The 113,295-nt window shown below is 69.2% G+C and carries 101 protein-coding genes, 2 tRNA genes, 13 pseudogenes and 3 riboswitches (1 of these 119 only partly in view); of the genes and pseudogenes, 83 read left to right on the top strand and 33 right to left on the bottom strand.

Going from position 1 to position 113,295, the window contains the following annotated elements; genetic code table 11:
- Positions 1–42: pseudogene (locus tag ACRQ5B_RS03135) on the bottom strand (alpha,alpha-trehalose-phosphate synthase (UDP-forming)) (it extends 1,481 nt beyond the left edge of the window).
- Positions 43–222: 180 nt separating this feature from the next.
- Here ACRQ5B_RS03135 and ACRQ5B_RS03130 point away from each other — a divergent pair.
- On the top strand, positions 223–1,113 hold the full coding sequence (locus ACRQ5B_RS03130) for a DsbA family protein (RefSeq protein WP_432396865.1): 891 nt from the start codon (positions 223–225) through the stop codon (positions 1,111–1,113).
- 155 nt (positions 1,114–1,268) lie between these two features.
- Positions 1,269–1,342 (top strand) — tRNA-Thr (locus ACRQ5B_RS03125).
- A gap of 726 nt (positions 1,343–2,068) precedes the next feature.
- Here the strand turns inward: ACRQ5B_RS03125 and ACRQ5B_RS03120 are convergent.
- Together ACRQ5B_RS03120 and ACRQ5B_RS03115 are read right to left on the bottom strand one after the other, a co-directional pair.
- Positions 2,069–2,821, bottom strand: a complete 753-nt coding sequence (locus ACRQ5B_RS03120) for a FadR/GntR family transcriptional regulator (protein ID WP_432396862.1) — start codon at positions 2,819–2,821, stop codon at positions 2,069–2,071.
- Positions 2,818–3,642, bottom strand: coding sequence for an IclR family transcriptional regulator (locus ACRQ5B_RS03115; RefSeq protein WP_432396859.1), 825 nt, complete (start codon positions 3,640–3,642; stop codon positions 2,818–2,820). Before ACRQ5B_RS03115 ends, ACRQ5B_RS03120 begins: the two co-directional genes overlap by 4 nt.
- Before the next feature lie 253 nt (positions 3,643–3,895).
- Between ACRQ5B_RS03115 and ACRQ5B_RS03110 the strand changes: the two genes are divergently transcribed.
- From ACRQ5B_RS03110 to ACRQ5B_RS03085, 6 genes are all read left to right on the top strand, one after another.
- Positions 3,896–5,218, top strand: a complete 1,323-nt coding sequence (locus tag ACRQ5B_RS03110) for an MFS transporter (protein WP_412882183.1) — start codon at positions 3,896–3,898, stop codon at positions 5,216–5,218.
- On the top strand, positions 5,215–6,513 hold the full coding sequence (locus ACRQ5B_RS03105) for a CaiB/BaiF CoA transferase family protein (RefSeq protein WP_432396856.1): 1,299 nt from the start codon (positions 5,215–5,217) through the stop codon (positions 6,511–6,513). The genes ACRQ5B_RS03110 and ACRQ5B_RS03105 overlap by 4 nt, the downstream gene beginning before the upstream one ends.
- Positions 6,514–6,521: 8 nt before the next feature.
- Positions 6,522–7,295 (top strand): enoyl-CoA hydratase/isomerase family protein, encoded by a 774-nt coding sequence (locus ACRQ5B_RS03100; protein WP_432396853.1) that lies wholly within the window; start codon positions 6,522–6,524, stop codon positions 7,293–7,295.
- Between the two features lie 412 nt (positions 7,296–7,707).
- The gene (locus ACRQ5B_RS03095; protein WP_432398682.1) at positions 7,708–7,908 is read left to right on the top strand and encodes a GyrI-like domain-containing protein; all 201 of its coding nucleotides are present in this window, start codon (positions 7,708–7,710) and stop codon (positions 7,906–7,908) included.
- Positions 7,909–8,054: 146 nt separating this feature from the next.
- Entirely contained in the window at positions 8,055–8,357 is a 303-nt protein-coding gene (locus ACRQ5B_RS03090) for a DUF4193 domain-containing protein (protein ID WP_056741192.1), read from the top strand.
- 213 nt (positions 8,358–8,570) lie between these two features.
- Positions 8,571–9,194, top strand: a complete 624-nt coding sequence (locus ACRQ5B_RS03085) for an AMIN-like domain-containing (lipo)protein (RefSeq protein ID WP_432396849.1) — start codon at positions 8,571–8,573, stop codon at positions 9,192–9,194.
- A 39-nt stretch (positions 9,195–9,233) separates the two neighbouring features.
- Here ACRQ5B_RS03085 and fliW read toward each other — a convergent pair whose 3' ends face one another.
- From fliW to ACRQ5B_RS03060, 5 genes are all read right to left on the bottom strand, one after another.
- Complete coding sequence (gene fliW, locus ACRQ5B_RS03080) at positions 9,234–9,623, bottom strand: flagellar assembly protein FliW (RefSeq protein WP_432396847.1); 390 nt, start codon at positions 9,621–9,623, stop codon at positions 9,234–9,236.
- Positions 9,620–10,516 (bottom strand): flagellar hook-associated protein FlgL, encoded by an 897-nt coding sequence (gene flgL, locus ACRQ5B_RS03075; RefSeq protein WP_432396844.1) that lies wholly within the window; start codon positions 10,514–10,516, stop codon positions 9,620–9,622. The genes fliW and flgL overlap by 4 nt, the downstream gene beginning before the upstream one ends.
- 2 nt (positions 10,517–10,518) lie before the next feature.
- Positions 10,519–10,752 carry a flagellar basal body rod C-terminal domain-containing protein gene (locus tag ACRQ5B_RS03070; RefSeq protein WP_432396841.1) on the bottom strand — a complete coding sequence of 78 codons (234 nt, stop codon included), beginning with the start codon at positions 10,750–10,752 and terminating at the stop codon, positions 10,519–10,521.
- A 131-nt stretch (positions 10,753–10,883) separates the two neighbouring features.
- A complete protein-coding gene (gene flgK / locus ACRQ5B_RS03065; protein WP_432396838.1) occupies positions 10,884–11,933 on the bottom strand; it encodes a flagellar hook-associated protein FlgK in 1,050 nt (349 codons plus the stop codon).
- A gap of 11 nt (positions 11,934–11,944) precedes the next feature.
- Positions 11,945–12,433 (bottom strand): flagellar protein FlgN, encoded by a 489-nt coding sequence (locus tag ACRQ5B_RS03060; protein ID WP_432396835.1) that lies wholly within the window; start codon positions 12,431–12,433, stop codon positions 11,945–11,947.
- A 278-nt stretch (positions 12,434–12,711) separates the two neighbouring features.
- On the opposite strand from ACRQ5B_RS03060, the gene ACRQ5B_RS03055 reads away from it, so the two are divergent.
- The 29 genes and pseudogenes from ACRQ5B_RS03055 (at position 12,712) to ACRQ5B_RS02915 (ending at position 37,891) form a co-directional block, all read left to right on the top strand.
- Entirely contained in the window at positions 12,712–13,896 is a 1,185-nt protein-coding gene (locus tag ACRQ5B_RS03055) for a flagellin (RefSeq protein ID WP_432396832.1), read from the top strand.
- A gap of 213 nt (positions 13,897–14,109) precedes the next feature.
- The gene (locus ACRQ5B_RS03050; RefSeq protein ID WP_432398680.1) at positions 14,110–14,589 is read left to right on the top strand and encodes a flagellar cap protein FliD N-terminal domain-containing protein; all 480 of its coding nucleotides are present in this window, start codon (positions 14,110–14,112) and stop codon (positions 14,587–14,589) included.
- Complete coding sequence (fliD, locus tag ACRQ5B_RS03045; protein ID WP_432398678.1) at positions 14,540–15,370, top strand: flagellar filament capping protein FliD; 831 nt, start codon at positions 14,540–14,542, stop codon at positions 15,368–15,370. The genes ACRQ5B_RS03050 and fliD overlap by 50 nt, the downstream gene beginning before the upstream one ends.
- Positions 15,367–15,858, top strand: coding sequence for a flagellar export chaperone FliS (gene fliS / locus ACRQ5B_RS03040; RefSeq protein WP_432396829.1), 492 nt, complete (start codon positions 15,367–15,369; stop codon positions 15,856–15,858). The genes fliD and fliS overlap by 4 nt, the downstream gene beginning before the upstream one ends.
- 547 nt (positions 15,859–16,405) lie before the next feature.
- Positions 16,406–16,747: a flagellar basal body rod protein FlgB gene (gene flgB, locus ACRQ5B_RS03035; protein ID WP_400159970.1), complete on the top strand. Its 342-nt coding sequence runs from the start codon at positions 16,406–16,408 to the stop codon at positions 16,745–16,747.
- Positions 16,747–17,139 (top strand): flagellar basal body rod protein FlgC, encoded by a 393-nt coding sequence (locus ACRQ5B_RS03030; protein WP_432396827.1) that lies wholly within the window; start codon positions 16,747–16,749, stop codon positions 17,137–17,139. The genes flgB and ACRQ5B_RS03030 overlap by 1 nt, the downstream gene beginning before the upstream one ends.
- Positions 17,139–17,444 (top strand): flagellar hook-basal body complex protein FliE, encoded by a 306-nt coding sequence (gene fliE, locus ACRQ5B_RS03025; RefSeq protein WP_290258759.1) that lies wholly within the window; start codon positions 17,139–17,141, stop codon positions 17,442–17,444. Before ACRQ5B_RS03030 ends, fliE begins: the two co-directional genes overlap by 1 nt.
- Entirely contained in the window at positions 17,444–19,060 is a 1,617-nt protein-coding gene (fliF, locus tag ACRQ5B_RS03020) for a flagellar basal-body MS-ring/collar protein FliF (protein ID WP_432396824.1), read from the top strand. The genes fliE and fliF overlap by 1 nt, the downstream gene beginning before the upstream one ends.
- Complete coding sequence (fliG, locus tag ACRQ5B_RS03015; protein WP_412882198.1) at positions 19,057–20,070, top strand: flagellar motor switch protein FliG; 1,014 nt, start codon at positions 19,057–19,059, stop codon at positions 20,068–20,070. Before fliF ends, fliG begins: the two co-directional genes overlap by 4 nt.
- Positions 20,060–20,746 (top strand): FliH/SctL family protein, encoded by a 687-nt coding sequence (locus tag ACRQ5B_RS03010; RefSeq protein ID WP_432396821.1) that lies wholly within the window; start codon positions 20,060–20,062, stop codon positions 20,744–20,746. The genes fliG and ACRQ5B_RS03010 overlap by 11 nt, the downstream gene beginning before the upstream one ends.
- Positions 20,743–21,950: pseudogene (locus tag ACRQ5B_RS03005) on the top strand (FliI/YscN family ATPase); the annotation flags it as partial. The gene ACRQ5B_RS03010 and the pseudogene ACRQ5B_RS03005, both read left to right, overlap by 4 nt.
- 115 nt (positions 21,951–22,065) lie before the next feature.
- On the top strand, positions 22,066–22,500 hold the full coding sequence (locus ACRQ5B_RS03000; protein ID WP_432398676.1) for a flagellar FliJ family protein: 435 nt from the start codon (positions 22,066–22,068) through the stop codon (positions 22,498–22,500).
- On the top strand, positions 22,497–23,189 hold the full coding sequence (locus ACRQ5B_RS02995; RefSeq protein WP_432396818.1) for a C40 family peptidase: 693 nt from the start codon (positions 22,497–22,499) through the stop codon (positions 23,187–23,189). Before ACRQ5B_RS03000 ends, ACRQ5B_RS02995 begins: the two co-directional genes overlap by 4 nt.
- A gap of 867 nt (positions 23,190–24,056) precedes the next feature.
- Complete coding sequence (locus ACRQ5B_RS02990; RefSeq protein ID WP_432396815.1) at positions 24,057–24,884, top strand: flagellar hook-length control protein FliK; 828 nt, start codon at positions 24,057–24,059, stop codon at positions 24,882–24,884.
- An 18-nt stretch (positions 24,885–24,902) separates the two neighbouring features.
- On the top strand, positions 24,903–25,361 hold the full coding sequence (locus tag ACRQ5B_RS02985) for a flagellar hook assembly protein FlgD (RefSeq protein WP_432396813.1): 459 nt from the start codon (positions 24,903–24,905) through the stop codon (positions 25,359–25,361).
- Positions 25,362–25,391: 30 nt separating this feature from the next.
- Positions 25,392–26,561: a flagellar hook protein FlgE gene (locus tag ACRQ5B_RS02980; RefSeq protein WP_432396810.1), complete on the top strand. Its 1,170-nt coding sequence runs from the start codon at positions 25,392–25,394 to the stop codon at positions 26,559–26,561.
- Positions 26,562–26,783: 222 nt separating this feature from the next.
- Positions 26,784–27,071: a flagellar FlbD family protein gene (locus ACRQ5B_RS02975; protein ID WP_412882206.1), complete on the top strand. Its 288-nt coding sequence runs from the start codon at positions 26,784–26,786 to the stop codon at positions 27,069–27,071.
- 3 nt (positions 27,072–27,074) lie between these two features.
- A complete protein-coding gene (locus ACRQ5B_RS02970) occupies positions 27,075–27,896 on the top strand; it encodes a motility protein A (protein ID WP_432396806.1) in 822 nt (273 codons plus the stop codon).
- Positions 27,893–28,762 (top strand): OmpA/MotB family protein, encoded by an 870-nt coding sequence (locus tag ACRQ5B_RS02965; protein ID WP_432396803.1) that lies wholly within the window; start codon positions 27,893–27,895, stop codon positions 28,760–28,762. The genes ACRQ5B_RS02970 and ACRQ5B_RS02965 overlap by 4 nt, the downstream gene beginning before the upstream one ends.
- A 58-nt stretch (positions 28,763–28,820) precedes the next feature.
- Complete coding sequence (locus ACRQ5B_RS02960; RefSeq protein WP_432398674.1) at positions 28,821–29,708, top strand: flagellar motor switch protein FliM; 888 nt, start codon at positions 28,821–28,823, stop codon at positions 29,706–29,708.
- A complete protein-coding gene (fliN, locus tag ACRQ5B_RS02955) occupies positions 29,705–30,433 on the top strand; it encodes a flagellar motor switch protein FliN (RefSeq protein WP_290258742.1) in 729 nt (242 codons plus the stop codon). Before ACRQ5B_RS02960 ends, fliN begins: the two co-directional genes overlap by 4 nt.
- On the top strand, positions 30,434–31,027 hold the full coding sequence (fliO, locus tag ACRQ5B_RS02950; protein WP_432396800.1) for a flagellar biosynthetic protein FliO: 594 nt from the start codon (positions 30,434–30,436) through the stop codon (positions 31,025–31,027).
- Positions 31,024–31,893 (top strand): flagellar type III secretion system pore protein FliP, encoded by an 870-nt coding sequence (fliP, locus tag ACRQ5B_RS02945; RefSeq protein ID WP_432396797.1) that lies wholly within the window; start codon positions 31,024–31,026, stop codon positions 31,891–31,893. The genes fliO and fliP overlap by 4 nt, the downstream gene beginning before the upstream one ends.
- Positions 31,890–32,165 carry a flagellar biosynthesis protein FliQ gene (gene fliQ / locus ACRQ5B_RS02940; RefSeq protein ID WP_290258740.1) on the top strand — a complete coding sequence of 92 codons (276 nt, stop codon included), beginning with the start codon at positions 31,890–31,892 and terminating at the stop codon, positions 32,163–32,165. The genes fliP and fliQ overlap by 4 nt, the downstream gene beginning before the upstream one ends.
- Position 32,166: 1 nt before the next feature.
- Positions 32,167–32,925, top strand: a complete 759-nt coding sequence (locus tag ACRQ5B_RS02935) for a flagellar biosynthetic protein FliR (protein ID WP_432396793.1) — start codon at positions 32,167–32,169, stop codon at positions 32,923–32,925.
- Positions 32,925–34,007, top strand: a complete 1,083-nt coding sequence (locus tag ACRQ5B_RS02930) for an EscU/YscU/HrcU family type III secretion system export apparatus switch protein (protein WP_412882212.1) — start codon at positions 32,925–32,927, stop codon at positions 34,005–34,007. Before ACRQ5B_RS02935 ends, ACRQ5B_RS02930 begins: the two co-directional genes overlap by 1 nt.
- Before the next feature lie 40 nt (positions 34,008–34,047).
- Complete coding sequence (locus ACRQ5B_RS02925; protein WP_432396789.1) at positions 34,048–36,096, top strand: flagellar biosynthesis protein FlhA; 2,049 nt, start codon at positions 34,048–34,050, stop codon at positions 36,094–36,096.
- Positions 36,074–37,531, top strand: a complete 1,458-nt coding sequence (locus ACRQ5B_RS02920) for a hypothetical protein (protein WP_432396786.1) — start codon at positions 36,074–36,076, stop codon at positions 37,529–37,531. The genes ACRQ5B_RS02925 and ACRQ5B_RS02920 overlap by 23 nt, the downstream gene beginning before the upstream one ends.
- Positions 37,532–37,540: 9 nt before the next feature.
- Positions 37,541–37,891 (top strand): carbon storage regulator, encoded by a 351-nt coding sequence (locus tag ACRQ5B_RS02915; RefSeq protein WP_432396784.1) that lies wholly within the window; start codon positions 37,541–37,543, stop codon positions 37,889–37,891.
- On the opposite strand, the gene flgN is transcribed toward ACRQ5B_RS02915, so the two are convergent.
- A complete protein-coding gene (gene flgN / locus ACRQ5B_RS02910; protein ID WP_432396781.1) occupies positions 37,888–38,409 on the bottom strand; it encodes a flagellar export chaperone FlgN in 522 nt (173 codons plus the stop codon). The genes ACRQ5B_RS02915 and flgN overlap by 4 nt on opposite strands.
- A gap of 216 nt (positions 38,410–38,625) precedes the next feature.
- Between flgN and ACRQ5B_RS02905 the strand changes: the two genes are divergently transcribed.
- Positions 38,626–39,444: a sigma-70 family RNA polymerase sigma factor gene (locus tag ACRQ5B_RS02905; RefSeq protein ID WP_412882217.1), complete on the top strand. Its 819-nt coding sequence runs from the start codon at positions 38,626–38,628 to the stop codon at positions 39,442–39,444.
- A 122-nt stretch (positions 39,445–39,566) separates the two neighbouring features.
- Complete coding sequence (locus tag ACRQ5B_RS02900; protein ID WP_432396777.1) at positions 39,567–40,049, top strand: Dps family protein; 483 nt, start codon at positions 39,567–39,569, stop codon at positions 40,047–40,049.
- Between the two features lie 128 nt (positions 40,050–40,177).
- Here ACRQ5B_RS02900 and ACRQ5B_RS02895 read toward each other — a convergent pair whose 3' ends face one another.
- The gene (locus tag ACRQ5B_RS02895; RefSeq protein ID WP_432396774.1) at positions 40,178–41,740 is read right to left on the bottom strand and encodes an MFS transporter; all 1,563 of its coding nucleotides are present in this window, start codon (positions 41,738–41,740) and stop codon (positions 40,178–40,180) included.
- A gap of 67 nt (positions 41,741–41,807) precedes the next feature.
- Between ACRQ5B_RS02895 and ACRQ5B_RS02890 the strand changes: the two genes are divergently transcribed.
- From ACRQ5B_RS02890 to ACRQ5B_RS02865, 6 genes are all read left to right on the top strand, one after another.
- Complete coding sequence (locus ACRQ5B_RS02890; protein ID WP_412882219.1) at positions 41,808–42,347, top strand: TetR/AcrR family transcriptional regulator; 540 nt, start codon at positions 41,808–41,810, stop codon at positions 42,345–42,347.
- A gap of 505 nt (positions 42,348–42,852) precedes the next feature.
- Positions 42,853–42,950: riboswitch (glycine riboswitch) on the top strand.
- 158 nt (positions 42,951–43,108) lie between these two features.
- Complete coding sequence (gene gcvP, locus ACRQ5B_RS02885; protein ID WP_432396770.1) at positions 43,109–45,982, top strand: aminomethyl-transferring glycine dehydrogenase; 2,874 nt, start codon at positions 43,109–43,111, stop codon at positions 45,980–45,982.
- Between the two features lie 8 nt (positions 45,983–45,990).
- Positions 45,991–47,154, top strand: coding sequence for a glycine cleavage system aminomethyltransferase GcvT (gcvT, locus tag ACRQ5B_RS02880; RefSeq protein WP_432396767.1), 1,164 nt, complete (start codon positions 45,991–45,993; stop codon positions 47,152–47,154).
- Positions 47,155–47,228: 74 nt separating this feature from the next.
- Positions 47,229–47,615: a glycine cleavage system protein GcvH gene (gcvH, locus tag ACRQ5B_RS02875; RefSeq protein ID WP_400159948.1), complete on the top strand. Its 387-nt coding sequence runs from the start codon at positions 47,229–47,231 to the stop codon at positions 47,613–47,615.
- Positions 47,612–48,940 (top strand): serine hydroxymethyltransferase, encoded by a 1,329-nt coding sequence (gene glyA, locus ACRQ5B_RS02870; protein WP_432396763.1) that lies wholly within the window; start codon positions 47,612–47,614, stop codon positions 48,938–48,940. The genes gcvH and glyA overlap by 4 nt, the downstream gene beginning before the upstream one ends.
- A 412-nt stretch (positions 48,941–49,352) precedes the next feature.
- On the top strand, positions 49,353–50,765 hold the full coding sequence (locus ACRQ5B_RS02865; protein ID WP_432396760.1) for an L-serine ammonia-lyase: 1,413 nt from the start codon (positions 49,353–49,355) through the stop codon (positions 50,763–50,765).
- A gap of 9 nt (positions 50,766–50,774) precedes the next feature.
- Here the strand turns inward: ACRQ5B_RS02865 and ACRQ5B_RS02860 are convergent, their stop codons facing one another.
- The gene (locus tag ACRQ5B_RS02860; protein ID WP_432396757.1) at positions 50,775–51,338 is read right to left on the bottom strand and encodes a TspO/MBR family protein; all 564 of its coding nucleotides are present in this window, start codon (positions 51,336–51,338) and stop codon (positions 50,775–50,777) included.
- A 133-nt stretch (positions 51,339–51,471) separates the two neighbouring features.
- Here ACRQ5B_RS02860 and ACRQ5B_RS02855 point away from each other — a divergent pair, with 133 nt between their 5' ends.
- Positions 51,472–52,545, top strand: coding sequence for a lipid II:glycine glycyltransferase FemX (locus tag ACRQ5B_RS02855; RefSeq protein ID WP_432396754.1), 1,074 nt, complete (start codon positions 51,472–51,474; stop codon positions 52,543–52,545).
- A gap of 32 nt (positions 52,546–52,577) precedes the next feature.
- Positions 52,578–54,074, top strand: a complete 1,497-nt coding sequence (locus tag ACRQ5B_RS02850) for a threonine/serine ThrE exporter family protein (RefSeq protein WP_432396750.1) — start codon at positions 52,578–52,580, stop codon at positions 54,072–54,074.
- A 40-nt stretch (positions 54,075–54,114) separates the two neighbouring features.
- On the opposite strand, the gene ACRQ5B_RS02845 is transcribed toward ACRQ5B_RS02850, so the two are convergent.
- Positions 54,115–54,957, bottom strand: a complete 843-nt coding sequence (locus tag ACRQ5B_RS02845) for a siderophore-interacting protein (RefSeq protein WP_432396747.1) — start codon at positions 54,955–54,957, stop codon at positions 54,115–54,117.
- Positions 54,958–55,062: 105 nt separating this feature from the next.
- On the bottom strand, positions 55,063–55,839 hold the full coding sequence (locus ACRQ5B_RS02840) for a uracil-DNA glycosylase (protein ID WP_432398672.1): 777 nt from the start codon (positions 55,837–55,839) through the stop codon (positions 55,063–55,065).
- Between the two features lie 270 nt (positions 55,840–56,109).
- Between ACRQ5B_RS02840 and ACRQ5B_RS02835 the strand changes: the two genes are divergently transcribed.
- The 6 genes from ACRQ5B_RS02835 to ACRQ5B_RS02810 all read left to right on the top strand — a co-directional run bounded on the left by ACRQ5B_RS02835 (position 56,110) and on the right by ACRQ5B_RS02810 (position 61,939).
- Positions 56,110–56,355, top strand: coding sequence for a DUF3263 domain-containing protein (locus ACRQ5B_RS02835; protein ID WP_290258800.1), 246 nt, complete (start codon positions 56,110–56,112; stop codon positions 56,353–56,355).
- Positions 56,356–56,457: 102 nt separating this feature from the next.
- Positions 56,458–57,096, top strand: coding sequence for a LytR C-terminal domain-containing protein (locus tag ACRQ5B_RS02830; RefSeq protein WP_432396744.1), 639 nt, complete (start codon positions 56,458–56,460; stop codon positions 57,094–57,096).
- A gap of 166 nt (positions 57,097–57,262) precedes the next feature.
- Positions 57,263–57,466 carry a cold-shock protein gene (locus ACRQ5B_RS02825; RefSeq protein WP_290258717.1) on the top strand — a complete coding sequence of 68 codons (204 nt, stop codon included), beginning with the start codon at positions 57,263–57,265 and terminating at the stop codon, positions 57,464–57,466.
- A 119-nt stretch (positions 57,467–57,585) separates the two neighbouring features.
- Positions 57,586–58,818, top strand: coding sequence for an ABC transporter substrate-binding protein (locus ACRQ5B_RS02820; RefSeq protein WP_432398670.1), 1,233 nt, complete (start codon positions 57,586–57,588; stop codon positions 58,816–58,818).
- A 286-nt stretch (positions 58,819–59,104) separates the two neighbouring features.
- On the top strand, positions 59,105–60,742 hold the full coding sequence (gene groL, locus ACRQ5B_RS02815) for a chaperonin GroEL (protein WP_290258716.1): 1,638 nt from the start codon (positions 59,105–59,107) through the stop codon (positions 60,740–60,742).
- 153 nt (positions 60,743–60,895) lie between these two features.
- On the top strand, positions 60,896–61,939 hold the full coding sequence (locus ACRQ5B_RS02810) for an RNase H family protein (protein ID WP_432396740.1): 1,044 nt from the start codon (positions 60,896–60,898) through the stop codon (positions 61,937–61,939).
- Between the two features lie 3 nt (positions 61,940–61,942).
- Here ACRQ5B_RS02810 and ACRQ5B_RS02805 read toward each other — a convergent pair whose 3' ends face one another.
- The 3 genes and pseudogenes from ACRQ5B_RS02805 to ACRQ5B_RS02795 all read right to left on the bottom strand — a co-directional run bounded on the left by ACRQ5B_RS02805 (position 61,943) and on the right by ACRQ5B_RS02795 (position 64,690).
- Positions 61,943–62,230 (bottom strand): WXG100 family type VII secretion target, encoded by a 288-nt coding sequence (locus ACRQ5B_RS02805; protein ID WP_290258714.1) that lies wholly within the window; start codon positions 62,228–62,230, stop codon positions 61,943–61,945.
- Between the two features lie 164 nt (positions 62,231–62,394).
- Positions 62,395–63,978 carry an ATP-binding protein gene (locus ACRQ5B_RS02800; RefSeq protein WP_432396736.1) on the bottom strand — a complete coding sequence of 528 codons (1,584 nt, stop codon included), beginning with the start codon at positions 63,976–63,978 and terminating at the stop codon, positions 62,395–62,397.
- Positions 63,979–63,980: 2 nt separating this feature from the next.
- Positions 63,981–64,690: pseudogene (locus tag ACRQ5B_RS02795) on the bottom strand (response regulator transcription factor).
- A 184-nt stretch (positions 64,691–64,874) separates the two neighbouring features.
- Between ACRQ5B_RS02795 and ACRQ5B_RS02790 the strand changes: the two are divergent.
- Together ACRQ5B_RS02790 and ACRQ5B_RS02785 are read left to right on the top strand one after the other, a co-directional pair.
- Positions 64,875–65,141 carry a hypothetical protein gene (locus ACRQ5B_RS02790; RefSeq protein WP_290258710.1) on the top strand — a complete coding sequence of 89 codons (267 nt, stop codon included), beginning with the start codon at positions 64,875–64,877 and terminating at the stop codon, positions 65,139–65,141.
- Position 65,142: 1 nt separating this feature from the next.
- Entirely contained in the window at positions 65,143–66,018 is an 876-nt protein-coding gene (locus tag ACRQ5B_RS02785) for an FHA domain-containing protein (protein WP_432396733.1), read from the top strand.
- A 120-nt stretch (positions 66,019–66,138) separates the two neighbouring features.
- Here ACRQ5B_RS02785 and ACRQ5B_RS02780 read toward each other — a convergent pair whose 3' ends face one another.
- Genes ACRQ5B_RS02780 through ACRQ5B_RS02770 form a run of 3 tightly spaced genes read right to left on the bottom strand, consistent with a single transcriptional unit; the run spans position 66,139 to position 70,536 of the window.
- Positions 66,139–67,785 (bottom strand): DNA repair helicase XPB, encoded by a 1,647-nt coding sequence (locus ACRQ5B_RS02780; protein WP_432396730.1) that lies wholly within the window; start codon positions 67,783–67,785, stop codon positions 66,139–66,141.
- Positions 67,782–70,292 (bottom strand): helicase-associated domain-containing protein, encoded by a 2,511-nt coding sequence (locus tag ACRQ5B_RS02775; RefSeq protein WP_432396728.1) that lies wholly within the window; start codon positions 70,290–70,292, stop codon positions 67,782–67,784. Before ACRQ5B_RS02775 ends, ACRQ5B_RS02780 begins: the two co-directional genes overlap by 4 nt.
- Before the next feature lie 10 nt (positions 70,293–70,302).
- Positions 70,303–70,536, bottom strand: coding sequence for a hypothetical protein (locus ACRQ5B_RS02770; protein ID WP_412882238.1), 234 nt, complete (start codon positions 70,534–70,536; stop codon positions 70,303–70,305).
- Positions 70,537–70,713: 177 nt separating this feature from the next.
- Here ACRQ5B_RS02770 and ACRQ5B_RS02765 point away from each other — a divergent pair, with 177 nt between their 5' ends.
- The 3 genes from ACRQ5B_RS02765 to ACRQ5B_RS02755 are packed head-to-tail and all read left to right on the top strand — an operon-like array spanning position 70,714 to position 73,132.
- Positions 70,714–71,097, top strand: coding sequence for a cold-shock protein (locus tag ACRQ5B_RS02765; RefSeq protein WP_290258705.1), 384 nt, complete (start codon positions 70,714–70,716; stop codon positions 71,095–71,097).
- Positions 71,098–71,107: 10 nt separating this feature from the next.
- Positions 71,108–71,758 (top strand): DUF3027 domain-containing protein, encoded by a 651-nt coding sequence (locus ACRQ5B_RS02760; RefSeq protein ID WP_432396724.1) that lies wholly within the window; start codon positions 71,108–71,110, stop codon positions 71,756–71,758.
- A 42-nt stretch (positions 71,759–71,800) separates the two neighbouring features.
- Positions 71,801–73,132, top strand: a complete 1,332-nt coding sequence (locus tag ACRQ5B_RS02755; protein WP_432396722.1) for an MFS transporter — start codon at positions 71,801–71,803, stop codon at positions 73,130–73,132.
- 25 nt (positions 73,133–73,157) lie between these two features.
- Here the strand turns inward: ACRQ5B_RS02755 and serC are convergent, their stop codons facing one another.
- On the bottom strand, positions 73,158–74,288 hold the full coding sequence (serC, locus tag ACRQ5B_RS02750; protein WP_432396720.1) for a phosphoserine transaminase: 1,131 nt from the start codon (positions 74,286–74,288) through the stop codon (positions 73,158–73,160).
- Positions 74,289–74,541: 253 nt separating this feature from the next.
- Between serC and ACRQ5B_RS02745 the strand changes: the two are divergent.
- From ACRQ5B_RS02745 to ACRQ5B_RS02705, 9 genes and pseudogenes are all read left to right on the top strand, one after another.
- Positions 74,542–75,236: pseudogene (locus ACRQ5B_RS02745) on the top strand (metal-dependent transcriptional regulator).
- Positions 75,237–75,365: 129 nt separating this feature from the next.
- Positions 75,366–75,597: riboswitch (cyclic di-AMP (ydaO/yuaA leader) on the top strand.
- A 4-nt stretch (positions 75,598–75,601) separates the two neighbouring features.
- Complete coding sequence (locus ACRQ5B_RS02740) at positions 75,602–76,420, top strand: peptidoglycan DD-metalloendopeptidase family protein (protein ID WP_412882243.1); 819 nt, start codon at positions 75,602–75,604, stop codon at positions 76,418–76,420.
- A 147-nt stretch (positions 76,421–76,567) separates the two neighbouring features.
- Positions 76,568–76,726, top strand: a riboswitch (cyclic di-AMP (ydaO/yuaA leader).
- Positions 76,727–76,992: 266 nt separating this feature from the next.
- Positions 76,993–77,766 (top strand): NlpC/P60 family protein, encoded by a 774-nt coding sequence (locus ACRQ5B_RS02735; protein WP_432396715.1) that lies wholly within the window; start codon positions 76,993–76,995, stop codon positions 77,764–77,766.
- A 255-nt stretch (positions 77,767–78,021) separates the two neighbouring features.
- Positions 78,022–78,521: pseudogene (locus ACRQ5B_RS02730) on the top strand (HNH endonuclease).
- A gap of 36 nt (positions 78,522–78,557) precedes the next feature.
- On the top strand, positions 78,558–79,205 hold the full coding sequence (gene mobA, locus ACRQ5B_RS02725) for a molybdenum cofactor guanylyltransferase (RefSeq protein WP_412882245.1): 648 nt from the start codon (positions 78,558–78,560) through the stop codon (positions 79,203–79,205).
- A 10-nt stretch (positions 79,206–79,215) separates the two neighbouring features.
- Complete coding sequence (locus tag ACRQ5B_RS02720) at positions 79,216–79,500, top strand: DUF6457 domain-containing protein (protein WP_290258694.1); 285 nt, start codon at positions 79,216–79,218, stop codon at positions 79,498–79,500.
- Positions 79,497–80,867, top strand: a pseudogene (locus ACRQ5B_RS02715) (molybdopterin-binding protein). The gene ACRQ5B_RS02720 and the pseudogene ACRQ5B_RS02715 overlap by 4 nt, the downstream one beginning before the upstream one ends.
- Positions 80,868–81,023: 156 nt before the next feature.
- Positions 81,024–81,893: a formate dehydrogenase accessory sulfurtransferase FdhD gene (gene fdhD / locus ACRQ5B_RS02710; protein WP_432396712.1), complete on the top strand. Its 870-nt coding sequence runs from the start codon at positions 81,024–81,026 to the stop codon at positions 81,891–81,893.
- Between the two features lie 103 nt (positions 81,894–81,996).
- Positions 81,997–85,018, top strand: a pseudogene (locus ACRQ5B_RS02705) (alpha-mannosidase).
- Positions 85,019–85,247: 229 nt separating this feature from the next.
- Here ACRQ5B_RS02705 and ACRQ5B_RS02700 read toward each other — a convergent pair.
- From ACRQ5B_RS02700 to ACRQ5B_RS02685, 4 genes and pseudogenes are all read right to left on the bottom strand, one after another.
- Positions 85,248–85,982, bottom strand: coding sequence for a hypothetical protein (locus ACRQ5B_RS02700; protein ID WP_432396709.1), 735 nt, complete (start codon positions 85,980–85,982; stop codon positions 85,248–85,250).
- Positions 85,979–86,743, bottom strand: a complete 765-nt coding sequence (locus tag ACRQ5B_RS02695; RefSeq protein WP_432396707.1) for a hypothetical protein — start codon at positions 86,741–86,743, stop codon at positions 85,979–85,981. The genes ACRQ5B_RS02700 and ACRQ5B_RS02695 overlap by 4 nt, the downstream gene beginning before the upstream one ends.
- Positions 86,740–87,458, bottom strand: a pseudogene (locus tag ACRQ5B_RS02690) (hypothetical protein). Before ACRQ5B_RS02690 ends, ACRQ5B_RS02695 begins: the two are co-directional and overlap by 4 nt.
- A 102-nt stretch (positions 87,459–87,560) precedes the next feature.
- Positions 87,561–88,340 (bottom strand): hypothetical protein, encoded by a 780-nt coding sequence (locus ACRQ5B_RS02685; protein ID WP_432396704.1) that lies wholly within the window; start codon positions 88,338–88,340, stop codon positions 87,561–87,563.
- Between the two features lie 234 nt (positions 88,341–88,574).
- On the opposite strand from ACRQ5B_RS02685, the gene ACRQ5B_RS02680 reads away from it, so the two are divergent.
- Complete coding sequence (locus tag ACRQ5B_RS02680; RefSeq protein ID WP_432396701.1) at positions 88,575–90,245, top strand: ABC-F family ATP-binding cassette domain-containing protein; 1,671 nt, start codon at positions 88,575–88,577, stop codon at positions 90,243–90,245.
- Positions 90,242–92,156, top strand: a pseudogene (locus ACRQ5B_RS02675) (ABC transporter ATP-binding protein). The gene ACRQ5B_RS02680 and the pseudogene ACRQ5B_RS02675 overlap by 4 nt, the downstream one beginning before the upstream one ends.
- Before the next feature lie 56 nt (positions 92,157–92,212).
- Here ACRQ5B_RS02675 and ACRQ5B_RS02670 read toward each other — a convergent pair.
- From ACRQ5B_RS02670 to ACRQ5B_RS02660, 3 genes and pseudogenes are all read right to left on the bottom strand, one after another.
- The gene (locus ACRQ5B_RS02670) at positions 92,213–92,611 is read right to left on the bottom strand and encodes an NUDIX hydrolase (RefSeq protein WP_432398668.1); all 399 of its coding nucleotides are present in this window, start codon (positions 92,609–92,611) and stop codon (positions 92,213–92,215) included.
- A 48-nt stretch (positions 92,612–92,659) separates the two neighbouring features.
- Positions 92,660–93,139, bottom strand: a pseudogene (locus tag ACRQ5B_RS02665) (DUF6314 family protein); the annotation flags it as partial.
- Between the two features lies 1 nt (position 93,140).
- Positions 93,141–93,213: transfer RNA gene (locus ACRQ5B_RS02660), tRNA-Arg, on the bottom strand.
- An 85-nt stretch (positions 93,214–93,298) separates the two neighbouring features.
- Here ACRQ5B_RS02660 and ACRQ5B_RS02655 point away from each other — a divergent pair.
- The 4 genes from ACRQ5B_RS02655 to ACRQ5B_RS02640 all read left to right on the top strand — a co-directional run bounded on the left by ACRQ5B_RS02655 (position 93,299) and on the right by ACRQ5B_RS02640 (position 96,306).
- A complete protein-coding gene (locus ACRQ5B_RS02655) occupies positions 93,299–93,826 on the top strand; it encodes a hypothetical protein (RefSeq protein ID WP_432396698.1) in 528 nt (175 codons plus the stop codon).
- Positions 93,769–94,071, top strand: coding sequence for a hypothetical protein (locus ACRQ5B_RS02650; RefSeq protein WP_432396696.1), 303 nt, complete (start codon positions 93,769–93,771; stop codon positions 94,069–94,071). Before ACRQ5B_RS02655 ends, ACRQ5B_RS02650 begins: the two co-directional genes overlap by 58 nt.
- Before the next feature lie 295 nt (positions 94,072–94,366).
- Positions 94,367–94,777, top strand: coding sequence for a hypothetical protein (locus ACRQ5B_RS02645; RefSeq protein ID WP_432396693.1), 411 nt, complete (start codon positions 94,367–94,369; stop codon positions 94,775–94,777).
- Entirely contained in the window at positions 94,774–96,306 is a 1,533-nt protein-coding gene (locus ACRQ5B_RS02640; RefSeq protein WP_432396690.1) for a putative bifunctional diguanylate cyclase/phosphodiesterase, read from the top strand. The genes ACRQ5B_RS02645 and ACRQ5B_RS02640 overlap by 4 nt, the downstream gene beginning before the upstream one ends.
- Before the next feature lie 85 nt (positions 96,307–96,391).
- Here ACRQ5B_RS02640 and ACRQ5B_RS02635 read toward each other — a convergent pair whose 3' ends face one another.
- On the bottom strand, positions 96,392–96,538 hold the full coding sequence (locus tag ACRQ5B_RS02635; protein WP_432396687.1) for a hypothetical protein: 147 nt from the start codon (positions 96,536–96,538) through the stop codon (positions 96,392–96,394).
- Positions 96,539–96,732: 194 nt separating this feature from the next.
- Between ACRQ5B_RS02635 and ACRQ5B_RS02630 the strand changes: the two genes are divergently transcribed.
- Positions 96,733–97,800 carry a tetratricopeptide repeat protein gene (locus ACRQ5B_RS02630; RefSeq protein ID WP_432396684.1) on the top strand — a complete coding sequence of 356 codons (1,068 nt, stop codon included), beginning with the start codon at positions 96,733–96,735 and terminating at the stop codon, positions 97,798–97,800.
- On the opposite strand, the pseudogene ACRQ5B_RS02625 reads toward ACRQ5B_RS02630, so the two are convergent.
- Positions 97,797–98,437: pseudogene (locus tag ACRQ5B_RS02625) on the bottom strand (hypothetical protein). The gene ACRQ5B_RS02630 and the pseudogene ACRQ5B_RS02625 sit on opposite strands and share 4 nt — an antisense overlap.
- 57 nt (positions 98,438–98,494) lie before the next feature.
- Between ACRQ5B_RS02625 and ACRQ5B_RS02620 the strand changes: the two are divergent.
- The 5 genes and pseudogenes from ACRQ5B_RS02620 (at position 98,495) to sucD (ending at position 105,012) form a co-directional block, all read left to right on the top strand.
- A complete protein-coding gene (locus ACRQ5B_RS02620; RefSeq protein ID WP_432396682.1) occupies positions 98,495–99,379 on the top strand; it encodes an inositol monophosphatase family protein in 885 nt (294 codons plus the stop codon).
- A 45-nt stretch (positions 99,380–99,424) separates the two neighbouring features.
- Positions 99,425–101,932 (top strand): DNA helicase PcrA, encoded by a 2,508-nt coding sequence (gene pcrA / locus ACRQ5B_RS02615; protein WP_432396680.1) that lies wholly within the window; start codon positions 99,425–99,427, stop codon positions 101,930–101,932.
- Between the two features lie 64 nt (positions 101,933–101,996).
- A complete protein-coding gene (locus ACRQ5B_RS02610) occupies positions 101,997–102,704 on the top strand; it encodes a hypothetical protein (RefSeq protein ID WP_432396677.1) in 708 nt (235 codons plus the stop codon).
- A gap of 224 nt (positions 102,705–102,928) precedes the next feature.
- A pseudogene (sucC, locus tag ACRQ5B_RS02605) lies at positions 102,929–104,099 on the top strand (ADP-forming succinate--CoA ligase subunit beta).
- A 10-nt stretch (positions 104,100–104,109) separates the two neighbouring features.
- Positions 104,110–105,012, top strand: coding sequence for a succinate--CoA ligase subunit alpha (gene sucD, locus ACRQ5B_RS02600; RefSeq protein ID WP_290258672.1), 903 nt, complete (start codon positions 104,110–104,112; stop codon positions 105,010–105,012).
- 90 nt (positions 105,013–105,102) lie between these two features.
- Here sucD and ACRQ5B_RS02595 read toward each other — a convergent pair whose 3' ends face one another.
- The 4 genes from ACRQ5B_RS02595 to ACRQ5B_RS02580 all read right to left on the bottom strand — a co-directional run bounded on the left by ACRQ5B_RS02595 (position 105,103) and on the right by ACRQ5B_RS02580 (position 109,192).
- Positions 105,103–105,768, bottom strand: coding sequence for a GntR family transcriptional regulator (locus tag ACRQ5B_RS02595; protein WP_432396674.1), 666 nt, complete (start codon positions 105,766–105,768; stop codon positions 105,103–105,105).
- A 113-nt stretch (positions 105,769–105,881) separates the two neighbouring features.
- The gene (locus ACRQ5B_RS02590) at positions 105,882–106,910 is read right to left on the bottom strand and encodes a transketolase family protein (RefSeq protein WP_432396671.1); all 1,029 of its coding nucleotides are present in this window, start codon (positions 106,908–106,910) and stop codon (positions 105,882–105,884) included.
- Complete coding sequence (locus ACRQ5B_RS02585; protein WP_432396668.1) at positions 106,907–107,818, bottom strand: transketolase; 912 nt, start codon at positions 107,816–107,818, stop codon at positions 106,907–106,909. Before ACRQ5B_RS02585 ends, ACRQ5B_RS02590 begins: the two co-directional genes overlap by 4 nt.
- A gap of 36 nt (positions 107,819–107,854) precedes the next feature.
- Positions 107,855–109,192 carry an MFS transporter gene (locus ACRQ5B_RS02580; protein ID WP_432396665.1) on the bottom strand — a complete coding sequence of 446 codons (1,338 nt, stop codon included), beginning with the start codon at positions 109,190–109,192 and terminating at the stop codon, positions 107,855–107,857.
- A gap of 184 nt (positions 109,193–109,376) precedes the next feature.
- On the opposite strand from ACRQ5B_RS02580, the gene ACRQ5B_RS02575 reads away from it, so the two are divergent.
- The 4 genes and pseudogenes from ACRQ5B_RS02575 (at position 109,377) to ACRQ5B_RS02560 (ending at position 113,293) form a co-directional block, all read left to right on the top strand.
- Entirely contained in the window at positions 109,377–110,204 is an 828-nt protein-coding gene (locus ACRQ5B_RS02575; RefSeq protein WP_432396662.1) for a sugar phosphate isomerase/epimerase family protein, read from the top strand.
- Positions 110,205–110,230: 26 nt separating this feature from the next.
- Positions 110,231–111,005: pseudogene (locus ACRQ5B_RS02570) on the top strand (SDR family NAD(P)-dependent oxidoreductase).
- 48 nt (positions 111,006–111,053) lie between these two features.
- On the top strand, positions 111,054–112,805 hold the full coding sequence (locus tag ACRQ5B_RS02565; RefSeq protein ID WP_432396659.1) for a dihydroxyacetone kinase family protein: 1,752 nt from the start codon (positions 111,054–111,056) through the stop codon (positions 112,803–112,805).
- 17 nt (positions 112,806–112,822) lie between these two features.
- On the top strand, positions 112,823–113,293 hold the full coding sequence (locus tag ACRQ5B_RS02560; protein ID WP_432396656.1) for an RpiB/LacA/LacB family sugar-phosphate isomerase: 471 nt from the start codon (positions 112,823–112,825) through the stop codon (positions 113,291–113,293).
- The last annotated feature ends 2 nt before the right edge of the window (positions 113,294–113,295 follow it).

The raw sequence follows: 113,295 nt of genomic DNA, 5'->3' as shown, positions 1-113,295 counted from the left end.
TGCTGCGTGCTCGGTGCGCTGCTCGCGCTCGGTTGCTTGCATTAGTGCCCCCTGGGGTCGCTTGTGGCTTGTGTTCACCCTATCGGGGCGGAATCTTCCGGGCTATTCGTCCGTTGGGCACACGGGAAGAAACTTGAAAGCGCAAGCTCCCCAGCTTTCTCACCTAAAATGATGACCGTGCCACCCGCTGGCGCAGTCCAGGCCGATCGACACGAGGAACCAATGAGCCCCGCAAACGAACCCCGTCAGTCCAAAGCTGAGCGCACCGCCGCGGCCCGCGAGAAGGCCCGTGAGATCCGTGAGGCCCAGCTGAAGAAGGACAAGCGCAACAAGCTGCTCATTGGCTGGGGCATCGTCGCCGCCGTCGTCGCCATCATCGTGGTGGTGGCCCTGGTGGTGACCTCCAACATCAAGAACAACGCCCCCGTCGCCGACTCCGGCCCCACGCCCGCCAATGGCAACGTCCACGGCGGCGTGACGCTGCTGGCGAACACCAACGTGGCGAAGACTGACGCCGCCACGGTCAAGCTCTCCGATGTTCCCGCAGCCCCGGCCACCCCGCCGGCGGATCTGAAGGCCCCCGGCGCCGACGCCGAGGCCGGCAAGCCCGTCAAGGTGGTCCTCTACATCGACTTCATCTGCCCGGTCTGCAAGAACTTCGAAGCGCAGTACAACGACACGCTGACCAAGCTCCGCAACGACGGCAAGATCACGGTTGAGTACCGTCCGCTGGGCTTCCTGGACACCCGCTCCACCACCAACTACTCCTCCCGCGCAGCCGCCGCAGCGGCCTGCGTGGTGAACGAGTCCCCGGAGAAGTACGCGGCCTTCGTTGACGCCCTGTTCGCCAAGCAGCCCGCCGAAGGCAGCGCCGGCCTCTCCGACAATGAGCTGAAGAAGATGGCCACCGACACGGGTGCCCAGAACATCGACAAGTGCGTGGACGACAAGACCTACCGCCCGTACGTGAAGTACACGACCCAGGAAGCCGCGGCCATCGGGGTCACCGGCACGCCGACCGTCTTCGTCGAGGGCAAGCAGTGGGGCAAGGGCGACAGCGCCAACACCCCGTTCGACCAGTACCTGCAGGCAGCGGTGGACGCCAAGAAGTAACCACCACTTCCGCTGGTGCGGCCCGGTCCCGGATTCCTCCGGGGCCGGGCCGCTTTCGTGTGGCGGTGCGGATTTTTACCGCCGGGCATCGGTGGGCTACCCTTATCTAGCCGTTGTCCTCGTGCGCTTTCCGCCGGATACGACGACGGCGGATTGCCTCCTTAGCTCAGTTGGCCAGAGCACCGCTCTTGTAAAGCGGGGGTCGTCGGTTCGAATCCGACAGGGGGCCCAGCGAAACCCCTCTGTTCCGGCGATTCTGCCCGGGATGGAGGGGTTTTCTTTTGAGCCGGGCTTAGGGGCCGGTGATCCGGATTCCTGCCACCGCGCCGGTCCACGGTCCGGTGGGATTTTTCGGGTCAGCGCGACCTTGATGTAGCCCGGCAGGAGGCTCACCGTCCGGGATGTGGGCGCCGTGCAGTCCACGACGATGGACGTGGGGCCGGCGGGTGTCTCGTCCTGGGAGATGATGATCTGCGCGGCCTCGACCCCGACGCAGGCGGCCGTGACCTGGTAGTCGCCGGCAGTTTTGACCCGCCCCGCCTTCTGGAAGCCGACGCCGTTGCCGTCCGCCGGACCGGAATCGGTGAGCACCACGGGCCCCGTCGCCCCCGCGAGCAGCCTCTCCAGTTCGGTCTCGTTCCGCTGCTGCGCGGCCAGGACATCGGGTGGTGGGCCGGCGGGGATGGTGCGGCCGGGCCTGATAGTGGGCGCCGACGACTGCGCGGCAGGCGGCCGCTCACCGCCGTCGTCCTCGTAGGTGCAGCCGGCCAGCGATCCGGCCGCCAGGCACAGCATCACTGCCCCGGTCAGCGCATAACCGGGCCGGATGGTCCTCGTTCCCCCACGACGTGACATGGGCCGAGTCTACAAAGACCCGCCCCGTTTCGACGGTTCCCTGCGGATTCGACGCCCGGAACCGTCGAACCGACAGGCAACCGTCGATAGGGGCGGAACCCTAGGTGGTGGGGGAGGGCTGGCGAGGCGAGACTTCCTGGGCGCGCTCGTAGAACCACTCGATGTGCTCGCGCAGCAGCCGGGCCGCGCGCTCGCCGTCCTGGTCCCGGACGGCGTCGTAGATCCCGTGGTGCTGGGCACGCAGGACCGCGAGGACCTCCGGCCAGGACTCCATCGCGTCCATGGCGCCCTTGACGTAGTCCACGATCGCGCCGCTGAGCGACTCCATCATGGTGGCGACCACCGTGTTGCCGGCCAGGGAGCTGAGCGCGACGTGGAACCGGGCGTCGAGTTCGTGGAAGGTGGGCCGGTCCAGCTCCGGATCGTCCATGGCTTCCAGGAGCTGGGCCGCCTGCTCCAGACCCGCATCGCCCTCGTCGCGGGGCCGGGTGGCGGCGGCCTGCGCCGACCAGGTCTCCAGCAGGATGCGGGTCTGCACGATGTCCTCCACCGGCAACCGGTTGCTGGCCACGTGCAGCCGGAGGGTCGAGGACAGGCCGGCAGACGGGTTTGAAATGACGATCGCCCCGGAGGTGGGTCCGGACCCGACCGAGCTGCGCAGCACGCCCATCGCGTCCAGGATGCGGATGGCCTCCCGCACCGAGGCGCGGGAGATCCCGTAGTTCTCGGCCAGGGTCCGCTCGCCGGGCAGCCGGTCGCCGAGCTTGATCTTCCCGGAACGCAGGTCCGCCTCGATGTCCTGCAGCAGCGCGTCGTAGGTACGACGGCGGGGTGCGGCGTCGGTAGCGGTCACGGATGGTTCCCTTCGATGGCGGATGCTGGCGTGGGTGGCCGGTAGCCCAGGGCGGCGCTGGCGTCCCGGGCGGCGCGGGCCACCATGGGGCCCAGCCGCGGGACGTCCGCCGCGCTGACCCGCTGGGTCGGGAAGCCCACGCCGAGGACGGCCGCGAGCTGCCCGTCGTAGCGGAAGACGGGGGCGCTGATGGACCCGACGTCGCTGTTGCGTTCCCCGAACGCGGCGAAGAAGCCCTGCTCGCGGGCCTGCTCAGCCTGCGCGTCGAGCTGCTCCCAGCTGATCGGAGTGACGTCGGTGAACCGGGTCAGCTCGGTGTCCTTGAGGGCCTCCCGCGCTCCCGGGTCGAAGGCCAGGAAGATCTTGCCCGGCGCACCGGCATGGATCGGCATCACCTGGCCCACCAGGAAGGGCCGCATCACTACGTGCAGGGTCTCTGCCACGGCAACCACGGTGCGGAACTGCCCGTCCCGCATGTAGACGCAGGCAGTCTCCCCGCTGTCGTCACGGAGCTGCTGGATGATCGGGTGCAGCAGCCGGACCACGTCCAGGCCCAGGGTGCCCGGCGCGGCCCACTGGACCAGCCGCAGGCCGATCCGGTAGCGGTCGCCGTCGCGGTCCAGGAACCCCTCGCGGACCATGTTCTGCACCAGCCGCTGGCAGGTACTCGCTGGCAGGCCGGTGGCCCGTGCGATCTGCTGCAGCGTCGGTTCCGGCGCATCGATCGAGAAGCAGTTCAGGATCTCGCTGACCTTGCCCAGCACAAGGATGGGGGTCGTCCGGTCACCCTGTTCTTTTGCCGCCGCGTTGCCAGCTGCCACCTGCCACCGTCTTTCTCTACGGGTGTCCATCATAGCCAGCGGGTCCGGGTGTCCCTGCGGATTCCGCCTCCCGCGAGCGTCGGCTAAACCTCCGTGTTTCCATTGACAGCTCCACACTAAACCCGCAATATGGGTTGCGAAACCATATTGTGGGTTTTGCGTCGAGGGGGAGGGCTAAGAGCCCGCGTCCACCCGGCGAGGCCTCCATCCAAGCAAAGGCATTTGGGCCCAGCCGCGTCATAACAACGGAGTGATGATGACAGTTCAGGCAGTAACCCGAGAGCAGGCCGCACGGCGTGCAACCGTCGCCAGCGTCGTGGGCACCACCATCGAGTGGTACGACTTTTTCCTCTACGGGACGGCGGCGGCGCTCGTCTTCCCCCAACTGTTCTTCCCCGGCCAGAACGCCTTCGCCGGTGTTCTCTTCGCCTTCGGCACCCAGTTCGTGGGCTTCGTGGCCCGCCCCGTCGGCGCCGCGATCTTCGGCCACTACGGTGACCGCATCGGCCGCAAGACCACCCTCATGGTCACCCTCTTCCTGATGGCCTTCGGCACCGTGCTGATCGGCTTCCTGCCCACCTACCAGGCCATCGGCGTCGCGGCCCCGATCCTGCTGACACTGCTGCGCATCATCCAGGGCATCGGCGTCGGCGGCGAATGGGGCGGCTCCGTGCTGCTCAGCATGGAATGGGGCCACCAGCAGCGCCGCGGCTTCTCCGCCAGCTGGCCGCAGATCGGCGTTCCGCTCGGCCTGGTGCTCTCCACCGGCGTCGTCCGGATCACCTCCGGCATCACCGGCACCGAGGGCTTTGCCTCCTTCGGCTGGCGTATCCCGTTCATCATCAGCATCCTGCTGATCGGCGTCGGCCTCTTCGTCCGGATGCGCGTGATCGAGAGCCCCGAATTCGAAGCCATCCGCAAGTCCAACAAGGTCGTCCGCAACCCCCTGCTGGAGGTCATCAAGCGTCAGCCGAAGGAAATCCTCCTCTCGGCCCTGGTCCGCATGTCCGAGCAGGCACCGTTCTACCTCTTCATCACCTTCGTGATCACCTACGCCGTCAAGCACCTGCAGCTCAACAGCAACTCGATCCTGGACGACACCTTGATCGCCGCCGCGCTGGGCCTGGTCAGCGTCCCGTTCTTCGGCTGGCTCTCGGACCGCTTCGGCCGGCGCAAGGTCTATGGCGTGGGCATTGTGCTGACCGCCATCTTCGCCTTCCCGTACTTCGCCCTCCTGGACACCCGGGAACCCTTCATCGTGGGCGTCGCGATCGTGGTCAGCCTGATCCTGCACGACATCCAGTACGGTCCGCAGGCTGCACTGATCGCGGAGAGCTTCGACGCCGACATCCGCTACACCGGCGCCGGCCTGGGCTACCAGCTGGCCAGCGTGGTGGCCGGCGGCCCCGCGCCGCTGATCGCCGCGGCCCTGCTGGCCCAGTACGGGAACTCGACGGCGATCGCGCTGTACATTATCGGCTGCTGCGCCGTCGCCATGGTGGCCCTGATCTTCCTGCCCAAGGCCGGCCACCGCTTCCAGGCCAGCGCCGCCACCAAGACGGAAGCCACGGTATGAGCCTGACAGACACCGCACCCCGCCAAGAGGCAACGAACGACGCCGGGGCGGCAGCCCCGCAGACGGCAGGGCCGCAGACGGCGGCCCGGCCGGAGACCACGGACGCCACCGGCCCGCTGAAGGACCTGCTGGTCCTGGACCTGAGCCGGATCCTGTCCGGACCGTTCGCGACCATGACGCTCGCGGACCTGGGCGCCGAGGTCATCAAGATCGAACAGCCCGGCCAGGGCGACGACACCCGGCAGTGGGGGCCGCCGTTCCAGGGCGATGAGGCCGCGTACTTCCTGGCCGTGAACCGGAACAAGCGCAGCCTCGCCGTCGACCTCAAGTCCCCCGAGGGACTCGAGGTGGTCCGGGAGCTCGCCCGCCGCGCCGACATCGTGGTGGAGAACTTCCGGCCCGGCACCGCCGCCCGCCTGGGCCTGGGCTACGAGGAGCTGTCCAAGGACAACCCCGGCCTGGTCTACGCCTCCATCAGCGGCTACGGCCAGACCGGTCCGGACGCGCTCCGGCCCGGCTACGACGCGATCGCCCAGGCCCGCAGCGGCATCATGAGCGTCACCGGCGAAACCGACGGTCCGCCTGTTCGGGTCGGCGTCAGCAGCGCGGACCTGGTCGCCGGGATGTGGGCAACCATCGGCGTCCTGGCCGCCCTGCACGAGAAGCAGCGCACCGGTCAGGGCCAGTGGGTGGACATCAGCCTGCTTGACGGGTCCGTCTCCTGGCTGACCTACGTCTCCAGCGGCTACTTCGCCAGCGGCGAGGTTCCGCGCCGCTACGGCTCCGCCCACCCCACGATCGCCCCCTACCAGGCGTTCGCCACCGCGGACGGCTTCGTCATGGTCGCCGTCGGCAACGACGGACTCTGGCGGCGCTTCGCTCAGGAACTCGGGGACGCGGCGCTCGCCGCGGACCCGCGGTACGCGAGCAATCCGTCCCGCGTCGCCCACCGGGAGGAACTCATTCCCGCGATCGAGGCCATCATGCGGACCCGCACCACGGAGGACTGGGTACGCGCCCTGGACGAGGCGGGCGTCCCGGTGGGTCCGATCCAGACCGTGGACCAGGCGCTTGTTGACCCCCAGGTCCTGGCCCGGGGCATGGTGGCCGAACTGGACCACCCGACGGCCGGACCCATGAAGGTGGTGGGTTGCCCGGTGCGGCTGACCCGGACGCCCGCGTCGGTGCGCACAGCGCCGCCGGTCCTGGGCCAGGACACGGATCAGGTGCTGGCGTCCCTGGGCCTGGACACGGACCGGATCCAGGCCCTGCACAGCAGCGGCGCGGTGCAGTGACGGCCGCGGTGGGGCACGCCCCGGGGATCCGGCTGGATATCGACGACGACGGCGTCGCCCACCTCAAGGTGGGCACCGGTGAACGCTTCAACGCCCTCGACTCGGACCAGTGGCGGGCGCTCGCGGCCGAGGCACGGGCGCTCGCCGCGGACCCCGCCGTCCGTGCCGTGGTGATCCGCGGCGCCGGCGGGACCTTCTGCTCCGGCTCCGACCTGCGCGAATGGCAGGACGCGAGCGGGGACCAGGTGACCGGCGCCTTCGGTGCCATCGAGGAGGCGCTGCAGGCCGTGGAGGCCATCCCGGTGCCGACGGTGACCCTGGTGCAGGGTGTCGCCACGGGCGCGGGCTGCCAGCTGGCGCTCGCCTGCGACCTGCAGGTGCTGGAGGAGAATGCGCGGATCGGGATGCCGATCGCCCGGCTGGGGATGCTCATCCCGCCCACCTTTGCCAACCGGATGTCCCTGCGGATCGGACCGTCCCGGACCAAGGATCTGCTCTTCGGCGGCCGGATCCTCTCCGCCGCCGAGGCCTACGCGATGGGACTCGTCAGCACCCTGGCGGGGCCCGGCCGTGGTCCGGCGGCGGTGGCGGGGCTGACGGAACAATGGGCCGGCCTGTCGCTGGCCTCACTGAGGGCGTCCAAGGCGGCGGTCAACCAGGGACTGGCCCCGGTGGATCAGCCGGCCAAGGCGTTGCCGCTTGGTCCGGCTGCGGATCCGGTGGAATTCCGGGCACGGGTCAACCGGTTCCTGCACCGCAACCGCCGTCCCGCCGCGTCCTAGGGGCGCGTCCTAGGGGCGGGGGAGCCGCCCGCGAGAGTCCATTTGGGGTCCAACCTGGGGTCCAACCGGCCCTTGACCGGAACCGGGGGCGCGGGGAGGGTGGCCGTATGAACGAACACCAGCCCCACGCCGCCCCGGAGATCACCGTCAGCGACCGGCAGGAGCAGCCCACCGCGGTCATCCACGAAACCGTGCCGATGGCGGACCTGCGGGACTTCTTCGACCGGGCCTACCGGTCCGTCATGACCGCCGTCCAGCAACAGAACGTCCAGCTGGCGGGACCGCCGTTCGCGCTGTACCGGGGGACGCCCACCGACGTCGTCGATGTCGAGGCCGGCTTCCCGCTGGCCGGCCCCTACCCGGGAGGGGCGACGGCGCCGTCGTCGCCGGAACCCTTCCCGGCGGCAGGGCGCTGGAGGCGACCCATGTTGGCCCGTACGACACACTGCCGCAGACCTACGGCGCCGTCATGGCAAAGATGCAGGCGGACGGGCTCACCCCGGGGGAGGCCATGTGGGAGTACTACCTCACCGACCCGGCCGCGGAGCCGGACCCCGCCACATGGAAAACGCTGGTGGTCTGGCCGGTCGCCAGAGCCGTGCAGGCAGAATAAAACCGACATTTCCGCGCCACCACGGGGATTTTTTGCCTAAGATGTCGCCTTGCGCACACTATTCTTCAACTTCTGCGATGATGCCCTAAACTGCTTCACTGAGGTGCCTGAAATGGCGCTATGCAGCAACGAAAGTGAATCCCGTTATGGCTACCGATTACGACGCCCCACGCAAGACAGAAGAAGAATCTCCCGCTGAATCGCTGGAGGCCCTTCAGGCGTCCCGTGGCGGCGGCGCCCAGACTGCTGTTATCGATGTCGACGAGAACGACACCGCCGAGGGCATCGACCTTCCCGGCGCCGATCTTTCCGGCGAAGAACTGACCGTGATCGTCGTTCCCGAACAGTCCGACGAGTTCACCTGCTCCTCCTGCTTCCTGGTCCGTCACCGGTCCCAGGTCGCCAAGGAAAAGAACGGCCTGAAGTACTGCCGCGACTGCGAAGGCTAAACAGCCTTCCCTGCGGGTCCCGCCCAGGACCCGTCCAACAACTTCATTCCCCGATTGCGCCAGGCGCCGGATTCCATCAGGAGTCCGGCGCTTTGCCGTTCCCGGGACAATTTCAATGTGGACAACTGCGGCCAGGGACAGCTGTGACCTTGGCCGTGACCTGGTTAACGGCTTGACCCCGGCCGCAGCAAAACCCCTCGTCAACCACGGGCGATGAGCCTACGCTGGAAGGACCCGGCGAGGTTCGCCGCCGGGTGGCTTGAGGGGGCGGTCCAGGTGACCCGATTCCGTTCATATAAGCAGCTTGGCTGGCTGACGGCGCTGTTGCTCGCAGTTGCCTGGAGCCTGTTGACGCCCGGGCCGGCCGCCGCGGCACCGTACTGCGGCCAGGTCTGGGCGTCGCTGGCCAAGTCCGATCCGGCGATGAGCCACGCCAAGGTGGTCAACGTCCGGACCGGCCAGCACTACTGTTTTGACCGCCTGGTGGTCGACCTGAACGGTCCCGCGGGAGGCTACACCGTGCGGTACGTTCCGCAGGTTGTGCAGGACGGTTCCGGGTTGCCGGTTCCGCTGCGCGGCCAGGCGTTCCTGCAGATCACGGTCAACGCTCCCGCCTACGACGACGCCGGCCAGCCCACCTATTCGCCGGCCAACAAGAACGAGTTGAGCGACGTGGCAGGCTACCGGACCTTCAGGCAAGTGGCCTGGGCGGGCAGCTTCGAGGGGTACAGCACCATCGGGCTCGGGGTGCGGGCCAGGCTGCCGTTCCGGGTCTTCGCGCTGCCCGGTCCTGACGCCGGGTCACGACTGGTGATCGACGTCGGGCACTACTGGTAGGCGCTTAGCGTTACGCGCTAAGCCGCACCGAGGTTGGCGTCAGGCGGCGCCGAGGACTGCCCGGAGCGGGTACTCCCTGCCGTCCAGCACCAGCTGGGTGCACTTACGGGCAGCCTGGTTCAGCACGATCGGCGCCATCAGGTTCACCGTGGTGCCCTCGGGGGAGTGGTTGACCACCACGAGCAGCCGGGGCGCCTCGCCGTCGGTCAGCTCCAGGGCTTCCAGCGCGGGGCGCGGCAGGCGGGGACTGTAGTCCGGGACGAAGACGGCGGCGTCGGCAAGGAACAGCCGCACGGGCGCGGACTCCGATTCCAGGGCGAAGAGCCCGGGAGCGTTGTCGATGCTGCGGAGTGCGAAGTCGTGGACCGCTTCCAGCCCGGGCATGGGAGCGGTGAAGGTCACCGGGCTGCTGCTGAGGACCGAGTTCATCGCAGGAAGTCCATCAGGGTGGGCTGCAGAACCTTCGCCGTGGCCGCGAGAGCCACCTGGTAGTTGGTTTCCTGCAGCTTGAGGTCCATGATCACGCTGCCGAGATCTGCCTTTTCGATGCCGTTCTTCTGGGCGTCCAAGCTGGTCTCCAAATCTGTGTTGACGCTGCTGGCACGGTCCAGCTGTGCCTGCCGGGTGCCGATGTCCGAACGGCCGTCGATGATGTTCTTGACGCCCGTCTCGAGCTGTCCGGCAAACGGTGCAACGTCCTGGTTGCTGCGCAGGGCGGCGACGATGTTGCTGACGGTGTCGAAGATGGAGCCGGCGCCGTTGCCGAAGATCTTTGCCCCGTCGGCGTCGACCCGGACGGTCTGGTTCTCACTGATGCGCCGCTCCACCGAGCTCCCTGGTGTCCCGTTGAACGTCGTCGGGTTTCCAGGTGATGCCGGGGTGAAGGCGGTGGCGGCGTCGGAGCTGCCGGCGAAAATGTTGCGGCCCAGGTGCTTCCGGTTAGCGATGGAGATCATGTCCTTGTTCAGGCCCTCAAGCTCGAGCGCCAGCGCCTCACGGGCGGACTGGTTGAGGGTGCCGTTGCCGGCTTGGACGGTCAGGTCCTGCATCTTGTGTGCCACGTTCGTGGCCTGCTCCAGGGCTGAGTCGGCGGCGGTCAGCCAGCGGCCGCCGTCGTCGATGTTCCGGCCATACTGGGCGGCCGCGGCGATCCGTGCGCGGGTCTGCAGCGCCTGTCCGGTGGCCGCAGGATCATCAGAGGGACGGGAGATCTTGTCGAGGCTGCTGGCCTTGTCCTGCAGGCTGGCGAGCCGCGCCTGCTGGGCCTGCAAGGTCCGCTGCGCTGACGAACTCATGGTGAGGTTGGTGACCCGGTTCAGCATGATTACCTTCCTACCAGTCCGGTGTGGTTGATCAAAACATCAAGCGCCTCGTCGACGGCGGTCATCACCCGGGCGGCCGCCTGGTAGGCGTGCTGGTTGGTGAGGAGGCTGACGTTTTCTTCGTCCAGGCTGACGGAGGTTTGGGAGGCCCGGTTGGCGAGGGCCGTGGCCTCGGACGTCGCGGCCAGCGTCTCGCTTTGTTGGGCGCCGCGGGACTGCACACCGATGGCGGTCACGACGCCGGCCCACACGCTGTCCGGAGACCCCGGGCCGGTGCCGAGCTGGGAGATCTTGTCGGCGATGCCGCTGTCCAGCGTCCCGATGCCGGCGCCGATGCCGATGCCCTCGACACCCTGCGGAAGGACGCTCAGGGCGAGGGCCGCCGGGATTCCTGCGGCGGGTGCGCCGAAAAGTCGCCGGCGGTTCCGCCGGAAGAAGTCTTGGCCCCGGCGTGCAGCGTGTTGACGGCGTCCCGGAGCGAGCCGGCGAAGGCGTTGTACTTCGCGGCCGTTTCCGCAAAGGTGCCGCCCGTAGCCGAGGAGTTTGCCGGAGCCAGCAGGGACAAGGCGCCGGCGATGCTGCCGCCGTCGGGCCCGGCCGCCGTCTTGGTGTCGCTCCACTGCAGTTGCACGGGCGTATTGAGGGTGTCCGCGGACGTACCGGAAAGCTCGAGGGTCCGCACCGAGGTTCCCATCACGAGGGCGTTCCCGGCGACGTGGACGTCCACGGTGCCGTCGGGCTGCTCCCTGACGGTGGCTCCGGTGAGACGGGTGATGGACTCGGTGAGCTTGGCGCGGGCGTCGATGAGCTCATTGGCGGACCCGCCGGCGGCGGTGGTGGTGCGGATGGCGGCGTTGAGCGAGGCCACCTGGGTGGCGGCAGAGTTAACCGTGTCGACGTCGGCCTGCGCCTCGCCCCGCGTGGTGCTCCACTGGGAGGTCAGGGCCTGGTAGCCGGCGGCGATCTTGGCACTCAGCTCGGTTCCGGCCTGCAGCAGCTGTCCCGCCGGGCCGGATTCGCCGGGCTGGTTGGCCACGCCCTGCCAGGCGGACCAGAACTTCTGCAAGGAGTCGGAAATGCCGTTGTCTCCCGGTTCCTGCAGCGTTGCCTCAATGCCTTGGAGGGCACTGGAGCGGACCCCCGCATAGCCGGCCTGGGCACCCGCCGAGCGGACCCCGGCGTCTAGGAAGTTGTTGCCAAGCCTCGCGATTCCGTCCACCGAGACGCCGTTGCCGGCTTCGGGCCGTCCCGTGCCCATCAGCCCTTGGGCGGGGGCGGCGATGGCCGATTGCTGGACCCGCTGCCGGGTGTAGCCCTCGGTGGCGGCATTGGCGATGTTCTGGCCGGCCACGTTCATGCCCTGCTGCGCCGCGGTCAGGCCCCGGTAGGCGGTGTTGAGGGCGCCAAAGGTGCTCATGGGGTGGTTCCTTAGAATCGCTGATCGAAGATGCGGGAGCCGCTGGCGTCCCCGGTCTTGCCGTGGGCGTCGTAGGTGCCTGCGGCGGCGGTCGGCCGCAGGTCGGCGAGGGATTCCTGGGTGGAGCGGACGGCTCCGCGCAAAAACTGTTCGTTCGCGTCGCGCAGTTCCTTGATCAGGCCGGTCTGGCGGGTCATGGCGGTCAGGTGCGCCGCCAGCACCTCGGACCAGGCGCCCTCCGGGGCAGCGGCGGCCAGCTCGGAGAGGCTGGCATCGGTGGGCAGTCCCCACATTTCGGCGACGACGGCGGCCTCGATGGTGCGCGCCAGGCTGGCCTGGGAGAGGTGCTCGAGGACCTGTTCGACTTCTTTGGTGCCGTGGGCCAACCAACGGGACTTTCCTGCCGTGAGGAGGAGCTGTTCTTCTTCCAGTTTGAAAGTGAGAACGTCCAGAAGTTCACGCTCCCGCCAGAGCAGGGCTGAAAGTTCGTGGATGGCCATGGTCCGGAGGACTCCCTCAATGTGTGCGGATAGTGCTGGTCTCAGGTGCGGAGCTGCTGGACTGGCCGCAGGGTGGTTCGTGCGGATCAAACGGCCATAAGCAGGATTCGTAGAAACTATCGGCAGGTGTTTGCCGCACGTTAGCGGGAGTTAGCTGCGTGGGCCGGGAAAACATTTTCTACCGATTCGCCTTACCGCCTCCGGGGGCCGGGCGATAACTACTCCTGAGGGCCCACGGATGGGCCATCGAACACTGTCCCAATCATGGAGGAAACATCATGGGAATGCAGATCAACACCAACCTGGCTGCGAACAACGCGTACCGCAACCTCAGCAACACCCAGAACGACCTGTCCAAGTCGCTGGAGAAGCTTTCCAGCGGCCTGCGCATCAACCGCGCCGGTGACGACGCGGCCGGCCTGGCACTGTCCGAGGGCCTGAAGTCTCAGATCGGTGGCCTCACGGTTGCCGCTCGCAACGCCCAGGACGGCATTGGTGCTGTCCAGACCGCTGAAGGCGGCCTGAGCCAGGCCCAGTCCATCCTGCAGCGTCTGCGCGACCTGAGCGTTCAGGGTGCCAACGACACCAACAACGCCGACTCCCGCAACGCCATCAAGACCGAGGCCGACAGCCTGGTTTCGGAGCTGGGTCGGATTGGTTCGTCGACGAACTTCAACGGGGCTCAGCTGCTTGATGGTTCTCGTGCAAAGACGGCAACTACTGATACGTCCTTGAAGTTCCAGGTCGGTGCAAACGGAGATGCCGCTAGCCAGATTTCGGTTGACCTGGGCAGCGCAGATGTTTCGAAAATTGCCGCGACTCTGAAGGGTCAAGACAAGACCGGGGCCGCTCTGTCCGGGTCCAATAACCTCTCCGGAGTCAAGGTCGATTTGACCGCGGGCGACACTTACACCGTGACTCAGGCAAACACGAACGCATCGTTTAGTTTCACACTTGCTGCTGGAGACACGGAAGCGGCAGCGCTCGCGAAAATGCAAGCTGCCGCGGGTAGCGATTACACGGTGTCTGGCGACAACACCGCCGGGTACAAGTTCGTCTCCAATGCCGCTGCAGCCACGGGTAACACGATTTCTGTGACGGCCGCAACGCCCGCCAACGTTACGGCTGCTGGCACCACCGGAACAGAAGCAGCGCCAAAGGGGCTGGACTTCTCGTCAGCTTCGGCATCGCAGGCATCCATCGAATTGCTGACGGGGCAGATCACTAGCGTATCCAGCGCTCGTGCTTCGCTCGGTGCGTCGCAGAACCGCCTTGAGTCGGCTGTTCAGACCATCAACGTGGCCAAGGAAAACCTGACCGCTTCCAACTCCCGTATCCGCGACACGGACATGGCCGAGGAAATGGTCAAGTTCACCCGCAACAACATCCTGTCCCAGGCGGGCACGGCCATGCTGGCCCAGGCCAACCAGACCGGCCAGGGTGTCCTGCAGCTGCTCCGCTAGGTCGTAGACCAGGGATCAGCCCGCTGATTCCGTCCGGCAGGTAGCCCAGGAAAGCTCTTAGCGCCCGGGGAGGGTGACCTCCCCGGGCGCTAAGCAGCACCGGGCCACTGCCCATCCGAATACCGATTTTCTTCAAAGGAGTTGTGAAACGTGGGACTCTCCATCGACGGCCTGTCCAGCGGGCTGGACACCACCGGCTTGATCAACTCCTTGATGACCCTTGAAGCTGTGCCGCAGACCCAGCTGAAGAGCCGGGTAGCGGATGTGCAGTCCAGCATCTCGGCCTTCCAGGGCCTGAACGCCAGCGTGGCGGACCTTGCTTCAAAAGCCGCGAAGGTCGCCCTCCCCAACGCCCTCGACCTGTACGCCGCCACAAGCTCCTCCTCGGCGGTCACTGCCACGACCACCACGGGTACCAGCGCGGGCTCCCTCGACTTCACCGTCGATAAGGTGGCCTTCGCGCAGGTCTCGGTGAGCCAGCCCATGACCGCCTGGCCGTACAGCACGGTGACCATCACCACCGGGGGACGCCGCTCACCATCACCCCCGCCAGCACGTCACTGGACGACGTCGTCTCCGCGGTCAACGCGTCCGGCGTCGGCGTCTCTGCCAGCAAGGTCTCGGTGGGCGGGGGCAGTACCGGCTGCAATTTACGGCCGCAGCCACCGGCGCGGCGGCAGCCTTCTCCATTGACGATCCCAACGCCACCGCGGGCCTCACCACCATCCAGCCGGCCCAGGACGCACAGCTCACGCTTTGGGGCGGGACGACGGCGCAACAGGCGGTCACCTCCGCCACCAATAAGTTCGACGGACTGCTCCCGGGACTGTCCCTGACGGTGTCCGCCGTTTCCACTAGCCCGGTGCACGTCGCGGTTGCGCGGGACTCGAACCAGATCAGCAAGACGGCCTCGGACTTGGTGGGCGCCGTCAACACTGTCCTGGCACAGATCTCCACCAAGAGCACAGTGGTGGCCAGCACGGACGGCGCGGGCAACCCGATTACATCCGGCGGTCCCTTCACCGGTGACAGCACGGTTCGGTCGGTGAATGACGCCATCCTCAGCGCCGCCTCGCAGCCGGTCAATGGACGGTCGCCGTCCGAAATCGGCATCGTGCTGACGAAGACCGGAACCATGCAGTTCGACTCCGCCAAGTTCGCCGACGCCATGGCGAAGGATCCCACGGGAACCATGGCGGCCGTGGGTGTCATTGCCGGGCGCGTGGCCGACGCCGCCAAACAGGCCTCAGATCCCACCACCGGGCTGATCACCACCAAGATCCTGGGCCAGCAGTCCGACGCCAAGGACATCAACAACCAGATCGCCAGCTGGGATGACCGGTTGGCGATGCGGCGCGCCACCCTCCAGCAGACCTACTCGGCGCTGGAAGTCGCGCTCAGCGGCATGAAAGCACAATCATCCTGGCTCACGGCCCAGCTGGGCGGGGCCACCTCGGGAAGCAGCGGAGCATGACCAGCACACCCTTCGGCTACGGCAGCAGCCAGCGCAACCAATACCTCGCAGATTCCGTGCTTTCAGCCCCGCCGGCCCGGCTGCTCACCATGCTGTACGACCGGCTCCTCCTGGACCTTGGCCGGGCCGAGACGGCGCAGCAGACGGCGAATTGGCCTGTGGCCTCCGAGAACCTCGTGCACGCCCAGGCGATCATCACCGAGCTCTCCTCCTCGCTCAACACCGAGGCGTGGGACGGCGCCGACGGACTGCTGGGCATTTACAACTACGCCACCACCGCCCTCATCAACGCCAACATCCAGCGCAACCCGATCCTGACCCGCGAGGCGATCGACCTGCTGGAGCCGTTGCGTCAGGCCTGGCACGAGGCGGCGGCAGCGATTCCCGCCGCGCAGCCCACGGCGGCGGCACCGCCGTCGTCCTTCGCCGCCGCCGGTTCCTGGGCTGCCTCCTCCGGAGCAGGAAGCGGGAGCCTGGGCTTTGGCTGAACACGAGTCCCGCGGGGAGGAGCAGCTCGCAGATCCCGCCGACCCCGCAGCCGCCGCTTGGCACCTGGTCCTGGACGTCCTGGAAATGGCGGTCGCGTCCGCGGAAAAAACCCTCAACGATCCGCTCGGGCCGCTTTCGGCGCCGCTGCATCAGCCGGAGTCAGCGCTGCCCGTGCAGCGCTGGAGCCCGCCGGCGCTCAGCGGGCCCCTGCCCCCGAAGCCCGGCGGAGGGCCATGGCCCTTTCTGCGGCGCAGGACCGTGTTGCCCGCCGCCTGGAAGCCGCCAAACAAGACGTCTCCCGCCAGCTCCACGCATTGAGCACCGTTCCCGGTCTTTCCACCCCTCGCGGGCCGTCTACCTGGACGTCAAGGGCTGATTCTCCGGCGACGGTGGCTGCTATCCGCGCCGCCGGAGCCGGTCCGAAAAAGTTGTTTCAAATTTCCCTAACGCGGCCCTGAGCTGTGCCGATAACCACAGTAAGAGCACGGATCGCTCGTTTCCCGGCCACGGATCGGCCAAGCCCCACCCTTTCCCAGGCAGGACTCTGTGCTCGAATCCGTGACTTCCGCCGCCCTGGCCAGCGCCCTCAACGGGTTGTCCCAGCGCCAGCGCGCGATCGCGAACAACATCGCGAACGTCAACACGCCGAACTACCACGCCCAGCGCGTCAGCTTTGAGGACGCCCTGGCCCAGTCGGTGCAGTCCGGCGACGGCCGTGTGCAGGCCACCACGGCGTCCTCCCTGGAACCCACCCAGCTCAACGGCAACAACGTGAACCTGGACACCGAGACGCTTTCCAACATTGACACCGTGCTTCGCTTCCAGTTCGCCTCCCGTGCGATCGGCTACGAATTCAGCGGCGTCCGTTCGGCAATGAGGACCAACTAATGACCTTTGACGCCATCGGCATCGCCGGTTCCGCCCTCACGGTCCACCGCAAGTGGCTCGACGCCGTCTCTGACAACCTCGCGAACATGAACAACGTCTCCGCCACCTCCGGCAACGCCTTCCAACAGAAGTACGTGGAGGCGTCCGAAAGCCCGGACGACCAGGGCGTCTACGTCAAGAGCACCCCGCTGGGCAGCGGCGCCGGCCGAATCATCTACCAGCCGGACCACCCGCTGGCCGACGCCAACGGCAACGTCAAATACCCGGACATCGACATGGCCGAACAGATGGGCTCCCTGATCGTCGCCCAGCGCGGATACCAGGCCAACGCCCAGGTGGTTGACCGCGCCCGTGACACCTACATGGCTGCCCTTGAGATTGGACGTTCCTGATGCCTGTTTCCCCGATCGCCCCGGTCCAGGGCGTCATGCCCACTGATTACGTGGGCGGAGCCTCGGCCGTTTCCGGCACCGACGGGTCCGGCTTCGCGGCGTCCCTCACCGGGGCCGTTGACAACCTCCAGCAGCTGCAGTCGACGTCGAACCAGCTGGCCGTCTCGGCGGTCACCGGCAACCTCAACGACATTCAGGACGCCACCATCGCCGCCACCCGCGCCCAGGTCACCCTGGAGCTGGTTGCTTCCCTCCGCAACAAGGGCGTTGACGCGTTCAACGAGATCATGAGGATGCAGGCCTGATGCCTCCGCAGATCACCATCTTCTTCCAGCGCTTCGGCAACGGACTCAAAAGCTTCACCACCGGCCAGCGCACCCTGGCCGTCATCGGCGCTGCCCTCCTGGTGGTCGGCATCGTCGCGCTCTCGGCCTGGCTGTCCAAGCCGTCCATGACGCCGCTGTTCTCCGGTCTGAAGAGCGCCGACGCCAGCGCGATCGTCGACCAGCTGAAAAAGGACAGCGTCCCCTACGAGCTCAGCGACGGCGGCGCCACCGTCCTGGTGCCGCAGGAAAAGGTCTACGACGAGCGCCTGAAGGCCGCCTCCGCCGGGCTGCCCACCGCGGCTGCCACCGGTTATTCGCTGCTGGACAAGATGGGCGTCACGTCCTCGGAGTTCCAGCAGTCGGTCACCTACAAACGGGCCCTCGAAGGCGAACTCGCCAGCACCATCGGCGCCATGGAGGGCGTGAAGACCGCCGCCGTCCGGCTGGCCATCCCGGAGAAAACCGTCTTCGTCTCCAAGACCCCGGACACCACCGCCTCCGTCTTCATCGAGACGGCCCCCGGCGTGACCCTCTCCAGCGACAAGGTCCAGGCGATTGTCCACCTGACATCCGCCGCGATTGAAAATCTCAAGCCCACCAACGTCTCGGTCGTCGACTCCCAGGGCAACGTCCTGTCCACGGTCGGCGGCACGACGGCGGGTAGCTCCTCCAAGCAGGCCACGGATTACCAGCAGCGCACCGGCGACGCCGTCCGCGCCGTCCTGGACCGCGTGGTGGGTCCGGGGAACTCCACCGTGGCCGTCGCCGCGGACGTCACCGGCGAATCCGCCCAGCAGAAGAGCGAGACCTTTTCCAACACCGCCGGCGCCCTGCCGCTGAGCGAGTCATCCAAGACCGAGAAGTACACCGGCACCGGGGGAGGCGCCGCCGGCGTCCTGGGCCCGGACAACATCTCCGTCCCCGGCGGCAGCAGCAGCAACGGCAACTTCGACTCAACCACCGAGACCAAGAACAACGCCGTCAACAAGGTCACCGAGGACCGCACCATCCCGCCGGGAGCCATCAAGCGCCAGACCATCTCCGTGGCGGTCAGCCAGTCCGCGGCCGGCGGCCTGAACATCGGCTCCCTCACGGCCCTGGTCACCTCCGCCGCCGGCGTCGACAAGAACCGCGGCGACGTCGTCACGGTCGAGGTGATCCCCTTCAGCACCGCGGCGGCCGACCAGGCCAACGCCTCCCTGGATGCCGCCAAGGCCGAGATCGAGGCGCAGAAGCAGCAGGCCTTCTTCGGCACCCTCGTCACCGCCGGCAGCATCCTGCTGGGCCTGTTGATCCTGGCCCTCATCATCACGATCATCCTGCGCCGCCGCCAGAAGCGGGAACCGGTGGACCTGGGCGAACGCCTGGACCTGCTGCCGCCCGTCCCGACCGTCACCGCGCTGGATCCGGCACCGGCAACCTCCGCCATCCCGCTGATCGCCCGGCCGCTGGAGCCCCTGCCGCTGCCCGCACCGGCCCCCGAGGTCCTCGAGGCCGAGCGCCGGATGCAGGAAATCGACGCCATGGTGGCCAACAACCCGGAGAAGGCCGCGGACTACCTGCGCGGCCTGATGGATGACAGGCAGCCGGTATGAAAACCGGTGAGGCCTTGACCGGCACGCAGCGTGCCGCCGTCGTCCTGATGCAGATGAGCCCCACCAACGCGGCCCTGGTGATGGCGCAGCTGACCGACATGGAGGCCGAGGAGATCGCCGCGGAGATCGTTCGGCTCCGCAAGGTGGACCCGGAGACCGCCGAGAAGATCATGAAGGACTTCCACGAGGCCGCCCTGAGCAGCCCGCGCTCCGCCCGCGGCGGCCGGGAGCTGGCCGAGGGACTGCTGGAGGCCTCCTTCGGTTCGGAGAAGGCCGCCGGCCTGATCAACCGCCTGACCGTCAACATGGCCGGCAAGTCCTTCGAGTTCCTCGAGGACATCGAGCCGGTGCAGATCCTGGCGCTGATCGACGGTGAACTGCCGCAGACCATCGCCCTGGTCCTGGCCCACCTGAGCCCCCGCAAGGCCTCCGCCGTGATGTCCGGGCTGCCCGGCTCGCTGCGCGCCGACGTCGCCCTCAGCATCGCCACGATGGGCTCCGGCGCGCCCGAGGCGATCGGCATCGTGGCGGACACCCTGAAGCTGCGCGGCGGCGCGGCCGTCTCGCAGCAGGCCTCCAAGGTGGTGGGCGGCATCCAGCCGCTGCTGGAAATCATCAACCGGACCGACGCCGGCACCGAACGGTCCGTCCTGGACGGCCTCGACCTGCTGGACCCGGACCTGGCCGTGGAGATCCGCGCCCAGATGGTCACCTTCGACGACATCATCAAGCTTGAACGCCGCGACGTGCAGCTGGTGCTCCGCGGCCTCGACGCCTCGGTCCTGGCGGTGGCCATGAAGGGCGCCACCGAGCAGGTCCTGGAAACCATCACCACCAACGTCTCCGGCCGCAACCTGGAGATCCTGGAGTCCGAGATCGCCGCGCTCGGCCCGCTCCGCGCCTCGCAGATCGAGGAGGCGCGTGCCGCCGTCGTCCGCTCCATCCGCGAGCTCGTCGATGAGGGCCAGATCGTCATCCACCGCGGGGACGAAGAGGATTATGTTTACTGACGGGCGGAGCGCCGCGGGCGCGGTGACGGCGGGCGCCCCGGGGGAGGCCCCTGCCCGGATCGTCTTCCCGTCGCTGCGCTCCACCGGCCCTGCCAACGAGCAGGCCGGCTACACCGAGGGCCACGCCGCCGGGTACGCCGCCGGCGTCCGCGCAGCCGCCAAGGAGCAGCGCCGCTGGCGTGACCGGATGGCCGCCGAGCAGGCAGCCTCCCTGGCCGCCGGGCAGCAGGACCTGGACCGCGCCGTCCGAGCCCTGGCCGTCGCCCGCACCGACTTCGCTCACCGCAACGTCCAGGCCCTGCACGACGCCGAAGAGGTGCTGGCGCGGACCGCCCTGGAACTAGCCGAGGCCATCCTCGGCTACGAACTCGCCGAAGGCACCCGCACCGCCCGTGCCGCGCTGGCACGTGCCCTCTCCGGGTCCGACGCCGCCACCGTCCTGGCCATCCGGCTCCACCCGGCCGACATCGAAGTTCTGCGCCGCGAGGGGCAGGACGAACCCGGCGGGCTGCCGCTCGTGGCGGACCCGTCCCTGCAGCGCGGCGACGCCAAGGTCGAATACCAGCAGGGCTGGCTCGACGCCAGCCTCGGCACCGCCCTGGCCCGGGCCAAGGCGGCCCTGCTCGACGACCACCAATACCCCGCCGGCCCTCCCGCCCCGGGAGGCCGGCCATGAAAACCCTGTGGCGCCCCCGTGCCGCGGACTTCGAAGCCGCCCTCGCCGCTGCCGCCCCGCAGCGCGTCGGTGTCGTCACCTCCGTCATGGGCCTGGGCCTGGAGGTTTCCGGCCTGGACTGCGCACTCGGTGACCTGCTCACGGTGGGCGAAAACCCCGGGCTCGACACCGAGGTGGTCGCCGCCCTGGACGGCTCCGTGCGCTGCATGCCGCTGGGACGGCTCGCCGGCATCGCCGCCGGGGACCCGGTCCGTGCCAAGGGCGGAAACGTCCTGGTGCCTACCGGCGCCGGGCTCTTCGGCCGCGTCCTCGACGGCCTGGGCCGGCCGATCGACGACAAGGGTCCGCTGCTCAGCGGCCCCCGCGTGCCGATCGACAATGAGGCGCCCAACGCTATGAAACGCGCCCGGATCGACACCCCGCTGCAGACCGGGGTGCGGGTCCTGGACACCATGACCACCCTGGGCAAGGGCCAGCGCATGGGCCTCTTCGCCGGCTCCGGCGTCGGCAAGTCCTCCCTGCTGTCCATGATCGCCCGGGGCACCGACGCTCAGGCGTCCGTGATCGCCCTGGTGGGGAGCGCGGCCGTGAAGTCCGCGAATTCCTCGAGGACGACCTTGGCTCCGAGGGCCTGGCCCGCTCCGTCGTCGTGGTCGCCACTTCCGACGAGCCGGCGCTGATGCGCATGCGCGCGGCCTTCACCGCCACCCGGATCGCCGAGTCCTTCCGCGACGCCGGCCAGAACGTGGTGCTGATGATGGACTCGCTCACCCGCGTGGCCATGGCCCAGCGCGAGATCGGCCTCTCCGCCGGCGAACCGCCCGCCACCCGCGGCTACCCGCCGTCGACCTTCTCCATCCTGGCGCGCCTGCTGGAGCGCGCCGGCACCGCCGAAACCGGGTCCGTGACCGGGATCTACACGGTCCTGGTGGACGGCGACGACCACAACGAACCGATCGCCGACGCGGCCCGCTCCATCCTGGACGGGCACGTGGTGCTGGACCGCAAGCTCGCCGTGACCGGCCACTTCCCGTCCGTGGACGTGCTCGGCTCCGTCTCCCGCGTCGCGTCCAAGGTCAACGCCCGGCCGCACCTGGCGGCCGCCGCTGCCCTGCGCAAGGTCATGGCGGCCCGCAAGTCCGCGCAGGACCTGATCGACGTCGGCGCCTACCAGTCCGGCACCAACCCGCTCGTGGACGCGGCGCTGGCCAACGAAGACTCCGTTGCCGCTTTCCTGCAGCAGCCGATGGAAGAGTCAACCCCCACCCCGAGTCCTGGCGCCAGCTGGGCCACCTCACGTCGATCCTGGGAGCCGCAGCATGAGCCGGCAATTCTCACTGGCCGGGTTGTTGCGCCTGCGCCAAATCCAGCAGGACCAGGCCGCCTCCGGCCTGGCCCGCGCCCGGTCACGGTCCACCTCGGCGCGCGCCCGGGAAGCCTCGGCCCGCCGCCAGCTGGCGGACACGGACCCGGACATCGTCAGCTCGGCGTCGATGCGCGCCGTCGCTGCGGCCCGCTCGGCGTCGCACAGCATGCTGGCGGACCTGCAGGCCCTAAGCCGGGTGGCCGAAGCCGACGAGACTGCAGCACGCGAGGAGTTCATCGCCGCGCGCACCCGCTCGGTGGGACTGGAGAAGCTGGCCGCCCGGCACCACGCCGAGGTCGCCTCCGAGGAGCTCCGCGCCGAACAGTCTGCCCTGGATGAAATTTCCTCCACCATCTGGCACCGGGACGAACAGCAGGTGCGCTCATGAGCATGGCTGAGGCCCTGGGCCGGATGCAGGGCATTCAATCGATGATCGCGGAACTGACCCGTCCCGCGCAGACCGCGCAGAGCACCGCCGCCGCGCAGAAGGCCTCGACGGTGTCGACGCTGGCCTCCGGCACCGGAACCGCAAACTCCGCCGCGTTCACCGACGCGCTCACGGCGGCCCTCGGCGGCACCGGCGGCACCACGCAGACCGACCTGTCCTCCCTGACCGGGGCGGCCCCGGGGCTGGGCCTGGGCGCCCTGACCGGACTGGCCCTCCCGACCACCCCCGCAGCAGCGCCGGTCGCTCCGGGCAGCGCCACCGGCACCGACGTCGTCGCCATGGCCAAGAAGTACATCGGCGTGCCGTACGTCTGGGGCGGGACCAACCCGGCCACGGGCATGGACTGCTCCGGCTTCACCCAGCGGGTCTTCAAGGACCTGGGCATCGACATTCCCCGCGTCGTCAGCGACCAGATGAAGGTGGGCACCCCGGTGGCTTCCCTGGCCCAGGCCAAGCCGGGTGACCTGCTGATCAGCTTCGGCGGCAACCACATCTCCATCTACCTCGGCAACGGCAAGGCGATTGACGCGCCTGTCCCCGGGAAGACCATCCAGATCCGGGACGCCTGGGAGCAGCAGTCCAATCTGACCGCTATCCGCCGGGTTGTCCCGGCAGGGGCGGGCTCGTGAAGGCCCCGGTATCGGCGGACCTGGCGTCCGCCCTCACGAAGACGACGGCCGCGGCCCGCGGCGCGCAGTCGGGGTCCCGTGCCGCCGCGGGGACGGGGAACGCTTTGGCAGTGCCCTGAACGACGCCGTCGGGGCCACCACGCGCAGGTCCCAGCCGGAAACTGCGCACGACGCCGGGACCCGGGCCGGGCGCCCGGCGCCGGCTGCCGCCGACGACCGTGCCGGGCACGACCGCGCCGCCGCAGGCCACCCGACCGGCAAGGCCGCGCGCCGCACCGGAGCTTCCACGCAGACCGACGAGGCCGCCGGCGGGGCTGCCGGCGCTGGTGCCGTCGCCTCGGCCGCGGCGGCCACGGCGCAGCCCGCTGCTCCGCAGGCCGTAGCCACGCAGCCCGGAACGCCGCAGGTCACGGCCCCGCAGGCCGGTGCGGAGCCGACGTCGGCGACGCCTGATCTGACCGGAGTTGCGGCTGCCGGCATCCCGACTGCCGATGCCGGTGCTGCTCTATCCGGCGTCGCAACCGACGGCGGGCCGGGAGCCACCCCGACAGCCCAGGCAGATGTAGCCGCCGACGGGCTCCGCCTGCCGGGGCGCTCGCGCGCACCATTGGCCAGGCCGCAGCGCCGGCAGGAAGTCCCGCCGGAACCGAAGGCCAGGCAGCCGGACCTGCAGCCGGAACTATCGCTGGCCTGGCCGCTACAGCGTCCGGTGCGGCCTCGGCGGCTCAGCAGTTCGCCTCAGCCACTACCGCTACCGCCACCGGCGAGGCAGGCGCCCGTCCCGGCTCCGCAGCCGCGGGTCACCAGCCGGAGAGCCCTGCCGCCGGAGCAGTTGCCGCGGATCCTGCCGCCGGGATCACCACCCCAGTGACTGGAACATCCAGCCTCGTCGCGGGTCCGGCCCGGACCGGCGTCGCCGCAAACGTAGCCGCAGCCGCGCCCACCGGCGCCCCGGCAGTCGTTGCATCCGTGGCAGTGCCGCCCGCCTTCGCCACGGCAGGGTCGGCGGCCCACCCGGTTCCCGCGGCGGCTGCCGTCGGCGCGCCCGCCGCATCCGACGCTGCCGGAACCCCGGCCGCCATGGCTCCCGCCGTCGACGCCTCAGCCGCCGCGGCCTTCGCCGGTGCCACCGTTGCCCCGGCCGCGCCCTCCGCCGTCCCGGCGTCGGCAGCGCCGGCACCCGCCGCCCCACCCGCCGCGCCTCAGCAGCCGCTCCTGCCCCAACTGGCGAAGCCGCTCTTCACCCTCGCCGAGGCCACGCCGGGGCAGCACATCATGACCTTGAAGGTTTCCCCCGAGGACCTGGGACCGCTCACCGTCCGTGCGCATATCGACGCGGCCGGGGTGCGGATCGAGTTGTTCGCCCCGGCGGAGGCCGGCCGCGAGGCGGTGCGGGGACTCCTGCCCGAACTGCGGAAGGAACTCGCCGGTGCCGGATTCGGTGCCAGCTTGAACCTCTCGGACCAGAGCGGACCGTCGGCAGGGGGCCAGGACGGCGCCCAGCAAAACCGGCCCGACGCCTGGCTGGACGGTGGACAGGACCCGGGCCGGGGAGGCTACGGGGCCGGCAGCGGCCAGGACGCCCCGGGCACCCGCCGGCCGGGCCACCGGTGGGATGCCCTGGCGGACGAAAGCTCGCTCCGCACCGCCAGGATCCTGAACGGCCCCCAGACCACCCTCGACATTCTCGTCTGACACGAAGGAACGCGACCCATGACGATCCAGCCGATCACCCCGCAGTCGGTTATCCCGCAGCCGGTCACCCCGCAGGCTGTCGGGGGGACCTCAACGCCGGCGTCCGCCGTGCGCTCACCCGTCCAGACCATGGACGCCAACGTGTTCATGACCCTGCTGGTGGCCCAGATGAAAAACCAGAACCCCAGCGCCCCGATGGACACCAACCAGATGATGAGCCAGACCATCCAGCTCTCCATGATGGAAAAGACCACCGAGATGACCACCAACAGCAAGGAAGCGTTCTCGCTGCAGATGCGCTCCGCCGCCGCCCAGCTGGTGGGGCACAACGTCGACTACACCCTCAGCGACGGCACCACCGGAACCGGCCTCGCCGGGTCCGTGTCCTTCGCCGGCGCGGTGCCGACCGTCAAGGTCGGCACCCTCTCCATCCCGCTCGATTCGATTTCCGGCATTACGGCGCCCGCCGCCTCCTAATCAGCTCTTCCCCGTAGAAAGGCAGTTCCCATGCTCCGCTCGCTGTACTCCGGAATCTCCGGCCTCCGTGCCCACCAGACCATGCTCGACGTCACCGGCAACAACATTGCCAACGTCAACACGGCGGGCTTCAAGTCCTCCACCACCCAGTTCCAGGACACCCTGTCCCAGATGACCCAGGGCGCGTCCGCCCCGCAGGGCCAGACCGGCGGCAGCAACCCGGCGCAGATCGGCCTCGGCGTGCGGGTGGCCGGCGTCAGCACCAACTTCTCCCAGGGCTCCTCGCAGAGCACTGGCCGCGCCACGGACATGATGATCTCCGGCGACGGCTTCTTCATCACCAACAAGGGCGGCCAGCAGCTCTTCACCCGCGCCGGGTCCATGACTTTCGACGCAAACAGCCAGCTGGTCAGCCCCGACGGCGGCATCCTGCAGGGCTGGACGGCCAACGGCGGCACCGTGGACCCGGCAGGTCCGATCGGCAACATCACGCTGAACCCGAACACCATGGTGGCCACGGCCACGAAGAAGGTCACGCTGGACGGCAACCTGCCCAGCGACGCAGCCGATGGCACCTCCCTCCAGCGTGTCGTCAAGGTCTATGACCCCAGCGGCGCCGAAAGCACCCTGACCCTGAACTTCTCGTTCGACAAGACCGCGGGGCAGTGGAACGTCGCGGATGGAGCCACTCCCATCGGTTCCATGACCTTCTCCGCCGATGGGAAGCTGAGCTCCTCGGGAACCCTGACCACCGCAGGCGGCCTGACCGTCGACGTGTCCAAGGTCTCCGGCTACGCGACGATGAACTCCCTCACCGTCGCTGGGCAGGACGGCTCCGCGGTTGGCAAGCTCGAATCCTTCACCCTCGGCAACGACGGATCTTTGATCGGGTCCTTCAGCAACGGCACCAAGCAGGTGCTCGCCAAGATCGCGCTGGCCAAGTTCACCAACCCCGCCGGCCTGGAGAAGGCCGGCGGCTCCTCCTACGTCGCCACCGCCAACTCCGGCAACGTCCAGCTCGGCGCGGCCGGCGACCCCGGCATCGGCACCCTCGCCGGCGGCTCCCTGGAAATGTCCAACGTGGACCTCTCCCAGGAGTTCACCAACCTGATCGTCGCCCAGCGCGGCTTCCAGGCCAACGCCCGCATCATCACCACCTCGGACGAGGTCCTGCAGGAGCTCACCCAGCTCAAGCGCTAGCACCGCCGTCGTCGTTGCCCTATCACTTACCGCGGCCAAACCGGCCGGATAACAGCCGTGAGAGATAGGGCAACGCCGCGTTGCCGGGTAACCAAGCGCCCGGGGAGTGGGCCCGGGAACGCCCCTGCCTAACGAACGGGCCCTGCCGGCCGACAGTGAAGGGAGAACACCCGTCCCGCCTGTCCGCCCCCGGCCAGGCCGTCCCCAAAGCAGAATCGGCCCATGATCGTCGTCACACGCCTCAACGGAACACGCTTCGCGGTCAACCCGGACCTGATTGAACGGATCCACGAGAGCCCGGATACCCATCTGGTCACGCTCGACGGCGCCGCATACGTGGTGCTGGAAAGCCTGGCCGAAGTGGTCGAACTGATCGCCGACTACCGCGCTTACGTGTTGAGCAAGGCCCGGGACTTTCCCGCGGTGACCGGCTATCCGCTGAGCCTGGTCCCGGACGCGGAGACGGACGACGACGCCGGCTTGCCGGACCCCGAAGCACCGAGGAAGTAACCCATGGATCCCGCAACAATCGTCGGAATACTCCTCGCCTTCGGTGCCGTGATCAGCATGGTCTTCATCGAAGGCGGCAACATCACGTCGCTGCTGCTGCCCGGACCCATGGTCCTGGTGTTCGGCGCTACCCTTGCCGTCGGTCTGGCCGGAAACACGCTCAAGGATGTCATCCAGGCATTCAAGGCCGTACCGGCGATGTTCATGGGCAAGACCGCCAAGCCTCAGGAAAGCATCGACCAGATGGTCCGCTTCGCCGAGAAGGCCAGGGCCGAAGGCCTGCTCTCCCTGGAGGAGGAGGCTGCCAGCCTCAAGGACCCGTTCCTCGCCCGCGCCCTGCAGAACATCGCCGACGGCACCGACGCCGAGGACCTCCGCGTGCAGATGGAGGACGAGATCGACACGAAGACTCGCAGCGATCACGCGTCCTCGAAGTTCTTCGCCAGCCTGGGCGGCTACGCACCCACGGTCGGCATCGTCGGTACCGTCGTCTCCCTCACCCACGTCCTCGAGAACCTCTCCAAGCCGGACGAACTCGGCCACATGATCGCCGCGGCCTTCGTCGCCACCCTGTGGGGCCTGCTCTCCGCAAACTTCATCTGGCTGCCCTTCAGCTCCTGCCTGGCCCGGCTCTCCGAGCTGGAAATCGAACGCATGACCCTGGTGATGGAGGGCATGCTGGCCGTCCAGGCCGGCGCCCAGCCGCTGCTGCTGGCCGAACGCCTCCGCTCCATGGTGCCCGAACACCAGCTCAAGAGCGCCGGTTCCGGCAAGAAGGCCCCCAGCGGCGACGGCATCGCCGCCAGCCTGGACGACGCGGCGTGAGTTCCCGGCGTCGCGGGCGCAAGAAGCCCGAGGCACACCATGTCGACGAACGCTGGATGGCGTCCTACATGGACATGGTCACCGTCCTGATGTGCCTTTTTATCGTGCTGTACGCCATGTCCACGGTGGACGCGGCCAAATTCGAGAAGCTGCGTAACTCCCTGGCCACCGGCTTCGGCACGGTCGCCACGCAGACCGTGGACACGGCGGAAGGCACTGTGGTCCCGCCGGATCTTGTGGACAAGAACCTCGAGGCCTTCGCCGCTGCTTCCAGCCCCGCCTCGGCTCCCGCGTCCCCGCAACCGTCTGTCACCACTCCCGTCGACCCCTCCCGGCAGGAAGCCCTGGAGGAAGCCAAGAAGGAAGTGGACCGGCTGCGCGCCCTGCAGGAGAAGATGAAGGCCGGCCTTGCCGCCGCCGGACTGACCGAGAACGTCGAATTCCAGATCGACCAGCGCGGGCTGACCGTGAAGCTGATCGGTTCGCAGGCCTTCTTCGCCCCGGACCGGCCCGAGCTGACCGACCGTGCCATCCAGGTCCTCAAAATCATCTCGCCGGTCCTCGCCCCGGCCGGGCTGGAGATCATGGTGGAGGGCCACGCCGCCAACGGCATCACCGCCTACCCCTCCACCTGGGAACTGTCTTCGGCCCGCGCCGTCAACGTGTTGCGCTTCATGGTGGACCGCGGCAGCGTCCCGCCCGAGCGGATCGGCGCCGTCGCGTTCGGCTCGGCCCGGCAGGTCAACGACGACTCGACGCCGGAGCTGATGGAACGCAACCGCCGCGTGGACATCGTGGTCCTCTCGAACGAGCCGGAGACCGTCCGGGCGCTCATCCCGGAGGTGCTGAAACTCAGCGGGAAATAGGCCGGGCCGCAGCCTTACCGGCCCGGTTCCCTTGCCGATAGTGGCATCCGTGAGTGTTATGGATGAACGGGAAGTGGTACGGGAGCGGACCGTCAGCGTCTATGACTTCCGGCGTCCCGCGACGCTGGCGCGTGAGCACAGCAGGGTCCTGGAGCTCGCCTTCGAAACCTTCGCCCGGCAATGGGGCACCCAGCTGACCGCCAAGGTGCGCGTCAAGTCGGTGGTCCGGCTCGAGGACGTGCGGATGCAGAGCTACGACGAGTACGCCGCGTCCCTGCCGGCGGTGACAGCCATGGTGCTCTGCGCCGTCGACACCCAGGACTCCAAACTGGTGGTCCAGTTCCCCGCCCCCGCAGCCCTGGGCTGGATCAACCGGATGCTGGGCGCTTCGACTGACACGGCCATGCCGGACCGGAAGTTCACCCAGATCGAGCAGGCGCTGGTGAAGGGCCTGATGGACGAGGCCCTCGAGGACCTCGGCTACTCCCTGGGCCCGCTGCTGAGCGAGGCCATCAAGGTGGACACCGTCCAGTACAACTCCCAGTTCGCCCAGGCCGCCGCGCCGAGCGAGCTGATGATCGTCGCCGCGTTCATCATCAACGTCGGCAACATCAGCGCCCCCGCCACCCTGGCCGTCCCGGCAGCGCTGCTGCTGGGCCGGTTGAAGAAGGTCAACCCCACGGACAACCGCGGCGACGCCGCCGCCCGGGTCAGTTCCCAGCTGGAACGCGTCCCGGTGGAACTGTCCGTCCGGCTCGCCACCTCCTACGTCACCCCCAGCCAGGTCCTGGGTCTCGCCGTCGGCGACGTGCTGACCCTCCCGCATCTGGAAAACCGGCCCTTTGACCTGACCCTGGACGGCACGCGGCTGGCAACGGCCGCCCCCGCCCGTAACGGGTCCCGGGCCGCTGCAGTCATTGTCACCATCGAGGAGAACCACCAATGAGCATGACCCTGACCAAGCACGAATCGTCGGCGGAACGGCTCGTCGAGGAGCTGCCCAGCCCGGTGGCCCTCAAGGTAACGGCCCTCGTCCCGGCGCGGGCCGCCGCGGCGTACGCCCGGCAGGCCGTCACGGCCACCTTCGTCGGATCCGTCACCGCGGACCTGGCCCTGATGCTCAGCGACCGCACCTTCCTGGACGAGGCGGCCGGCGGGATGGCCGGCGGCCGCGGCGGCGTCGTCTCCGTCACCGACGTGCTCCGCCCCGCGATGGAGGCCGCCAGCTCGGTCTTCGGCGCCGGGGTGCTCTCCGACCTGCGCGAATCCGACGCCTCCGGCCTGCTCACGGACCCGGACACGGCCGTGTTCGAACTCTCCGACGGCACCAACCCGGCCGCCTGGTTCGCCGTACGCCTGCGCGAACACGGCGGCGGCCAGGACCGCGGCGGCGACCTCTTCGGCGGCGGCGACACCGTGGCCGGCCGCCTGGGCCGCATCAACAACATCGAAATGGCCCTGACCGTGGAGATCGGCCGCACCCGGATGTCCGTCCGGGACGTGCTCTCCCTCGAGCCGGGCAAGATCATCGAACTGGACCGCTCCGCCGGCGCCCCCGCCGACGTCCTGCTCAACGGCCGCCTGATCGCCCACGGGGAGGTCGTGGTCCTGGACCAGGACTACGCCGTGCGCATCACCCGGATCCTCGACGTGGCCGAGGGACTTAGCTGAATGGACTCGCTGATCCTTGGGCTGCGGGTAGTCGTAGCCCTGGGCGCGGTGCTGGGCCTCATCTGGGTGCTCCAGCGCCGCCTGGGCAAGGGCCCGGGACGACGCCGGGCTGACGCGACCCTGAGCGTGGTGAGCCGCCAGAGCGTCGGCCAGCGCGCCTCCGTGGTGGTGGTGGACGCCGGCGGGCAGCGCTTCCTGCTGGGCGTCACCGACCACGCCGTCAACGTCCTGCACACCGGGGACATCCCCGAGGAACCGGTTGAGGTGGCCGACGCCGAACCGCGCCGCGGTGCCGCTGGCGCCTTCGCCCAGATCCTCGCCGCCACGGGTGCCACTGGTGCCGCCGCTGTGCCTGCCGTAACCGCGTCTGCCGCTCCCGGGGCAATCGACGACGCCGCCGCTTCCGTGCCCGGTGCCCCCGCCGCGGAGCGACCGTTGTCCCGCCGCAGTTCCATGCACCGCGACGCCCACCCCCGCACCGCCGCCGGCCGGTCTACCCCGGGCACCACCCACCCGCCGCTGCACGGGTCGATCCTCTCCGGATCCACCTGGAAGCAGGCCGCCGCCGCGCTCAGGAGCGGACGCCGCAATTGATCCGCCCGCTCACGTCCTCCACGCTCCAGCCCGCACCTACCGCCGTCGACCGCTTCCAGAAAATCCTGGCCCTCGGCCTGGCCGCCGTGCTCCTGGCCATCCTCATCCTCTGGCTCAACGCCGCCGCCGGCCATGCCGCACCGGTGCCGCCGACGCCCCCTGCCACGCCCTCCGCCCCGGCGAGCCCTGACACCGGCAGCGTCAACATCGAGATCAACGGCATGGACGGGAAGCCCTCCAGCGCCGTCCTGACCCTGATCGGCATCACGCTGCTCTCCGTGGCACCGGCGTTGCTGCTGATGATGACCTCGTTCACCAAGATCTTCGTGGTGCTGGCGATGACCCGGAACGCGCTCTCGCTGCCCTCGATCCCGCCGAACCAGGTCCTGGCCGGCCTGGCCCTGTTCCTCTCGATCTTCGTCATGTGGCCGGTCATCAACGAGATGAACACCACCGGCGTCCAGCCCTACCTGAACGGCACCATCGACTTCAACGGCGCGCTCAGCGCCGGTTCCGTACCGTTGCAGCACTTCATGCTGGCGCACACCCGCGAGGAGGACATCGCGCTGATGACCCGGGCCGCGGGGATGGAGAACCCCGCCAACCCGGACGCGGTGCCCCTGCAGACCCTCATCCCGGCGTTCATGATCTCCGAGCTGCGCGCGGCCTTCATCATCGGCTTCGTCATCTTCATCCCGTTCCTGGTGATCGACCTGGTGGTCTCCGCCGCCCTGATGTCCATGGGCATGATGATGCTCCCGCCGGTCATGATCTCGCTGCCGTTCAAGATCCTGCTGTTCGTCCTGGTGGACGGGTGGGGCCTGATCATCACCTCGCTGATTCAGAGCTACGCGGGGTCCGGATGAACGCCAACGCCGTCCTGGATATCTGCCTCCAGGCCATGATCGTCGCCGCGAAGCTCTCCGCCCCGGTGTTGGTCACCGCGCTGGTGGTGGGCCTCGCCATCTCGCTGCTGCAGTCCATCACCCAACTGCAGGAAGCCACGCTGTCCTTCGTGCCCAAGCTCGCCGCCGTCGCCGTGGCCCTGTTGGTCTGCGGGCACTGGATGATCACCGAAATGGTGTCCTTCACCAACGACCTCTTCGCCAAGATCCCCGGACTGCTCGGGGGCATGTGAAGTGGGCATCCCGATCGACCAGACCTGGTTGGAAGTCCTTCTCCTGGCCAGCGTCCGGATGACCGCGTTCCTGGTGGTGGCACCGCCGTTCGCGCATGCCGCCTTCCCCGCGCGGATCAAGGCGATGCTGGGCGTGGGCCTCGGCCTGGCCGTCACCAGCCGCGTCTCCGGCGGCTACACCGCCAAGGACACCGCGGGGTTCTTCACAGCCGTGGTCCTGGAACTGGCCACCGGGCTGGTCCTGGGCTTCCTGGTGCTGCTGGTCTTCGCCGCCGTGCAGTCCGCCGGCAGCCTGATCGACCTCTTCAGCGGCTTCCAGATGGCCCAGGCGTTCGACCCGCAGATGATGGTCAACGGCGCGCAGTTCACCCGCCTCCTGCAGATGGCGGCCCTGGCGCTGCTCTTCGCCTCGGACGGCTACCAGCTGGTCATCGCCGGACTCACCGGCAGCTTCACGGCCCTGCCCCTGGCCGGAGGCCTTGACCTCGCCCAGCCCGTGCAGGCCATGACCTCCTCCGTGACCGGGATGTTCCTGGCCGCGGTGCAGATTGCCGGGCCGCTGCTGGTGGTGCTGTTCCTCGCCGACGTCGGGCTGGGCCTCCTGACCCGCGTGGCGCCGGCGCTGAACGCGTTCTCGCTGGGCTTCCCGCTGAAGATCATGCTCACCCTCTCGCTGGCCGCCTTCCTGTTCCTGGCGCTGCCGCGGATCGTGTCCACCCTGGCCGGGCAGGCCGCCAAGACGGTGCTGGGGGTGGGCTGATGGCTGATTCACAGGAGAAAACCGAGCAGGCCACCGAGAAGCGGATGCGGGAGGTCCGCTCCAAGGGCCAGCTCTCCCGCTCCCAGGACCTCACCGCCTGGCTGGCCGTCGGCGCGGCCGCGGTGATGATCCCCGCCACCATCCAGAGCGGCGCCAACTCCGCCGTGGACCAGCTCTTCAGTGTCCGGTCCGTCATGGCGGACCCGGACCCGGCGAAGGCCCTGAAGGCCCTCACCGACGGACTCGGCTCCGTCACCGGCATCATCACCCCGATGCTGGTGGTGGTGTTCCTCTCGGTACTGATCGGGTCCGCCCTGCAGGGCGGCATCCACGTCAAGAAGTTCCGGCTCGACTTCGAAAACTTCAACCTGCTCAACGGGCTCAAGCGCAGCTTCGGCACCCAGGCGCTCTGGGGCGGGGCGAAGGCGCTGCTCAAGGTCGCCGTCGTCGGGTTGGTGCTTTACTCAGTGGTGCAGGGACTGATCCCGGTGCTGCTGACCGCAGGCGGCCTGCCGGTCTCCGGCGTGGTCGCGGCGGCCGGCGGCGGCGTCGCCTCCCTGGTGCAGTTCGCGGTCTTCGCCGGCATCGGCCTCGCGGCGGTCGACTTCTTCGTGGTGATGCGCCGGAACCGCAAGAAGACCCGGATGTCCAAGAAGGAAGTCCAGGACGAGAACAAGAGCAGCGAAGGCGACCCGCTGATCCGCTCCCAGCGCCGGGCACGGCAGCTGGCGATGAGCCGGAACCGCATGATCGCCGCGATCAGCGACGCCGACGTCGTCCTCGTCAACCCGACGCACGTCGCCGTCGCGCTCAAGTACGAACCGGGCAAGTCCGCCCCGCGCGTGGTGGCAAAGGGCGCCGGCCACGTCGCGGCCCGCATCCGCCAGGAAGCGGAGGACAAGCAGGTGCCGATGGTGCAGGACATCCCGCTGGCCCGGGCCCTGCACGGCGCCTGCGAACTGGGCCAGGAAATCCCGGTCGATTTCTACCACGCCGTCGCCGGCGTCCTGGCCTTCGTCATGTCGCTCAAGGCCCGCGGCTCCGCCGCCGGGCTGCACCGGATGGCGGGAGCCACACTATGAACCCTCGTTGCTGCGCACGCCCCAGTGAAAGGACCGCGTCATGAACAACAGGCTCGCCCGGCTGGCGGTGCCCATCGGCATTGTCGGCATCGTGCTCCTGCTGGTGGTCCCGGTCCCGGCACCGCTGCTCGACTTCCTGATCGTCTGCAACATCCTGCTGGCGCTATTGGTGCTGCTGACCAGCATGTTCGTGAAGAAGCCGCTGGACTTCTCCGTCTTCCCCTCACTGCTGCTGGTGGCCACCCTGTTCCGGCTGGGCCTGAACGTGGCCTCCACCCGCCTGGTCCTGGGTAACGGCTACGCCGGCCAGGTCATCGAGGCCTTCGGCAAGGTCACCGTGGGCGGCTCCATGATCATCGGCGCCGTCGTCTTCCTGATCCTCGTGGTCATCCAGTTCGTCGTCGTCACCAAGGGCGCCGAGCGCGTCGCCGAGGTGGGGGCCCGCTTCACCCTCGACGCGATGCCCGGCAAGCAGATGGCCATCGACGCCGACCTCAACGGCGGCCTGATCACGGACACCCAGGCCCGCGCCCGCCGCGCCGAGGTCTCCGCCGAGGCCGACTTCTACGGTGCCATGGACGGTGCCTCCAAGTTCGTCAAGGGCGACGCGATCGCCGGCATCATCATTATCATCATCAACTTTGTCGGCGGCATCGCCATCGGCATGCTCCAGCGCGGCCAGCAGATCGGCGACGCGCTGGGCACCTACGGCCTGCTGACCATGGGCGACGGCCTGGTCACCCAGATCCCGGCGCTGCTGATGGCCGTCTCCACCGGCATGATCGTGACCCGGTCCAACGCCGAGGCGGACATGGGCCGGACCGCGTCCACCCAGCTGCTGCAGTCCCCGAACGCCCTGATGATCGCCGGCGTGGCCGCGATGGCCATGGCGCTGATCCCCGGCATGCCCCCGCTGCCGTTCATCCTGGTGGGCGCCGGCCTGGTGCTGGCCTCGCGCCGCACCGTCGCCGCGCAGCGGCAGGCCGCCGAGGCCAGCGAGGCCGAGGCCGCCGCGCTGAGCGCCCCCGAACAGGACCCGAACGAGAAACTGCTCGAGGAGATGCGGATCCACCCCGTGGAGATCCTGCTGGCCCCGGACCTGGTGGACATGGTCTCCGGCGCCTCCGACGACCTGTTGGCCCGGGTCCGGTCCCTCCGGCACAAGATCGCCATGGACCTGGGACTGGTCATCCCGCCGGTGCGGACCCGCGACAGCGTGGACCTGCCCCCGGCCACCTATGCCATCCGCATCGCCGGCGTGGAGGCCGGGCGGGGGAGTGCCCCGGCCGGGCAGATGCTGGCCCTCGGCGACTCCCTGGATTCCCTGCCGGGTGTGGCGATGATCGAACCGGTCTTCGGCCTGGCCGGCAAGTGGATCCCCGCCGAGATGCGGCACAACGCGGAAATGACCGGCGCCACCGTGATCGACCGTGTGTCCGTGCTGGTCACCCACCTGTCCTCGATCGTCACTGCCAACGCCGCCCGGCTGCTCTCCCGCGAAGACGTCCGGGTCCTCACCGAAGGCGTACGGAAGCAGAGCCCGTCCGCCGTCGAGGAACTCACCCCCGCGCTGCTCTCCCTGGCCGAGCTGCAGCGGGTCCTCCAGGGCCTCCTGGACGAGCAGGTCCCGATCAACGACCTCGCCCGGATCTACGAGGCGCTCACGCTCCGCGCCAAGGTCTCCACCGATCCGGAATCCCTCGTGGAGGCGGCCCGCCAGTCCCTGGGCCCGGCGCTCACCGCACGCTTCATGGACGGCCCGGTGCTGAACGTGATCATGATCGACCCGCTGCTGGAGCAGTCCATGCTGGAGGACATGCGCCCCGCCGAGGGAGGCAGCCAGATCGTCATGGGCCAGGACCGCCTCGACGCCGTGCTCCGCTCGGTCCAGAACGCCATGGACGCCGCGGCGGCCGCCAACCGGCAACCCGTGCTGGTCTGCGCCCCCGCCCTGCGCCCGGCCATCCACCGCCTGATGGGCGCCCAGCCCGGGTCCCTTCCGGTGCTCTCCTACCGGGAGGTCACCTCCGCCAACGTCCGGATCGAGACCGTAGGAGTCGTGCGCCATGCCGAACCGCTATCGGCTTAAGGGAGCCTCGCTCGAGGAGATCCAGGCCAAGGCCCGGGCCCAGTACGGCCCCGCGGCGCGGATCGTCTCGGCCGAACGCGTCATCAGCCCGGGCATCGCAGGGATGTTCGCGGCCAACCGCTACGAGGCGGTGGTCGAGCTGCAGCCGCGGCACGACGTCGTCACGGGTGAGGTGGTGCCCGACGCCGACGTGCTGAACGCCGACGGCGACGGCGCCCCGGTCATCATTGGCGACGGCGTCCCGGCGGCCCAGGCGGCGGCGTCCGATTCTTCTTCGCCGACGGTGCCTGCCGCTCCGTCCGTGCCGGGCGCTCCGGCCGGTGCACCGCAGCCGGCGTCGGCGGCGTCGGCTGTGTCCCCGGCAGCCCCGGCTGCCGAGGAGCCCGGCCGCAAGTCCCGCCGCAAGGCCGCCAAGGCGGCCAAGGCAGGCCGGGCGGCGAAGGCTGACCCCGCTGCTTCCGCCACGCCGGCCCCGCCGGCTGGTGCCTCCGGTGGAGCCGCCCCGGGGCCCTCCGCTTCCGCTGCCACCCCCGGCGAGCAGGCCCGCGTATCCGCGCCCGGCCACGCCCTGCAGGGCGACGCCATCGCGGCCCTGCTGGCCGAGGCAGACGCCGCCGAGATGACCATGCACCGCCCGGCCCAGCCGGCACTGTCCACGGAGACGCCCGGCTTCGCCGACCTGCTGAACCAGCTCGGTTCCGGGCTGCAACCGCCGTCGACCGCCGCCTCGCCGGCACCCGCGAGGGCACCGCAGCCCGCCGGCGCACCCACCGGAACCGCACCCGGCGGAACCGCACCCGGCGCCGCTGCAGCCGGTGCCTGCACCGCCGCCGTGAGCCTGCTCGGCCCCGCCGAACCGGCCGACAGTGTCCGCTGCGGCGAGGATCGGTCCGAGGCACCCGTGGTCCCGAAACGCATCCCGGCCCCGGTTCCGCTCCGCGGCACCGGAGACCTGGTGGTCCTGGTGGGCCTGGGCGACGACCCGCTGGACACGGCCCTGGACATGTCCATTGCCGCGGGCGGGGCGGACGTGCGCACCGCGGGCGAGCTCAGCGCCTACGGCCACCTGCACCTGGACGGCCGTCAGAGCGCGACGGCGGCCCGCGCCCACGCCGTGGAAACCGAGCAAACCGTCATCGCGGCCTTCGGGCTCGGCAAGGGCCGGCACGCGTTGGCCCGGCTCCAGGCCCTCGCGGCCCTTTCCCCGGACCAGGTCTGGGTGGTGGTGGACGCCGGCCGGAAAACCGCGGATACCGCCCGCTGGATCAACGTGGTCCGGTCGCGGCTGGAGATCGACGCCATGGCCGTCGTCGGCGCCGCGTACACCTCCTCGCCGGAGACCGTCGAGGCACTGAACATCCCGGTGGGATGGATCGACGGGAAGCCGGCCGGTAACCCGCTTCCATGGGCCGCCGCAGACGGCAGCGAAGGGTAGATTGAGAGAATGCTGGTACTCACACGCAAGCCGGGCGAACAGATTATGATCGGCGACGGCATCGTCATCACTGTTCTGGAAGGCCGCGGCGACGGCGTCCGGATCGGCATCGAGGCACCCCGCGGTGTCCCGATCCAGCGCCGGGAAGTTATCGAGGCGATCGCCGCGGCGAACCTCGCGGCCGCCCAGGCGGGCGCCGACGACGGTTCCGGCACCGAGGACGCGTTGCGCGGCCTGCTCGCGCCGGCTCCCGCACCCGCCACGCCGGCACATTCCACACCGGCCCCCTCCACACCGGCACAGTCCGATCCCGCCGCCCCGGCATCCGACGCCGAACCCGCTGCCGGAGTCAACGGCTAGAGCGAGTTCGCGTCGTCCCCGAGGTACTGGGCCATCAAAGGCTGTGCGGCGCGCCGGGTGATGGCCAGAGCACGTTCAATGTTGGCGGCCAGCGTCAGCTGGTCGAGCATCGCCTCGGCGCTCGCGGCCGCCGGCGGTTCCAGCCCCAGGAGAGCGGTTTCGTTCGTGGCGGAGGCGGCGGCGAGCCGTCCCAGGAGGGCCCGCAACCCTTCGAGGTGATCCTGCAGGACCGTGGGCCAGGCGCCGGGCGGCGCGGCGGCGATCAGCTCCACCAGGGTGGCCTGCGCCGGGAGGCCCCATTCACCGGCCACGGCCGCGGACTCGACGTTGCGGGCGAGCGCCTCGAAGCGGAGGCGGTCCAGCACGGCTTCGATTTCGGAGGAGGTGAAATTCAGCCAGGCGAGGTTGCCGGCGGCAAGGTGCAGGCGCTGCGTTTCGAGCCGGAACAACAGCAATTCAAGCTGCCGGCGTTCCTGCCACAGCGCCGCCGAAAGATCCCCCGCACCCATGGGCCCCATTCCCTTGCCATCCCGGCCGTATGACGGCTTTCCGCATTTTCGGCCAAGCTTTTTCCTGAGGGTACACGCAGATTCCGGATCAGGTGATAGGTTTCGATCTGGGCGCTGCACCCGACCGTCGAAGACCGACTCCCATGGGGGGAGCACGGGGCCGTTTGGGGATGCGGCTTCCGCTGTTTTACAGCTCCTGAACCGGTCTCATGGGGGGACACACTATTGAATCGCGTGGAACGCAACGAGATGGTCACTCAGCACCTTCCGCTGGTTGGCTACCTCGTCTCAGATTTGTGCTCGAAGGCGTCCCACCTCTCGCGCGATGACCTGGCGTCGGCTGGCGCCGTAGCCCTGATTACCTCGGCCGATTCCTTCGACCCCGGGCTCGGTGTTCCCTTTGGCGCGTTCGCCCGCCGCCGTATCCTCGGCGCCTTTGCCGACGAGATGCGCGCCAGCGACTGGGCCACCCGCTCGGCACGCCGCCGGATCAAAGAGACCATGTCGGTGCAGGAGACCTTGGCCTCCGCCCTCGGACGGACCCCCACCGTCGACGAGATCGCCGCGGCCCTCGGTGTCCAGCAGAGCGTCGTGGAGGCAGCCCTCGCGGATGCCTCGCGCACCCTCACCCCGCTGGACGACGCCGTCGTCGACACCCTGGCGGCCGAAACGCTGTCCCCGGAGAGCTCGGTCCTGGCCGACGAGCGGCTCCAGTACCTGCGCGCCGCCGTGAAGTCCCTGCCCGAGCGGATGCGTTACGTGGTGGAGGAGATCTACTTCGGCGACCGGACCGTCAAGGACCTCGCCGCGGAACTTGGCTCCACCCACGCCGCCGTCTCCCAGCAGCGCGCCGAAGCCATCCGGCTGATGCGCGACGGTCTCACCGCACACTACGCCGACGACCCGGACCGCGGCTTCGAGCCCGAATCCCGGATCACGCCGCGGCGCCGCAACGACTACCTGGCCCAGCTGTCCGAGGCCACCGCCGGCGGGATCACGCGGGCGATATTCCCGCAGGGACCCGCGCTGAACCAGGCCGTCTAGACCCCGAATCCAGCTTAGTAAGTTCACTTACTAAGCTTATCGTGAAAACTCTCCCTGCCGTTTCCTGCCTGCGGTAGCGTCTGTGGCATCAGCCCGTCCAGACGCTCCACCAAGGAGGATTCATGAAAGCAACCCCCACCCTCGCAGGCAACATGCAGGCCGTGCTCGTGGACCTGATCGAACTCCACGTCCAGGGCAAGCAGGCGCACTGGAACATCGTCGGCACCAACTTCCGCGACCTGCACCTGCAGCTCGACGAGATCATCGACGCCGCCCGGACCTTCGCGGACGAGATGGCCGAGCGCATGCGGGCCCTGCACGCCCTCCCGGACGGCCGCAGCTCCACGGTGTCGAAGACCACCGCCCTGCCCGAGTTTCCCACCGGCCTGATCAACACCAAGGACGCCATCGAGAAGATCGTGGCCGCACTGGAGGCCGCCGTTGGCACCATGCGCAAGGTGCACGACGAGGTGGACGAGCAGGACCCCACCACCGCGGACCTGCTGCACGCCTTCATCGCCAAGCTTGAGCAGTTCGCCTGGCTGGTCAACGCCGAAACCATGCGGGCCACGGCCTCCGTCACGACACCGGACGCCGGCAAGTAAACCGAAGGACACAGGGCAGCGTCCGACGCCGGGAGTCCCGGCGTCGGACGCTGCTTTTGGACTCGCGGAGGGCCGCTGGTGTCCTTTTGGGGCGCCCGAGTCAGTGGGCGTGAGTCAATGGGCCCGGCTCAGTGCGCCCGCGGCACCCGGCGGAGGACGACGGCGGCCAGCACCGCCGCGCCGGCCATCAGGGCAAGCGCAATCGCCGCCGTGATGTGGACGCCCGAGTCGAACGCCGCGCGGGCGGCGGTCATCACGGCGTCGGCCAGGGGGCCGGGCAGCGTCGCGGCCAGTTCCGCCGCCCCGGCCAGGGTCTCCCGGGCCTGGCCCGCGGCGGCCGGGTCGGCCTGCGGGAGCCCGGCGGGCAGGACCAGGTTCCGCTGGTAGGACGCCGTCAGGATGGAACCCAGCACGGCCGTGCCCAGCAGCGAGCCGACCTCGTACCCGGTCTCCGAGATCGCGGACGCGGCCCCCGACTTGGCGGCCGGGGCGGCGCCGAGGATCAGGTCGTTGGAGATGGTCTCGGCCGCCCCCACGCCCAGGCACAGCACCAGGAGCGCCGCCAGCAGCATCGCCGGCCCGGAACTGTGGTCGCCGAAGGCCACGAGCGCATATCCGACGGCGCTGAACAGCAGTCCGCCCGCCACCACAAACCCCGGACGGACCTTCCGCACCAGCGGGACCACCAGCAGCCCGGCCGCGACGGTGGCGGCCAGCGCGGGGACCATCGCCAGCCCGGACTCGGACGGCGTCTGCCCCTCCAGGAGCTGGAGATGCTGGGCAAGGAAGAGGATGAAGCCGTTGTAGGAGAACAGCGCCAGGACGTTGGCCGTAATCGCCGTGCTGAACACCGGATTGCCGAACAGGCCCAGGTCCAGCAGGGGAGCGGTGGTGCCGCCCACGGCGAGCCTGCGCTGCCGCCGGACGAAGGCGTACCCCATGAGGAGCCCGGCGCCGAGGGCCGCCAGCGGCACCGGGCCGGTGCCCTCCACGGCCAGCATCTTGATGCCATAGACGGCCGGCGCCATCGCCAGCATGGACAGCGCGATGCTGGGCAGATCCACCGGCCCGGGGTTCGGGTCGCGGGATTCGGGGATGAAGGCGGGGCCGAGGAGCAGCAACGGCACGATAATGGGAACCGCCATCAGCAGCACCGCACCCCACCAGAGGTGCTCCACCAGCCAGCCGCCCAGGACTGGGCCCAGCGCCGCGCCGCCGGATAAGCCCGCGGCCCATATGGCCACCGCCAGGCGGCGCCGGTTCGGCTCCGGGAAGATGTTCCGGATTAGCGACAGCGTGGAGGGCATCAGCATGGCCCCGAAGAACCCCAGCGCCGCCCGACCGGCCACCAGCCACTCCGGGCCGGGGGCGAACGCGGTCGCCGCGGACACCGCCGCGAAGCCGGCGGCGCCGGTGAAGAGAAGCCGCCGGCGGCCGATCCGGTCCCCGATGCTGCCCATCGCGACCAGCAGGCCTGCAAGCACCAGCGGGTACACGTCGACCATCCACAGCAGCTGGACGCCGGTGGCATTCAGGTCGCGGGCGATCGCGGGCAGGGCGAAGGTCAGGGCGGTGTTGTCGACCGCCACGAGAAGGACCGGAAACATCAGCAGCGATAACGCCAGCCAGTCCCGCCACGGCGCCCGGGGGCCGGCCGTGGGATGCGCGGCAACAGGAAGCAAGGTCTTCATCAGAATAACTATACCGTCTGGACGGTATAGTTAAGAAATCAGGCTCCCACCGGGCATGATGGGAGCCATGCCCAGGAAACCCGTCGCCCGCGAGGCCGTCCTCGACGCCTTCGAATCCCTGCTCATCGCCGAAGGGGAGCGGGCCGCCACCCTCGACGCGGTGGCAAAGCGGGCCGGGGTCTCCAAGGGCGGCCTGCTGTACCACTTCCCGAACAAGGAGGCCATGATCGCGGTCCTCCTGGAGCGGCTGGACCTGTTGCTGGCCGAGGACCTGGCCGCCATGGCCGCGGCGCCGGAGGGTGCGGCCGCCTACTTCATCAAGTCCTCGGTCTGGGCGGATACCGCCCTGGACCGGGTCTTCGTCGCGGCCACCCGGCTCGCCGAGGTGGCGCACGCCGAGACCCTGCGCCGCATGGCCGGCGTGCAGGCCAGTTGGCTGGAACTGCTCGCCGCCGACGTCGGGCCCGGAATGGCCAAGGCGGTGCTCTACATGGGGGACGGCCTGTATTTCAACGCCATGCTGGCCCGCAGCGCGGGTGCCACGCCGCTTGCGGTGGACGACGACGTCGAGAGCCTCCTCGCCGCCGTCGACCGCCTCCGCCCCTAAGGACGCTCCCTCACGTCCGGCACCTCTCCAGCGGACGCTCCCTCACGTCCGGCACCTCTCCAGCGGACGCTCCCTCACGTCCGGCACCTCTCCAGCGGACGCTCCCTCACGTCAGGCGGCACTCCACGGGACTTTCCCTCACGTCCGGCACCTCTCCACGGGACGCTCCCTCACGTCCGGCACCTCTCCAGCGGATGCTCCCTCACGTCCGGCGCTCATTTGAGGGATGCACCCGCATGTCGGGTGAGCGGGCTTTCTGGAAATAACCTCCGAACCTGAGGGAGCGTCGTGGAAACGTGGACCGGACGTGAGGGAGCGTCGCAGAAGATAGAGCTGAACCGGAGGGAGCGTTCCGGAAAAGTGGGCCGGATGTGAGGGAGGGTCGCAGGAAATCGCGCCGAAAGCGAGGGAGCGTTGGACGGGGAGAAATGAAGTTTGCGGACGTGGGCTCCGGCATAGGACAATGAGTGCTGTGACCATGGTCACGAGCAACTGAATATGCCTTTGATCTGCGGCGGGAGAGTCCTGCCAGTTGTACACGCAGGCGCCGTAGGAGCAAATCCTCCCCAGGAATCTCTCAGGCCCATGTACCGCCGCGGCGAGGCCACTCTGGAAAGCAGCGCGCCACAAGTCCCCCGGGATGCCGCGCTCACCGACGGTGCAAGCGGGGCCCCGCCAAAGGGTCGCGCGGAAACTCTCAGGTCCAATACAGAGCGGGGAGGAACCCGAATCACTGCGGCGTACCCTGCGCCGCCTTAGTTATGGAGTTCCTTGTGACCGTTACCTCAGCCTCCACGTCCTTCGTTGACAGGCATATCGGCGCCCGCCGCCAGGCCGACGTCGAGACCATGCTCAAGGCCGTCGGCTACGACACCGTCGACGCGCTCGTTGATACCGCCGTTCCCAAGGACATCCGTCAGGACTCCGGCCTGGCACTGACCGCCGCGCTGAGCGAGGTGGAGGTCCTGGCAGAGCTGCGCAAGCTCGCCGCCAAGAACAAGACCGCCGTGCAGATGATCGGCCAGGGCTACTACGACACCGTCACCCCCGCCGTGATCCGCCGCAACATCCTCGAGGCGCCGGCCTGGTACACGGCCTACACGCCGTACCAGCCCGAAATCTCCCAGGGCCGGCTCGAGGCCCTCCTGAACTTCCAGACCATGGTCCAGGACCTGGTGGGCCTGCCGATCGCCAACGCCTCGCTCCTGGACGAAGCCACCGCCGTCGCCGAGGCCGTGCTGATGATGCGCCGGGCCAACAAGAACAAGGACGCCCGCGACGGTAAGACCGTCATGGACGCCGACTGCCTCCCGCAGACCATCGCGATCGTCAAGGGCCGCGCCGAGGCTTTGGGCTTCGAGGTGGAAGTCGCCGACCTGTCCAAGGGCCTCCCGGAGGGCACCATCAACGGCATCGTGCTGCAGCAGCCCGGCGCCTCCGGCCGCGTCTTCGACCACTCCGCCGTCATCGCCGAGGCCAAGGAACGCGGCGCGCTCGTCACCGTCGCCGCAGACCTGCTGTCCCTGACTCTGATCACCCCTCCCGGCGAGCAGGGCGCCGACATCGCCGTCGGCTCCGCCCAGCGCTTCGGCGTCCCGCTGTTCTTCGGCGGCCCGCACGCGGCCTACATGGCCGTCCAGAAGGGCCTGGAGCGCTCCATGCCCGGCCGCTTGGTGGGCGTCTCCAAGGACTCCGCCGGCGTCCCGGCCTACCGCCTGGCCCTGCAGACCCGCGAGCAGCACATCCGCCGCGAGAAGGCCACCTCCAACATCTGCACCGCGCAGGCGCTGCTGGCCATCGTCGCGTCCTTCTACGCCGTCTACCACGGCCCCGACGGGCTGAAGGCCATCGCCGAGACCGTCCACGGCCATGCCCGGACCCTCGCCGCCTCGCTCAAGGCCGCCGGCCTGGACGTCGTGCACACCTCGTTCTTCGACACCATCACCGTCTCCGTGCCGGGGAAGGCCGCCGACATCATCGCCGCCGCCGACGCCAAGGGCATCAACCTGCGCGCCATCGACGCGGACACCGTCGGCATCTCCGCGGATGAGGCCACGACGGGGACACACGTCGCCGACGTCGCCGCCGCGTTCGGCGCGAGCGTGGCCGACCCTGCCTCAGGCACGGATAGTGCCTTCGCCCTGGACTCCGCCGTCGAACGCAGCTCCGACTACCTCCAGCACCCGGTCTTCAACACCCACCGCTCCGAGACCCAGCTGCTGCGTTACATCCGCCGCCTCTCGGACCGCGACCTGGCCCTGGACCGCACCATGATCCCGCTGGGCTCCTGCACTATGAAGCTGAACGCCACGGCCGAAATGGAAGCCATCTCCTGGCCGGAGTTCGCCTCCATCCACCCGTTCGCCCCGGAATCCCAGACCGCCGGCTGGCGCGAACTGATCGATGACCTCGAGGCCCAGCTGACCGAGATCACCGGCTACGACCAGGTCTCCATCCAGCCGAACGCCGGTTCCCAGGGCGAGCTCGCGGGCCTGCTGGCCATCCGCGGCTACCACCTCTCCCGCGGAGACGACCAGCGCAACGTCTGCCTCATCCCGGCCTCCGCGCACGGCACCAACGCCGCCTCCGCGGTGCTCGCCGGCATGAAGGTCGTCGTCGTCGCCACCGCATCCGACGGGACCATCGACCACGCCGACCTGCAGGCCAAGATCGAGCAGCACAAGGACGCCCTGTCCTGCATCATGATCACCTACCCGTCCACGCACGGCGTGTACGACGCCGACGTCCGCGAGGTCTGCGACGCGATCCACGCCGCTGGCGGCCAGGTCTACATCGACGGCGCCAACCTGAACGCCCTCGTCGGCCTCGCCCAGCCGGGCCAGTTCGGCGGCGACGTCTCACACCTGAACCTGCACAAGACCTTCTGCATCCCGCACGGCGGCGGCGGTCCCGGCGTCGGCCCGGTCGCCGCCAAGGCCCACCTGGCACCGTTCATGCCCGGCAACGCCGCGGACCCGGCCAACGGCGCGGACGGCACCCCGATCTCCGCCTCCCGCTACGGCTCCGCCGGCGTCCTGCCGATCTCCTGGGCCTACGTGAAGCTCATGGGCGGGGAGGGCCTGACCGAGGCGACCAAGTCGGCGCTGCTCGCGGCCAACTACATCGCTGCCCGCCTGAACGACTCCTTCCCGGTGCTCTACACCGGCGAGGGCGGCCTGGTGGCGCACGAGTGCATCCTGGACCTGCGCGAACTCACCGCCAAGACCGGCGTCACCGCCGAGGATGTCGCCAAGCGCCTGATCGACTACGGCTTCCACGCCCCCACCCTGGCGTTCCCCGTGGCCGGCACCCTGATGGTCGAGCCCACCGAATCCGAGGACCTCGGCGAGATCGACCGGTTCATCACCGCGATGATCGCCATCCGCGCCGAGATCGACCAGGTAGCCCACGGCGACTTCACCGTCGAGAGCAGCCCGCTGCGCAACGCCCCGCACACCGCGGCCGCGACCATCAGCACCGATTGGGACCGCTCCTACTCGCGCGAGCAGGCCGTCTTTCCGGTCCACACGCTCAAGCAGGACAAGTACTTCCCGCCGGTCGGCCGGATCGACGGCGCCGCCGGGGACCGCAACCTGATCTGCTCCTGCCCGCCGCTGTCCGAATTCGAAAACTGAGGCCTCCGATGACTGAGAACTACACCGCCCTGTACGAAGAGCACAAGAAGCTCGGCGCCTCCTTCACCGACTTCGGCGGCTGGCAGATGCCCCTGAAGTACGGCTCCGAACTCGCCGAACACCACGCCGTCCGCGCCTCCGCGGGCCTGTTCGACCTCTCCCACATGGGCGAGGTCTGGGTCACCGGCCCCGACGCCGCGGCCTTCCTCGACTACGCCCTGGTGGGCAAGATCTCCGCCATGGCCGTCGGCAAGGCCAAGTACTCGCTGATCTGCAACGAGGACGGCGGCATCATCGACGACCTGATCACCTACCGCCGCCCGGCGGGGGCCGACGGTACCGACGCCTTCCTCGTGGTGCCCAACGCCGGCAACGCCAAGGTCGTCGCCGCGGCCCTGGCCGAGCGGGCGGCTTCTGCCCAGGAAGGCGGCTTCGACGTCACGGTCCGGGATGCATCCGCCGAGATCTCGCTGGTCGCGGTCCAGGGCCCCAAGGCCGAGGCCATCCTGATGCGCCTGGTTCCCGCCGCCCAGCACGACCTCGTCACCGGCCTGAAGTACTACGCCGCCGTCGAAGTTCCCTTCATGGTCGCCGGCGCCGGCAAGGACCTGCTGCTCGCCCGTACCGGTTACACCGGCGAGGACGGCTTCGAGATCTTCGTGGACAACGACGACGCCGCCGCCCTCTGGCAGGCGTTGATCGCCATCGCCGAGGAGGGGGAACTGACCCCGGCCGGGCTCGCCTCCCGCGACTCCCTGCGGCTCGAGGCCGGCATGCCCCTCTACGGCAACGAACTCTCGCTCCAAGGCGATCCGTTCGCCGCGGGCCTCGGCCCCGTCGTCGCGCTCTCCAAGGAGGGTGACTTCGTCGGCAAGGCCGCGCTGGCCGCCAAGAAGGACGCGGGCGCCGGCACTACCACCGGCCGCCGCCTCGTCGGGCTCAAGGGCCTCGGCCGCCGCGCCGGACGCAGCCACTACCCGGTCCTCAAGGACGGCGCCGTCGTCGGCGAAGTCACCTCCGGCCAGCCCTCACCCACCCTGGGCTACCCCGTGGCCATGGCCTACGTCGACGTCGCCTACACCGAACCCGGCACCACCCTGGACATCGACCTGCGCGGCAAGCCCGAACCGTTCGAGGTCGTCGCCCTGCCGTTCTACAAGCGCCAGAAGTAACACTCCGTGGGGCGCGCCCTTCGGGGTGCGCCCCACGCGCTAGGCTTTTTACCCTCCAAACTTAGGAATTTTTCATGGCAAAAGTAGCTCCTGAACTGCAGTACTCCGACGAGCACGAGTGGGTTTCCCGGGAGGACGGCACCGACGTCGTCTCCATCGGCATCTCCGCCGTCGCCACCGACGCCCTCGGCGACATCGTCTACGTCGACCTCCCCGAGGTCGGCTCCACGGTCACCGCGGGGGAGACCTGCGGCGAGGTCGAGTCGACCAAGTCCGTGTCCGACCTGTACGCCCCCGTCACCGGCGAGGTCACCGAGACCAACTCCGCCGTCGTCGACGATCCGGCCCTGATCAACAGCGACCCGTACGGCGCCGGCTGGCTCTTCAAGGTCGCCGCCGTCTCAGACGGCCCGCTCCTCTCCGCCCAGGACTACGCCTCCAAGAACGGCGGCGAACTGTGAGCGCGGCCGCCGGCACGCACACCGCAGTGTTCGAACAGGTCGTCTCCCCGTCCCTGGACGCGGACCTGTCGGAGCTGGACCCGGAGATCGCGGCGAAGATCGACGCCGAACTCGCCCGCCAGCGCGACGGGCTGGAGATGATCGCCTCCGAGAACCACACCGCCCGCGCGGTCATGCAGGCGCAGGGCTCCGTCCTGACGAACAAGTACGCCGAGGGCTACCCGGGCAAGCGCTACTACGGCGGCTGCGAGCACGTTGACGTCATCGAACAGCTCGCCATCGACCGGGTGAAGGCCCTGTTCGGCGCCGAATACGCGAACGTCCAGCCGCACTCCGGCGCCCAGGCCAACGCCTCCGTCATGCACGCCCTGATCCGTCCGGGCGACACCATCATGGGACTGAACCTGGCCCACGGCGGCCACCTGACCCACGGCATGAAGATCAACTTCTCCGGCCGGCTCTACAACGTCATCCCGTACCAGGTGCGCGAGGACGACCACCGGATCGACATGGCCGAGGTCGAGCGCCTGGCGCACGAGCACAAGCCGCAGCTGATCGTTGCCGGCTGGTCCGCCTACGCCCGCCAGCTCGACTTCGCCGAGTTCCGCCGGATCGCCGACGCCGTCGGCGCCTACCTGATGGTGGACATGGCGCACTTCGCCGGCCTGGTCGCCGCCGGAATGCACCCGTCCCCGGTGCCGCACGCGCACGTGACGACGTCGACGACGCACAAGACCCTCGCCGGTCCGCGCGGCGGCATCATCCTCTCCAACGACGCCGACATCGCCAAGAAGATCAACTCGGCCGTGTTCCCGGGCCAGCAGGGCGGGCCGCTGGAGCACGTCATCGCCGGCAAGGCCGTCGCCTTCAAGGTCGCCGCGTCCGCCGAGTTCAAGGAGCGCCAAGAGCGCGTCCTGGCCGGCGCCCGGATCCTCGCCGACCGTCTCACCCGCGACGACGTCGCCGCCAAGGGCATCTCCGTGGTCTCCGGCGGCACCGACGTGCACCTTGTCCTGGTGGACCTGCGCGACTGCGAACTCAACGGCCAGGAAGCCGAGGACCGGCTCGCCGCGATCGACATCACCGTCAACCGAAACGCCGTCCCGTTCGACCCGCGCCCGCCGATGGTCACCTCCGGCCTGCGGATCGGCACCCCGGCCCTGGCCACCCGCGGCTTCGGCGAGGCGGCGTTCACCGAGGTGGCGGACATTATCGCCGAGGCCCTCATTGCCGACGCCGACGCCGACCTCTCCGGGCTCCGCGACCGGGTCCAGGCCCTCGCCGCCGCCCACCCGCTCTACCCGTCGGTGACGAACCTGGGCTGATTCGCCCCTCGTTCTCCGTGCCCGCCGTCTTCGTGGTTGGCTCCGGTGCCCGCTGCCGTGGCTGGCTCCGGGGGCGCCGCCGTGGTTGGCTCACGTGCCCGCCACCGTGGTTGGCTCCGGGGCCGGCGGACCGGACTTTTCACGCGTGCTCGCTCGTACCTCGCTTAGACGCACGCTTTCGAAAAGCCCGGCTCCGCCGCCCCCTCCGGGGGTCGCATGCCGTTGTTGGCATTACTCAATTGGCGTCCGGGACCACGGCGCCAAGGTGACGGGCCAAAGGGAGGGTGCCGGGCATCCGGCAGCATGCGTCAAAGCGACGAAGGAGCAGCATGCAGAGGATGTCCGGTGCCCTCCCACCCAAGCCGGCCCGACGGCGAAGCTCACTTATGCAGTGTTTAGTTAGGATTTAGTAATGGCTGTAGGCGTCTTTGATCTGTTCTCGATTGGGATCGGGCCCTCGAGTTCGCACACCGTGGGGCCGATGCGGGCCGCTGCGTTATTTGCCGAGGAGTTGAAGGCGTCGGGCGACCTTGAGCGGGTGGCGTCGCTGCGGGTGGACCTGTACGGCTCGCTCGCCGCGACCGGACACGGGCATGGCACCATGACCGCCATCCTGCTGGGCCTCGAGGGGTACCACCCGGAGAAGATCCTCCCCGACGAGGTCGAGGAGCGGCTCGCCGCGATCGCCGGGACCGGGACGCTGCAGCTGGCCGGCGCCGTCGAACTTCCCTACGGGGTCAAGGACATGGTGCTCCGCCCCCTCACGGTGCTGCCCCGGCACACCAACGGGATGACGTTCACCGTCTCCAACGCCGACGGCGGCATCCTGCACCAGGCGACGTTCTTCTCCGTCGGCGGCGGCTTCATCGTCCGCGAGGGCGAGGAGGAAGCGGCGCAGCAGGAACTCGACGAATCCAAAAAGGAACTGCCCCTGCCGTTCCGCACCGCCGCCGAACTGCTCGAACACTGCCGGAACACCTCCCTGCGGATCAGCGACGTCATGCTGGTCAACGAGGAGGATATCCGCACCGCCGAGGACATCCGCGCCGGTCTGCTGCACATCTACTCCGTGATGGAGGAATGCGTGGCCGTCAGCCTCAAGCGCAAGGGCCTGTTGCCGGGCGGCTTGAACGTCCGGCGCCGTGCCCCGGACTGGCACGAGCGGCTGATGAAGGAAAGCTGCGAGGAGGACCCGGACTTCCGGGATCCGAAGTACTGGCAGGAATGGGTGAACCTGATCGCCCTGGCCGTCAACGAGGAGAACGCCTCCGGCGGCCGCGTCGTCACCGCACCCACCAACGGCGCGGCCGGGATCATCCCCGCCGTGCTCTACTACGCGCTGCACTTCGCCCCCGGCATGGACAAGGCCACCCAGCAGGACCGGGAGGAGACCGTGGTGAAGTTCCTGCTCGCCGCGGGTGCCATCGGTGTCCTCTACAAGGAACAAGCCTCCATCTCCGGCGCAGAGGTCGGCTGCCAGGGCGAGGTGGGCTCGGCGTCGTCGATGGCCGCCGCCGGCCTCGCCGAGGTCATGGGCGGCACCCCGCAGCAGGTGGAGAACGCCGCCGAAATCGCGATGGAACACAACCTCGGCCTGACCTGCGACCCGATCGGCGGACTGGTGCAGATCCCGTGCATCGAACGCAACGCCATCGCGGCGGCGAAGGCCATCAACGCCGCCAAGATGGCGCTTTGGGGCGACGGGTCGCACCGGGTCTCCCTCGACGAGGTGATCGTGACCATGCGCGAGACCGGCAAGGACATGAGCTCCAAGTACAAGGAGACCGCCATGGGCGGCCTTGCCGTCAACGTCGTGGAGTGCTGAGGCGACCACTCAGTTGGTGAAGGCCGCCCACAGGTTCAGCGTCGAGGCGAAGACCACCCACGCCAGGTAGGGGATCAGCAGCAAGCCGGCCGGGCGGCTGATCCGGCGGAAGCGGACCAGCGTTGCCGCCAGGACCACGGCCAGCGCCACGATGATGACCAGGGCAATCCACAGCGCCGGCGTACCCAGGGCCGGGTAGAGGGCAAAGAACGCCGGTGTCCACAGCAGGTTCAGCACCAGCTGGACGGCGTAGAGGGTCAGCGCCCGGCGGGTCCCCTCGGCGCGGGTGCGCCACACCAGCCACGCCGCCACCGCCATCACGGTGTAGAGCAGCGTCCAGACCGGTCCGAAAACCCAGTTCGGTGGCGACCACGGGGCCTTGTCCGCGGAAGCATACCAGCCGTCGACGTTGCTGGCGGAGGCCAGGCCGCTGAGTCCGGCAACCAGCGCGGAGGCTGCGAGCAGCACAAGCAGGCCCAGTACCTGGGCGCCGGCTCCCCGGTGCGCCGACGCGCCCGGCCCGGCCTGGCGGGAGGCGTTTAGTTCAGGCTGCGGGTCAGGCTGCGGTTGCATGCCTTCAGCCTAGCTCGGGAGCCGCTGGCGGCCACAGGGGCGGCGTCCCGGCCACCCGTGACGCCGATAGACTTGGTGGTGCATGCCAGCCATGCCGCCGAAGCTCGTCCCGCAAAGATTGGATACCGCACCCTTGCGAGAATTCACCGCCCGCTTTGCCTCCGCCGAAGAGGTTGCCACCTGGGACGCCCGCGTCACCGCGAACCCCAACGGCGGGAACCTGCTGCAGTCGGAGGCCTTCGCCGAGGTCAAGCAGCACTACGGCTGGAAGCCCCTGCACCTGGTGTACGAGACGGCCGACTACACCAGCTACAACCTGGTCCTGGAGAAGAGCTTCCCCGTGCTGGGCAAGCTCTGGTACATGATCAAGGGACCCGACGTCGCCTCCGTCGAGGACATTCCGGGCATCGCCAAGGCCAACGCCGACTTCGTCAAGCGCGCCCGGCTGGGCGTCTTCGCGATCAAGATCGAGCCCGACGTCGTCCTCACCGACGACGCCCGGCGCGTCATCGAGGGCGCGGGCCTGGTTAAGACCCACAACCTGCAGCCCAACGATTCCACCGCACTGCTGGACATCTCCCCGGAGGAGAACCAGCTGCTGCGCAACCTGCACTCCCGCGGCCGGAACGCCGTCCGCCGCGCCATCCGCGAGGGCGTGGAAGTGCACACTGTCGAGCCCACAGAGGAGAACTTCCGGGCCATGTACGGCCTGATGAGCACCACCGTCGAGGCCAAGTCCCAGGTCCGCGTCCGGGACTTCGGGTACTACCAGCGCTTCTGGACCAACTTCCTCAAGCGCGGCCAGGGCCGGATGATGTTCGTCTACGAAAACGGTGTCCCGTCCGTGGGCGCCTTCGTCATCAACTACGGCCGCAAGGGAACGTACAAGGACGGCGGCTCCCTGCAGCAGCGCGGCCAGTACGGCGACTCCCACCTGGTCCAGTGGACCGCCATCAACCAGCTGAAGGAGCTCGGCTGCACCGAGTACGACTTCTGCGGCACCCCGCCGAGCGACAAGCTCAAGGACACGTCCAACCCCTTCCACGGCCTGGGCCTGTTCAAGACCAGCTTCAGCAAGACCGTCACGGACTTCGTCGGCTGCTACGACCAGGTCCTCAGCCCGTTGAAGTACAAGGCCTGGACGGCAGCGGGGGAGCGGGTCGCCCGCCAGCTCTACACCCGCCGCACCGGCCAGCAGTTCTACTAGACCGCCCAGCAAGGTGAAGTGAGATGGCCGGGATGAACAAGACCCCCGAGGGCCGCCGCGGACCGCAGACGGACGGCCTGCCCCGCACCGAACCGATGTCGGCCATGCAGGTGCGGCAGAACGCCGCCGCCCGGCGCATGCTCCGCCGCCTTGTCCAGGGGGAGAACCCGCCGACGGCGCCGCTGAGCATCGTGGACCGGCTCGCCGGCAGCCCCTACGCGAACCCGATGATCCAGGTCGGCGGCGTGGACGCGTCCGCCCGGAAAACCATCGATTTCGCGCTCAAGCTCGCGGAATCGATGTTCCGGTACGGCGCCGGCGCCCTGGAGGTGGAGACCAGCATTATTGCGATCACCGCGGCTCTGGGGTTGAAGAACATCGAGGTGGACATCACCAACCAGTCGGTGGCGATCAACTATGCCCCGAAAGACCAGACGCCCATTACGCTGCTGCGCGTGGTCCGGTCCTGGACCAACAACTACGCCGGCCTCGCCGAAGTCCACCAGCTGGTGACCGACATCGTGGCCGGCGGGGTGGGCCGGGAGGAAGCAGTTCGCCGGCTTGAGGAGATCACCCACAGCGCCAAGCCGTTCCCGCGCTGGATGGTCACCGTGGCCTTCGGCGTCTTCTCGGCTGTCTTCGTGGCGGTGCTCGGCGGCGGCATCGCGGCCTCCGGGATCGCGTTCCTGTCCAACCTTCTGGTCAGCCTTCTGGCCCGGCAGCTGGGCCGCTGGCGCACCCCGGACTTCTTCATCACCGCCTCGTGCTCCTTCGTGGTGACCATCATCGCCCTGCTGCTCTGGCGGTTCGGGAGCCCGGTGGGGATCACTATCGCCCCGGCGATCGTGGTGGTGGGCGGCATCCTGCTGCTGCTGCCCACGGGACGCCTCGTCTCCTCGGTGCAGGATGCCATCAACGGCTTCCCGGTCACCGCCGCCGGCCGTTTCCTCTCCACCATGCTGACCTTCGGGGCCTTGGTCTCTGGGATCGCCGTCGGGTTCGTGGTGGGGGCAATGACGGGCATGCAGTCCATCGACGTGACCGAAACATTCCCGCCGAGGTATCCGCTCTGGGTGCTGGTGCCGCTGGTGGCGATCGCCGTCGTCGCGATCGGCGTGACGGAGCAGACCTCACTAAAGCTGCTGCTGCCGACGGCGGCGGTCGGCGTCGTCGGCCACCTCGTCCTGATCGGAGGCACCGCACTGGGCATCGGGCCGCGCTTCGCCCCGGCCCTCGCCGCCGTCGTCATCGGCCTGCTGGCCCGGGTGGTAGCGCTCCGGATGGGCGCCCCGCAGCTGGTGGTGGCCGTGCCCGCGGCGCTGATCCTGCTGCCCGGCCTGACCATATTCCGTTCCATGTATGTTTTGACCATCGAGGAGCAGGAAATCCTCATGGGCGCCGGCGGGATGCTCAACGCCGGGGCCATCGTGCTGGGCGTGGCCGCGGGCATCGTCCTCGGCGATACCCTCGCCAGGCCGCTGACCCGCAGCCTGGCCAGCAACGAGCGGCGCCGGGCCCGGCGCCGCTAGCCCGGCACCGCCCGGCGCCGTTGGCGGGATGCCGGGTCGATCAGATCTTGCCGATGGGGAGTTTCTTCTCGGCCTGGAAGTCGTCCTCCACCCGGCCGCGCGCCCAGTAGCCGGAGAGAGAGACCCGCCCGCGTTCCAGCCCCCGCTGGGTGAAGAACACCTCACGCAGGGCCTTCATGGCGCCGCGCTCACCGTGCGCGAAGACCGAGACGCGTCCCTCCGGCCAGTCGGCGGACCCGACGGCGCCGGCCAGGCGGCGCTCGTCGTCGGCGCCAGCGTCGTTCCCGCGGAAGAGCCAGCGCAGTTCGACACCGGCGGGGGCGGCCAGGGGCAGGACGTCCGCCTCGGAGCCGACCTCCAGAAAGGCCAGGCCGCGGGCGTCGCGGGGGAGGGCCTCCAGGGCCGCGCCGATGGCGGGCAGGGCCGATTCGTCCCCTGCGAAGAGGTGCCAGTCCGCCTCCGGATCCGGGTTGTAGCCGCCGCCGGGGCCGGTGAAGATCAGGGCGTCCCCCTCCCGCGCCGATGCGGCCCAGGGCCCGGCGAGTCCCTCATCCCCATGGATCACGAAGTCGATGGCCAGCTCCTCGGCCGCCTCGTCCACCCAGCGGACCGTGTAGGTGCGGGTGTAGGGCCACTGCTCCCGGGGATGGGTCTCACGGATCGCCCACAGGTCCAGGGGCTGGGGGTAGTCCACGCCGGGCTGCGGGAAGGCGATCTTGACGTAGCGGTCCACGTACGCGTTGTTGCGGTAGTCCGCGAAGCCGGGGCCGCCGGCGATGATCCGCACCATGTGCGGGGAGAGCTGTTCGCGCCGCAGCACCGTCAGGGTGGTCTGGGGCCGGGAGTTCCGGTTGGCGGAGGTGGCGGCGGGTACAGAAGTCATGCGGCTAAGCCTAGCCAACCGTGCCTCCTTCTTGTCCGCCCAGGCGCCGGGACTGCCGCCCCTTCACAGACGGGACGGAGGGGCCGCGCCGGGGTCCAGGGAGGCTTAAGGCAGCGGCGGCAGTTCCCAGTCGACCGGCGCCGCGCCCTGGGCGGCCAGCAGCTCGTTGGCCCGGCTGAACGGCCGGGATCCGAAGAAGCCCCGTGCGGCCGAGAGCGGGCTCGGATGCGGGCTGCTGACGACGGCGGTCCCGCCCAGCAGCGGCCGGACGGACTCCGCATCCTTGCCCCACAGGATGGCGACCAGCGGGACCGGCCCGCCCTGGGGGTCCGTGCGGTCAACGACGGCGCGGATGGCGGCGGCCGTGACCTCTTCCCAGCCCTTGTTCCGGTGCGATCCGGCGGCACCGGCCCGCACGCTGAGCGCCCGGTTCAGCAGCAGCACGCCCTGCCCCGTCCAGCGGCTCAAGTCGCCGTGGATACGCGGCGGCAGGCCCAGATCGGCGTCGAGTTCCTTGTAGATGTTGGCCAGGCTGCGAGGGAGGGGACGGGTGTGGCCCTCGACGGCGAAGGACAGTCCGATCGGGTGGCCGGGGGTGGGGTAGGGGTCCTGGCCCACGATCAGCACCCTGACGTCGGTGAGCGGCTGCTGGAAAGCCCGGAGCAGCCTGTCCGGAGCCGGCAGGACCTGGCGGCCGGCCGCGGCCTCGGCGGCGACGAACTCCAGAGCCCGGCGCAGTTGAGGTTCCACCGGTTCCAGGGCGGCCACCCAATCCCGGGCCACCAGCTCGCCCAGCGGCCGCCGGACCAGCGCGGCAAAACCGCCGTCGCCGTCGGCGGGGCCCTGCGGCGCCCCGCCGATTGCGCCGGGAACGGCATCCAGGGGAAACAGGGCTTCGGTCTGCGGGGTATCGCTCACTCCCTCATTCTGGCAGGCGCGAGCGGCGGCGTTCAGGGCAGGCGATCCGAGCAGACCTCCGGCACGGCACGGCGCCGGGCGAATGACAGGGCTGTTATTCGCCCGTAGCATGGGGAGGAATCCACAACAGCGAGCAGGGAGTGAGCCGTGGCCGAAGCAGTGCCGGACAACGCGACGGCGGACGACGTTCCGGTCGACGCAGGCCACGGGGAAGCCGGACCGGCCGAGTCCGGGCTGAGCAGCCGCGACAAGGAAATGCTGGCGCTTGAACGGCAGTGGTGGAAGTACGCCGGGGCCAAGGAACAGGCCGTCCGTGAGCTCTTCGACCTGTCCGCCACGCACTATTACCAGATCCTCAACGCCCTCATCGACACCGAGGCCGCCCTGGCCCATGACCCGATGCTGGTGAAGCGATTGCGTAGACTACGTACGTCACGACAACGTGCCCGCACGGCCCGGCGCCTGGGTTCGGACGCCTGAACCCGCCGGGTACGCCCCGGGAAGAACGCGGCGCCGGAGTCCCGGAATCTGCACCGGTTCCGGCCGCGGACCACTAGAAATCAGCAAGGACAGCGCTTCACCATGACCAGATACCCACGGGATGAATTCGACCGGGTCCCGGAGACCTCCACGCGCCAAGGGGTTCACCGCACCGTCGCGGCCGCCAAGTCCCGCGGGCTGGCACCCATCCTTTCCGTAGGAGCGTTCGCCCTGGCCGTCGGCCTGGTGGCCTTCCTGCTGCTGCCCCGGCTGGGGTTCGGTCCCGCCGGCGGAACGGCGATGGCCGCGGATAAGAGCAGCGCCACGGCCGCCGCGTCCGCCACCGCGCAGCCCACCGCGGCCCCGACCGTGCAGCCGACGACGTCCCCCACCAGCGACCCGGGCAGCACGGTGGCTGCCGCTTCCTCCGGCACCACCCCCGCCCCGACGGCCACCGCGGCCGCCGTCGACAAGACGCAGCCGGTGGCGGTCTACAACGGCACGACGACGGCGGGCCTTGCCGGCCGCGTCGGCAGCATGGTCACCTCCGACGGCTGGGTCCTGGGCCCGCTCGGCAACTGGACCGGTCCGCGGCAGCAGACCTCCGTGGTCTACTACAACGGCGCCGCCCAGAAGGCCAACGCCGAGGAACTCGCCGCCCTGCTGGGGATCGCCACCCTGGTCGATTCGGCCGATTTCAAGATGCCCCTGGTCGTCGTCCTGGGCCCCGGCTACCGCTGACCCGGTCCCCGTCCGGACCGGTTACGCCTGCATAACGTTCCGGCCGACCCCGTGACGCGCGGACCGGCGCGCCCGGGGCCGGCGGGTACAGTGGCCGGAGTTCATGACCGCTCCGCGGCGCACAGCGAGGTGCACCGCGGCCAAGCTAGCTGAAAGTGTGGAAACGATGGCTCTGGGCACCGTCAAGTGGTTCAACGCGGAGAAGGGCTACGGCTTCATCACCGTGGACGGCTCGGGCATCGACGTCTTCGTCCACTGGTCCGCCATCGCCGGCGAGGGCTACCGTGCGCTTGCCGAGGGGCAGCGCGTTGAACTTGAGGTCGGCGAAGGCGAAAAGGGCCCGCAGGCCGAGAGCGTCAGGCCCGCCTAGTGGCCCGTCCTGACCCAGCGCTGACCGCCGCGGCGCAGACGAACGCTGACCGACGAACCGCCAGCCGACGAGTAGCCAGCCATCGGCCGACCGGCCGCCCCGCCGTCGTCCTTTCCACCCTGCTTGCCTCCGCCTTGGCCCTCACCGGGTGCTCCGGCGCCACCGGCAACGCCAGAACGGACGCCGCCGAGGCCAGCGGGGACGGAACCCTGCGGATCGGCGTGCTGCTGGACAACACCGGGGACCAGAGCTTCCTCAACGCCCCGCAGTTGGCGGCGGTCAAACTCGCCATCAAGGAGATCAACGCCGCCGGCGGCCACAAGGGCAAGCCCGTGGAACTGCTCCCCGAAACCATCAGTTCCGACACCGCCGCCCAGGCCAAGACCCTCGTGGCGGCCAAGGCCGACGTCGTCATCGGCCCCACGGATTCCAGCCACGCCGCCGCCGCGATCGACGTGCTCTCCAAAGCCAAAATCGCCATGATCTCCCCGGCGAACGCCGCGCCGGGACTCAGCAGCTACCGGAGCGGCGGCTACTACTTCCGCACCGCCGCCGCCGACGTCGCCCAGGCCTCCATCCTGGTCAAGCTCGCCAAGGACGGCGGCGCCAAGACGGTCGCCGTCCTGCACGAGGCCGGAAGCTACGGCAAGGAGGTCTCCGCGGCGGTTGCCGCCGCGGCGAAGTCCGCCGGTTTCGGCACGCCCATCGACGCCGAATTCCCGGCCGGCCAGGCACAACAGGCCGCGACCGCGGCCAAGGCCGCCGCGCCCGACGCCGTCGTCCTCATCGCCCGGCAGGGTGCGCAGGGCGCCATCGCCGAACTCAACAACGCCGGACTCGCGGGGAAGAAGCTGGTGCTCTCCGACGGCGCCGTGGGCGAGTACGGCCAAGGCCTGGGCTCCCACGCCCTGGACGGTGCCCGCGGAGTCCTCCCCGGCACGTTCCCCAGCGCGCAGTTCCAGGCAGGCCTGGTCGGCATCGACCCCGGGCTCAAGGACATGACCTTCGCCGCGGAGGCCTACGACGCCGTCAACCTCGCCGCGATCGCCGCCGCCGCGGCCCAGGACGACGCCGGCACCTCCATCGCCTCCCGCCTCATCGCCGTCTCCGGCGGTAACGCCGCGGGGGCGGAGGGCTCCGCTGGCGGAGAGGCCGCCGACTGCCACACGTACAAGGAGTGTCTCGACGCCCTCCACGCCGGCAAGCGCCCCAATTACGAGGGCCAGTCCGGGCCCGTGAACTTCGATAGCAACGGCGACGTGACCGCCGCGGCCTACATGGTTTACACCTACGGGCCGGACAACACGGCGAAGATGACCGGCAGCGAAACGGCCCGCAGCGGCGGGTCCTGATCGCCCTCGGCGAAGCGCCCCGCGGGGACAGGCCCCGGAGCGCGAAGCCTTCTTGCACTCTCCCCGGGGGAGTGCTAATTATGGAGTTAGCACTCCCGCTCATCGACTGCTAACGCCGGGCCCCGGTCCGGACACGGCATCGGTGCCGCGGGAGCAAAGGAAACACCTGGCTGGGTGAGATCCCGGTCCGGCGGCATACAGAGGCTGCCGGGCAGGTATCGTCCGTCGCGGGCACCGACGCCAAGGTTCATTCTTTAACGACTGTCCCGAAAGGACTACTGCCGTTATGGCCAAGATCATTGCATTTGATGAAGAGGCACGCCGCGGTCTTGAGCGGGGCCTGAACATCCTCGCCGACGCCGTCAAGGTCACCCTCGGCCCGCGTGGACGCAACGTCGTCCTCGAGAAGAAGTGGGGCGCCCCCACGATCACCAACGATGGTGTTTCCATCGCCAAGGAGATCGAGCTGGACGACCCGTACGAGAAGATCGGCGCCGAGCTGGTCAAGGAAGTTGCCAAGAAGACGGATGACGTCGCCGGCGACGGTACCACCACCGCCACCGTGCTGGCCCAGGCCCTGGTCAAGGAAGGCCTGCGCAACGTCGCGGCCGGCGCTGACCCGCTGTCCCTCAAGCGCGGCATCGAGAAGGCTGTCGACGCCGTCACCGCCGAGCTCCTGGCCTCCGCCAAGGAAATCGAGACCAAGGAAGAGATCGCCGCCACCGCGTCCATCTCCGCCGGCGACAACGAGATCGGTGCCCTCATTGCCGAGGCCCTGGACAAGGTCGGCAAGGAAGGCGTCATCACGGTCGAGGAGTCCAACACCTTCGGCCTCGAGCTGGAGCTCACCGAAGGCATGCGCTTCGACAAGGGCTACATCTCCGCCTACTTCGTCACCGACGCCGAGCGCCAGGAAACGGTCCTCGAAGACCCGTACATCCTGATCGTCAACTCCAAGATCTCCAACGTCAAGGAACTGGTTGCTGTCCTCGAGAAGGTCATGCAGTCCAACAAGCCGCTGCTGATCATCGCCGAAGACATCGAGGGCGAGGCACTGGCCACCCTGATCGTCAACAAGATCCGCGGCACTTTCAAGTCCGTCGCCGTCAAGGCTCCGGGCTTCGGTGACCGCCGCAAGGCCCAGCTGGCCGACATCGCCATCCTCACCGGTGGCCAGGTCATCTCCGAGGAAGTCGGCCTCAAGCTTGAGACCGCCGGCCTGGAGCTGCTCGGCAAGGCCCGCAAGGTTGTTGTCACCAAGGACGAGACCACCATTGTCGAAGGTGCCGGCGACGCCGACCAGATCGCCGGCCGCGTGTCCCAGATCCGCGCCGAGATCGAGAACTCCGACTCCGACTACGACCGCGAGAAGCTGCAGGAGCGCCTGGCCAAGCTGGCCGGCGGCGTTGCAGTCATCAAGGCCGGTGCCGCAACCGAGGTTGAGCTCAAGGAACGTAAGCACCGCATCGAGGACGCCGTCCGCAACGCGAAGGCTGCCGTCGAAGAGGGCATCGTCGCCGGCGGTGGCGTGGCCCTGATCCAGGCTGGCGCCAAGGCGTTCGCCAACCTGCAGCTCTCGGGTGACGAGGCTACCGGTGCGAACATCGTCCGCGTTGCCATCGACGCTCCGCTGAAGCAGATCGCCTTCAACGCCGGACTCGAGCCGGGCGTTGTGGTGGACAAGGTCCGCGGCCTCGCTGCCGGCCACGGCCTGAACGCCGCCACCGGCGAATACGTCGACCTGCTGGCTGCCGGCATCAACGACCCGGTGAAGGTCACCCGCTCTGCCCTGCAGAACGCGGCCTCCATCGCCGGCCTGTTCCTCACCACCGAGGCCGTCGTGGCCGACAAGCCGGAGAAGAACGCTCCGGCCATGGGCGGCGGCGACGACATGGGCGGCATGGGCGGTATGGGCGGCTTCTAGCCACCCGGCCCACCCCGGCCGGCAGTCCGCTGCCGGCCCCGGTACAACGACGACGGCGGTCCCACCTTGCGGTGGGGCCGCCGCCGGCGTTTGAGCCGCCCGCGCCGGGGATCAGGGAGCAGCGAAGGCGGGCAGGTCTGGCAGGATAGTGCAGTGACGATTACAGCTGCGGCCGACGGTTCGGCCCTTGGAAACCCCGGCCCGGCCGGATGGGCCTGGTACGTGAATGACAACTGCTGGCATGCCGGCGGCTGGCCGCACGGCACCAACAACCAGGGCGAGCTGATGGCCGTGCTGGACCTCTTCCGTTCCACTGCCCACCTCGCCGACGAGGAGCTGCACATCCTCTGCGACAGCCAGTATGTGATCAACTCGGTGACCAAGTGGATGCCGGGCTGGAAGCGGAAGGGCTGGAAGAAATCCGATGGCAAACCCGTGCTCAATGTGGAGCTGCTGAAGGACATCGACCGGGCCCTCGTCGGCCGCAAATATAGGTTCGAATGGGTCCGCGGACACGCCGGCCACGAACTCAACGAGGCCGCGGACGACCGTGCCCGCGGCGCCGCAGTGGCCTACCAGCAGGGTGTCGCCGTCCGGCAGGGCCCCGGTTTCGTCCGCCCCGGCACCCCGGCGGCCCCGCAGGCAGCGCCCTCGCAGACAACCGCCCCGGCAACCGCCCAGGCCCCGGCCGGCGGCTCCGGCCGCCCAACCACGCCGCCCACGGCGACGGCCGCCGCGGCCGCCCCTGCACCAGTGGCCTTCGACGAGCCCACCCTCTTCGGCGGCCCGGACGGGTACACCGAACCCGACCTGTTCAGCGAGCTGGCGGACCAGACCGCGGCCGCAGCCACGGCGCAGGAACCGGAGCAGATCGTGGAGGCCCTGGAGCGGGAACTGCTGCAGCCGGAGACCAGGGCTGACCTGGGCCGGACCGGGGTGCTGCTGCACCCCGAGTTCACCGAGATCGGCAGCTCAGGGCGGCTCTGGACCCGCGACGAGGTCATGATGGCGCTGGAGGAAAACCCCGGCCCGCACACGGCCCTGGAGACGCTGGCGGCGGAGCGCATCGGCCCGGACACCGTCCTGCTCACCTACCGAAGCCGGACCCGCGCCGGAACGGTGCTGCGCAGCTCGCTTTGGGTCCTGGACGGACACCAGTGGCGGCTGCGGTTCCACCAGGGCACCGCCGAGGCCTGATCCCTAGCCGAAGCGCTGCGCGTTGCTCAGCTCGGTCTGGTCGTAGTTCGCGGCCGCCGAGCTGAGGGCGTGGTTGATCGAGGCGAGGGAGGCCTCCACCTTCCCCTGCGTCAGGGACCACTCCACGACCAGCGCCTGGAAGTTGGTGGCGGCGGCGCCGCGCCAGCTGGATTGAAGCTCCTCCAGCCCGCGTTTCATCGCCTGGACGTCGGCGCTGATCCGGTCGACCGTGGCCTGGACGGTGGCGGACTTGAGCTGCAACAGCTCGGTATCGACGGAAAGAATGCTCACGGTGCGGCCTTTCGAGGGGCAGGCAGCCGGGCGCCGGACCGGTAGGGGCGGCCACAGGGAGGGCCGTGCGGCGGGCTCCCGGCTGCCTGCGGTGGAGGGTCCGGGCTTTCCGGACTCCTCGAGCCTACGAAGGCGCCACCGTCGGCTTCCACGCCGCGAAGTCGCTATGTGGATAACCCGGTTCCCCGGCTGCCGCCCGCGGCGCGGTCCGCACCACCGGTTGCAGCAACCTCGTCGGCAGGCCCGTCAGCCGGCACGGCCCGGTCGGCGCCGTCCTCGGTAGCCGGAAGATCCTCGGCCGTCCCGGGCTCCTCCGACGGCGCCTCGTCCAGATACGGCAGGCTGACCACCAGGGTGGCGCCGCCGCCGTCGGTCGGCTGGACCCGGACGCTGCCGGAGTGGGACGCGACGATGGCCGCGACGATCGCCAGCCCCAGCCCGCTGCCGCCGGTCTCCCGGGTCCGGGAGGTATCGGCGCGGTAAAACCGCTCGAAGATCCGGGCGGCCTCCTCCTCGGAGACGCCGGGGCCGTGGTCACGCACCTCGATCACCGAGCGGCGCCCGCCGTCGGCCTCGGTCCGCACCCCCACGGCCAGTTCAATCGGGCTGCCCTCCGGCGTGTAGCGCAAGGCGTTGCCCACCAGGTTGCTGATCACCTGCCGCAGCTTGGCCTCGTCGCCCAGCACCGGCGCCGGGGAAGCGGACCCACCGTCCAGCCCGCGCAGCGAGACCACCCGGCTGCGGTCGGCAACCTGGGTATCCACCATGGCGTCATGGCCCAGCAGGAGCAGGTCAATGGGCTTCTGCTGCAGCGGCCGTTGCTCGTCGATCCGGGCCAGGAGCAGGAGGTCCTCCACCATGGCGCCCATGCGAATGGCCTCGCTCTCGATCCGCCCCATCGCGGTGGCCACGTCCTCGGGGGTGGCCAGGGCGCCGTGCCGGTACAGCTCGGAGAACCCGCGGATGGTCACCAGAGGGGTGCGCAGCTCGTGGGAGGCGTCGGCGGCGAAGCGGCGCATCTTGGCCTCGGAGGCCATCCGCGCGGCAAACGCGGTTTCGATGTGGGCCAGCATGGCGTTGAGGGAGCGGCTGAGCCGGCCCACCTCGGTGTCCGGATTCTCGACGTCCACGCGCCGGGAGAGGTCCCCGGCGGCGATCGCGGCCGCGGTCTTCTCCACGCGGGACAAAGGACGGAAGGACCGGCCGACGGTCCAGGTGGCAATGAAGAAGGCAAGCACCAGCGTCAGCAGTCCGACGCCGACAACCACCAGGGTGGCGTGCTCCATGACGGAGTCCACCGGGTAGAGCGGCAGGCCGATGACGACGACGGCGTTGCGCCGGTTGGCGTCGAGGACGTTGACCGCCACCACCCGCCAGTTCCGGCCGTCGGTGCCGCGGACCTGGAACGGTACCTCCGCACGGCTGCGGGCGTCCTCCGGGCTGATGCTGCCGATGGCCGGCCGGGGACCCTTGCCGCCGAAGATGATGGACGGCTGGCCGGGGGTGAAAAGCAACAGCGAATAGTCGGTGGGGACGTTGGGCCCCTGGTCCTGCAGCTGCTCGAAGGACTGTTGCTGGTGGGCCGTTTCGACGGCGACCTTGAGCCGGTCGTCGACCTGTCCCTGCAGGTAGCTGTGCAGCAGGGCCAGCGTTCCCGCGCCGGTGGCGGTCAACGCCACCAGCATCAGGGCCATCATGATGGCCACCAGCTGCGAGCGCAGCGAGGCCGCCTTCCACCGGCGCAACAAGGTCAGCGCTTCTCGGCCGTCCGGAGCACGTAGCCGACGCCGCGTTTGGTCTGGATCAGGGCGGCGGCACCCGGGTCGGTGTCCACCTTGCGCCGCAGGTACGAGATGTAGGACTCCACGATCGAGGCGTCGCCGTTGAAGTCGTACTCCCAGACGTGGTCAAGGATCTGGGCCTTGGAGAGCACCCGGTTGGGGTTGAGCATCAGGTAGCGGAGCAGCTTGAACTCGGTGGGGGAGAGCTCGATAACCGTGCCGCCGCGGCGCACTTCGTGGGCGTCGTCGTCGAGCTCCAGGTCATCGACGCGGATGACGGCGTCGTCGTCCTGCAACGGCTGGGTCCGGCGCAGCACCGCGCGGATCCGGGCCACGACCTCGTCGAGGCTGAACGGTTTGGTGACATAGTCGTCGCCGCCGACGGTGAGCCCGGTGACCTTGTCCTCGGTGTCGTCCTTGGCGGTCAGGAACAGCACGGGGAAGTGCTTCCCGGCGGCGCGCAGGCGCCGGGTGACGGTGAACCCGTCCATGTCCGGGAGCATGACGTCCAGGACGGCCAAGTCGGGGAGTGCTGGTCGGCGGCTGCCAGGGCGTCGCGCCCGGTGCCGGCCGAGACAACCTCGAAGCCTGCGAAACGCAGCGAGGTGGACAGCAGCTCGCGGATGTTCGGTTCATCATCGACGACGAGCAGCTTGGCTTCGGGACCGTTCTTTTTCATGATTCCCATCTTGCTCCCAGATTCTGTGAGTTTTCTGGACGAATCGTGTGTGTTGCGTGACCATCTCCGGGTGTCCTTCCGGAGAGAACCTTGGCGGAGCCATTCCCGTCCGCCGGGTCCCGGATTAGAGTTGGCTAACGGCCCGGTTCCAGCCGGGAGCGTCACTCTACGACTGGAGTAAACGATGTCTGAAGCGACAATTCCACAGTCCGGCGGGGCGGACTCAGCGGCGAACCGGTCGATCCGGGACTGGGCGGACCTTGCAGAGGAAATGTGGTCCTACCTCACGGGTAAGGGCGCCGCGATCAACTACGAGTTCGTCGACATGACCGTGGAGGTGCCGCGTGACATCGGCCCGGATGCGCCACGGGCCACGTGGAAGCTCAACGGCAGCCTCCGCGTGACGACCAGTGACCGCGATGCGGCGGGGTCCGACAAGAACAGACGCTGACATGGGACCCCGGTTCAGGGTCGACGCCGACCTGGAGTTCTCCGTGACGGAACCCTCCGGTGGGGGTACCTCCGGCACGGTCCAGGCGGCCGGCGCCGAGGTCAAGGTGATGCTGAGCAGCCTCGATGCGTCGCTGGGCCAGCGGATGCCGTCCCTGCAGCAGCTACGCCCGCTGGCCAAAACCCTGGCCGAGCAGGGACTCACCGTGGTGATCGAAGGCCCGCAGGGGCTCATCGCATCCCTGGGGGCGGTCCGGACGGGCCGGGCCCAGCGGCTGCTGACCCGGTCTCCGCATATCCGGCTCGGGAACGTGCGGACCGTGGCCCCGCTGGCCCGGCGCGGCGGGCGGACCAAGGACGCCGGGATGTCCCTGCTCCCGCCGGAAACCCCGCTTCCGCTGCTGCCCACGGTCAAGCGGCGGATCGTGCGCAAGGTGACCACGACGCACCACACCAGGGGCAGCGGGCGTCCGCGCCTGATCTTCGTCCAGGACTCGGCCACCTGGGACGGCCAGGTGCCCCGCGAGTTCAATCTCTCCGGGGAACGGATGAGCATCGGCAGCGGGCCGGACGCCGACCTGCAGCTGGACGGCCTCGAACCCGTCCACGCCGAGATCGTCCACAACGAGCGGGACGAATACGTCCTGGTCCGGCACGGGGTGGTCACCGGAAGCTTCGGCCCCGCGGACAGCTCCATTCTCCGCACCGGCGCCCGGCTGCAGATGGGTCCGTGGTGCCTGGCTTACTTCCGGGAGGAGTTCGCCGACCACGGACGCCCCTTCGGCGGCCGCAGCGGCGGGGAGTTCGCCTACCAGAAGCCGCAGCTCGACCCGCGGACCGGGCTGATGGAGCAGGACGGCTCCACCGGCGTCACGTAGGCGGCGAGGCAGGGAAGGACAACGGCGGCCCGGGACCGTCCGCTGCGGCGGCGGGTCCCGGGCCGTTCCGCGTCCGGACAGTGGTGTGGCATCGGGGAGTGCGACAGATAAGCCGCGGGATCAGTCCCCGGCGCCGACGTCCTTAGCGTCCATGATCCGGTAGGCGTAGCCCTGCTCGGCCAGGAACCGCTGGCGCTTCGCGGCGAAGTCCTGGTCCAGGGTGTCCCGGGCCACGAGGGAGTAGAACCGGGCGGCGCGGCCGTCCTGCTTGGGCCGCAGCAGCCGGCCCAGCCGCTGCGCTTCTTCCTGTCGGGACCCGAAGGACCCGGAGACCTGGATCGCCACGGACGCCTCCGGCAGGTCAATGGAGAAGTTGGCCACCTTGGACACCACCAGGGTGCGGACTTCGCCGGCGCGGAAGGCATCGAAGAGGCGCTGGCGTTCCTTGACCGAGGTGTCGCCCTTGATCACTGGCGCCTTGAGGCGCTCGCCGATCTCGTCCAGCTGGTCGATGTACTGGCCGATCACCAGCAGCTGCTCGCCCTCGTGCTCCGCCACCAGCCGCTCCACGATCCCGGTCTTGGTCTCGGACGTGGCACAGAGCCGGTACTTGTCGGCGTCGTCGGCCATGGCGTACGCCACCCGCTCGTCCCGCGGCAGGTCCACCCGGACCTCCACGCAGTCGGCCGGAGCGATGTAACCCTGCGCCTCGATATCTTTCCACGGGGCGTCGTAGCGCTTGGGCCCGATCAGGCTGAAGACCTCGCCCTCGCGGCCGTCCTCGCGCACCAGGGTGGCCGTAAGCCCCAGCCGGCGCCGGGCCTGCAGGTCCGCGGTCATCCGGAAAATGGGTGCCGGCAGCAGGTGGACCTCGTCGTAGATGATCAAACCCCAGTCGTTGCCGTCGACCAGTTCCAGGTGCGGGTAGAGGCCGCCGCGTTTGGTGGTGAGCACCTGGTAGGTGGCTATGGTCACCGGCCGGACCTCCTTGACGGAGCCGGAATATTCGCCGATTTCCTCCTCGGTCAGGGAGGTGCGCTTGAGCAGCTCGTCCTTCCACTGCCGGGCCGAGACGGTGTTTGTGACCAGGATGAGCGTGGTGGTGGAACTGGTGGCCATCGCGGCGGCGCCCACCAGGGTCTTGCCGGCGCCGCAGGGGAGCACGACGACGCCGCTGCCGCCGGCCCAGAAGTTCTCCGTGGCCAGTTGCTGGTAGGGCCGGAGTTTCCAGCCGTTCTCGTCCAGCATGATCGGGTGCGGGGTCCCGTCCACGTAGCCGGCCAGGTCCTCGGCGGGCCAGCCGAGCTTCAAGAGCAGCTGCTTGAGCTGACCGCGCTGGGAGGAATGGACCACCACGGTGTCCGCATCGATCCGTGGGCCGAGCAGCGGCGCGATCTTCTTCGCGCGGCTGATCTCCTCGAGGACCGGGTAGTCGGAGGTGCGCATGACCAGGCCGTGCTGGGAGTCCTTCTCCAGCCGCAGCCGCCCGTACCGGGACATGGTCTCCTCGATGTCGATCAGGAGGGCGTGCGGCACCGGAAAACGGGAGTACTTCAGCAGCGTGTCCAGCACCTTTTCGGCGTCCAGGCCCGCGGCCCGCGCGTTCCAGAGGCCCAGCGGCGTCAGACGGTAGCTGTGCACGTGCTCGGGGGCGCGTTCGAGTTCGGCAAAGGCTGCGATGGCGTGGCGGGCCTCGGTGGCCAGCTCGTGGTCGACCTCCAGCAGGATGGTCTTGTCGCTCTGGACGATCAGCGGTCCGTCATTCACGGGAGCAGTTCCTCGGTGGCCTCGACATCAATGATCCGGTGGACGGACAGGACCCGTTCGGTCTCCCTCGCGGGGTCGAACACGCGGACCCGTCCGCCACTCACAGCAAGCGGAACAACGCGCTCGCGGGTGGCATTCCCGAGGCCGTCGACCACGTTCATCATCACCGCCTGCTTCAACCGGATCGCCCGGTGCAGGGTTTCCAGTCCCAGCTGGGTGCTCGCCTCGGCCGCCGTCCCCGCGGCGCCGGGACCGCCCGGACCCTGCGGGGAGCCAAGTCCGGTGCCGCCGCCCGGGTGCCCGCCGCGGAGCACCGCGAGCTGGGCGTCGACGTCGGCGTCCTCGGGGGCCGACCGCGGCGCCGTGTAGACGGGGCGGGCGCTCCCGGGGGCGGCGGCGCTGCGCCGCAGACGGACGACGGCGGACGCGGCGTCGTCGAGGGAGGGCGTCATGCCCAGTCCGCGCATCACCTGGGCCGCGTCCCGGGGAGCGGCCGTGGAGACCAGGACCGTCGGGGCGAGGCGGACCAGTCCGAGTCCCGCGGCGGCGGGGGCGTTGAGCAGTTCCAGGAGCGCCGTCTCGTCCTCGCTCTGGATGAAACTGGACGCCGGTCCCACCCGCAGCCGTGCGTGGCGGGACGCGGTGTCCTCGATCAGGTACTCCAGCGGCTGCGGCACCGCGGTGGCCGAGTGCGTCCGGAGGAATTCCAGCAGGCCCGGGGCGTCCTGGCCGGCGTCGAGCGCGCGCCGGATGGAGGCGACCGAGAACCGGTAGATGGTCGCCGGGCCCTGGCCCTCGGCGTCGGCCATGGCCAGCAGCTTCTCGCTCAGCTCCGGGTCCAGATAACCGGGGGCGACGGCGGTCAGGTCGGCCTGGAGCAGCACGTGGTTCACGGCCGCCGGCAGATGTTCTCCAAGGATGCCGAGCGCCGTCTCCGGATGGTCCAGGGCGATCTCGGCGCCGATCTGGCTCAGCGCCCCGGAACCCACCAGGCCCAGCATCTCCGCCTCCGCCAGCACGCCGCGGATCAGCGAGCTGAAGCGGCGGGCCATCCGTGGCTGCGACCAGTCGGCACGTTCCAGCACCGCCGCGGCGTCCAGCACCGGGGCCTGGCCGTCCGCGGCACCGGCCTCGGCCGTGAGCTCCTGCAGGATCTCCAGGATCCGTTTGCGCACCACCGGAGCGTCCGGCCGCTGGGCCTCGGCGGAGAGCGCGTTGATAGTGCCGGCGGCCCTCGGAGGCCGGCCCGCCGGGGCGGACGCCCCGCCGGCCGGCTGGCCCACGAGGGAGGGGACGCGTTCGCTGGAGAGCCAGGCGTTGACCAGCCACAGCCATTGCTCCTGCCGAGGCAGGGTCAGCCATTCCAGCTGCTCGGGCTGGACCCAGGCCGAGCTGTCCACGTCGAGCCGGAGCAGCCCGGCCAAGGCGCACAGTTCCACCAGCACCCCGGCTTCCGGGAGCCCGATCCGGAGCGTGTCCGCGAGCCGCTTCATTTCCCGGACGCCGACGCCGCCGCTGCGGAGCGTGACCAGGGGCTGGGTGTGGACGGCGTGCAGCAGTTCGCCGGCGAGCCGGAGGGTCTCGGCGATCGCGCCGAGCGCCGCGTTCCGGCGCAGCGCGGCGCTGGTCAGGCCCAGGTTCGGCACCGGCGGGGCCAGGGCGAAGTGGTCGATCACGTACCCGCCGCGCAGGGCCAGCCCCACGCTGTGCGGCAGTTCCACGTGCGCGGCGTCCAGCGGGACCAGCAGGCCTCGGGCCAGCAGCCAGTCAACTGGCCCGGCGTCGGCTGTCTCGGTCAGCACGGACACGCGGCGCTGCGCCTGCGGAACGGCGCCCATGGCCCAGTTCCCGAACCGGTCCAGCAGCGCGGCGGTCCGGGCCGGGGCGTGGGAGAGCAGGTCCTGCAGCGCCTCGGGCGAGCCGGTCCAGTGCTGCAGGGCGAGGGCGGCGTCCATCGGGGTGTCCGCCGGCGCGATCCCCGCCCCGGACTGGTGCAGCTCGGCCACCAGCTGGACCACCCGCTGCGCGAACGCCGGCTGCAGGCGCACGAGCTCGGTGTAGCTGCGGCCAAGGCCTGCCGGATAGATGCCGATGACATCCTTCAGGCTGCCCACCGGCAGATAGTGGCGTTGCCGTGCCGCCGATGCCGCGGTGCCGTGCGGCGGGTCGGCCCGGTGCACGAGGGCCAGGTCCTGGAGCGAGGCCAGCAGCCGGTCCAGCGCTGCCACGGTGGAGCCCTTGATCAGGCGCTTGAGGGTGGCGGCCGAGGCACTGTGGCCGGTGTCGGCGTTGGTGCACAGGTGCAGCGCCTCCAGCACCTGCATCTGCGGCCGGTTAAGCCGTTCCAAGGCGCGTTGGACGCTGACGCGGCCGCTGGCCCGGGCGGCCAGCGCGGCGAAGTCGGGGACGGCGGGGATCATCAGGTCAGGCCGCGCGGCGAACAGGGCGCGCAGCGACTCGTCGCTGCGCGCCTGCAGGTCCTCGCCGAGCGCGCGGATCTGGGACATGGGGTCTCCGTCAGCCCCTGCCGAGGCCGCGGGCGCGGCGGCGGGCGATGACGGCGTCGAGCACCAGGAGGGCCATCAGCAGGAACGCGGCCGGCAGGCCGTACAGCGCGGCCGAGGTCAGCCAGACCGGCGCCACGGCGTTGCCGGCGGCCAAGGCGATCACCGCGCCGAAGGCGGCCAGGGAAAGGACGGCGACGACGGCGGCGAGGATCAGCAGGGAGCGCCGGAGACGCTGTGGAGTCATGACAGCAACGCTAACAGTCCGCCTGCATCCGCGCCTCAAGCCCTCAAATCTGCCCGGGCACGATAACCTTGAAGGAACAGACCAACACGGTCGGGGCGGTCATACCCTGAACCCGCACATCGGTGCGGATGCGGTGACCGCCGGCCGCGTCCCAGCAGAACGAAGAAGGTTGATTACGTGCCTACCGGCAAGGTCAAGTGGTATGACAAGGAAAAAGGCTTCGGATTCCTCGCGGGCGAGGACGGCCAGGAGGTCTTCTTGCCCAAGTCCGCATTGCCCGAGGGCGTCGTTGAGCTGAAGGCCGGAACCCGGGTTGAGTTCGGCGTGGCCGACGGCCGTAAGGGCGCCCAGGCCCTGGGCCTGCGGGTGCTGGACAAGACTCCGTCGATCGCCAAGGCGAAGCGGCCCAGCGCCAAGGACCTCGCGCCCCTGGTCCAGGACCTGGTGACGGTGCTGGACAACCTCTCCGGCACCCTGTCCGCCGGCAAGTACCCCGAGGGCAACAAGGCGAAGGCTATTGCCGCCGCCCTGCGCAAGGTTGCCGACGAGCTGGACGCGTAGGGTCCGGCCGATGACTGCGGAACCTGAAGAGACCGGCTACCCGGTGCCCGACGCCGGACGGAAGCCGGCGGCCAAGGCGTCCGCCGCCGGAGCGAAGGGCACCAAGTCGGCGGCCAAACCGCGCTACGGCGTGCCCGTGTGGCGTGTGGGCAAGCCCGACGCCTTCCTGGCCGCGTCCGTCGACGTCGCCCGTGCCGCGGTGGAGGGCATCGCCGAGCCCGGGCAGGTAGGCCGCCACCTGGCGGCCAAGAGCGAGGGTGACCGCCTGGTGACCCATTTGTTCGAATCCAAGCTCCCCGGCTACGGCGGCTGGCAGTGGTACGCCGTGCTGACCCGCAACTCCCGCTCCAAGGTTGTGACGGTGGATGAGCTGGGCCTGCTGCCCTCGGAGGACTCCATCCTGGCCCCCGAGTGGGTGCCGTGGGCCGAACGCGTCCGGCCCGAGGACGCCCAGCCCGACGACGGCCACGAGGACGCCGGGGCTGAGCACCGGGACGAGTCCGACGCCGAGGCTGACCATGCCGGCAGCCCCGACGCCTCCCAGGACGACGCAGCGGACGATGACGCTCCCGCTGAGTCCGGGACCGTCGTGACGGACGAACCCGGGGACGAACACGACGAACGCGCAGCGGACGCCCGGTCCGCCGGCGGGACCGACTAGCGGTTTGGCGGCGTTCAGGGCGGAGCAGCGGGAGGACCTTCCATGAGGTCCACCTTCAAATCGCTGCACATCCTGAACTACCGCATCTGGTTCCTCGGGGCCCTGGTCTCGAACATCGGCACCTGGATGCAGCGGACCGCCCAGGACTGGCTGGTCTTCGACCACCTGAGCCACCAGGACGCCGGGGCCATGGGCATCACCATGGCCCTCCAGCTGGGACCCCAGCTGTTCCTCGCCCCGGTCGCCGGCCTGGTGGCCGACCGCTTCAACCGCAAGACCCTCCTGAACCTCACCCAGTCGGCCATGGCGCTGCTGAGCGCCCTGCTGGGCGCGCTGGTGCTCTCGGGGGCGGCGCAGCTCTGGCACGTGTACATTTTCGCCCTGTTGCTGGGCGTCGTCTCGGCCGTCGACGCCCCGGTCCGCCAGACCTTCGTTTCTGAACTGGTCAAGGACGACTACCTGCCCAACGCCGTCGCCCTCAACAGCGCCTCCTTCAACGTCGCCCGGATGATCGGGCCCGCGGTCGCCGGTGTCCTGACCGTCGCGATCGGGCCCGGCTGGGTGTTCCTGGTCAACACCCTGACTTTCGTAGCACTGCTGGCCAGCCTCGCCCGGATCCCGACAGCATCCCTGCGGAAACTCCCCAAGGCGCGTGGCGGCAAGGGCCGGATCCGGGAGGGCCTGCGCTACGTGCGGTACCGGCCGGACATCGTGATCGTCCTCGTGGCGGTCTTCATCGTCGGAACCCTGGGCCTGAACTTCGTGCTGTTCATCGCCGCGATGGTGGGCACCGAGTTCGGCCTGGACGCCGGCGCCTTCGGCCTGATGAACTCGATCATGGCCATCGGCTCGGTCGCCGGGGCCCTGCTCTCCGCCGGCCGGGGCCGCCCGCGGATGCGGATGATCTTCGGGGCCGCCGGGGTCTTCGGCATAACCTCCGGGCTGGCCGCGCTGGCCCCGAACTACTTCTGGTACGGCGTGGCCCTGGTGCCGGTGGGCCTGTGTGCCATCACCATGATGACCAGCGCCAACGGCTACGTGCAGACCACCACGGACCCGGCGATGCGCGGCCGGGTGATGGCCCTGTACATGGCGATCTTCATGGGCGGAACACCCATCGGGGCACCGTTCGTGGGCTGGGTGGCAAACGTCGCCGGCCCGCGCTGGTCCATGGGCGTGGCCGCCGCCGCCGGCGTGGGAGCGGCCCTGATCGGGATGGTCTGGATCATCCGGGCACGCCACCTGCGGATCGCCTTCAACCGGCGGGCCGGCGGCCTGCGCTTTTTCCGGCTGGTGCCCGGCGGGGCGATCGGCACGGCAGACGACGACGGCGTCGTCCGGGCGGTAAACCCCGACGACGCCGCCAGCCGCTAGGCCGCCCCGGAGGGCGGCTGCGGGCCTACTTCGCCAGCTCCGCCACGACGTAGTCGATGCACTCCAGCAGGGCCGACACGTCGTCCGGCTCGATCGCCACGAAGGTCGCGATCCGCAGCTGGTTACGGCCCAGCTTCCGGTACGGCTCGGTGTCGACGATCCCGTTGGCGCGCAGCACCTTGGCGATCGCGGCCGCGTCGACCGACTCGTCGAAGTCGATCGTGGCGATCACGTTGGAGCGGTCCGCCGGATCCGAGACGAACGGGGTGGCAACGCCCGATGCCTCGGCCCAGCGGTAGATCCGTCCGGCGGAGTCGGCGGTGCGTGCCGCGGCGAAGTCCAGGCCGCCGCTGGCGTTGAGCCAGCGCACCTGCGCGTCCAGGGTCACCAGGGTGGCCAACGCGGGGGTGTTATAGGTCTGGTTCAGCCGCGAGTTGTCGATGGCGGTCTGCAGGTCCAGGAAGTCCGGGATCCAGCGGCCGGACGCCTTGACCCGCGCGGCCCGCTCCAGGGCCGCGGGGGAAAACAGGCCGAGCCACAGCCCGCCGTCGGAGGCAAAGTTCTTCTGCGGCGCGAAGTAGTAGACGTCGGACTCGGCGACGTCGACATCCAGGCCGCCGGCGGCGGAGGTCGCGTCGACCAGGACCAGCGAGCCCTCGTCCGCGCCGGCCACCCGACGGACCGGGGCGGCCACACCTGTGGAGGTCTCATTCTGCGGCCAGGCGTAGACGTCCACGCCGGCCTCCGCCCGAGCCTCGGGCCGGGTGCCCGGCTCCGCCTTGATGATCGAGGACTCGGCCAGGAAGGGCGCCTTGTTCGTGGCGGCGGCGAACTTGGAGCCGAACTCGCCGAAGGAGAGGTGCTGTGCCTTGTTCTCTACGAGCCCGAAGCTGGCGATATCCCAGAACGCCGTCGAGCCGCCCACGCCCAGGACCACCTCGTAGCCCTCGGGGGCGCGGAAGAAGTCGCTGAGGCCGGAACGGACCGAGCCCACCAGGTTCTTGACCGGGGCCTGGCGGTGCGAGGTGCCGAGCAGGGTGGCCGAGGCCGATGCCAGGGCCTCCATCTGTTCCGGGCGCACCTTCGAGGGCCCGGCGCCAAACCGGCCGTCCTTGGGAAGAAGGTTCGCGGGGATGGTGATGCTGGTGTCGCTCACAATGGCTCCAATGGTCGGCTGGGTGCGAGAGGTGGCTGGTCGGCCGGTAAGGACCGCTTCCATTCTGCCCGACGGCGGCCCCGGCGCCGGAAAGCGGGCTGTCATAGTCCGGTCAGGAAGCCGGCTCTAAAATTATCCGGAGTAATTCACAATAGGCTAGGCTGTCGGGAGCGTATGGCGGATCCCGGGTGGCCGCGCCCCGCACGTTGTACGGTGGAATGACGCAAGGACGGCGCTCAAGGAGCTGAGCTGGATGACGGATCTGATCGACACTACGGAGATGTATCTTCGGACCATTCTGGAGCTTGAGGAAGAGAACATCGTCGCGCTCCGGGCCCGCATTGCCGAACGACTCCGCCACTCCGGACCCACCGTCTCCCAGACCGTCGGCCGGATGGAACGGGACGGGCTGGTCGTGGTCTCCGGCGACCGCCACCTGGAACTGACTGAGGTGGGCCGGCGGCGCGCCACCGAGGTGATGCGCAAGCACCGCCTCGCCGAACGACTGCTGGCTGACGTGATCGGCCTGGACTGGGCGTACGTCCACGAGGAAGCCTGCCGCTGGGAGCACGTGATGAGCGAACGGGTCGAGCGCCGGATCTTCGAGATGCTCGACCACCCCACGGTCTCCCCTACGGCAACCCCATCCCGGGCCTCGCCGAACTGGGCGGCCTGCCGACGGCGGAACAGGCCGACGGCGTCGTCAACCTCCTGGACGCCATGGCGGGATATGCCGCGGGCTCCCGCATCACCGTGAGCCGGCTTGCCGAACCCATCCAGGTGGAACCCGAACTGCTGGTGCAGCTGGACGAGGGCGGTATCCGGCCCGGCGCCACCGTCTCGCTGGAGCGGGTGGGGGAGTACATCTCCGTCCGCGTCCCGGACATTGAGGGCGCGCTCGAACTGCCGCCCGAGGTTGCCGCCCACGTTTTCGTTACCCGGGGGTAGTGCGACGCGGAAGCATACCGTAAGTGTGCTGTTTACTAGCCCGTCTAGGAGATAACGAAATTATTACTACGGGCCTTAATCCCCTATAGTTATCGACTAGTACCGAGACTAAAGCGTTACCTGATCCGAAGCCGAGCTCTGCCAGCGGATCAGGGTGCGAATCACCTTCTGGCAGAGGCGGGGGAACCACTACCGGCCGGTAATTCCGGCCTCGGGGTGAAGTCCGCTAGCGGCAAGCGAACTCTCTGAGGACACTCTTTCCGGGTGCCTCTCTGCCTGGATGCTTGCGTCGGCGGACCGGGTCTATGAACTCTCTGACCCGAATCCGACAGCTAACTTCGCAGGCTTTTTCAGAGAGGAACCACTTGAGCACGCAGACCGTCCGCGGGCGCCGCCGCGCCGCCGGCCCCGCTCCGGAGCCGCGCCCCGCCGTCGACGTCACCGTCCCGCGCCCCCGCGATGCGCACCGGGACGAGCGCCGCGGCCGGCGCAGTCCGATCCGCCAGGTCGCGGACTTCGCCGCCGTCACCGGAATGGGCCAGAAGGCCGGAATGACCCTGGCCGCCGCCGGCATCGCACTCACCGTGGCCGTCCCGGTGACCGGCCCCGCGCTGGCCGTCGACGCCCCCACCGCGGGGTCCGTCTCCGCCGCGGCCCAGCCCGAGGTCAAGGCCGCCGCAGCCCAGATCGACTTCAACCGCACCGCCGTCACCACCAAGGGTGACCCGGACGGGAAGCTCAAGCAGCTGCTCAGCGCGCAGTCCGTTGGCTCCATCACCCGCGCCGCATCCGCGGGGACGCTCGGCGCCCCGCTGGACACCATGATCACGGCGTCGCCCTTCGGCTACCGGGTCAGCCCCATCACCGGCGCGGTCGGCGAATTCCACCGCGGCCAGGATTACGCCGCGCAGTGCGGCACAGCCGTCCATGCCGCCGCGAGCGGCACCGTAACTTTCTCCGGCTGGCACCCCTACGGGGGCGGCAACCGGATTGTGGTCGACCATGGCAATGGCCTGGAGACCACGTATAACCACTTGTCGTCATCCAGCGTCCACGTCGGCCAAAAGGTCTCCCGTGGCGATGTGATTGCGATGAGCGGAACAACCGGTGCCTCCACCGGCTGCCACCTCCACTTCGAGGTGATGGTCAACGGGGACGTCGTTGATCCGCTGGGCTGGCTCTAAAAGAGCCCACCGCAATGCTCACACTTCCGTGACACGCCGTGATCTGAATGTGACATTGAGTCCGAACTGTTGTACCGTATGAAGCACGCCAACTTCACCGAAGTTGGCGCTCTTGAGTGGATTGCCTAACTCTGCCACCGCTCAAGGTCCGTTCGCATGACATCGTCTGGCAGGGGCGGGGGAACCAATTTTGGTCTTCGCAAGAAGACCTAGGGGTTAAGTCGCAAAGCTTCCCAGGAAGCGGAGCGGCCGGGTGACTCCCATCCGAATCCGACAGCTCACCTCGTAGGCATTGGGAGAGGCTACTTTCGTGTCTTCACGCCACAATGCTGCGCGTTTTCGCGCTGGCGAGGCTCAGTCGAGCCCGCTGATGACCATGCACCGCGTTGCCCTTGCCGGCGCCCGGGATGGTTCACGCAATGCAGTTACTGCTTTTGGCGCGTCTTCGCAGTACACCCTTCGCTAAAGAAACCCGTTTCGGGGCGATCCGGCGTACCCCCAAGATGCCGGAGCGTCCTTAGTCCCGCCTGTTCAAGAGCGCGGACACAAAGGATCACGAAAGAGAGAACTAAATGACTACTCGTGCAACCATTGCACGCCACCGCGCGGAGGTCACCAAGACCAACTCGCTGGCTGTCATTGCCAAGGCCGTCGGCGACAACGCCGGTGGCATGGGTCGCCAGGCTGCGGTTATCGCTGCTGCCTCCGGCCTGGTCCTGACCAGCGGTATCGCGGCCAACGCCGCCGAGACCAACGTTCAGCGCGAATCCACCTCTGCTTCCGCCACCGAGGTTCAGTCCACCGCTCCGGCCACCATCTCGGCGGCCTCCAGCATCGCCATCTCCTACGAGAAGCCTGCTGTGACCACCGCGGCCGCCCCCGTCGTCGAGGCCCCGAAGCCCGTCGTCAAGGTGCAGGAAGCTGACACCACCACCGCCAACACCGCCGCAGCCACCCCGGCCGCCGGCACCGCGGTCAACGCGTCCGTCGCCACCAAGGCTCCGGCCGCCACCAGCGGCATGGGCGCCTCGATCGCCGCCGCCGCTTACGCCCAGATCGGCGTGTCCCAGGACTGCACCATGCTGGCCACCAACGCCCTGGCCGCCGTCGGCATCCACTACCACGGCTGGCCGGCAGGTTACCTGTCCCTGGGCCGCACCGTCAGCGCCGCCGAAGCGCAGCCGGGTGACCTCGCGTACTACCAGAACGGCGGCATGGGCATGGCCCACATCGCCGTTTACGTCGGCAACGGCATGGCCGTCCACGGCGGCTGGAACGGCGGCACCACCGCCCTCTACAGTGTCAACGTCGGTTCCGGCCCGGTCTTCATCCGCGTCGGCGGCTAAGACCCCCGCTTCCCGCGAAGCTTCGAGAAGGACCCCTGCCACCGGCTGGGGTCCTTCTCTGCTGACCGCGTGCCAGCGGTGCAGGAAGCACCGCTGGCACGCGGGCCCAGGATCCGCCACGGATGCCCTGCGGCCCGAAATTCGGTAATCCGGGCCACCCGTGTTTACTCTTGTGGTGTCGATCCTTAGCCTGACCATGCAGAGGGCAGCCGGCCCTCGTGCCACTGGCGGGTGCGGCCGTGAAGAGGGATGCGGATGCGCACACTCGTTCTGAATGCTGGATATGAACCGCTGGCGGTTGTGACCTTCCGCCGGGCGCTGGTGCTCGTGCTGACGGGCAAGGCCAGTGTCGTGGCCGAGGGGGACGACCCGGTGGTGGGGCCGCAGGATATCCTCGGCCGGCCGAGCGTCATCCTGCTTAACCGCTACATCCGCCCCCGCTACAACACCGTGACTGCGGTCAGCCGCCGGGGTGTGCTCCGCCGGGACGGCCACCGGTGCGCCTACTGCGCTAAACCGGCCCACACCATCGACCACGTCCAGCCGAAGTCCCGGGGAGGGGCCGACTCCTGGGAGAATCTGGTGGCCGCCTGCCTGCGCTGCAACAACGTCAAGGGCGACCACACCCCGGCCGAGATGGGCTGGAAGCTCGGGTTCACCCCGGTCCGCCGAAGGGCACGATCTGGCAGATCAAGGAGCTGGAGAAGCCCACCCCCGCGTGGGACCCGTTCCTGCTGCCCGAATCCGCGCACTAGCACCGCCGGCCGCCCGCAGGCCGCTAGGCTGGGCGGGTGGAATTCAACGCCGTCATTCTCGCCGGGGGCAGGTCCTCCCGGCTGGGCGGAACCCCCAAGGCCGCCCTCCGCTTCCGCGGGGACACCCTGCTGGAGCGGTCGTTGCTCGCGGCAGCCGGTGCACGCGGCGTCGCCGTCGTGGGACCGGAAACCGGCAGACTCCCGGACGGAATCCTCCTGTGCCGTGAAGACCCGCCCTTCGCCGGACCCGCGGCGGCCCTTGCTGCCGGGCTCGAGGCCCTCGCTCGCGGGGGAGCGGCCGGCGGGAGCCAGGCGCCGCTGACGCTGGTCCTGGCCTGCGACATGCCGCTGGTCGCCGACGCCGTCCCCGCACTCTTCGCCGACCGTGCCAGGGCGCAGCCCGGCTCGGACGGCAGCGTCGCCGTTTCGGCGGACGGCCGGATCCAGCCGCTGGCCGGCCTTTATGACACGACCGCGCTACAACGATCGGTGGCGGACGCGGCACGGCGCGGCACGCTGGTGGGCGGATCGTTGTTCGGCCTGCTTGCTAGTCTGGACCTGCGGACGGTTCCCGTGCCGCCCGGGTCCACCGACGACGTCGACACCTGGGCGGACGCCCAGGCCCTGGGAGTCGCGCGTCCCGGCGTTGCCGGGAACGGAAGCGGCCGCCCGCACACGACATGAAAGGCCCACCGTGAAGAGCCAGGACGAAACCCTCGAGGACTGGTGCCGCGCACTGCTCCAGGCCCTTGAGCTCGACGGCGTCGACATCGACATCAACGAGGTACTGGGACTCGCCGGCGTTGCCGCGCATTCCGTGGTCCGCCCAGCCGCACCGCTGACCACCTTCATCGCAGGTTTCGCCGCCGGGCTGGCCTCCGGCACCGGCCAGGCCACCGACGAGGTTTCCATGCGGGCCGCCATGGGCGTCGCGCGGAAACTGGCCAAGGAATACGCCGCCGAGGCCCCCGGGGAATGACGTCCGAGCCACCCCGCGCCGACGCCGACGACGCCGGGACCGAGCCCGCCGCGCACCGGCACCTGGCCCACACGTGGCAGGAAGCCCGGGAGCTCTCGTTCGACTGCGCCACCCCCATCCCGCCGGCCCCGGTGCCCCTGCGCCGAGCCCTGGGACGCACCCTCTCCGCCGACGTCACGGCCTTCCACGACATGCCGCACTATGCGTCCTCGGCCATGGACGGCTGGGCGGTGAACGGCAGCGGCCCCTGGATCCTGGCCGAACCCGGGCAGCGCCTCGCCCCTCACCAGGCCAGTCCCATCGTCACGGGCGGGCTGATCCCGCCCGGTGCGAAGGCCGTCCTCCGCAGCGAGAGCGGCAGGATCGGCCTCGATGAGGACCAGCTGCCGGTGCTGAAGCTTGGCGGTGGCGCGAAGCCGGGGAGCCCCGCAACGGCGACCACATCCGCAAAGCCGCCGAAGAAGCGGCCGAGGGCGAGGTCCTGATCCCCAAAGAGACCGTGCTCAACCCGGCCCACCTGGCCCTCGCCGCCCTCGCCGGCCACGACACCCTGCCCGTGCTGGGCAAACCGGTGGTCCGCCTGGTTTTCACCGGTTCCGAGGTGGTCGCCAGCGGCGTGCCCCAGCCGGGGAGGTCCGGGACACCTTCAGCCCGCAGCTCTCCGCCGTCGTCGACCTGCTCGGCGGCGTCCCCGCCGGCGAAATCAAGATCGGGGACGGGGACGGGGAATGGCTCGCCGCCCTGGAGGACCCCGAACCCGCGGGCGACGACGAAGACACCCCGCCCGCCGACGTCGTCATCACCACCGGAGGGACGGGCCGGTCCGGGACCGACCACCTGCGCCGCACCGTCGAGCAGCTGGGCGGCAGGCTGCTGATCGACGGAATCGCGATGCGTCCCGGGCACCCGGCCGTCCTCGCCGAACTACCCGACGGACGCTTCATCATCGGCCTGCCCGGCAACCCGCTCGCCGCCATGATGGCGCTCTCCACCATCGGCGGACCACTCCTGGCGGCACTGGGCCACCGGCCCCGCCGCCCGTCACGGAGGTCCCGTGCGGCACGATGATCGACGCCGATCCCGGCCGTACCCGGCTGATGCCCTTCCGCATGGTCTACGGCATGGCCTCCCCGGCCCAGCACACCGGCCCCGGCATGATGCGCGGACTCGCCGCCGCCGACGGGGTCCTGGTGGTCCCGCCGCACGGTGCGCAGCTGGGCGAACCGGTCCCGGCGTTCGCGCTGCCCTGGGGGCGGCCGCTGCCGGAGCCCGACGCAGGCAAGCCTGCACCGAAACCCGCCGCTCGACGCACCCCGAAGAAACCGGCCGGCAACGGTCCGGTCGACTGGAGCGCCCTGCTTGGCTGACACCGGCCGGCCTGAGCCCGGCGTGGCTGGCGCCCGCTTGGCTGGCCCCACGGGTGCCGGCTTGGCTGGCACCAGTGCCGAGTTCAGAATGGATCCAGAGGCGGGAACCGGCCGCAGGCCGGGCCGCCCCACCGCACCGCTGATGAGGAGTACCGAATGGGCCGCGTGACGCAACGCCGCAAAGTGCACAAGTTTGTCCTGGACGGATCGCCGCAGGCGCGTGAGTTCCCGGTCCGGTACCGCGAGGACGTCCTGGCGGTGGAGGAACCACTGGAGGTACGGCTGGGCAGCACGTCCTTCTCCGTGACCATGCGCACCCCGGGCAACGACTTCGACCTGGTGGCCGGCTTCCTGGTCTCCGAGGGGATCATCTGGTCCGCCGACCAGCTTGTCTCGCTGCGCTTCTGCGCCGGCGAGGACGAAGACGGCGTGCAGACCTTCAACGTGGTGGAAGCCCAGCTCCGGCCCGACGTCGCCCGCCCCGACACCGGACGGAACTTCTTCACCTCAAGCTCCTGCGGGATCTGCGGCACCGATTCGATCGAGGCCGTCGAGAAGTCCTCGCACTTCAGCCCCGCGGGCGACCCGGTGGCAGTGCCCGTCGAGACGCTGGCCGCGCTCCCGGACCGGCTGCGCGAAGCCCAAGCGGTTTTCGACGCCACCGGCGGCGTGCACGCCGCGGGGCTGTTCCGCATCTCCGAGGACGGCGGCGCCGAGCTCCTCTGCCTGCGCGAGGACGTGGGCCGCCACAACGCCGTCGACAAGGTAGTGGGCTGGGCACTCCGGGAGGGGCTGCTGCCCCTGCGCGGCACCGTCCTGCAGGTCTCCGGCCGCGCCTCCTTCGAACTCGTGCAAAAGGCCTCGCTTGCCGGGATTCCCGTCTTGTCCGCCGTCAGCGCGCCCAGCAGCCTGGCCGTGGAACTCGCCGAAGCCAGCGGGATGACCCTCGCGGGCTTCAGCCGGGGCACCAGCCTGAACGTCTACGCCGGCCACGAACGGATCGGCGTGCCCGCCGCCCTCACCTAAACCGGACGGCTGGCCTAAGCCCCCGTGGCGCCGTAGATTAATCCAACGACTGGATTCAGGCCTGCGCCCGGCTCCTCCGCACCAGAGCAAAAAGAGGTTCACTGTGCACGACGACCGCCGTCTCACGGAAGTCCGGCTGGACCGCTTCGTCCGCGAACGCATCGTTCCGGCCATCTACCCCCGCACCGTCCCGCTGCGCCTGAGCAGCTGGACCGCGCCCGGGGAACCCGTCCCGGCCTTGGAAGCCCTGCAGCAGGACTTCATCCCGCAGGACCCCGGGGCACCCTGGGGCGGCCCGTGGTCCACCACCTGGCTGCGGCTTCAGGGCGAGGTGCCCGAGACCTGGGGCAGCGCCCCGGACACCGCCGTCGAGGTCCTCGTGGACCTGGGGTTCAGCGCGGACCTGCCGGGCTTCCAGTGCGAGGGCACCGCCTGGCGGCCGGACGGCACCGTCATCAAGGCCATCTCGCCGCGGAACCAGTACATTCCGCTGAAACTCCTCGGCAGCGGCATGACGGTCGACTTCTACGTCGAGGCGGCCGCGAACCCCGACCTCTCACAGGGCTGGACCTTCGCCGCCACGCCGCTGGGGGACAAGGCCACCGCGGGCACCGAGCCCCGCTACCGGCTGGGCCGGATCGTGATCGCCGAACTGGACCAGTGCGTCTGGGAACTGCACCAGGACATCTGGACGCTGCGGGGGCTGATGCACGAACTGCCCATGGAGCTGCCCCGCCGCCATGAGATCCTCCGTGCCCTGGAGCGGATGCTGGACACCATGGACCCGGACGACGTCGCCGGCACGGCCGCCGCCGGGCGCGCAGAGCTCGCAGAGGTGCTGTCCCGCCCGGCCTACGCCTCGGCCCACCAGCTCCTGGCCACCGGCCACGCGCACATCGACTCGGCGTGGCTCTGGCCGGTCCGGGAGACCATCCGCAAGTGCGCCCGGACCTTCTCCAACGTGGTGGCGCTGATGGACGAAGACCCGGACTTCGTCTTCTCCTGCTCCTCCGCGCAGCAGCTGGCCTGGATGAAGGAGTTCTACCCGGAACTGTTCGAACGCATCCGGGACAAGGTCCGGGCCGGCCAGTTCGTCCCCGTCGGCGGGATGTGGGTCGAGGCGGACAGCAATATGCCCGGCGGCGAGGCCATGGCCCGGCAGTTCCTCGAGGGCAAGAGCTTCTTCCTGGCCGAGTTCGACGTCGAATGCCGGGAGGCATGGCTGCCGGATACCTTCGGCTACTCCGGCGCGCTGCCGCAGATCGTCAAAGCCGCCGGCAGCCGCTGGTTCCTGACCCAGAAAATCTCCTGGAACCAGGTCAACCGGATGCCGCACCACACCTTCGCATGGGAGGGAATCGACGGAACCCGCCTCTTCACCCACTTCCCGCCGGTGGACAGCTACAGCTCCGAGATCAGCGGCCGCGAACTGGCCCACGCCGAGCGCAACTACCGGGACCACGGCCGCGGCACCATGTCCCTGCTGCCCTTCGGCTACGGCGACGGCGGCGGCGGACCCACCCGGGAGATGCTGGCGGCCGCCCGGCGCACCGCTGACCTGGAAGGCTCGCCAAGGGTGCGGATCGGCTCCGCAGCGGACTTCTTCAGCGAAGCGGCGGAAGACTATCCCTCCCCGCCGGTGTGGGTGGGGGAGCTGTACCTGGAACTGCACCGAGGCACCTACACCAGCCAGGCCAACACCAAGCGGGGCAACCGCCGCTGCGAACACCTGCTCCGGGAGGCGGAGCTCTGGTCCGCCACCGCCGCGGTCCGGACCGGCGCACCCTATCCGGCGGCCGAGCTCAAGCGGCTGTGGCGCCTGGTCCTGCTGCAGCAGTTCCACGACATCCTGCCCGGCAGCTCGATCGCCTGGGTGCACCAGGACGCGGAAAGGAACTACGACGCCGTCGCCCGTGACCTCGAGGCGATCATCGCGGCCGCAGCCGTCGCCGTCCTCGGGGACGGGGACCGCGAGATCCTGCTCAACGCCGCCCCGCACACCCGCGCCGGGGTCCCCGCGCTCGGCGCCGCCGAACCGGGACCTGCCGGCGCTCCCGTCCACGCCGAGGCGGCCGACGGCGGCTTCGTGCTCGACAACGGGATCATCCGGGCGGTGGTGGACGCGGACGGGCTGCTGGTCTCGCTCCGGGACCACGCCGGCGGACGGGAGGCGATCGCCCCCGGCACCGCCGGCAACCTCCTGGAACTGCACCGGGACACCCCCAACGAATGGGATGCCTGGGATATCGATTCCTTCTACCGGCGCAACGTCACCGCCCTGACCGAGGCCCGGTCCGTGACCCTCGAACACGACGGCGGTGACGCCGTCGTCGTGATCGAACGGATGGCTGGCGGCTCACCCGTGACGCAGCGGCTGAGGCTCGCGCCGGGGTCCGCGTCCCTGGAGATCGCCACGGCCGTGGACTGGCGTGAGCGCGAGAAGCTGCTCAAGCTCGGTTTCCCCTTCGACCTCCGGGCCGACCGGTCCGCCGCGGAGACCCAGTTCGGCCACGTATTCCGGCCCACGCACGTCAACACCTCCTGGGAGGCGGCGAAGTTCGAGATCTGCGCCCACCGCTGGATCCACGTGGAGGAACCCGGGTATGGCGTGGCGGTCAGCAATGCGGCCAGCTACGGCCACGACGTCACCCGCCAGGTAAGGGACGACGGCGGGACCACCACCACGGTGCGGGTCTCGCTGCTGCGGGCACCGAAGTTCCCCGACCCCGGCGCCGACCAGGGCCTGCATGAGCTGACCGTGACGGTGCGCCCCGGTGCGGGCATTGCCGATGCCGTCGAGGAGGGGTACCGCACCAACCTCGTCCCCCGCGTGAGTTAAGGGGGCGCATGCGGCGGAGCCGCTGGTAGCCGTGACCAACCCGGCCCTGGTGGTGGAGGCGGTGAAACTGGCGGAGGACGGCTCCGGCGACGTGGTGGTCAGGCTGTATGAGGCCCTCGGCCGGCGCTCGCGGGGCGTACTCTCGGCGAATTTCGCCGCGTCCCGGGTCTGGCCCGTGGACCTGCTGGAGCGTCCGGCGGAAGCGCCCGGCGTCGAGATCCGCGGGACCGATGCGGTGCTGGAGCTGCGCCCGTTCCAGCTGGTGACCCTTCGACTGGCCCGCTGAGCTGCATCTTTCCGGCCGATTCGATGGCCGGCGGGTAGCCTGCGGAGCGAAAAAGGGCCTTAAACCAGGCTGAGTGGGAGCGGTCCTTGCGGACCGCTACCACTCATCCCCCAATGGCGCTTGGACGACCGCCGGTCCAATCAGACTGAATCCCCATTCAAGGGACCAGGCGGCGTTTTCACACATTCATGATTCTCTCACGGTCTAATGATTTTGTGAATGCATGACGTTATTTTTCCCGGAACGTTGCCGGAGCGTTATCTTGCGGCCGGGAAAAGCGCCCCGATAACCAGAAGAGCAGCAGGCCCAGCACGTAGCCGAGGACCGCCGCGTAGTTCAGCACGGTGCGTGCGTCATCCCAGGCTACGGAGGCAAAACTCGCGGGGACCGTGAGGATGGCGGCCACCGCTCCGGCGGCGGTCAGACCCGCGCCGGTGCGCACCAGCCGGGGCAGCCGTGCCCGCACCGCGGCGAGAAGGGCGGGCAGCAGGACCAGTGAGACGTAGGCCGGGTAGACGCGTCCGAAGCCCGCGTACAGCGGTTCGAGCGCGGCGTTGCGCGCACCCCGGTCCGGCAGGGCCTCCAGGCCCGCCGAGGAGCCGCGGGTGTCCATCAGGAAGAACGTCACCGCAAGCGCCACGCACGCCGCTGCCAGGGCCAGGCGTCCCCAGCGTCCCGTCACCAATTCCCGGGTACGGGTGCTGCCCAGGGCACGGGACAGGCGCAGCCCCACCAACAGGACCATGGCACAGACCAGGAAGCGCAGGATGAGGTTAGTCAGGTTGATCCCGCCGAGGGCGCCGTCGACGGCGGCATAGGGGCCCGGGAGGCTGAGCAGGCTGCAGAGGGTGGCCAGGAACAGGATGCCGAAGACGGTCCGGTTCCGGCCACGGACGGCGTCGGGCACTCGGAGCAGCAGAGCCACGCCGCAAACAATCAGGGTTCCCCATCCCAGCAACGTCATGATGCCTCGTTTCTAGGGGAGGGGCTGCTCTCCGATGACGGCAGCGGATTTCGGCGCCGGGCCTGCGCCCTGAGTTTGTCCGCCCAGACGGCGGCCAGGCCCAGGACGTAGCAGAGCACGGCGGTGTAATTGACGATGAACCGGATGAAGCCCATCCCCGGTGGGATGACCGGCGACGACAGGCTAAGAACCAGCCCCACCGCGCCGAGCGACAGGAATACCGCCGCGAGTCGGATCAGTGCCGGGAGGCGGCTGCGCACAGTACGGATCATGGTCGGCAACAGGACCACCGCGATATAACAGGGGTAGAGCCGGCCGAACGCGCCGTAGACCTCGACCAGTGCGGCGTTCCGGGCGTCCTTCGCTGCAATAGCCTTGAGACCCGCCGAGGACCCTTGGGTGTCCATCAGCAGGAACGTCACGACGACGGCGGCGCAGGCCATGGCCAGCGCGGTGACACCCGGCTTCCCGGCAATCCATGAGAGCGCCCGCCCGGCCCCGAAACCGCGGGCAACGCGCAGCCCGATCAGCAGAATGACCCCGAAGATGACGAACCGGAGCGCCAGGTTGGCGATGTTGGTGCCGCCCAGGGCCTGGTCCACCGTGACGTAGGGCGCCTCCATGCTGAGCAGGATGGCGAGCGTCATGAGCAGAAAGATTCCGAACATGAGCCGGTTCTCCCCGCGGAGTGCACTCGGGATGCGGAACACGGCCAGGAGTGCGCAGACGCCCAGCGTCGTCCATTGCAAGATATCGATCACCCCAGGTTCTCCCAGATCTTCTCGGTCTGGGCCTGTTCCTGTTCCTGCCGCCGCAAGGTGCGGCCCAAAGCCTGGAGCCGGTCACCGGCGAGCGAGACGAGGTCACCGTCGGACAGGGCATCGAGGGCTTCCTGCCGGGCCGAGGGGGCCAACCCGCCTCCGCCTCCGTGATCAGGCCGGTAGCCACAAAGCCGGCGCTGAATCCGACGCCGGCAGCCCGCGACGTGGCAATGGCCAGTTCCGGGGACAGCCGGTTGGCGGTCAGCTGCGCCGAGTAATTTTGCGGGGCCACACCGGAAGCGGCCGAGACCCGGTGCCGCAGTTCGCCGTCGTCGACGGCGTCCACCCAGTTCCGCACGGAGGTGGCGTGGGGCGGCAGGCTCAGCGTCAGCCGTTCGCTCCGGCCGGAGGACCGCGCCACGACGGCCTCCAGGAGGTCCATGGTGGCGATCTGGCTCACGAGTTCCGCGGAGGTGGGAGGCTTCCGCAGCTGCTTGAGCTCGGCGTACTGATCGAAGGAGGAAAGGGCCTCGGCGGGGTTGATCCCCAAGGCCCGGCTGATGCTGACCACGGAGGTCTCAGCCACCTTGCCCCGCACCAGCTGCTGCGCCAGGGTCGTCCGTTTCAGTCCCGAGATCCTGCAGATGTCAGCGGTGCTTGCCGCGGGCGCAACACCATGGAGCCAGAGTTGGAAGGCTTTGGCGGGTAAGGGCATCTATGACTTTCTGCGGATTCGTACCGGAGCGGGTTGGCAGGGCCTCACAGCACTAACGGTACGCCGCCGACGATGGCCGGCACCCCCCAATGCTGAGAACCATTATAGGTCGCTCTTGCCCGTCTTCGCCGGTCCCGCCATGCGGAGTTGGCGGGAATTCTTCAGCCTGGTGCCGCCGGATCGCCGGGCGGACAGCCGTCCCAGCCAGATCAGGGCCAGTCCCAGCACCAGTCCCAGGACGGCAGCCGAGCTGATGTAGTACTGGAGGAAAGTCAGGCCGCGGGGGACGAGATCGCTGAACGGCATCACAACCATGGCGATTGAACCCAGCGTCAGGAGCGCGGCCCCTCCCCGAACCAGGCCCGGGAGGCGGGAGCGCAGCGCGTGGATGGTTGCCGGCAGCAGGCAGGCGGCCACGTAGGCGGGGTAGAGCCGACCGGCCAGGGTGTACAGCGCGATGAGTTCCCGGTTGTGCTCACTTTGGTTCGGCAGGGTAGCAAGCCCCACGGACGTTCCGGCGGTGTCGGCCAAGAGGAACGGCACCGCGGTGGCGAGACAGATCAGCGCCAATGCGGCCATGCCGATGGGCCCCCGCACAAGCCGGAGGCTGCGTTCGTTCTCGAAGCCCTTGGCGATCTTGTAACCGGCCAGCAGCACGGTGCCGTAGATGACGAACCGCAGCAGCAGGTTCGCGTAGTTTTGAGACCTCAGTAGATGGTCGATGGCGTTATAGCTTGCCTGGATGCTGAGCACCATGGCCACGGTGGCCAGCAGGAAAATGCCGAACAGGGTCCGGTTTTCGCCGCGCAACGCGGCGGGAATCCGCAACACCGTGACGACGGCGCAGACCGCCAGGACGCAGACCAGGAGAGTGGTGATCACGGGGTGGTTCCTCTTTCGGTGTGTTCGCACCTGCCTCCGCTGTGCCCTGTTGTGAGTCCGGACCCTGACGCCGGCGATTTTGCCGGTGGGCCCGAATCAACTATGCTAGTTGCTCGAACCCGCTGGTCCGTACACCCCCCAAGTCCGGACCAGCGGGTTCTTCTATGCCCGGCCGCTTCGAGCCGGCACATGCCCCCGCGGCCCCGTGCGGGCGGGCGGTGAGAGGATGGATAAATGACGGCAACCCTCGTTGCAAAAGACCTTTCCGGCGGCCACGACCACCGAACTCTTTTCTCCAAACTCTCCCTCACGGTGGCCCCCGGCGACGTTGTCGGCGTCGTCGGCGCGAACGGTGCCGGCAAGTCCACCCTCCTCCGGCTGCTGGCCGGCGTCGACGAACCCCAGGAGGGGACGGTCAGCCTGGCCCCGTCGGACGCGTTCGTCGGCTGGCTGCCCCAGGAACACGAGCGGATCCCCGGCGAAACCGTCGGTGGCTACATCGCCCGGCGGACCGGATGCGCCCAGGCCACGGTGGAGATGGAGTCCACCGCCGAGGCCCTCGGCTCCGGTGCGCCCGGCTCCGACGACGCCTACGCGGCCGCCTTCGACCGCTGGATGGCCTCCGGCGCCGCCGATCTGGACGACCGCATCCCGGCCGTGCTCGCGGACCTGGGCCTGGAGGTTGGCGAGGACGCGGCCATGTCCGGGCTCTCCGGCGGCCAGGCGGCGCGGGTGGCCCTCGCGGCCCTGCTGCTCAGCCGCTTCGACATCGTGCTGCTGGACGAACCGACCAACGACCTTGATCTGAACGGCCTGGCCCGGCTAGAGGCCTTCGTCCAGGGCCTGCGAGGCGGCGTCGTGCTGGTCTCCCACGACCGCGAGTTCCTCGCCCGCTGCGTGACCACCGTGGTGGAACTGGACCTGGCTCAGAACGCCGTCGCGGTCTACGACGGCGGCTACGAGTCCTACCTTGAGGAACGCGCCGTCGCCCGCCGGCACGCCCGTGAACGCTACGAGGAGTTCGCCGCCACCAAGGCGGACCTGGTCTCCCGCGCCCGTACCCAGCGGGAATGGAGCTCCCAGGGTGTCCGGAACGCGATGAAGAAGAACCCGGACAACGACAAGATCCGCCGCGCCGCCAGCACCGAGTCCTCGGAGAAGCAGGGCCAGAAGGTCCGCCAGATGGAGTCCCGGATCTCCCGACTGGAAGAGGTCGAGGAGCCGCGCAAGGAGTGGCAGCTGCAGTTCAGCATCGGCGCCGCCCCGCGCTCCAGCGCCGTCGTCGCCACCCTGCGCGACGCCGTCGTCCGCCAGGGCGACTTCACCCTCGGCCCGGTGAACCTGCAGCTCAACGCCGGCGAGCGGATCGGCATCACCGGCCCCAACGGGGCCGGCAAGTCCACCCTGCTGCGCCTGCTGCTGGGCGTTCAGCGGCCCGACTCCGGGGACGCCTCGATGGGCGCCTCCGTGGCCGTCGGCGAAATTGACCAGGCCCGAGGGCTGCTGGCCGGACACCTTAAGCTGGCCGACGCCGTCGAAGCCGTCCTGACCGACCAGACGCCGGCAGAGGTCCGGACCCTGCTGGCCAAGTTCGGGCTCAAGGCGGACCACACCTCCCGGACCGTCGACTCCCTCTCGCCCGGGGAACGGACCCGCGCGGCGCTGGCACTGCTGCAGGCCCGCGGCGTCAACCTGCTGGTCCTGGACGAACCCACCAACCACCTCGACCTGCCCGCGATCGAACAGCTGGAGGAGGCGCTGGAGAGCTACGACGGCGCCCTGCTGCTGGTCACGCACGACCGCCGGCTGCTGGAAAACGTCCGCCTCGACGTCCGCTGGAACGTCGTGGACGGCACCGTCACCGAACTGCTGGGCGCGAGCGCCCCGAAAGGCACCAACACATGAGCATGGACCGGGTCGCCTGGAGCTCCCTCTACAACATCACCCGCGGCGCCGACGGTTCCAGGACCTTCTCCAAGGCCCTGGTCAAGCGCGTCTTCGGCTTCGCCCGGCCGCACCGCAACCGGTTGATCGCCTTCGTGCTGCTCTCCATCGTGATGGCGGTCCTGGCCGTCGCCACGCCGGTGCTCGCCGGCCAGGTGGTCGACGCGATCATCGCCAAGTCGGACGCCGGCACGGTCATCTGGCTGGCCGTCCTGATCGCGATCGTGGCCGTGGCTGAGGCCGGCCTGGGCCTCGTGACCCGGTGGCTGTCCTCGACCATCGGCGAAGGCGTGATCCTGGACCTGCGCACCCGGGTCTTCGACCACGTGCAGAAGATGCCGATCGCCTTCTTCACCCGCACCCGCACCGGCGCCCTGGTGAGCCGGCTGAACAATGACGTCATCGGCGCCCAGTCCGCGTTCGCAGGCACCCTCTCCGGCGTGGTCAGCAACGTGGTGGCCCTGGTCCTGACCCTGGCCGTGATGCTGAACAAGTCGTGGCTGGTGACGGTGCTGGCCATGATCCTGCTGCCGATCTTCCTGATCCCGGCCCGGCGGATGGGTTCCCGGCTGGCCGAGCTGCGGCGTGAGGCGGCCGAGCACAACGCCACAATGGGCACCCAGATGACCGAGCGCTTCTCGGCGCCCGGGGCCACCCTGGTGAAGCTTTTCGGCCGTCCGGACGAGGAATCCCATGAATTCGCCGTACGCGCCGGCCGGGTGCGGGATATCGGCGTTCGCACCGCCATGCTGCAGTTCACCTTCGTCACCGCCCTGACGCTGGTGTCCGCGCTGGCCCTGGCGCTGGTCTACGGCCTGGGCGGCTGGCTGGCGCTCGGCGGGCAGCTCGCCGCGGGCGACGTCGTCGTGCTGGCCCTGCTGCTCACCCGCCTCTACGCCCCGCCTCACAGCGCTTTCCAGCGCCCGGGTGGAGATCATGAGCGCTCTGGTCAGCTTCGAGCGGGTCTTCGAGATCCTGGACCTCAAGCCGCTGATCCAGCAGAAGCCGGACGCCGTGGCATCCCCGCGCGGACCGCTCTCCGTTGAATTCGACAACGTCCGGTTCTCCTACCCCTCGGCCGACAAGGTGTCCCTGGCCTCCCTCGAGGACGTCTCCACCCTGGACACCCGGGGCGGCGAGGAAGTGCTGCACGGCATCAGCTTCCGGGTCGAACCCGGCCAGACGGTGGCCCTGGTGGGGTCATCCGGCGCCGGCAAGTCCACGATCGCCCAGCTGCTTTCGAGGCTGTACGACGTCGATTCCGGCGCGGTCCGCTTCGGCGGCACCGAACCGGGTACCGGCGTCGACGTCCGTGACCTGACCTTCGATTCGATGCGCGAGACCCTGGGCATGGTGACCCAGGACGGCCACCTGTTCCACGAGAGCATCGCCTCGAACCTGCGCCTGGCGCGCCCGGACGCGACCGATGAGCTGATGTGGGACGTGCTGCGCCAGGCCCGGCTCGAGGACATGATCCGCTCGCTGCCGGACGGCCTGGACACCATCGTCGGGGAGCGTGGCTACCGGCTCTCCGGCGGCGAACGCCAGCGCCTCACCATCGCCCGGCTGCTTATCGCCCAGCCGCGGGTGGTCATCCTCGATGAGGCCACCGCCGCGCTGGACTCGACCAACGAGGCCGCGGTGCAGGACGCGCTCGGTGCCGCGCTGGAAGGCCGCACCGCCGTCGTGATCGCCCACCGGCTCTCCACCATCCGCGCCGCGGACGCAATCCTGGTGATCGAGGGCGGCGTGGTTGTCGAACGGGGGACGCACAGCGAGCTGCTGGCCGTCGAGGGCCGCTACGCCGAGCTGTACCGGACGCAGTTCGCCGAGGCCACCGCGGTCGCGGCCGACGCGCTGCCCGACGCCTAGCCCGGACTGACAGGGCCCGGCCCGCAGGTCACCCGGGCGTAGGGGCCCGGCCCCGCTTAAGCCCGGCCGTCGGGTGCCGCCGCGAGCAGCGGCAGCACGTGCTCGGTCAGGAGCGGGGCCAGGTCGCCCGGAAGCTCGCCGGCCAGATCCAGCCAGCGGATCTCCGCGATCTCGGCCGACGGCGCCGCGGTCCAGGTCCCGGGCGCGGTGAAGACCGTCGCGTCGATCCGGGTGGCGGACTCGTTGGCGGCGTCGGCCAGCCACCGGCCCAGCGGCTGCAGGGCCTCGGGCGGCAGGACGATGCCGACCTCCTCGGCCAGTTCCCGGGACGCGGCCTGCGCCGCGGATTCCCCGGCCTCGGGCTTGCCACCGGGGTGCATGAACTTGTGCGTCCCGCGCTTGCGGACGGTGAGCAGCCGGCCGCGGGCGTCGTACACGCAGACGGCGGAGACCACGATGTCCGGGTTGGTGCCGGGCTGCGGTGCAGGGTCCCGGCGCAGCTCCGACTCCAGCAGCAGGTCCTTGGCGGGGCCGGTGACATCCCAGGTGTAGCGGAAGGCGTCCGGGCCGAGCCGGGTGTAGCGCACCCGGTACGTGTCCGGATCGCACCAGTGGCGGTCACTGGCGGTGTCCGGCCCGAAACCCATCCGGTGGAAGGGGCGGCCATCGGCGAAGTGCATGTCCATGACGCCGGGGGCGGCGGTGGGGCGGAGCAGGTATTCGCGGCTGGCAGGACCGGTGAAGGGCGGGTCGCCGGCCGGGTTCCAGGTCACCGTGCCCTCTTCGCGGAAGCGGAGGCCGCCGTCGTCCGTCGCCGTGAAGCGCGCGACGCCGGCAAAGGAACCCCTGCTGCCCGTGGCACGGTCAAGCATGGTGCGGGCCACGGTCCAGGTACCCAAGAGGTAGGAGTGCAGGTCCTCGTCCGCCCCGTGCTGACCGGTGGCGTGGCTGCCGGCAGGAGTGCCGGGGCTCTGGGAATCCACGTGCCCTCGATTGGAATCGAACCAACGACACCGGCTTTAGGAGAGCCGTGCTCTATCCACTGAGCTACGAGGGCGGGCGTCCGTCGCGGCCGGCCACAGCCGACCCGTCCGAACACGGATACCAGCATACAAGGTGGGGGCGCGTACTACGCTCAAGGCATGATCGCCCCCGCACGCGCAGCAGACCGAGAGCTCCTCTACCTTCCGGATGTGGCGTCCACGCGGTTCTACGCCGGGGCGCTGGCCAAGCTCAGTGTCCTGCAATATTTCGTGGCCGAGACCGCCGTGATCGGCGCATGGGCCGGAAGGGAGGCATATAGCCGCCGCACCGGCTATATCAGCGACCTCGGCGCCCTGCACTGCGGCACCTACTCGGGCCGCGACGTCTGCTCCCCGGCCCACCTGCTGATGAACGCCTCCTTTATCGTTCAGGGCATCGGCATGATGGTGGGGGCCTTGCTGCTCACCTCTGCCGTGATCGGAGTGGCGGCCCGCGCCGGGGAACGGCTGCCCCGCACCCGTGGCCGGCGCCCGGCGTCCGTACCGGCGTTCATCGCCCGAGCCCTCACCACCATCGCCGGTGCCGGGACCGTGGTCGTCGGGCTGGTGCCCGAGGACGCCGGCTCCCCGTGGCATTACATCGGCGCCGTGGCGTACTTCTCCGCCGGGGCCTGGCCCTGGGGTTAATTGGCTGGCTCTGGCGTCGCCGGACGCCGCTGGGCTGGTTCATCCTGGCCTGCGGCGCGGTGGGACTGGCCGCCCTGATCGCCGGCGGCATCACGGGGATGGCCGTCCCCGAGCCCGGAACCCTCGAACGGCTGATGGGCTACCCGATCACCATCGGCACCGCGGCGGTTGGTCTGGTCGTGGCCCAGCGGGTGCGGAAGGAACGGACGACGCGCAAGGCGCATGCCGCGCGTTCCGGAGGGTGAGCGGCCGGCAGGGCCCTGGTTGGCTGGGCGCTAGCTGGACGACGGGGCGGCCGGGTCGCCCCTGCGACGGGGTGTCGTACATCTCATTCGGTAGCTGACGTGCACTATCATGGGGTCATTCGCCGGAACGCCGGGAGTCTTGTGCCGGGTTCCATTCGGCGCATGCGAAATCAACGACTGAGCAGTGCTGGGGACGAATGTCTGAACCAAGGGTTGTGCCGGTCACGGCAGCGACGGCCTTTGGCGACCCCGCGCCCGCCCGTTCGCGCGCATTCAGTGCGCCGGAGGGACGCCCATGACGGCAGCACCCCCGGCGGCCCCGCCGCTGGATACCTCTCCCGGGACGACGACGTCGGCGATCGCCGTTACGCTCGTCAGTCCGTCGCTCGTTGAACTGGAAATGCCGCGCGACGTCGAGATCGGCGGCCCCGTGGCGCGGCGGGCCGCCGCCGCCGTCCAGGCGATCGCCGGCCGCAACCGCGTCGGCGTCATGCTCAACATCTCCGGTGTCATCGGCGTCAGCCCCGAGGCCCGGCACGTCTACTCCGAGTCGACCGCCGCCCGCGCCGTCGCCATCGTGGGGGAGGGCCCCGTGGACCGGGTGATCGCGCACTACTTGCTGCGCTCCCGCAGCGAGAGCATCCCTGCGCAATTTTTTCTTTCCCGTCCAGCGGCCCTCGAATGGTTAAGGCAGTACACCGAGTGAAAAGTGAACCGGATCCCAGGCTCCATAACCTGGTCGAGGGCATTGTCCGGATCGCCAGCGGCGATCTGAGCACCCGCATTCCCCACTCGGGTGCGCGCGACGATGTCGCCGCCGTCATCGCCGGCATCAACCTGATGGCCGATGACCTGCAGACCATTTACCAGGAGCTGGAGGAGCGGGTCGACAGCCGGACCGCCATGCTCCGCGAGGCGCAGGTGGAACTCGAGCGGATGGCCCTGACGGACCCGCTCACCCAGCTCGCGAACCGCACGGCGTTGAACTCCGTCCTGAGCCACGCCCTGGCCGAGACCTCCCGTGGTGAGGCACCGCCCGCCCTGTTGATCCTTGACCTGGACTCCTTCAAGGGCATCAACGACACGCTGGGCCACAGCGCCGGCGACGACGTCCTGCGGGTCATCGCCCGACGCCTCCAGGAGGCCGTCCGCGTGACCGATACCGTCGCCCGGCTGGGCGGCGACGAGTTCGCCGTCATGCTGCCAAAATCGAACCTGGTCCGTGCCCGCCGCGTAGCGAACCGGATCCTGAAGGCACTGAACGAAAGCCTGGAGATCGGCGACCTGCGGATCACCTGCGGTACCAGCATCGGCGTGCGGGTGGCTGAACCGGGCCAGTCCGTGGACGACCTGGTGATGGAGGCAGACACCGCGATGTACGCGGCCAAGGCCCAGCCGCACAGCGGGATCAAGGTCTTCGAACCCGCACTGCTTTACGCCCGCCGGCTGCAGAGCCTGATGGTGACCGAAATGCGCACTGCCATCCTCGAGGACCAGCTGGTCCTGCACTACCAGCCCGTCGTGGAGCTCGCGACCGGCCGGATGGAGGGCGTCGAAGCGCTCGTGCGGTGGAACCACCCCGAGCGCGGATTGCTGATGCCCGACCAGTTCATCCCGCTGGCCGAAGAGACCGGCATGATCGTGGACCTGGGCCACTGGGTGCTGAAGACCGCGGTGCGGCAGCTGCGGACCTGGCAGGAGGAGCTCCCGCTGGACGAGGACTTCTCCATGCGGGTCAACATCTCCACCACCGAGCTGCAGAATCTGGAGCTGATTGAGCACGTCCAGGACATTCTCCGCGAGACCGGCGTGGATGCCGCCAACCTCATCATCGAGCTGACCGAATCCATGGCGGTGACCGGAGGCGACGTGGACAAGTACTCGCTCAGCGGCCTGCGCCAGCTGGGTGTCCAGCTCGAAATCGACGACTTCGGCACCGGCTACTCGTCCATCAGCTACCTGCGGCGGCTGCCGGTGAACGTCGTCAAGATCGACCGGAGCCTCATCGACGGCCTGGGCACCGACGAGGAGCAGGGCCGGTTTGTCGAGGCCGTGCTCCACCTGATCCACGCCTGCGGGCTTCGAGCCGTGGCGGAGGGGATCGAGACGGTGGAGCAGGCCGAGGAATTGGTGCGGCTGGGCTGCTCCAGCGGGCAGGGCTATTACTTCAGCAGGCCTGCCCCGGCCGAGACCGTTGCAGAGAACATTCTCGCCTGGAGCGCGGCAGCGGAGTAAGCCGCTGATTTCTTTCGGGAGAACAAAACAAAGGGCGGGTGCCGGATCGAAATCCGGCACCCGCCCTCAGCAGCTAACCCCAGTGTTAGTTCTTCGGGGTGGAGTTCGGCCAGTAGTAGACGGCCTCGACAGAGCCCGTGTTCGAGCCATTAGCGGACACGGCGGAAGCCGCGGAGAGGCCCGCTGCAGCCAGGGCGCCGGCGACGAGGAGGGTTGCAAGGGTTTTCTTCATGGAGGGCTCCTGTTACGTAAGTGGCTGAAGTGACTCGTGTAATGCAGCTTCAGTATAGGGGTAGTGGACACGCCGCACAGCAAGAATTCAAGATCTTTTAAAAACTGTGCTAATCGTGCGCAGCTGAGGTCACGAGTCGGCGTAGTTTGCGTGCCGCGTTCCCTTTTTCTTCGAATGCACTCGATACTGGTCTCATGCACTCCGTATCGCCGCTGTATGCCGCCGCCGAGCTCAAGGCGCATGAGCAGCGCAGCCACCACGCTTTTGCCGAGGCGGCCGGGAGCGCGGAACAGGCCGCCGAGATTGCTTTGGGTGCAGGCGATGCGGCTGCGTGGTGGAATATGAGTTTCCTGCGTGCCGAAAACCTATTGGATGCCGAACAGTTCGACGCGTGCGTGGAACTCGGCACAGCACTGCTCCGGGAGGCCGCTTTACCCGTGAGTGAGCGGGACCAAGCCCGGACGCACATCCTGATTGCGAAGGCACGTCAGGGCGCAGGCCTCCTCGACAAGGCGGCCGACTGTGCCCGACGGGCAGCGGACCTCACCCTTGGCGACTCCGATCTGGAAATCAACGTGCAGGCAAGGCAGGCGCTTATCGCCGCGCTAGCCGATGGCGGCCAATTCGACGAAGCCTGGGCGGAGAGTAAAAAGCTTGCCTTGGCTGTTTCTGATGAACTTGATGACCAGTTGGCAGGCAAGGCTTTTTGGGTCGTGGGTAACGTCGCCTTCCTCTGCGGCAGAATTCAGGATGGATTGCACTACCACGAGCTCGCTGCCGCGACCTTTTCCCCGACCAAAAACCTGGACGTCTGGGCCAAATTCAATAAGGCGTCTGCCGCCATGCGTTTAGCGGCAGATGTTGCGGATGCTGACACCCTCAGGTGCATTGAGAGGGCCGAGCTGGCAACGGACATCATTGGGGGCACCCAAAGTGACATTCTCCTTCTCCGACGTAATCGGGCGCATTGGAATTTTCTGGCCGGGGATGCCGCCGGTGCAGCCGAAATTTTGGAGGACATCTGCACAGCTGCCGTTGCTCCGCAACTCCTTGGCGACGCGTGGTTCCTTCTCGGACGCTCGTATTTGTCCATGGGCGACGAGTCGGCTGCACGAGCGGCACTGACCGAGGCCGTCACGCACTTTGAGAACGCCGGGGCCCCTCACCGCGCAGAGCAGACCCGGGAGTTTATCGCGGTCGAACTCGGCCCCTCGTCACTGTGGTCACGGCTGTGGCGCGCGGCCGGCTTCGGCCGGCACTAGTCCCCAGCAGCTCCGCGTGCCGGGGACGACTTCCGGTTCGGGAACACGGCTGCGCCGCCGGCCAGCAGGTTGAGCAGCAACAGCACCCACCCGGCCACCGTGAGCCCCGAAGCCAACGCCACCTGCCCGCCATCGAGGGTGCCGGCCGACATCATGCCGTCGATCGCGGCGTTCCCCCAGAGCCGCACCACGGCAAACAGCAGCGGCAGGGCCCAGAACGCCCAGCGCAGCGGCTTCCTGGCCACGTTGACCCCGATCAATAGCAGCCAGGTGAAGCCGAAGATCAGCGGGAAGAGCGTCCCGGCGGTCTTATGCACATAGTTCAACTGTCCGCGGGCGTCGTTATCCATGGCCGTGCGAAGCTTGTCAACGAACCCCTGGTCAAAGCCGCCGATCAGCGAATCCGGCATTGGCAGCCCGCCGCTGAGCTGGGTCAGCTGGTTCAGTGTCAGGAGGTGCAGATACCAAAACAGGAAGAGGCTCGCCACCACGCCGGCGATCAGGATCAGGTTGCCGTTGCTCTGCGCCTTTTGCGGCGTCCGGGAGATGCTGGGGTTGATCACCGGAGGCAGCTGATGCTGGGGGAGGGCAGCGTTGGCGCCGTGTTTTTGAGCCGCTGGGCGGGTGTTTTGGCCATGGACCCATTATCGCCCCTGCACCCCGCCCCTATGCCCGGCGCCGGTAGGCTGAACGAATGAGCGAAACAGGCAGCAACGACTTCGGCCACAGCGACCTCGGCAGGCACCGGCTCGGCCGGCACAGCGCCGCGGACCTCAGCCCCGACCTCGACGACGCCGAGTTGGCCGCCGCCCTGGTCCGGGAGGCGGGCAACCTGGCCCTGCTGATGCGCCACGCCGGGCTGGAAGGCCACCAGAAGACCTCCGTGTCCGACGTCGTCACCGCCGCCGACCACGCCGCGGAAGCCTACGTCCTCGAACAGCTCCAGCGGTGCCGGCCCGAGGACAGCATCCTCGGCGAGGAGGGGGCCGCCAAGACCGGTACCAGCGGACGGACCTGGGTGATCGACCCAGTGGACGGCACCTACAACTTCCTGCACGGCTCCAGCTACTGGTGTTCCGCCCTCGCGCTCAAGGACGCTACCGGGCCGATCCTCGGCGCCATCTTCCAACCCGAGGCGGACAAGCTCTGGCTCGGCGGCATCGACCACCCCGCCACCCTGAACGGGGAGCGGCTGACCGGCTTCGCCACCGAGGGAGCCGCACCGGCGCGGGACCAGTCGCCCCTCGCTGAGCAGGGCGCAGCCACCTACATCCACCCCACCTGGCTCGCGGACCCAATGTGCGCCATGCCCTGGCACGCGGCCGCCGTCTCCGCGGCGTCGCTGAGGATGTTCGGATCAGGCTCCTGCGACCTGGCCCGCGTGGCCGACGGCGAACTCGACTGCTGGTTCCAGCACAGCTGCCCGGAATGGGACTGGCTGCCCGGCCAGGCGATCGTGCGGGCGGCCGGCGGCAGCACCGACGTCGTCCGCGTCAACGGCCTCGAATGGTTCATCGCCGGGGGAGCGACGGCGGTGCGGGAGCTCCGCGCCGCGCTCCAGCGGGGGTCCGTGCAGTAGCCCCGAACCTCACCGTCGGTGGCACCACCTAGACTTGTTAACACCATGGATATGTTGTTTGACCCCTACGCCGACGGACCCTTCCAAGCAGCTGCGACCCCGGGCGCGCCCGCGAAAGCGGCGGCTCACGCGGGCGCCGGCACCGGGATGCCCGCCCTGGCGAACGGCCACGGGGGCGACGGCGGGCATGGCCATGTCGACGGCGAGCGGCACCGGCTACCCAGTGCCGAGGACCTCCTCCAGGGCCTGAACCCGCAGCAGGAAGAGGCAGTCAAGCACGCCGGCGGCGCCCTGCTGATCGTGGCCGGCGCGGGGTCCGGGAAGACCCGGGTGCTCAGCCACCGCATCGCCTACCTGATCGCCACGCGGCGGGCGCACCACGGCGAGATCCTGGCCATCACCTTCACCAACAAGGCCGCAGCCGAGATGCGCGAGCGGATCGAAGCGCTGGTCGGCGGCCGGGCCAAGACCATGTGGATTTCCACGTTCCACTCCTCCTGTGTCCGCATCCTGCGCCGCGAGGCCGCCAATGTTGGCCTGAATTCCAATTTCTCCATCTACGACTCGGCCGACTCGCTCCGCCTCATCACCCTGGTGGCCAAGAACCTGGACCTGGACCCCAAGAAGTTTGCGCCCAAGGCCATCCAGCACAAGATCTCCGCGCTCAAGAACGAACTGATCGACGCGGACAGCTACTCCTCCAGCGCCAACCACAACGACCCGTTCGAACAGGCCGTCGCAGAGGTCTTCAAGGGCTACACCCAGCGCCTGCGCCAGGCCAACGCCATGGACTTCGACGACCTGATCGCCGAGACCGTGTACATGTTCCGGGCCTTCCCGGCGCTCGCGGATTCCTACCGGCGCCGCTTCCGGCACGTGCTGGTGGACGAGTACCAGGACACCAACCACGCCCAGTACGCCCTGGTCCGCGAGATCGTCGGCGAGGGCGAGGCAGCGGCGGAACTGACAGTGGTGGGCGACTCGGACCAGTCCATCTACGCCTTCCGCGGCGCGGACATCCGCAACATCGTGGAGTTCGAAAAGGACTACCCGGACGCGCGCACCATCAAGCTGGAGCAGAACTACCGCTCCACCCAGACCATCCTCAGCGCCGCCAACGCGGTCATCTCCCGCAACCCCAACCGGCCGGAGAAGCGCCTCTGGACGGCCGAGGGCGACGGCGAGAAAATAGTCGGCTACGTCGGCGAGAACGAGCACGACGAGGCCCAGTTCATCGCCAAGGAAATCGACCGGCTGCAGGACGAGGGCAACCTCCGCCCCGGCGACGTCGCGATCTTCTACCGCACCAACGCCCAGTCCCGGTCCATCGAGGACGTTCTGGTCCGCGTCGGCCTGCCCTACAAGGTGGTTGGCGGCACCCGCTTCTACGAGCGCAAGGAAATCAAGGACGCCCTGGCCTACCTGCGCGTCCTGGTCAACCCCGACGACGACGTCAACCTGCGCCGCATCCTCAACGAGCCCAAGCGCGGCATCGGCGACCGGGCCGAGGGTGCCCTGGCCTCGCTGGCCCAGCGCGACCGCACCTCTTTCATGGCCGCCGCCCGCCGGGCCGACGAGGCGCCCGGCATGGCTACCCGCTCCGTGAACGCGGTCCTCGGTTTCGTCAAGATGCTCGATGACCTGGCGGAGGTGGCGGCCGGCTCCGGTGCGGCCGCGGCGCTCGAGGCGGTCCTGGAACAGACCGGTTACCTCGCCACCCTGCGCTCCAGCACGGACCCGCAGGACGAGTCCCGCGTCGAAAACCTCGCCGAACTGGTCGCCGTCGTCCGTGAATACGAGCGCGACAACCCCGAGGGTTCGCTCGGCGCCTTCCTGGAGCAGGTCTCCCTCGTAGCGGACGCGGACCAGATCCCGGACGCTCCCGGCGCTGATATCGATGCCGCCGTGGCCGAGGCCAAGCGGCTCGGCGTGGTCACCCTGATGACCCTGCACACCGCCAAGGGCCTGGAATTCCCGGTGGTGTTCCTCACCGGCATGGAGCACGGGCTCTTCCCGCACCAGCGTTCGGCCACCGACCCCAAGGAACTGGCGGAGGAACGCCGGCTCGCCTACGTGGGCCTGACCCGGGCCCGGAAGCGGCTCTACCTCACCCGCTCCGAGGTCCGGAACATGTGGGGGCAGAGCCAGTACAACCCCGCCAGCCAGTTCATCGAGGAGATCCCGGCCGAGCTGGTCGAGTGGAAGCGCGAGGGCACCAGCCGCCAGGCGGCCAGCTGGGGCGGCGGGTCCATCGGCTCCAGCCGCTACAGCGGATCCTTCTGGGGCGCGGGCACGGCCCGCGGCACCGGGGCCGACGCCGCTGCCGGTTTCAACGCCGATGTCCCGGCGGCGATCGCCCGGAACCGGGTCCAGCCGCAGAAGGAGATCGTGGCCGTCAGCGTCGGGGACAGGGTCAACCACACCAGCTTCGGGGACGGCACCGTACTGGCCGTCGAGGGCGCCGGGGACAAGACCGTCGCGAAGGTGACCTTCGCGGTCGGCGAGAAGCGCCTCCTGCTCCGCTACGCACCGCTGACCAAAATCACGGCCTGACCGGCGCCACGGCCTGACCGGGCGGCGGTTGCCCGTGCCGGTACCGGCCACCCCGGTTGGCATAATGAAGCCCATGCGTCGAACCAAGCAGGCCGCCCTCGCCGCGCTGGTGCTGCTCGCGGCCAGCGGCTGCAGTGTCACCCGGCAGGACCCGGACTACGTCCCGCCGGCGTCGCTGCCCGTCCTCGAGCAGCTCCGCCAGGCGCCGTTGACGGACCCGGCCACCCTCGGGGCAGGCACAGACGCCGTCAGCTTCGTGACCGCGGACCACACGGTGGCCTGCAGCCTCACCTCGGCCCGGGGCACCAGCATCAACCTTCCCTACGAACCCAACAGCTACACCGCGCCGGCCAACGCCAAGCTGGCCATCGTCCCCGTCGCGCAATGCGAACTCTCCGCCTACCCCCGCCCGGCCGCCCAGGACATCGCGGATGACTGCGCCGGCACCGGGCTGGGCTACCTTGGCGGCACGGCGCTGCTCACCCCGGACAAGGCCGTCTACGGTGAATGCCGCTCCGGCGTCACAGCCCTGGAGGCGGAATACGGGCCCACGGGGAGCGCCACCGGGCCGATCTCCCAGCTGGCGGTCCTGCCGGAGGGCGGCAACGTGGAGCGGAACGGCCTGCGCTGCTCCGCCTACGACGGTGGCGTGGCCTGCGGAAACGTCTCGGCGCAGGTCGCTTTCTTCGTCTCCCGCGACCGTTACGAGCTCATTAAGGGACCCGGCGCCACGCCCTCCGCGGCGGCTCCGAAGGCCTCAAAATCCCCGTAATGTAGGGGTTTCTCTACGCTCAATAGAATAGTGTCGTTACTCACATAACCTGTACTGTGGGTCGGGCTGCCCGCTCCAAAGGACTAGAGTTCCACAAGGAGCATTGCGTCGTGCGGCTCGTCTCCGGACCTGTCGCAGGGTGCCTTTAATCCGCAGCCCGGTCACCGCGAATCAGCGGCGAGCGGCTGTACAGAAACTACTTCGACGTAGAAGGACACTAAACCGTGGACCTGTTTGAATATCAGGCGCGCGATATGTTCGAGGCGCACGGTGTACCCGTGCTTGCTGGCATCGTGGCGCACACCCCTGAAGAAGCAAAGGCAGCTGCCGAGAAGATCGGCGGCGTAACTGTCGTCAAGGCACAGGTTAAGGTCGGTGGCCGCGGAAAGGCCGGCGGCGTTAAGGTCGCCAAGACCGCCGACGAGGCTCTGGAACACGCCACCAACATCCTCGGCATGGACATCAAGGGCCACACCGTCAACACGGTGATGATCGCCCAGGGTGCCGACATCGCCGAGGAATTCTACTTCTCCGTCCTGCTGGACCGCGCCAACCGCAACTACCTGGCCATGTGCTCGGTTGAGGGCGGCATGGAAATCGAGCAGCTCGCCGTCGAACGCCCGGAAGCGCTGGCCAAGGTTGCCATCGACCCGGCCGTCGGCATCGACCAGGCCAAGGCCGACGAAATCGTCAACGCCGCCGGCTTCGCCGAGGAACTGCGCGGCAAGGTCGCCGCCGTGATCCTCAAGCTTTGGGACGTCTTCAAGAAGGAAGACGCCACCCTGGTCGAGGTCAACCCGCTGGTCAAGACCGGCGCCGGCGACATCGTCGCCCTGGACGGCAAGGTCTCCCTGGACGAGAACGCCGACTTCCGCCACCCGAAGCACTCCGCCCTGGAGGACAAGGACGCAGCGGACCCGCTGGAGGCCAAGGCCAAGGCGCAGGACCTGAACTACGTCAAGCTCGACGGCGAGGTGGGCATCATCGGTAACGGTGCCGGCCTGGTCATGTCCACGCTCGACGTCGTCGCCTACGCCGGCGAGAAGCACGGCAACGTCAAGCCCGCCAACTTCCTGGACATCGGCGGTGGAGCCTCCGCGGAGGTCATGGCCGCCGGCCTGGACGTCATCCTCGGTGACGAGCAGGTCAAGGCCGTGTTCGTGAACGTCTTCGGCGGCATCACCGCCTGCGACGCCGTCGCCAAGGGCATCGTCGGCGCTCTCGCCGAACTGGGCTCCTCCGCGAACAAGCCGCTGGTCGTCCGCCTCGACGGCAACAACGTCGAGGAAGGCCGCCGCATCCTGGCCGAGGCCAACCACCCGCTGGATCACCCTGGCCGCCACCATGGACGAGGGCGCCGACAAGGCCGCCGAGCTCGCCAACGCAGCGAAGTAAGGGACGCGACATGTCTATCTACCTCAACAAGGACTCCAAGGTCATCGTCCAGGGCATCACCGGCGGCGAAGGCACCAAGCACACCGCCCTGATGCTCAAGGCCGGCACCAACGTCGTCGGCGGCGTCAACGCCCGCAAGGCCGGCACCACCGTCGTCCACGGCGACAAGGAAATCAACGTCTACGGCACCGTCAAGGAAGCCATGGCGGAGACCGGCGCCGACGTCTCCATCGTCTTCGTGCCGCCGGCCTTCACCAAGGACGCCGTCGTCGAAGCCATCGAGGCCGGCATCGGCCTGGTCGTCGTCATCACCGAGGGCGTTCCGGTTCAGGACTCCGCCGAATTCTGGGCCCTGGCCCAGTCCAAGGTGGACGCCAACGGCAAGCAGGTCACCCGCATCATCGGGCCGAACTGCCCCGGCATCATCACCCCGGGTGAGGCCCTGGTCGGCATCACCCCGGCCAACATCACCGGCAAGGGCCCGATCGGTCTGGTCTCCAAGTCCGGCACCCTGACCTACCAGATGATGTACGAACTGCGCGACCTGGGCTTCTCCACCGCCATCGGCATCGGCGGCGACCCGGTCATCGGCACCACCCACATCGACGCCCTCGAGGCCTTCGAGGCCGACCCCGAGACCAAGGCGATCGTCATGATCGGCGAAATCGGCGGCGACGCCGAGGAGCGTGCGGCCGACTACATCAAGGCCCACGTCACCAAGCCGGTCGTCGGCTACGTGGCCGGCTTCACCGCCCCCGAGGGCAAGACCATGGGCCACGCAGGCGCCATCGTCTCCGGCTCCGCGGGCACCGCACAGGCCAAGAAGGAAGCCCTCGAGGCTGCCGGCGTGAAGGTCGGCAAGACGCCGTCCGAGACCGCCAAGCTGCTGCGCGAAGTGTTCGCCGCACTCTAGGCCACAGCACCACAACGCGGGGCCACCCCGCCCGTCCGGTCCGCCGGGCGGGGCGGGGTGGCCCCGCGTTTGTGGTTTAAGCGGCGGGTCCTAGCCGACCAGGTTGTCCGCCGCCTGGTCCATGTGCTCACGGATGGTCTTCCGGGCCAGGGACGCGTCACCGGTCTCGATGGCGGCGACGATGTCGTGGTGCCGGTCCACGCTCATGTTCCGCACGCCCTTGTCCAGGCCGGCGAACATGATGGACATCCGGATGGATCCCTCCAGGGATTCCCAGGTGTGCAGCAGGGTTTCGTTGCCGGTGAGCCGGCAGAGGGTGCGGTGGAAGTCTAGGTCCCGCTCCACCCTGGCCTGCAGCCCCTCCGCCTCGGCGGTGCGCATGGCGTCGACCGCGGTCCGCAGCGCCGCGATCACGTGCTCCCGGTCGTCGAGTTCGCAGAGGCTGCGGGCGGCCAAACTTTCCAGCGCCGCGCGGACGGCGTAGATGTCCCGGATTTCCTTCTCGTCCAGGTGGCGAACGGACAGCCGGCCCCGCGGGCCGGCCGAGAGCAGGCCCTCCTGCTCCAGCTGCCGTAGCGCCTCGCGCAGCGTTCCGCGGCTGATGTGCAGCATCTCGGACAGCTCGGTTTCGACCAAATGCCGGCCCGGCTCCAGGTCGCCGCTGGTGATGGCGGTCCGCAGGGAGGACACGGCCTGTTCCCGCAGGCTCTTCTTCTCCAGCCCGAGGAGGGGGAGGGAGGTGGATGCTCCGGTCATGGGTGGTCCTCTGTGTTAATGGTCGACTGTCTACAGTTGCCTGTGCTCCGATACTACGACAAGGGGCACGGATCGGGATCTCCCGACTCCGTGCCCCTTGCCTCCGCCGGGTATCAGCCGAGTTCGGCCAGCACCTTGGCGACGATCCGGTCCACCGCGAGGCCATAGCGCTCGTGCAGGGTGGGCAGCGCTCCGGCGTCGAGGAACTGGTCCGGAAGGGCCACCGGAACTACCCGCTTGCCGAGCCCCGCGGTGACGACGGCAGACGCAACAGTTTCGAACAACCCGCCCACCACCGAGTGGTTCTCCAGGGTCACTGCGAGGCGGTCGGTGTTGATTTCCTTGAGGACTGTGGCGGCGTCGAACGGTTTGATCGTCGGGGTGTGGACGACGGCGACGTCCACGTTGTGCTCGGCCAGCGCCTTCGCCGCCTGCAGCGCCCGCATGGTCATCAGCCCGGAGGAGATGAACACGACGTCGTTGCCGCCGCGCAGCACCTTGGCCTTGCCCAGCTCGAAGGTGTAGCCATACTCGTCCAGCACCGTGGGCACGTTGCCGCGCAGCAGCCGCAGGTAGGTGGGCCCGTCCGAGGCGGCCAGCTGCGGGACGGCCTGCTCGATGTCCACCGAGTCGCAGGGGTCCACGATCGTCAGGTTCGGCATGCCGCGGAAGATTGCCATGTCCTCGGTGGCCTGGTGGCTGGGGCCGTAGCCGGTGGTCAGGCCCGGCAGGCCGCCGACGATGTTGACGTTCAGGTTCGGTTCGGCCGCGTCGAGGCACAGAAAATCGTAGGCGCGGCGGGCGGCAAACACCGAATACGTCGAGGCGAACGGGACCAGCCCGGTCTCGGCCAGGCCGGCCGCGGCGCCGAAGAGAAGCTGCTCGGCCATGCCCAGCTGGAAGAACCGTTCCGGGAACGCTTGGGCGAAGATGTGCATGTCCGTGTATTTGCCCAGATCCGCGGTGAGGCCCACGATCTTGTCGTTCTCCTGCGCGGCCTTGACCAGGGCGTGCCCGAACGGGGCGCTGGCGGTCTTCTGCCCCGGGTCGGCGAAGGAGGCGATCATGGCCGAGGTCTTCAGCTTGGGTTTGGCGGCCGTGCCGGCTGCGGATGCCGGGGCGGTCGGGGTGGTGGTGCTCATGCTGACGCCTTTCCTTCGTATCCGGCGGTGAGCTGCTCGCGGCAGATCTGCCATTCGTGTTCCTCGATGCGCATGAAGTGCGCCTTTTCGCGGTTCTCCAACAGCGGGACGCCGCGGCCCACCTTGGTATCGCACAGGATGACGGAGGGGCGTCCGACGGCGGCGGCCTGGGCGGCGGCGTTGTCGAATGCCGCCAGCAGCGCGCCGACGTCGTTCCCGTCCACCCGCTGGGTGTACCAGCCGAAGGCCTCCCACTTCTCGGTGACCGGTTCGGTGCGGAGTACGGTGTCGGTCTTGCCGTCGGCCTGCAGGGCGTTGATGTCGACCATGGCCGTTAGGTTGCCCAGCTGGTGGTGGTGCGCGCCCATGGCGGCCTCCCAGGTGGAGCCCTCATCCAGCTCGCCGTCGGAGAGGAAGTTGAAGATCCGGGACGTGGATCCCTGGTAGCGCAGGCCCAGGGCCATGCCGACGGCGATGGTCAGGCCGTGGCCCAGGGAGCCCCCCGAGATTTCCATCCCCGGGGTGTAGGTGGACATCCCGGACATCGGCAGCCGCGAGTCGTCCGAGCCATAGGTCTCCAGTTCCTCAACCGGGACGACGCCGGCCTCGGCCAGGGCCGCGTAGTGACCGATCGCGTAGTGGCCGGTGGAGAGCAGGAAGCGGTCGCGGGCCTCCCAGTGCGGGTCCTCCGGCCGGAACCGGAGCTGGTCGCGGTAGACGGTGGCGAGCATGTCGGCGGCACCGAGGGCCTGGCCGACATAGCCCTGGCCCTGGACCTCGCCCATCATGAGGGCGTGGTGCCGGATCCGGTAGGCGGCGGCGGCGATCTTCCCCACGCGCTCGGCGCTCACCGTGGTGTGCTGTGTTTGTCGCTGAGGGGCGGCGTCTTGGAGGGTTTCTGTAGGCATTGCTGACTCCGTGGTGGTGTGGTCCGTGCCGGTCATTCAGGCGTTGACGGTGCTGGGGGTGCTTTTGGTGGCCTCGTCGGCCAGGTCGCGTTCCCGCTTGCCCCACGTTTCGCGGGTGGCGATCGCGGCCCAGAGCCCGATCAGGGCGTAGGCACCGAAGAGCAGCGCGGGACCCATCCAGCCGAAGCTGACGAACAGCAGGGTGGTGATGAACGGGGTGAAGCCGGAGACCATGGCGGAGATCTGGTAGGCCAGGCTGGCACCGGAGGCGCGGGTCTTGGCCTGGAAGAGCTCCGGGAACCAGGCGCCCTGGGCGCCGGCCAGCGAGTTCTGGCACACCGCGTAGGCGATGACGATGGTGAGGATGATGGCGATGAACAGGCCGGTGTTGACCAGCAGGAACATCGGGATCGCGAACAGGGCCGCGAAGGCGGTGGACCAGACGTAGAGCGGGCGGCGGCCGATCCGGTCGGTCAGTGCCGCCCAGGCCTGGGTGGCGAAGATGCCGATGGCCGAGGCGATGCAGAGCGCGATCAGGGTCTGGCTCTTATCCGCCAGGTGCTGGCTGTTGATGTAGGAAATCATGTACGTGATGGACACGGCGTAGCCAGCGGTCTCGGCAATGCGGAGGCCGATGCCCTTGACGATATTGCGCCAGTCCGTCCGGATGACCTCCACGATGGGGGCCTTCACGATGGCCCCGCTGTCCTTGACCTCGTCGAAGACCGGGGACTCGGGAACCTTGGACCGGATGACCAGGCCCACGGCAACCAGCAGGATGCTGGCCAGGAACGGAATGCGCCAGGCAAGCTCGCCGCCGAGTTGGACGCTGAAGAGGAACGTCAGGTTGGCCAGCAGCAGGCCGACAGGGAAGCCGGCCTGGACGATGCCGGTGTACTTGCCCTTGGCCTTCCACGGCGCATGCTCGTAGCTCATCAGGATGGCCCCGCCCCACTCGGCGCCGAAGGCCAGACCCTGGACGATACGGACGAACACCAACAGCGCGGGAGCCATCAGCCCCACCGCTGCGTAGGTGGGCAGCAGGCCGATGGCGAAGGTGGCGAGGCCCATCAGGATGAGGGAGGCCACCAGGACGGGTTTGCGGCCGACCTTGTCACCGAGGTGGCCGCCGATGATGCCGCCGAGCGGGCGGGCGGCGAAACCGACGCCCAGGGTGGCGAAGGAGGCGAGGGTGCCGGTCACCGGATCGGTGCCGGGGAAGAAGGCAGTGCCGAAGTAGAGCGCCGCAGCGGTACCGAAACCGATGAAGTCGTACGTCTCAATCACGGCCCCCACGCCGGATCCGATGGCCACCCGCCGGGCGTCCTTGGTGCCGTGGACCGGGCCTCGCATGCTCAGAGCATCTTTGCTCATGGTGGTTCCCTTTCGAAAAGCGGCTGGAGGAGGTCCGCCGCTGTCGACTGTTAACAAATGATATGGCAAGTGTGACCTGCATCATGATCTCTGTCAACAGTCAACTTTGATGGTTGACTGTTGACAGTAAACACAGCTAGTGTGGTGCCCGTCACTACGACAGCCGCACATCAAAGGACCAGCGATGTTCCACACAAGACTCGGATGCTCATCGATCAGCTTCCGGCACCTGAAGCTCGGGCCGGCCCTGGCCACCATGGGGGACCTGGGCTTCGAGGAGATTGACCTGGGCGCGCTGCCCGGCGTTTGCGACCATGTGCCCTACGAGCTGGACCCGTCCGCCGTAGCGGCGGTCGCGGCCACGGTCAACGGCTCCGGACTCCGGACCCGCTCGGTCAACGGGGACATCGGTGACCTGAATGCCCTACTCGACGCGGCAGGAGAGCAGCGGCGCCGCCGGCACCTGGACGCCCTGCTCACGCTCACCGCAGCCGTCGGAGCCACGGCCCTGGTCCTCCCGTGCGGCGCCCTGGGCCACGCGCCCATCGGCGGCAGCCTGGACCAGGACCTGGACCTCGTGGCTGCCCGGCTCGCCGACGCCGCCGAACGGGCCGCCGGGTTCGGCGTCGAAGTCTGGACCGAATCCCTGCACTTCCTCCGGCTCTGCTGGAACCTGGACCGGGCGGGCCGGCTGGCTGACCGGCTGGCGGACTCCGGCGTCGGGATCGTCATGGACTTCAGCCATATCGTCGCCGCTGGCGAGGACCTCCAGGCCTACCTGGACCGTCACCGGGGCCGGATCAGCCACGTCCACCTGCGCGACGCCGTGCCGGGCAACATCAACCTCAGCATCGGCAACGGCGACGCCGACTTCGCCGGCGGACTTCGGCGGCTCGCGGCCGACGGCTATGCCGGCCACTTTTCCCTCGAGCTGGAAACCCGGGACGTCACCAACGACGAACGCCCAGCGGCCACCGCTAAAGCGGCCAGCTTCATCACCGACCTCATCTGACCTGCACACACCCAAGGAGCACCACCATGACCACCATCCAGCGCACCGCCGTCCTCACCGGAGCCACCTCCGACCGGGGCATCGGCATCACCACCGCCCGCCGCTACGCCCGGGAGGGCTGGGCGGTGGTGATCCTCGACCTCGACGGTGAGAAGTCGGCCAAGGTCGCCGCCGAGATCGGCAACGACTTCAATGTCCCCGCCTTCGGCCACGAGATCGACGTCGCCAACGAAGCCTCCGTGACCGCCGCACAAGCCGCCGTCGCCGCCGAGGTGGCCGCCGGTAACTCTCCCGCCAGTCGGCGCCCTGGCCAACATCGCCGGAATCACCTCTCCGGTTCCGTTCCTGGAGACCACCCTGGAGCTTTGGCACAAGATCATGGACGTCAACGCCACCGGCACCTACCTGGTCACGAAGGCGTTCCTGCCGGACATGATCGCCAACGGCTGGGGCCGGATCGTGAACATGTCTTCCGTCTCCGCCCAGCGCGGCGGCGGCGTCTTTGGGAAGGTGCCCTACTCCGCGGCCAAGGCGGCCATCCTCGGCTTCACCAAGGCCCTGGCCCGCGAGCTCGGCACCACCGGGGTCACCATCAACGCCATCACCCCCGGCGCCGTCGACACCAACATCCGGGTGGGCAGCACCGCGGAACAGGAAGCGGCCATCAACGCCGGGATCCCGCTGGGCCGCAACGCCAGCACCGAGGAAGTCGCCTCCGTCATCACCTTCCTCTCCTCCGAGGACTCCGCCTACCTCACCGGCACGACCATCGACATCAACGGCGGCAGCCACTTGCACTAGCAGCCCGCCACCCAGCCCACCCGACCACCCGGACGCCGGAGAACCACCATGACGAAAATCTTCAACGACCCCTCAGCATTCGCCGAGGAAGCCCTGGCCGGCTTCTGCGACGTCCACGCCGACCTGGTCCGGCCGGTTCCCGGCGGAGCCGTCCGCCGTCGACGACCGCAGCAGCCCAAGGTCGCCGTCCTCGCCGGCGGAGGCTCGGGCCACTACCCGGCCTTCGCCGGGCTGATCGGCGCAGGCCTGGCCGACGGCGCCGTGGTGGGGAACATCTTCACCTCACCCTCCGCCAAGCAGGCCTACTCGGTGGCCAAGGCCGCCGAGTCCGGCGCCGGCGTCGTCTTCGCCTATGGCAACTACGCCGGGGACGTGATGAACTTCGGCCTGGCCAGCGACCGCCTTGCCGCCGAGGGAGTCGCTGTGGAGAACGTCCTTGTGACGGACGACATTGCCAGCGCCCCCGCGGCCGAGGCAGCCAAACGACGGGGCATCGCCGGCGACTTCACCGTCTTCAAGGTGATGGGTGCGGCCGCCGACGCAGGCGCCAGCCTGGCCGAGGTGGTCCGCCTGGGCCGCAAGGCCAACGACCTGACGCGGACCATCGGCAGCGCCTTCGGCGGCTGCACCTTCCCGGGTGCCGGGGAGCCGCTGTTCTCCCTTCCCGCAGGCCAGATGGGACTTGGGCTTGGCATCCACGGCGAACCGGGGCTGCACGACACGGACCTGCCGTCGGCCGTGGAGCTGGGCCGGGAACTCGTGGCCCGGGTCCTGGCCGAGAAGCCCGAGAGTGCGGGGGACCGGCTGGCGGTCATTCTCAACGGGCTCGGCTCCACCAAGCACGAGGAGCTCTTTGTGCTCTGGGGTGCCGTGGCGCCGTTACTCCGCGACGCGGGGTACACCCTGGTCATGCCCGAGGTCGGCGAGCTGGTCACCAGCCTGGACATGGCCGGGGTATCGCTCACGCTCACCTGGCTGGACCAGGAGCTGGAGCCGCTGTGGACGGCGGCGGCGGAAACGCCGGCGTTCCGCCGCGGTGCGGTGGCAGCCGGGTCCGGGCCCGCCGCCGATGAGGACACGGACGACGCCGGCACCGGGACCGCAGCATTCGAGGCGACCGACGCCTCCCGCGGTTTCGCGGCGTCCTGCGTCGAGGCCCTGACGGCGGCCCAAGCAACCCTTCACGGCGCCGAGGAACGGCTGGGCCGGATGGACGCCGTCGCCGGCGACGGCGATCACGGCCGCGGCATGGTCCGCGGCATCGACGCCGCCGTTTCCGCCGCCGCCGAAGCCTTCGACCACGGCGCGGGAGCGGGCGACGTCCTCGCCGCCGCCGGCGACGCGTGGGCGAACAAGGCCGGCGGAACCTCCGGAGTGCTCTGGGGCGCGGGCCTGCGCGCCGTCGGCGAGACATTAGGAAACACCGCCGCCCCCGACGCCGCCGCCGTCGCATCCGCCGTGACGGCCTTCGCCGACCGCATCGTCGAGCTCGGCAAGGCCGAACCCGGCGACAAGACCATGGTGGACGCGCTGCTCCCATTCGCCACCTCCTTCACCCGCGCGGTGCAGGACGGCGCCGACCCGGGCCTGGCCTGGCAGGCGGCGGCCGGCGACGCGGCCTCGGCGGCGGAGGCCACCGCAGACCTGCTGCCCCTCAAGGGCCGGGCCCGCCCACTGGCCGCGAAGAGCCTCGGCACCGCCGACCCCGGTGCCACCTCCCTGGCCATGGTCTTCGCCGTCATGGGCCCGCACCTCACCACCAGCACCGCCACCCCCGCCGCGGCGGGAGCCGGACAATGACACCGAAGGAGCACAGCATGGGACTGCGACTGATCGTAGGCGCGGACGAGGCCGGCGTGGACTACAAGGACCGGGTCCTGGAAGACCTGCGCAAGGACCCGCGGGTCAGCGAGGTCATCGACATCGGCGTCCGCCGCGGCGACGCCCCCGACGACTTCACCCGACCCTACCCCTACGTCGGCATCGCCGCCGGCGAAATGATCCGCGACGGCGCCGCCGACCGGGCCATCCTGTTCTGCGGGACGGGCATCGGGGTGGCGATCGCCGCGAACAAGGTCGAGGGAATCCGCGCCACCGCCGCCCACGACTCGTTCTCCGTGGAACGCTCCATCCTGTCCAACGACTGCCAGGTCCTAACCATGGGCCAGCGCGTCGTCGGCATCGAACTCGCGCGCCGTCTGGCCGCCGAGTGGATCGGCTACACCTTCGATCCGTCGTCCGCGTCGGCGGCCAAGGTCCGGGTGCTCACCGACTTCGAGGGCTGCTAGGG

This window comes from Pseudarthrobacter sp. L19 (assembly GCF_050859435.1).
Taxonomy (GTDB): Bacteria; Actinomycetota; Actinomycetes; order Actinomycetales; family Micrococcaceae; genus Arthrobacter.
Note: the sequence above shows the minus strand (reverse complement) of the source record. Positions and strands in the feature narration are given on the sequence as shown.

Bases quoted from the DNA above. Each gene is read 5' to 3' on its own strand.
- ACRQ5B_RS02775 (WP_432396728.1), bottom strand. From the start codon at position 70,292: ATGTCCCAGATCCGCGCGCTCGGCGAGGACCTGCAGGCGCGCAGCGAC.
- groL (WP_290258716.1), top strand. From the start codon at position 59,105: ATGGCCAAGATCATTGCATTTGATGAAGAGGCACGCCGCGGTCTTGAG.
- ACRQ5B_RS02895 (WP_432396774.1), bottom strand. From the start codon at position 41,740: ATGAAGACCTTGCTTCCTGTTGCCGCGCATCCCACGGCCGGCCCCCGG.
- ACRQ5B_RS02860 (WP_432396757.1), bottom strand. From the start codon at position 51,338: ATGCAACCGCAGCCTGACCCGCAGCCTGAACTAAACGCCTCCCGCCAG.
- ACRQ5B_RS02845 (WP_432396747.1), bottom strand. From the start codon at position 54,957: ATGACTTCTGTACCCGCCGCCACCTCCGCCAACCGGAACTCCCGGCCC.
- ACRQ5B_RS02995 (WP_432396818.1), top strand. From the start codon at position 22,497: ATGAGCATGGCTGAGGCCCTGGGCCGGATGCAGGGCATTCAATCGATG.
- ACRQ5B_RS02865 (WP_432396760.1), top strand. From the start codon at position 49,353: ATGGCTGTAGGCGTCTTTGATCTGTTCTCGATTGGGATCGGGCCCTCG.
- ACRQ5B_RS02770 (WP_412882238.1), bottom strand. From the start codon at position 70,536: ATGACTCCACAGCGTCTCCGGCGCTCCCTGCTGATCCTCGCCGCCGTC.
- ACRQ5B_RS02635 (WP_432396687.1), bottom strand. From the start codon at position 96,538: ATGAAGAAAACCCTTGCAACCCTCCTCGTCGCCGGCGCCCTGGCTGCA.
- ACRQ5B_RS02920 (WP_432396786.1), top strand. From the start codon at position 36,074: ATGCCGAACCGCTATCGGCTTAAGGGAGCCTCGCTCGAGGAGATCCAG.
- ACRQ5B_RS03000 (WP_432398676.1), top strand. From the start codon at position 22,066: ATGAGCCGGCAATTCTCACTGGCCGGGTTGTTGCGCCTGCGCCAAATC.
- ACRQ5B_RS03010 (WP_432396821.1), top strand. From the start codon at position 20,060: ATGTTTACTGACGGGCGGAGCGCCGCGGGCGCGGTGACGGCGGGCGCC.
- pcrA (WP_432396680.1), top strand. From the start codon at position 99,425: ATGGATATGTTGTTTGACCCCTACGCCGACGGACCCTTCCAAGCAGCT.
- ACRQ5B_RS02700 (WP_432396709.1), bottom strand. From the start codon at position 85,982: ATGACGTTGCTGGGATGGGGAACCCTGATTGTTTGCGGCGTGGCTCTG.
- ACRQ5B_RS02980 (WP_432396810.1), top strand. From the start codon at position 25,392: ATGCTCCGCTCGCTGTACTCCGGAATCTCCGGCCTCCGTGCCCACCAG.
- fliF (WP_432396824.1), top strand. From the start codon at position 17,444: ATGCCTCCGCAGATCACCATCTTCTTCCAGCGCTTCGGCAACGGACTC.
- ACRQ5B_RS02590 (WP_432396671.1), bottom strand. From the start codon at position 106,910: ATGAGCACCACCACCCCGACCGCCCCGGCATCCGCAGCCGGCACGGCC.
- fliO (WP_432396800.1), top strand. From the start codon at position 30,434: ATGGACTCGCTGATCCTTGGGCTGCGGGTAGTCGTAGCCCTGGGCGCG.
- ACRQ5B_RS02580 (WP_432396665.1), bottom strand. From the start codon at position 109,192: ATGAGCAAAGATGCTCTGAGCATGCGAGGCCCGGTCCACGGCACCAAG.
- ACRQ5B_RS02585 (WP_432396668.1), bottom strand. From the start codon at position 107,818: ATGCCTACAGAAACCCTCCAAGACGCCGCCCCTCAGCGACAAACACAG.
- ACRQ5B_RS02890 (WP_412882219.1), top strand. From the start codon at position 41,808: ATGCCCAGGAAACCCGTCGCCCGCGAGGCCGTCCTCGACGCCTTCGAA.
- ACRQ5B_RS03090 (WP_056741192.1), top strand. From the start codon at position 8,055: ATGGCTACCGATTACGACGCCCCACGCAAGACAGAAGAAGAATCTCCC.
- ACRQ5B_RS03060 (WP_432396835.1), bottom strand. From the start codon at position 12,433: ATGGCCATCCACGAACTTTCAGCCCTGCTCTGGCGGGAGCGTGAACTT.
- ACRQ5B_RS02595 (WP_432396674.1), bottom strand. From the start codon at position 105,768: ATGACCGGAGCATCCACCTCCCTCCCCCTCCTCGGGCTGGAGAAGAAG.
- fliW (WP_432396847.1), bottom strand. From the start codon at position 9,623: ATGAACTCGGTCCTCAGCAGCAGCCCGGTGACCTTCACCGCTCCCATG.
- ACRQ5B_RS02915 (WP_432396784.1), top strand. From the start codon at position 37,541: ATGCTGGTACTCACACGCAAGCCGGGCGAACAGATTATGATCGGCGAC.
- fliN (WP_290258742.1), top strand. From the start codon at position 29,705: ATGAGCATGACCCTGACCAAGCACGAATCGTCGGCGGAACGGCTCGTC.
- ACRQ5B_RS02735 (WP_432396715.1), top strand. From the start codon at position 76,993: ATGACTACTCGTGCAACCATTGCACGCCACCGCGCGGAGGTCACCAAG.
- fliS (WP_432396829.1), top strand. From the start codon at position 15,367: ATGACCAGCACACCCTTCGGCTACGGCAGCAGCCAGCGCAACCAATAC.
- ACRQ5B_RS02785 (WP_432396733.1), top strand. From the start codon at position 65,143: ATGGGACCCCGGTTCAGGGTCGACGCCGACCTGGAGTTCTCCGTGACG.
- ACRQ5B_RS03030 (WP_432396827.1), top strand. From the start codon at position 16,747: ATGACCTTTGACGCCATCGGCATCGCCGGTTCCGCCCTCACGGTCCAC.
- ACRQ5B_RS02930 (WP_412882212.1), top strand. From the start codon at position 32,925: ATGGCTGATTCACAGGAGAAAACCGAGCAGGCCACCGAGAAGCGGATG.
- ACRQ5B_RS02970 (WP_432396806.1), top strand. From the start codon at position 27,075: ATGGATCCCGCAACAATCGTCGGAATACTCCTCGCCTTCGGTGCCGTG.
- flgN (WP_432396781.1), bottom strand. From the start codon at position 38,409: ATGGGGCCCATGGGTGCGGGGGATCTTTCGGCGGCGCTGTGGCAGGAA.
- ACRQ5B_RS02830 (WP_432396744.1), top strand. From the start codon at position 56,458: ATGACCAGATACCCACGGGATGAATTCGACCGGGTCCCGGAGACCTCC.
- fdhD (WP_432396712.1), top strand. From the start codon at position 81,024: ATGGGCCGCGTGACGCAACGCCGCAAAGTGCACAAGTTTGTCCTGGAC.
- ACRQ5B_RS03050 (WP_432398680.1), top strand. From the start codon at position 14,110: ATGACCCTTGAAGCTGTGCCGCAGACCCAGCTGAAGAGCCGGGTAGCG.
- flgK (WP_432396838.1), bottom strand. From the start codon at position 11,933: ATGAGCACCTTTGGCGCCCTCAACACCGCCTACCGGGGCCTGACCGCG.
- ACRQ5B_RS02760 (WP_432396724.1), top strand. From the start codon at position 71,108: ATGACTGCGGAACCTGAAGAGACCGGCTACCCGGTGCCCGACGCCGGA.
- ACRQ5B_RS03055 (WP_432396832.1), top strand. From the start codon at position 12,712: ATGGGAATGCAGATCAACACCAACCTGGCTGCGAACAACGCGTACCGC.
- ACRQ5B_RS02985 (WP_432396813.1), top strand. From the start codon at position 24,903: ATGACGATCCAGCCGATCACCCCGCAGTCGGTTATCCCGCAGCCGGTC.
- ACRQ5B_RS02900 (WP_432396777.1), top strand. From the start codon at position 39,567: ATGAAAGCAACCCCCACCCTCGCAGGCAACATGCAGGCCGTGCTCGTG.
- ACRQ5B_RS02560 (WP_432396656.1), top strand. From the start codon at position 112,823: ATGGGACTGCGACTGATCGTAGGCGCGGACGAGGCCGGCGTGGACTAC.
- ACRQ5B_RS02850 (WP_432396750.1), top strand. From the start codon at position 52,578: ATGAACAAGACCCCCGAGGGCCGCCGCGGACCGCAGACGGACGGCCTG.
- ACRQ5B_RS02755 (WP_432396722.1), top strand. From the start codon at position 71,801: ATGAGGTCCACCTTCAAATCGCTGCACATCCTGAACTACCGCATCTGG.
- fliE (WP_290258759.1), top strand. From the start codon at position 17,139: ATGCCTGTTTCCCCGATCGCCCCGGTCCAGGGCGTCATGCCCACTGAT.
- flgL (WP_432396844.1), bottom strand. From the start codon at position 10,516: ATGCTGAACCGGGTCACCAACCTCACCATGAGTTCGTCAGCGCAGCGG.
- ACRQ5B_RS02620 (WP_432396682.1), top strand. From the start codon at position 98,495: ATGAGCGAAACAGGCAGCAACGACTTCGGCCACAGCGACCTCGGCAGG.
- sucD (WP_290258672.1), top strand. From the start codon at position 104,110: ATGTCTATCTACCTCAACAAGGACTCCAAGGTCATCGTCCAGGGCATC.
- ACRQ5B_RS03130 (WP_432396865.1), top strand. From the start codon at position 223: ATGAGCCCCGCAAACGAACCCCGTCAGTCCAAAGCTGAGCGCACCGCC.
- ACRQ5B_RS02680 (WP_432396701.1), top strand. From the start codon at position 88,575: ATGACGGCAACCCTCGTTGCAAAAGACCTTTCCGGCGGCCACGACCAC.
- ACRQ5B_RS03105 (WP_432396856.1), top strand. From the start codon at position 5,215: ATGAGCCTGACAGACACCGCACCCCGCCAAGAGGCAACGAACGACGCC.
- ACRQ5B_RS02630 (WP_432396684.1), top strand. From the start codon at position 96,733: ATGCACTCCGTATCGCCGCTGTATGCCGCCGCCGAGCTCAAGGCGCAT.
- gcvT (WP_432396767.1), top strand. From the start codon at position 45,991: ATGACTGAGAACTACACCGCCCTGTACGAAGAGCACAAGAAGCTCGGC.
- ACRQ5B_RS03110 (WP_412882183.1), top strand. From the start codon at position 3,896: ATGATGACAGTTCAGGCAGTAACCCGAGAGCAGGCCGCACGGCGTGCA.
- ACRQ5B_RS02610 (WP_432396677.1), top strand. From the start codon at position 101,997: ATGAAGCCCATGCGTCGAACCAAGCAGGCCGCCCTCGCCGCGCTGGTG.
- ACRQ5B_RS02960 (WP_432398674.1), top strand. From the start codon at position 28,821: ATGGATGAACGGGAAGTGGTACGGGAGCGGACCGTCAGCGTCTATGAC.
- ACRQ5B_RS03085 (WP_432396849.1), top strand. From the start codon at position 8,571: ATGAGCCTACGCTGGAAGGACCCGGCGAGGTTCGCCGCCGGGTGGCTT.
- fliQ (WP_290258740.1), top strand. From the start codon at position 31,890: ATGAACGCCAACGCCGTCCTGGATATCTGCCTCCAGGCCATGATCGTC.
- ACRQ5B_RS02575 (WP_432396662.1), top strand. From the start codon at position 109,377: ATGTTCCACACAAGACTCGGATGCTCATCGATCAGCTTCCGGCACCTG.
- ACRQ5B_RS02925 (WP_432396789.1), top strand. From the start codon at position 34,048: ATGAACAACAGGCTCGCCCGGCTGGCGGTGCCCATCGGCATTGTCGGC.
- fliG (WP_412882198.1), top strand. From the start codon at position 19,057: ATGAAAACCGGTGAGGCCTTGACCGGCACGCAGCGTGCCGCCGTCGTC.
- ACRQ5B_RS02645 (WP_432396693.1), top strand. From the start codon at position 94,367: ATGACGGCAGCACCCCCGGCGGCCCCGCCGCTGGATACCTCTCCCGGG.
- ACRQ5B_RS02790 (WP_290258710.1), top strand. From the start codon at position 64,875: ATGTCTGAAGCGACAATTCCACAGTCCGGCGGGGCGGACTCAGCGGCG.
- ACRQ5B_RS02975 (WP_412882206.1), top strand. From the start codon at position 26,784: ATGATCGTCGTCACACGCCTCAACGGAACACGCTTCGCGGTCAACCCG.
- ACRQ5B_RS02825 (WP_290258717.1), top strand. From the start codon at position 57,263: ATGGCTCTGGGCACCGTCAAGTGGTTCAACGCGGAGAAGGGCTACGGC.
- gcvP (WP_432396770.1), top strand. From the start codon at position 43,109: ATGGAGTTCCTTGTGACCGTTACCTCAGCCTCCACGTCCTTCGTTGAC.
- ACRQ5B_RS02655 (WP_432396698.1), top strand. From the start codon at position 93,299: ATGATCGCCCCCGCACGCGCAGCAGACCGAGAGCTCCTCTACCTTCCG.
- ACRQ5B_RS02565 (WP_432396659.1), top strand. From the start codon at position 111,054: ATGACGAAAATCTTCAACGACCCCTCAGCATTCGCCGAGGAAGCCCTG.
- gcvH (WP_400159948.1), top strand. From the start codon at position 47,229: ATGGCAAAAGTAGCTCCTGAACTGCAGTACTCCGACGAGCACGAGTGG.